This is a genomic window from Pseudomonas sp. F-14 TE3482 (genome assembly GCF_053629455.1).
Map to the genome: position 1 here is coordinate 3,239,537 of NZ_JBRJII010000001.1, position 111,790 is coordinate 3,351,326.

The 111,790-nt window shown below is 58.6% G+C and carries 109 protein-coding genes and 9 tRNA genes (2 of these 118 cut by a window edge); 71 read left to right on the forward strand and 47 right to left on the reverse strand.

Annotated elements, in window-relative coordinates:
* Together AB7M26_RS14500 and AB7M26_RS14505 are read left to right on the forward strand one after the other, a co-directional pair.
* Nucleotides 1-124 carry the final stretch of a DUF1615 domain-containing protein gene (locus AB7M26_RS14500; RefSeq protein ID WP_123497864.1) on the forward strand. It extends 971 nt beyond the left edge of the window, so 124 of the gene's 1,095 nt are visible here — the last part of the coding sequence; its start codon lies off the left edge, out of view; the stop codon is at nt 122-124.
* A gap of 100 nt (nt 125-224) precedes the next feature.
* Nucleotides 225-845, forward strand: a complete 621-nt coding sequence (locus tag AB7M26_RS14505; protein ID WP_123497862.1) for a glutathione S-transferase — start codon at nt 225-227, stop codon at nt 843-845.
* A gap of 166 nt (nt 846-1,011) precedes the next feature.
* Here AB7M26_RS14505 and AB7M26_RS14510 read toward each other — a convergent pair whose 3' ends face one another.
* Entirely contained in the window at nt 1,012-1,452 is a 441-nt protein-coding gene (locus AB7M26_RS14510; protein ID WP_008071151.1) for a CBS domain-containing protein, read from the reverse strand.
* Between the two features lie 358 nt (nt 1,453-1,810).
* Between AB7M26_RS14510 and AB7M26_RS14515 the strand changes: the two genes are divergently transcribed.
* Entirely contained in the window at nt 1,811-4,171 is a 2,361-nt protein-coding gene (locus tag AB7M26_RS14515; protein ID WP_185022169.1) for a DNA polymerase II, read from the forward strand.
* On the opposite strand, the gene AB7M26_RS14520 is transcribed toward AB7M26_RS14515, so the two are convergent.
* The 3 genes from AB7M26_RS14520 to AB7M26_RS14530 form a co-directional block, all read right to left on the reverse strand.
* Nucleotides 4,136-4,606, reverse strand: coding sequence for a DUF1810 domain-containing protein (locus tag AB7M26_RS14520; protein ID WP_123497860.1), 471 nt, complete (start codon nt 4,604-4,606; stop codon nt 4,136-4,138). The genes AB7M26_RS14515 and AB7M26_RS14520 overlap by 36 nt on opposite strands.
* Nucleotides 4,607-4,635: 29 nt before the next feature.
* On the reverse strand, nt 4,636-5,457 hold the full coding sequence (locus AB7M26_RS14525) for an aldo/keto reductase (RefSeq protein WP_123497858.1): 822 nt from the start codon (nt 5,455-5,457) through the stop codon (nt 4,636-4,638).
* 130 nt (nt 5,458-5,587) lie between these two features.
* Entirely contained in the window at nt 5,588-6,736 is a 1,149-nt protein-coding gene (locus AB7M26_RS14530; RefSeq protein ID WP_123497856.1) for an aldose epimerase family protein, read from the reverse strand.
* A 248-nt stretch (nt 6,737-6,984) separates the two neighbouring features.
* Between AB7M26_RS14530 and AB7M26_RS14535 the strand changes: the two genes are divergently transcribed.
* The 3 genes from AB7M26_RS14535 to AB7M26_RS14545 all read left to right on the forward strand — a co-directional run bounded on the left by AB7M26_RS14535 (nt 6,985) and on the right by AB7M26_RS14545 (nt 10,235).
* Nucleotides 6,985-7,734: a hypothetical protein gene (locus tag AB7M26_RS14535; protein WP_123497854.1), complete on the forward strand. Its 750-nt coding sequence runs from the start codon at nt 6,985-6,987 to the stop codon at nt 7,732-7,734.
* Nucleotides 7,735-7,997: 263 nt separating this feature from the next.
* Nucleotides 7,998-8,783: a sulfite exporter TauE/SafE family protein gene (locus AB7M26_RS14540; RefSeq protein WP_007901717.1), complete on the forward strand. Its 786-nt coding sequence runs from the start codon at nt 7,998-8,000 to the stop codon at nt 8,781-8,783.
* A gap of 93 nt (nt 8,784-8,876) precedes the next feature.
* The gene (locus AB7M26_RS14545) at nt 8,877-10,235 is read left to right on the forward strand and encodes an erythromycin esterase family protein (RefSeq protein ID WP_123497852.1); all 1,359 of its coding nucleotides are present in this window, start codon (nt 8,877-8,879) and stop codon (nt 10,233-10,235) included.
* A gap of 227 nt (nt 10,236-10,462) precedes the next feature.
* Here AB7M26_RS14545 and AB7M26_RS14550 read toward each other — a convergent pair whose 3' ends face one another.
* Complete coding sequence (locus AB7M26_RS14550) at nt 10,463-10,831, reverse strand: VOC family protein (protein WP_123497850.1); 369 nt, start codon at nt 10,829-10,831, stop codon at nt 10,463-10,465.
* 176 nt (nt 10,832-11,007) lie between these two features.
* Between AB7M26_RS14550 and AB7M26_RS14555 the strand changes: the two genes are divergently transcribed.
* Nucleotides 11,008-11,541, forward strand: coding sequence for a DUF4174 domain-containing protein (locus tag AB7M26_RS14555; RefSeq protein ID WP_123497848.1), 534 nt, complete (start codon nt 11,008-11,010; stop codon nt 11,539-11,541).
* Between the two features lie 334 nt (nt 11,542-11,875).
* Here the strand turns inward: AB7M26_RS14555 and ampC are convergent, their stop codons facing one another.
* Nucleotides 11,876-13,045 (reverse strand): class C beta-lactamase, encoded by a 1,170-nt coding sequence (gene ampC, locus AB7M26_RS14560; protein WP_123497846.1) that lies wholly within the window; start codon nt 13,043-13,045, stop codon nt 11,876-11,878.
* 156 nt (nt 13,046-13,201) lie between these two features.
* Here ampC and AB7M26_RS14565 point away from each other — a divergent pair, with 156 nt between their 5' ends.
* A complete protein-coding gene (locus AB7M26_RS14565; RefSeq protein WP_123497844.1) occupies nt 13,202-14,074 on the forward strand; it encodes a LysR family transcriptional regulator in 873 nt (290 codons plus the stop codon).
* 124 nt (nt 14,075-14,198) lie between these two features.
* Here AB7M26_RS14565 and gudD read toward each other — a convergent pair whose 3' ends face one another.
* Both gudD and AB7M26_RS14575 read right to left on the reverse strand, forming a co-directional pair.
* On the reverse strand, nt 14,199-15,542 hold the full coding sequence (gene gudD / locus AB7M26_RS14570; protein ID WP_123497842.1) for a glucarate dehydratase: 1,344 nt from the start codon (nt 15,540-15,542) through the stop codon (nt 14,199-14,201).
* 23 nt (nt 15,543-15,565) lie between these two features.
* On the reverse strand, nt 15,566-16,912 hold the full coding sequence (locus tag AB7M26_RS14575) for an MFS transporter (RefSeq protein ID WP_123497840.1): 1,347 nt from the start codon (nt 16,910-16,912) through the stop codon (nt 15,566-15,568).
* 367 nt (nt 16,913-17,279) lie between these two features.
* Between AB7M26_RS14575 and AB7M26_RS14580 the strand changes: the two genes are divergently transcribed.
* Nucleotides 17,280-17,993: a FadR/GntR family transcriptional regulator gene (locus AB7M26_RS14580; RefSeq protein ID WP_123497997.1), complete on the forward strand. Its 714-nt coding sequence runs from the start codon at nt 17,280-17,282 to the stop codon at nt 17,991-17,993.
* Between the two features lie 92 nt (nt 17,994-18,085).
* A complete protein-coding gene (locus AB7M26_RS14585; protein WP_123497838.1) occupies nt 18,086-18,328 on the forward strand; it encodes a hypothetical protein in 243 nt (80 codons plus the stop codon).
* A gap of 47 nt (nt 18,329-18,375) precedes the next feature.
* On the opposite strand, the gene AB7M26_RS14590 is transcribed toward AB7M26_RS14585, so the two are convergent.
* Both AB7M26_RS14590 and AB7M26_RS14595 read right to left on the reverse strand, forming a co-directional pair.
* Nucleotides 18,376-19,725 (reverse strand): heavy metal sensor histidine kinase, encoded by a 1,350-nt coding sequence (locus AB7M26_RS14590; RefSeq protein ID WP_123497836.1) that lies wholly within the window; start codon nt 19,723-19,725, stop codon nt 18,376-18,378.
* Nucleotides 19,725-20,405, reverse strand: coding sequence for a heavy metal response regulator transcription factor (locus AB7M26_RS14595; protein WP_008007114.1), 681 nt, complete (start codon nt 20,403-20,405; stop codon nt 19,725-19,727). The genes AB7M26_RS14590 and AB7M26_RS14595 overlap by 1 nt, the downstream gene beginning before the upstream one ends.
* Before the next feature lie 152 nt (nt 20,406-20,557).
* On the opposite strand from AB7M26_RS14595, the gene copI reads away from it, so the two are divergent.
* Both copI and queF read left to right on the forward strand, forming a co-directional pair.
* Entirely contained in the window at nt 20,558-21,094 is a 537-nt protein-coding gene (gene copI, locus AB7M26_RS14600; RefSeq protein WP_123497834.1) for a copper-resistant cuproprotein CopI, read from the forward strand.
* Between the two features lie 61 nt (nt 21,095-21,155).
* On the forward strand, nt 21,156-21,986 hold the full coding sequence (queF, locus tag AB7M26_RS14605) for an NADPH-dependent 7-cyano-7-deazaguanine reductase QueF (RefSeq protein WP_123497832.1): 831 nt from the start codon (nt 21,156-21,158) through the stop codon (nt 21,984-21,986).
* Between the two features lie 172 nt (nt 21,987-22,158).
* Here the strand turns inward: queF and AB7M26_RS14610 are convergent, their stop codons facing one another.
* On the reverse strand, nt 22,159-22,422 hold the full coding sequence (locus AB7M26_RS14610) for a DUF4404 family protein (RefSeq protein ID WP_123497830.1): 264 nt from the start codon (nt 22,420-22,422) through the stop codon (nt 22,159-22,161).
* Between the two features lie 109 nt (nt 22,423-22,531).
* Complete coding sequence (locus AB7M26_RS14615) at nt 22,532-23,152, reverse strand: HAD family phosphatase (protein ID WP_123497827.1); 621 nt, start codon at nt 23,150-23,152, stop codon at nt 22,532-22,534.
* Nucleotides 23,153-23,353: 201 nt separating this feature from the next.
* On the opposite strand from AB7M26_RS14615, the gene AB7M26_RS14620 reads away from it, so the two are divergent.
* Nucleotides 23,354-24,043 carry an MlaA family lipoprotein gene (locus tag AB7M26_RS14620; protein ID WP_008071107.1) on the forward strand — a complete coding sequence of 230 codons (690 nt, stop codon included), beginning with the start codon at nt 23,354-23,356 and terminating at the stop codon, nt 24,041-24,043.
* A 72-nt stretch (nt 24,044-24,115) separates the two neighbouring features.
* Here the strand turns inward: AB7M26_RS14620 and AB7M26_RS14625 are convergent, their stop codons facing one another.
* Nucleotides 24,116-24,415: a PilZ domain-containing protein gene (locus tag AB7M26_RS14625; protein ID WP_123497823.1), complete on the reverse strand. Its 300-nt coding sequence runs from the start codon at nt 24,413-24,415 to the stop codon at nt 24,116-24,118.
* Nucleotides 24,416-24,691: 276 nt separating this feature from the next.
* On the opposite strand from AB7M26_RS14625, the gene rssB reads away from it, so the two are divergent.
* Together rssB and rssC are read left to right on the forward strand one after the other, a co-directional pair.
* Nucleotides 24,692-25,873 (forward strand): two-component system response regulator RssB, encoded by a 1,182-nt coding sequence (gene rssB / locus AB7M26_RS14630; RefSeq protein WP_008076016.1) that lies wholly within the window; start codon nt 24,692-24,694, stop codon nt 25,871-25,873.
* Nucleotides 25,873-26,355, forward strand: coding sequence for an anti-sigma factor antagonist RssC (gene rssC, locus AB7M26_RS14635; protein ID WP_007897104.1), 483 nt, complete (start codon nt 25,873-25,875; stop codon nt 26,353-26,355). Before rssB ends, rssC begins: the two co-directional genes overlap by 1 nt.
* 243 nt (nt 26,356-26,598) lie before the next feature.
* Here the strand turns inward: rssC and tal are convergent, their stop codons facing one another.
* The 7 genes from tal to AB7M26_RS14670 form a co-directional block, all read right to left on the reverse strand.
* Nucleotides 26,599-27,525 (reverse strand): transaldolase, encoded by a 927-nt coding sequence (gene tal / locus AB7M26_RS14640; protein ID WP_123501423.1) that lies wholly within the window; start codon nt 27,523-27,525, stop codon nt 26,599-26,601.
* 178 nt (nt 27,526-27,703) lie between these two features.
* A complete protein-coding gene (dusA, locus tag AB7M26_RS14645) occupies nt 27,704-28,699 on the reverse strand; it encodes a tRNA dihydrouridine(20/20a) synthase DusA (RefSeq protein WP_123501422.1) in 996 nt (331 codons plus the stop codon).
* 765 nt (nt 28,700-29,464) lie between these two features.
* On the reverse strand, nt 29,465-30,277 hold the full coding sequence (locus tag AB7M26_RS14650; RefSeq protein ID WP_123501421.1) for a DUF6216 family protein: 813 nt from the start codon (nt 30,275-30,277) through the stop codon (nt 29,465-29,467).
* A gap of 167 nt (nt 30,278-30,444) precedes the next feature.
* Nucleotides 30,445-30,732, reverse strand: a complete 288-nt coding sequence (locus AB7M26_RS14655; RefSeq protein WP_123501420.1) for a hypothetical protein — start codon at nt 30,730-30,732, stop codon at nt 30,445-30,447.
* Nucleotides 30,729-31,442, reverse strand: a complete 714-nt coding sequence (locus tag AB7M26_RS14660; protein ID WP_123501419.1) for a peptidoglycan recognition protein family protein — start codon at nt 31,440-31,442, stop codon at nt 30,729-30,731. The genes AB7M26_RS14655 and AB7M26_RS14660 overlap by 4 nt, the downstream gene beginning before the upstream one ends.
* A gap of 6 nt (nt 31,443-31,448) precedes the next feature.
* A complete protein-coding gene (locus AB7M26_RS14665; RefSeq protein ID WP_123501418.1) occupies nt 31,449-31,982 on the reverse strand; it encodes a PAAR domain-containing protein in 534 nt (177 codons plus the stop codon).
* Between the two features lie 147 nt (nt 31,983-32,129).
* Nucleotides 32,130-32,492 (reverse strand): DUF6124 family protein, encoded by a 363-nt coding sequence (locus AB7M26_RS14670; RefSeq protein WP_123501417.1) that lies wholly within the window; start codon nt 32,490-32,492, stop codon nt 32,130-32,132.
* A 627-nt stretch (nt 32,493-33,119) separates the two neighbouring features.
* On the opposite strand from AB7M26_RS14670, the gene AB7M26_RS14675 reads away from it, so the two are divergent.
* Nucleotides 33,120-33,575, forward strand: coding sequence for a type VI secretion system amidase immunity protein Tai4 (locus AB7M26_RS14675; RefSeq protein ID WP_123501414.1), 456 nt, complete (start codon nt 33,120-33,122; stop codon nt 33,573-33,575).
* 237 nt (nt 33,576-33,812) lie between these two features.
* Here the strand turns inward: AB7M26_RS14675 and AB7M26_RS14680 are convergent, their stop codons facing one another.
* From AB7M26_RS14680 to AB7M26_RS14730, 11 genes are all read right to left on the reverse strand, one after another.
* The gene (locus AB7M26_RS14680) at nt 33,813-34,604 is read right to left on the reverse strand and encodes a transporter substrate-binding domain-containing protein (protein WP_123501413.1); all 792 of its coding nucleotides are present in this window, start codon (nt 34,602-34,604) and stop codon (nt 33,813-33,815) included.
* A gap of 372 nt (nt 34,605-34,976) precedes the next feature.
* On the reverse strand, nt 34,977-35,435 hold the full coding sequence (locus AB7M26_RS14685; protein ID WP_123501412.1) for a hemerythrin domain-containing protein: 459 nt from the start codon (nt 35,433-35,435) through the stop codon (nt 34,977-34,979).
* Nucleotides 35,436-35,772: 337 nt separating this feature from the next.
* Nucleotides 35,773-36,042 carry a heavy-metal-associated domain-containing protein gene (locus AB7M26_RS14690; protein ID WP_008076002.1) on the reverse strand — a complete coding sequence of 90 codons (270 nt, stop codon included), beginning with the start codon at nt 36,040-36,042 and terminating at the stop codon, nt 35,773-35,775.
* Nucleotides 36,043-36,131: 89 nt separating this feature from the next.
* On the reverse strand, nt 36,132-38,213 hold the full coding sequence (locus tag AB7M26_RS14695) for a copper-transporting P-type ATPase (protein ID WP_259698722.1): 2,082 nt from the start codon (nt 38,211-38,213) through the stop codon (nt 36,132-36,134).
* 102 nt (nt 38,214-38,315) lie between these two features.
* Entirely contained in the window at nt 38,316-38,522 is a 207-nt protein-coding gene (locus AB7M26_RS14700; RefSeq protein WP_123501411.1) for a DUF2933 domain-containing protein, read from the reverse strand.
* Between the two features lie 30 nt (nt 38,523-38,552).
* Nucleotides 38,553-38,969 carry a hypothetical protein gene (locus tag AB7M26_RS14705; protein WP_123501410.1) on the reverse strand — a complete coding sequence of 139 codons (417 nt, stop codon included), beginning with the start codon at nt 38,967-38,969 and terminating at the stop codon, nt 38,553-38,555.
* A 147-nt stretch (nt 38,970-39,116) separates the two neighbouring features.
* Nucleotides 39,117-40,046, reverse strand: a complete 930-nt coding sequence (gene copD / locus AB7M26_RS14710; RefSeq protein ID WP_123501409.1) for a copper homeostasis membrane protein CopD — start codon at nt 40,044-40,046, stop codon at nt 39,117-39,119.
* A gap of 3 nt (nt 40,047-40,049) precedes the next feature.
* A complete protein-coding gene (gene copC, locus AB7M26_RS14715; protein ID WP_123501408.1) occupies nt 40,050-40,433 on the reverse strand; it encodes a copper homeostasis periplasmic binding protein CopC in 384 nt (127 codons plus the stop codon).
* 55 nt (nt 40,434-40,488) lie between these two features.
* Nucleotides 40,489-41,379, reverse strand: coding sequence for a copper resistance protein B (locus AB7M26_RS14720; RefSeq protein ID WP_123501406.1), 891 nt, complete (start codon nt 41,377-41,379; stop codon nt 40,489-40,491).
* Between the two features lie 10 nt (nt 41,380-41,389).
* Nucleotides 41,390-43,183, reverse strand: a complete 1,794-nt coding sequence (locus tag AB7M26_RS14725) for a copper resistance system multicopper oxidase (RefSeq protein ID WP_123501405.1) — start codon at nt 43,181-43,183, stop codon at nt 41,390-41,392.
* A 145-nt stretch (nt 43,184-43,328) separates the two neighbouring features.
* Entirely contained in the window at nt 43,329-44,033 is a 705-nt protein-coding gene (locus AB7M26_RS14730; protein ID WP_123501404.1) for a murein L,D-transpeptidase catalytic domain family protein, read from the reverse strand.
* Nucleotides 44,034-44,114: 81 nt separating this feature from the next.
* Between AB7M26_RS14730 and AB7M26_RS14735 the strand changes: the two genes are divergently transcribed.
* The gene (locus AB7M26_RS14735) at nt 44,115-45,866 is read left to right on the forward strand and encodes a L,D-transpeptidase family protein (protein ID WP_123501403.1); all 1,752 of its coding nucleotides are present in this window, start codon (nt 44,115-44,117) and stop codon (nt 45,864-45,866) included.
* Here the strand turns inward: AB7M26_RS14735 and AB7M26_RS14740 are convergent.
* Nucleotides 45,863-46,345, reverse strand: coding sequence for a hypothetical protein (locus AB7M26_RS14740; protein ID WP_123501402.1), 483 nt, complete (start codon nt 46,343-46,345; stop codon nt 45,863-45,865). The two genes, AB7M26_RS14735 and AB7M26_RS14740, sit on opposite strands and share 4 nt — an antisense overlap.
* Before the next feature lie 290 nt (nt 46,346-46,635).
* Between AB7M26_RS14740 and AB7M26_RS14745 the strand changes: the two genes are divergently transcribed.
* The 4 genes from AB7M26_RS14745 to AB7M26_RS14760 all read left to right on the forward strand — a co-directional run bounded on the left by AB7M26_RS14745 (nt 46,636) and on the right by AB7M26_RS14760 (nt 52,846).
* On the forward strand, nt 46,636-48,207 hold the full coding sequence (locus AB7M26_RS14745) for a sensor domain-containing diguanylate cyclase (protein ID WP_123501401.1): 1,572 nt from the start codon (nt 46,636-46,638) through the stop codon (nt 48,205-48,207).
* A 216-nt stretch (nt 48,208-48,423) separates the two neighbouring features.
* Entirely contained in the window at nt 48,424-50,994 is a 2,571-nt protein-coding gene (locus tag AB7M26_RS14750) for a bifunctional diguanylate cyclase/phosphodiesterase (protein ID WP_123501400.1), read from the forward strand.
* A gap of 100 nt (nt 50,995-51,094) precedes the next feature.
* Complete coding sequence (gene xth, locus AB7M26_RS14755; protein WP_123501398.1) at nt 51,095-51,889, forward strand: exodeoxyribonuclease III; 795 nt, start codon at nt 51,095-51,097, stop codon at nt 51,887-51,889.
* 117 nt (nt 51,890-52,006) lie between these two features.
* Nucleotides 52,007-52,846 (forward strand): arylamine N-acetyltransferase family protein, encoded by an 840-nt coding sequence (locus AB7M26_RS14760; RefSeq protein WP_123501397.1) that lies wholly within the window; start codon nt 52,007-52,009, stop codon nt 52,844-52,846.
* Between the two features lie 81 nt (nt 52,847-52,927).
* On the opposite strand, the gene AB7M26_RS14765 is transcribed toward AB7M26_RS14760, so the two are convergent.
* On the reverse strand, nt 52,928-53,272 hold the full coding sequence (locus AB7M26_RS14765) for a BrnA antitoxin family protein (protein ID WP_123501396.1): 345 nt from the start codon (nt 53,270-53,272) through the stop codon (nt 52,928-52,930).
* Nucleotides 53,273-53,275: 3 nt separating this feature from the next.
* The gene (locus tag AB7M26_RS14770) at nt 53,276-53,557 is read right to left on the reverse strand and encodes a BrnT family toxin (RefSeq protein ID WP_123501395.1); all 282 of its coding nucleotides are present in this window, start codon (nt 53,555-53,557) and stop codon (nt 53,276-53,278) included.
* A gap of 254 nt (nt 53,558-53,811) precedes the next feature.
* On the opposite strand from AB7M26_RS14770, the gene AB7M26_RS14775 reads away from it, so the two are divergent.
* A complete protein-coding gene (locus AB7M26_RS14775; RefSeq protein ID WP_123501394.1) occupies nt 53,812-55,329 on the forward strand; it encodes a nucleobase:cation symporter-2 family protein in 1,518 nt (505 codons plus the stop codon).
* Between the two features lie 174 nt (nt 55,330-55,503).
* On the opposite strand, the gene AB7M26_RS14780 is transcribed toward AB7M26_RS14775, so the two are convergent.
* Nucleotides 55,504-55,579, reverse strand: a tRNA-Asn gene (locus tag AB7M26_RS14780).
* A gap of 226 nt (nt 55,580-55,805) precedes the next feature.
* Between AB7M26_RS14780 and AB7M26_RS14785 the strand changes: the two genes are divergently transcribed.
* Nucleotides 55,806-56,036, forward strand: coding sequence for a hypothetical protein (locus AB7M26_RS14785; protein ID WP_008007186.1), 231 nt, complete (start codon nt 55,806-55,808; stop codon nt 56,034-56,036).
* On the opposite strand, the gene AB7M26_RS14790 is transcribed toward AB7M26_RS14785, so the two are convergent.
* The gene (locus AB7M26_RS14790) at nt 56,033-56,233 is read right to left on the reverse strand and encodes a hypothetical protein (RefSeq protein WP_007935214.1); all 201 of its coding nucleotides are present in this window, start codon (nt 56,231-56,233) and stop codon (nt 56,033-56,035) included. The two genes, AB7M26_RS14785 and AB7M26_RS14790, sit on opposite strands and share 4 nt — an antisense overlap.
* Before the next feature lie 235 nt (nt 56,234-56,468).
* Nucleotides 56,469-57,665, reverse strand: coding sequence for an amino acid aminotransferase (locus tag AB7M26_RS14795; protein WP_123501393.1), 1,197 nt, complete (start codon nt 57,663-57,665; stop codon nt 56,469-56,471).
* A 337-nt stretch (nt 57,666-58,002) separates the two neighbouring features.
* Between AB7M26_RS14795 and uvrB the strand changes: the two genes are divergently transcribed.
* The 11 genes from uvrB (at nt 58,003) to AB7M26_RS14850 (ending at nt 66,230) form a co-directional block, all read left to right on the forward strand.
* Nucleotides 58,003-60,018 (forward strand): excinuclease ABC subunit UvrB, encoded by a 2,016-nt coding sequence (gene uvrB / locus AB7M26_RS14800; RefSeq protein ID WP_123501392.1) that lies wholly within the window; start codon nt 58,003-58,005, stop codon nt 60,016-60,018.
* Between the two features lie 256 nt (nt 60,019-60,274).
* Nucleotides 60,275-61,756, forward strand: a complete 1,482-nt coding sequence (gene gltX / locus AB7M26_RS14805; RefSeq protein ID WP_123498684.1) for a glutamate--tRNA ligase — start codon at nt 60,275-60,277, stop codon at nt 61,754-61,756.
* Nucleotides 61,757-61,946: 190 nt separating this feature from the next.
* Nucleotides 61,947-62,022: transfer RNA gene (locus tag AB7M26_RS14810), tRNA-Ala, on the forward strand.
* A 79-nt stretch (nt 62,023-62,101) separates the two neighbouring features.
* A tRNA-Glu gene (locus AB7M26_RS14815) sits at nt 62,102-62,177 on the forward strand.
* 53 nt (nt 62,178-62,230) lie between these two features.
* Nucleotides 62,231-62,306: transfer RNA gene (locus AB7M26_RS14820), tRNA-Ala, on the forward strand.
* An 80-nt stretch (nt 62,307-62,386) separates the two neighbouring features.
* Nucleotides 62,387-62,462: transfer RNA gene (locus AB7M26_RS14825), tRNA-Glu, on the forward strand.
* Between the two features lie 184 nt (nt 62,463-62,646).
* Complete coding sequence (locus tag AB7M26_RS14830) at nt 62,647-63,186, forward strand: TetR/AcrR family transcriptional regulator (RefSeq protein ID WP_123498686.1); 540 nt, start codon at nt 62,647-62,649, stop codon at nt 63,184-63,186.
* Nucleotides 63,187-63,216: 30 nt separating this feature from the next.
* Nucleotides 63,217-64,050 carry an alpha/beta fold hydrolase gene (locus AB7M26_RS14835; RefSeq protein WP_123498688.1) on the forward strand — a complete coding sequence of 278 codons (834 nt, stop codon included), beginning with the start codon at nt 63,217-63,219 and terminating at the stop codon, nt 64,048-64,050.
* Nucleotides 64,051-64,098: 48 nt separating this feature from the next.
* Nucleotides 64,099-64,536, forward strand: a complete 438-nt coding sequence (locus AB7M26_RS14840; protein WP_123498690.1) for an acyl-CoA thioesterase — start codon at nt 64,099-64,101, stop codon at nt 64,534-64,536.
* A gap of 167 nt (nt 64,537-64,703) precedes the next feature.
* Nucleotides 64,704-65,663, forward strand: coding sequence for a tRNA dihydrouridine synthase (locus tag AB7M26_RS14845; RefSeq protein ID WP_123498692.1), 960 nt, complete (start codon nt 64,704-64,706; stop codon nt 65,661-65,663).
* 120 nt (nt 65,664-65,783) lie between these two features.
* Entirely contained in the window at nt 65,784-66,230 is a 447-nt protein-coding gene (locus AB7M26_RS14850) for an Hsp20 family protein (RefSeq protein WP_008075938.1), read from the forward strand.
* 58 nt (nt 66,231-66,288) lie between these two features.
* Here the strand turns inward: AB7M26_RS14850 and AB7M26_RS14855 are convergent, their stop codons facing one another.
* On the reverse strand, nt 66,289-69,567 hold the full coding sequence (locus AB7M26_RS14855; protein WP_123498694.1) for a sensor domain-containing protein: 3,279 nt from the start codon (nt 69,565-69,567) through the stop codon (nt 66,289-66,291).
* A gap of 83 nt (nt 69,568-69,650) precedes the next feature.
* Nucleotides 69,651-70,541: a LysR family transcriptional regulator gene (locus tag AB7M26_RS14860; protein WP_007905966.1), complete on the reverse strand. Its 891-nt coding sequence runs from the start codon at nt 70,539-70,541 to the stop codon at nt 69,651-69,653.
* A 288-nt stretch (nt 70,542-70,829) separates the two neighbouring features.
* On the opposite strand from AB7M26_RS14860, the gene leuC reads away from it, so the two are divergent.
* From leuC to AB7M26_RS14970, 22 genes are all read left to right on the forward strand, one after another.
* Nucleotides 70,830-72,248 carry a 3-isopropylmalate dehydratase large subunit gene (gene leuC, locus AB7M26_RS14865; protein ID WP_123498696.1) on the forward strand — a complete coding sequence of 473 codons (1,419 nt, stop codon included), beginning with the start codon at nt 70,830-70,832 and terminating at the stop codon, nt 72,246-72,248.
* Nucleotides 72,249-72,259: 11 nt separating this feature from the next.
* Nucleotides 72,260-72,904, forward strand: coding sequence for a 3-isopropylmalate dehydratase small subunit (gene leuD, locus AB7M26_RS14870; RefSeq protein WP_007905962.1), 645 nt, complete (start codon nt 72,260-72,262; stop codon nt 72,902-72,904).
* A 152-nt stretch (nt 72,905-73,056) separates the two neighbouring features.
* Nucleotides 73,057-73,824: a class I SAM-dependent methyltransferase gene (locus AB7M26_RS14875; RefSeq protein WP_123498698.1), complete on the forward strand. Its 768-nt coding sequence runs from the start codon at nt 73,057-73,059 to the stop codon at nt 73,822-73,824.
* Between the two features lie 62 nt (nt 73,825-73,886).
* Nucleotides 73,887-74,969 (forward strand): 3-isopropylmalate dehydrogenase, encoded by a 1,083-nt coding sequence (leuB, locus tag AB7M26_RS14880; RefSeq protein WP_008007203.1) that lies wholly within the window; start codon nt 73,887-73,889, stop codon nt 74,967-74,969.
* 67 nt (nt 74,970-75,036) lie between these two features.
* Nucleotides 75,037-76,149 (forward strand): aspartate-semialdehyde dehydrogenase, encoded by a 1,113-nt coding sequence (gene asd / locus AB7M26_RS14885; protein ID WP_008075929.1) that lies wholly within the window; start codon nt 75,037-75,039, stop codon nt 76,147-76,149.
* A gap of 281 nt (nt 76,150-76,430) precedes the next feature.
* Nucleotides 76,431-77,441 carry an aspartate-semialdehyde dehydrogenase gene (locus AB7M26_RS14890; protein WP_123498702.1) on the forward strand — a complete coding sequence of 337 codons (1,011 nt, stop codon included), beginning with the start codon at nt 76,431-76,433 and terminating at the stop codon, nt 77,439-77,441.
* 208 nt (nt 77,442-77,649) lie between these two features.
* Nucleotides 77,650-80,295 (forward strand): FimV/HubP family polar landmark protein, encoded by a 2,646-nt coding sequence (locus AB7M26_RS14895; RefSeq protein WP_429384955.1) that lies wholly within the window; start codon nt 77,650-77,652, stop codon nt 80,293-80,295.
* A 282-nt stretch (nt 80,296-80,577) separates the two neighbouring features.
* On the forward strand, nt 80,578-81,402 hold the full coding sequence (gene truA, locus AB7M26_RS14900; protein WP_032830732.1) for a tRNA pseudouridine(38-40) synthase TruA: 825 nt from the start codon (nt 80,578-80,580) through the stop codon (nt 81,400-81,402).
* Nucleotides 81,403-81,465: 63 nt separating this feature from the next.
* Nucleotides 81,466-82,086, forward strand: coding sequence for a phosphoribosylanthranilate isomerase (locus AB7M26_RS14905; protein WP_123498706.1), 621 nt, complete (start codon nt 81,466-81,468; stop codon nt 82,084-82,086).
* 183 nt (nt 82,087-82,269) lie between these two features.
* A complete protein-coding gene (gene accD / locus AB7M26_RS14910) occupies nt 82,270-83,190 on the forward strand; it encodes an acetyl-CoA carboxylase, carboxyltransferase subunit beta (RefSeq protein WP_007905946.1) in 921 nt (306 codons plus the stop codon).
* Nucleotides 83,187-84,494, forward strand: a complete 1,308-nt coding sequence (gene folC / locus AB7M26_RS14915; protein WP_123498708.1) for a bifunctional tetrahydrofolate synthase/dihydrofolate synthase — start codon at nt 83,187-83,189, stop codon at nt 84,492-84,494. Before accD ends, folC begins: the two co-directional genes overlap by 4 nt.
* Nucleotides 84,478-85,140 (forward strand): SPOR domain-containing protein, encoded by a 663-nt coding sequence (locus AB7M26_RS14920; RefSeq protein WP_123498711.1) that lies wholly within the window; start codon nt 84,478-84,480, stop codon nt 85,138-85,140. The genes folC and AB7M26_RS14920 overlap by 17 nt, the downstream gene beginning before the upstream one ends.
* A 98-nt stretch (nt 85,141-85,238) precedes the next feature.
* Nucleotides 85,239-85,799, forward strand: a complete 561-nt coding sequence (locus tag AB7M26_RS14925; RefSeq protein WP_123498713.1) for a CvpA family protein — start codon at nt 85,239-85,241, stop codon at nt 85,797-85,799.
* Nucleotides 85,800-85,840: 41 nt separating this feature from the next.
* Complete coding sequence (purF, locus tag AB7M26_RS14930) at nt 85,841-87,346, forward strand: amidophosphoribosyltransferase (RefSeq protein ID WP_007905939.1); 1,506 nt, start codon at nt 85,841-85,843, stop codon at nt 87,344-87,346.
* A gap of 78 nt (nt 87,347-87,424) precedes the next feature.
* On the forward strand, nt 87,425-88,636 hold the full coding sequence (locus tag AB7M26_RS14935; RefSeq protein ID WP_123498715.1) for an O-succinylhomoserine sulfhydrylase: 1,212 nt from the start codon (nt 87,425-87,427) through the stop codon (nt 88,634-88,636).
* A complete protein-coding gene (locus AB7M26_RS14940) occupies nt 88,633-89,409 on the forward strand; it encodes an SDR family oxidoreductase (RefSeq protein WP_123498717.1) in 777 nt (258 codons plus the stop codon). The genes AB7M26_RS14935 and AB7M26_RS14940 overlap by 4 nt, the downstream gene beginning before the upstream one ends.
* Nucleotides 89,410-89,658: 249 nt before the next feature.
* A tRNA-Val gene (locus AB7M26_RS14945) sits at nt 89,659-89,734 on the forward strand.
* Nucleotides 89,735-89,789: 55 nt separating this feature from the next.
* Nucleotides 89,790-89,866 (forward strand) — tRNA-Asp (locus AB7M26_RS14950).
* Nucleotides 89,867-89,959: 93 nt separating this feature from the next.
* Nucleotides 89,960-90,036, forward strand: a tRNA-Asp gene (locus AB7M26_RS14955).
* 259 nt (nt 90,037-90,295) lie between these two features.
* On the forward strand, nt 90,296-90,805 hold the full coding sequence (locus tag AB7M26_RS14960; protein WP_008007228.1) for a sigma-70 family RNA polymerase sigma factor: 510 nt from the start codon (nt 90,296-90,298) through the stop codon (nt 90,803-90,805).
* Nucleotides 90,802-91,746, forward strand: coding sequence for a FecR domain-containing protein (locus AB7M26_RS14965; RefSeq protein WP_123498720.1), 945 nt, complete (start codon nt 90,802-90,804; stop codon nt 91,744-91,746). The genes AB7M26_RS14960 and AB7M26_RS14965 overlap by 4 nt, the downstream gene beginning before the upstream one ends.
* 67 nt (nt 91,747-91,813) lie before the next feature.
* Nucleotides 91,814-94,237 (forward strand): TonB-dependent receptor, encoded by a 2,424-nt coding sequence (locus AB7M26_RS14970; protein ID WP_123498722.1) that lies wholly within the window; start codon nt 91,814-91,816, stop codon nt 94,235-94,237.
* Between the two features lie 116 nt (nt 94,238-94,353).
* Here the strand turns inward: AB7M26_RS14970 and AB7M26_RS14975 are convergent, their stop codons facing one another.
* The gene (locus AB7M26_RS14975) at nt 94,354-95,637 is read right to left on the reverse strand and encodes an NAD(P)/FAD-dependent oxidoreductase (protein ID WP_123498724.1); all 1,284 of its coding nucleotides are present in this window, start codon (nt 95,635-95,637) and stop codon (nt 94,354-94,356) included.
* A 183-nt stretch (nt 95,638-95,820) separates the two neighbouring features.
* Between AB7M26_RS14975 and AB7M26_RS14980 the strand changes: the two genes are divergently transcribed.
* From AB7M26_RS14980 to AB7M26_RS14990, 3 genes are all read left to right on the forward strand, one after another.
* Nucleotides 95,821-95,897: transfer RNA gene (locus tag AB7M26_RS14980), tRNA-Val, on the forward strand.
* Nucleotides 95,898-96,074: 177 nt separating this feature from the next.
* Nucleotides 96,075-96,542, forward strand: coding sequence for an anti-virulence regulator CigR family protein (locus AB7M26_RS14985; RefSeq protein ID WP_192343331.1), 468 nt, complete (start codon nt 96,075-96,077; stop codon nt 96,540-96,542).
* A gap of 177 nt (nt 96,543-96,719) precedes the next feature.
* Complete coding sequence (locus AB7M26_RS14990) at nt 96,720-97,217, forward strand: hypothetical protein (protein ID WP_429441151.1); 498 nt, start codon at nt 96,720-96,722, stop codon at nt 97,215-97,217.
* A 55-nt stretch (nt 97,218-97,272) separates the two neighbouring features.
* Here AB7M26_RS14990 and AB7M26_RS14995 read toward each other — a convergent pair whose 3' ends face one another.
* Nucleotides 97,273-98,487 (reverse strand): MFS transporter, encoded by a 1,215-nt coding sequence (locus AB7M26_RS14995; protein ID WP_429378878.1) that lies wholly within the window; start codon nt 98,485-98,487, stop codon nt 97,273-97,275.
* A 113-nt stretch (nt 98,488-98,600) separates the two neighbouring features.
* Between AB7M26_RS14995 and AB7M26_RS15000 the strand changes: the two genes are divergently transcribed.
* On the forward strand, nt 98,601-99,056 hold the full coding sequence (locus AB7M26_RS15000; protein ID WP_123498751.1) for a DUF2214 family protein: 456 nt from the start codon (nt 98,601-98,603) through the stop codon (nt 99,054-99,056).
* 191 nt (nt 99,057-99,247) lie between these two features.
* On the opposite strand, the gene csrA is transcribed toward AB7M26_RS15000, so the two are convergent.
* A complete protein-coding gene (gene csrA / locus AB7M26_RS15005; protein WP_007905913.1) occupies nt 99,248-99,442 on the reverse strand; it encodes a carbon storage regulator CsrA in 195 nt (64 codons plus the stop codon).
* Nucleotides 99,443-99,691: 249 nt separating this feature from the next.
* Between csrA and AB7M26_RS15010 the strand changes: the two genes are divergently transcribed.
* On the forward strand, nt 99,692-100,057 hold the full coding sequence (locus tag AB7M26_RS15010) for an SPOR domain-containing protein (protein ID WP_192343334.1): 366 nt from the start codon (nt 99,692-99,694) through the stop codon (nt 100,055-100,057).
* A 73-nt stretch (nt 100,058-100,130) separates the two neighbouring features.
* Here the strand turns inward: AB7M26_RS15010 and AB7M26_RS15015 are convergent, their stop codons facing one another.
* From AB7M26_RS15015 to AB7M26_RS15025, 3 genes are all read right to left on the reverse strand, one after another.
* Nucleotides 100,131-100,820, reverse strand: a complete 690-nt coding sequence (locus AB7M26_RS15015; RefSeq protein ID WP_008007243.1) for an endonuclease — start codon at nt 100,818-100,820, stop codon at nt 100,131-100,133.
* A 4-nt stretch (nt 100,821-100,824) separates the two neighbouring features.
* A complete protein-coding gene (locus AB7M26_RS15020) occupies nt 100,825-101,115 on the reverse strand; it encodes a DUF1654 domain-containing protein (protein ID WP_429378884.1) in 291 nt (96 codons plus the stop codon).
* A 162-nt stretch (nt 101,116-101,277) separates the two neighbouring features.
* Nucleotides 101,278-102,366, reverse strand: coding sequence for an asparaginase (locus AB7M26_RS15025; protein ID WP_429384974.1), 1,089 nt, complete (start codon nt 102,364-102,366; stop codon nt 101,278-101,280).
* A gap of 340 nt (nt 102,367-102,706) precedes the next feature.
* On the opposite strand from AB7M26_RS15025, the gene AB7M26_RS15030 reads away from it, so the two are divergent.
* From AB7M26_RS15030 to AB7M26_RS15065, 8 genes are all read left to right on the forward strand, one after another.
* A complete protein-coding gene (locus tag AB7M26_RS15030) occupies nt 102,707-103,159 on the forward strand; it encodes a hypothetical protein (protein WP_429384977.1) in 453 nt (150 codons plus the stop codon).
* A 179-nt stretch (nt 103,160-103,338) separates the two neighbouring features.
* Complete coding sequence (locus AB7M26_RS15035) at nt 103,339-104,295, forward strand: sugar ABC transporter substrate-binding protein (protein WP_123498761.1); 957 nt, start codon at nt 103,339-103,341, stop codon at nt 104,293-104,295.
* Nucleotides 104,296-104,351: 56 nt separating this feature from the next.
* Nucleotides 104,352-105,905: a sugar ABC transporter ATP-binding protein gene (locus AB7M26_RS15040; RefSeq protein WP_429384980.1), complete on the forward strand. Its 1,554-nt coding sequence runs from the start codon at nt 104,352-104,354 to the stop codon at nt 105,903-105,905.
* Entirely contained in the window at nt 105,902-106,879 is a 978-nt protein-coding gene (locus AB7M26_RS15045) for an ABC transporter permease (RefSeq protein ID WP_123498765.1), read from the forward strand. The genes AB7M26_RS15040 and AB7M26_RS15045 overlap by 4 nt, the downstream gene beginning before the upstream one ends.
* A gap of 3 nt (nt 106,880-106,882) precedes the next feature.
* Complete coding sequence (locus tag AB7M26_RS15050; RefSeq protein ID WP_123498767.1) at nt 106,883-107,902, forward strand: LacI family DNA-binding transcriptional regulator; 1,020 nt, start codon at nt 106,883-106,885, stop codon at nt 107,900-107,902.
* Between the two features lie 59 nt (nt 107,903-107,961).
* On the forward strand, nt 107,962-108,879 hold the full coding sequence (gene rbsK / locus AB7M26_RS15055) for a ribokinase (protein WP_123498769.1): 918 nt from the start codon (nt 107,962-107,964) through the stop codon (nt 108,877-108,879).
* A complete protein-coding gene (gene rbsD / locus AB7M26_RS15060) occupies nt 108,876-109,280 on the forward strand; it encodes a D-ribose pyranase (protein WP_123498772.1) in 405 nt (134 codons plus the stop codon). The genes rbsK and rbsD overlap by 4 nt, the downstream gene beginning before the upstream one ends.
* Nucleotides 109,281-109,313: 33 nt before the next feature.
* Complete coding sequence (locus AB7M26_RS15065) at nt 109,314-110,342, forward strand: nucleoside hydrolase (protein ID WP_123498774.1); 1,029 nt, start codon at nt 109,314-109,316, stop codon at nt 110,340-110,342.
* A gap of 39 nt (nt 110,343-110,381) precedes the next feature.
* On the opposite strand, the gene AB7M26_RS15070 is transcribed toward AB7M26_RS15065, so the two are convergent.
* Entirely contained in the window at nt 110,382-110,588 is a 207-nt protein-coding gene (locus AB7M26_RS15070; RefSeq protein WP_063340416.1) for a hypothetical protein, read from the reverse strand.
* A gap of 131 nt (nt 110,589-110,719) precedes the next feature.
* Between AB7M26_RS15070 and AB7M26_RS15075 the strand changes: the two genes are divergently transcribed.
* Both AB7M26_RS15075 and AB7M26_RS15080 read left to right on the forward strand, forming a co-directional pair.
* On the forward strand, nt 110,720-111,025 hold the full coding sequence (locus AB7M26_RS15075) for a hypothetical protein (RefSeq protein WP_123498776.1): 306 nt from the start codon (nt 110,720-110,722) through the stop codon (nt 111,023-111,025).
* Nucleotides 111,026-111,190: 165 nt separating this feature from the next.
* A complete protein-coding gene (locus tag AB7M26_RS15080) occupies nt 111,191-111,508 on the forward strand; it encodes an I78 family peptidase inhibitor (RefSeq protein WP_008075866.1) in 318 nt (105 codons plus the stop codon).
* Nucleotides 111,509-111,580: 72 nt separating this feature from the next.
* Here AB7M26_RS15080 and AB7M26_RS15085 read toward each other — a convergent pair whose 3' ends face one another.
* Nucleotides 111,581-111,790, reverse strand: partial view of a cold-shock protein gene (locus AB7M26_RS15085; protein WP_003179963.1) — the 3' portion only. The gene runs 3 nt beyond the window's last position; the window shows 210 of its 213 coding nt (coding positions 4-213); its start codon lies off the right edge, out of view — the gene reads right to left on this strand; it ends in the stop codon at nt 111,581-111,583.

Sequence of the window (111,790 nt, forward strand, 5' to 3'; positions counted from 1 at the left end):
CCGTGCGGTATTGCCGGGGATTGTGCTGCAAAGCCCGAAAATCACACGAAAGCTCACCACGGCGTGGTTCGCCAAGCGGGTCGATGAGCGCTATCAGCGCTGTATGAAGCGTGCGGGGATGTGACTGGGACCGAAAATGGTTAAAAAAACCAACGCTTGACTGACAATTCGAACGCAATCTTCAGCAGCTGCTACAAAGAGAGAGTCGCAGAGGAGATTTAGTCATGTATCAGCTTTACGGACATCAGAACTCGGGTGCGGCCGCCATCGAAGCGGCGTTGGAGCTGTGCGAGGTGCCTTATCGCTTCATCGATGTCTCATCGTCCCCGGAGACGGTTCAGGCATTGGAGAAACTCAACCCGCTCAAGCAAATTCCCACTCTGCAATTGCCCGATGGCGGTGTTCTGACCGAGAGTGCGGCCATCCTGATTCACCTGGGCCTGACGTTCCCGGAGTCGAACCTGCTGCCGGAAAACCCGCTCAAGCGTGATCAGGTTATTCGGGGCCTGGTGTACATCGTCAGCAATTGCTATGCCGCCATCGGCATCATCGACTACCCCGAGCGCTGGCTGGCCGAGGCGGACGAATCATCCAGGGAAAACCTTATGGCCGGTGCCCGCCAGCGCCTGCACTGGAGTTGGGAGGTGTTTGCCGATCAGTTCGCCGGCAAGTTGTACCTGGGCGAGGGAGCGCCGGGCGCGCTGGATATTCTGGCGGCGGTGGTGACACGGTGGGCGGGCACTCGGGAGCACTTGCGCGCTGCGCGGCCGGGGTTCTCCGCCTGGCTCGAACGCTTCGACCGGCACCCGGCATTGGCACCGGTTTTCGCGCGGCATTGGCCATAGGAACACAGCTTGTGGTGAGGAGGCTTTTGTGGCGAGGGAGCTTGCTCCCGCTGGACTGCGCAGCAGTCCCCTTCTTTTTCAGGTAGAGAATGGGGCCGCTTCGCAGCCCAGCGGGAGCAAGCTCCCTCGCCACAGGTAAGCCCAACTCCCACAGGGTGTGCTGGAATCACTCGCCGCGAATGTACTGCTCCAACTGGCGAATCAGTTCAGCCTGTTCGGCAATGGCTTCCTTGACCAGGTCGCCGATGGACAGCAAGCCGATCAACTCGCCGTTTTCCACTACCGGCAAGTGCCGCAGGCGCTTTTCGGACATGATGCCCATGCAGGTTTCGACGGTTTGATGGGTGTCCACGGTGATGACCGGCGCCACCATGATGTCGCTGACCGGCGTGCCGACCGAGGAGCGCCCCTTGAGCACCAGTTTGCGCGCATAGTCACGCTCGCTGATGATGCCGACGACCTTTCCCTCTTTCAGCACCGGTAACGCGCCGACGTTTTTTGCGGCCATCACCATCAGCGCTTCCAGCACCATTTGATGCGGTGCAATAGAGTGGACTTGCTGATTCTGTTGGGCCTTTAACTTGAGCAGTTGGGCGACGGTTTTCATGGCGGATTCTCGGGTGTTGTCGTTGTTCTTGAAGAATCGTAGAGACGCGCTCACAGAGCAAGGCAGAAAGCGGCAGATACCGCGCAAAAAGCGTCATTCAGCGATTTTTCTTTGTAAATGTCCGCCCCTGATGCCGGTAAGTTAAGAAATGTGAGCGACGAAAATCCTGTGGGAGCGTGGCTTGCCCGCGAAGAATGCACCGCGGTTTTTCAGGTACTACGCGTCATCGTTCTTCGCGGGCAAGCCACGCTCCCACAGGTTCTGCGTCTTAACTTACCGGCATTAGGGTAAGCCCCCTCACCACACCGTCGATCACGCGTAGAATTACCCCTTGAATCAGATCGTTGAGGTTGCAGTGGTGGATTTACAGCAGGGCTTCGTCCTGACCCGGCATTGGCGCGATACCCCGGCCGGCACGGAAGTCGAGTTCTGGCTGGCGACCGATGCCGGTCCCCGACGCATCCGTCTGCCGCACCAACCGTCGGTAGCGTTCATTCCGGCAGCCCAGCGTGAGCAAGCCGAAGCGCTGCTGCGCGGCGAGAAAAACGTCGAGCTGAAACCCTTGGCGCTTCTGGACTTCGAACATCGCCCGGTGCTCGGCCTGTATTGCCAGCAGCACGGTCAGTTGATGCGCCTGGAAACCGCGCTGCGCAGATCAAGCGTCGATGTATTCGAAGCCGATATCCGCCCGCCGGAACGCTACATGATGGAGCGTTTCATCACCGCTCCCGTTTTGTTCGGCGGCACGCCCGGCGCGGAAGGTCTGCTGCTCGACGCGCAAATGAAACCCGACCCCGGCTACCGACCGAAGCTCAGACTGGTCTCGCTGGACATCGAAACCACCGCTCAGGGCGAGTTGTATTCCATTGCCCTGGAAGGCTGCGGCGAGCGGCAGGTGTACATGCTCGGGCCGCCCAATGGCTCTGACAGTGGGGTGGATTTCCAGCTCGAATACTGCGACTCGCGAACCCTGCTGCTGAAAAAGCTCAATGAATGGTTCGCACGGCACGATCCCGACGCCATCATTGGCTGGAACGTCGTGCAGTTCGATCTGCGCGTACTTCACGAACATGCTCGGCGCTTGGCGGTGCCGCTGAAGCTGGGGCGTGGCGGCGAAGAAATGCAGTGGCGCGAACACGGCAGTGGCAACCATTACTTCGCTTCGGCTGCCGGCCGATTGATCATCGATGGCATCGAATCGCTGCGTTCGGCGACCTGGAGCTTTCCCTCGTTCAGCCTGGAAAACGTCGCACAAACCCTGCTGGGTGAAGGCAAGTCAATCGACAATCCGTACCAGCGCATGGACGAAATCAATCGCATGTTCGCCGAGGACAAACCGGCCCTGGCGAAGTACAACCTCAAGGACTGCGAACTGGTGACGCGGATCTTCGCCAAGACCGAATTGCTGACCTTCCTGCTCGAGCGCGCCAGCGTCACCGGTTTGCCGGCGGACCGCAGCGGTGGCTCGGTGGCGGCGTTCACTCACCTGTATATGCCGTTGATGCACCGTCAGGGTTTCGTCGCGCCGAACCTCGGCGGCAAACCGCCGGAAGCCAGCCCCGGTGGTTTTGTCATGGACTCGCAGCCCGGGCTGTACGAATCGGTGCTGGTGCTCGACTACAAAAGCCTCTATCCGTCGATCATCCGCACCTTCCTGATCGACCCGGTGGGCTTGATCGAAGGGCTCAAGCATCCTGATGACAGCGAGTCGGTGCCGGGCTTTCGCGGTGCACGTTTTTCAAGAACCCGCCATTGCCTGCCGGCCATCGTCGCCCGGGTTGCCGAAGGTCGTGAAACCGCCAAGCGCGAACACAACGCGCCGTTGTCCCAGGCGCTGAAAATCATCATGAATGCCTTCTACGGCGTGCTGGGTTCCAGCGGTTGCCGCTTCTTCGATACACGGCTGGCCTCGTCCATCACCTTGCGCGGTCACGAGATCATGCTGCGCACCCGCCAGTTGATCGAAGCCCAAGGCCACGCGGTGATCTACGGCGACACCGACTCCACCTTCGTTTGGTTGCGCCGCGCCCACGGTCAGGCAGAAGCCGCGCAGATCGGTCATGCGCTGGTGGACCACGTCAACCAGTGGTGGCGCGAGCATGTGAAACAGCAATACGGGCTGGAAAGTGCCCTGGAGTTGCAGTTCGAAACCCACTACAAGCGCTTTCTGATGCCGACCATTCGCGGCGCCGAGGAGGGCAGCAAGAAACGCTATGCCGGGCTGGTCACCCGCGCCGACGGCACCGATGAAATGGTCTACAAGGGCCTGGAAACCGTGCGTACCGACTGGTCGCCGCTGGCCCGGCAATTCCAGCAGGAGTTGTACCTGCGCATCTTCAATCGCAAGCCCTATCAGGATTACGTGCGTGACTATGTGCGCAAGACGTTGGCCGGTGAGTACGACGAGCGCCTGATCTATCGCAAACGCCTGCGCCGTACCCTCGACGACTATCAACGTAACGTGCCGCCCCACGTGCGGGCCGCGCGAATCGCCGACGACTACAACGACCAGCAGGGACGCCCGCGGCAATATCAGAATGGCGGCTGGATCAGTTATGTCATCACCGTCGCCGGCCCCGAGCCGCTGGAAATCCGCAGCGCGCCCATCGACTACGACCATTACGTCACCCGGCAACTGCAACCGGTGGCGGATGCGATTCTGCCGTTCGTGGATGACGATTTCTCAACGCTGATTGGGGGGCAGTTGGGCTTGTTTTGAGTCCAGCAGCGACAACGTCCAGTCATCCGGTATGCCGTGAAAATATTGATCCAGCGCCTGATGGAACAGGCTGCCTTTTGGCGAAACCTGGGCGAACAGTGTCATCGATGAGTGAAATTTGAGGTTGTCGGGATGGCCGAAAATCTTGGTGATCGAGCTTTGAGGAATGTCCAGAACCAGTTGCGTGCACATGCGCAAGCGTGGCCCCAGTAACGGATGCTTCAGGTACGCCGTGGCTTCTTCACTGGAGCGAATGGCGAAGTAACGGGACATCTCGCTGTCGCCCAACCCGGAAAACTGCGGAAAGATAAACCACATCCAGTGCCGGCGCTTCTGGCCGGCGCGCAGCTCTTCCTGCACCCACTCGAACACAGGGTCTTGCGCCTGAACGAAGCGTGGCAAATTGAAAGCGTCGAGCTGATCGGTACTTCTCATGCCGATGCCCTCTGACAAACCGCGATGGCTCAGACCATGGCCAACCGCTGCTTACGTTGTGGCGCGCGAAACGCTTGGTCCAGCGCCTCCAGATCCCCGACTTCAAGCCGCAACTGCGCCGCTTGTGCATTGAGCTGCACATGCTCGGGGCGGACCGCTTTGGGGATGGCGATCACGCCGTTCTGACGCAGAATCCATGCCAGCGCTACCTGCGCCGGTGTCGCCTCGTGACGGGCGGCAATCTGCTTGAGCGTCGAGTTGGCCAGCATGTGCCCGCCCTGGCCGATCGGACAATAGGCCATCACCGGCATCCGTTGGTGTTGGCTCCAGGGGAGCAAATCAAATTCGATGCCGCGTTCTTCCAGGTTATACAGCACCTGATTGGTGGCACAGGCCGGTGAGGCCAGTTCTTCCAGGTCGTCCAGGTCGAAATTGGACACGCCCCAACGGCCGATCTTGCCGTCTTCGCGCAGGCGTTCGAAGGCTTCGACGGTTTCCGCAAGGGGATAGTCGCCGCGCCAGTGCAACAGGTAGAGATCGATGTAATCGGTATTCAACCGCCGCAGGCTGCGCTCGCAGGCCTGGGGGATGCCTTTGCGGCTGGCGTTGAAGGGATAGACCTTGCTGACCAGAAAAACCTGGTCGCGAAGGCCTGCGATGGCTTCACCCACCACCTCTTCAGCGCCTCCTTCAGCGTACATTTCAGCGGTGTCGATCAGGGTCATGCCCAATTCGATGCCCAAGCGCAACGCTGCAACTTCCTTTGTGTGTCGGGAGCGTTCCTCTCCCATGCGCCAGGTTCCTTGGCCGATGACCGGCACTTGGCTGCCGGCCAGCTCAAGAGTACGCATGCATCCTCCTTTCGAAAGTCCGATCGATACTTCAGTTGGCAGCAAAATGGCCCGGTGGTTCCGTGGCGATCTCGAAAGATCGCAGCCTCTGTAGGAGCTGCCGAAGGCTGCGATCTTTTGATCTTCTGACCTACAGGGTAGAAAACTTATACACCGTAGTCTGGGTATAGCGCTTGCCCGGATCCAGCCGTGTGGACGGGAAGTTCGGCTGGTTCGGCGAATCCGGATAATGCTGAGTCTCCAGAGTAAACGCCCCCCAATGCGGATAAACCTTGCCAGCCTTGCCCTTGACCGTGCCATCAAGGAAGTTGCTGGTATAGAACTGCACGCCGGGCTCGGTAGTGTAGAGCTGCAACCGGCGGCCGGATTGCGGATCGCTGACATCGGCAGCGAGTTTGCCCAGATCACCCTTGGCGTCCAGCACCCAGTTGAAATCGAAACCGCCTTGTTTCGGTTCGGCGAATTTCAGTTGCGGGTGATCAGCCTTGATGTGTTGACCGATGGCGGTCGGTTGGGTGAAGTCCATGGGCGTGCCGGCGACCGGGGCCAGTTCACCGGTAGGGATCAGTTTGCCGGTGACCGGCGTGTAGCGGGTTGCATGCAAGGTCGCAAGCTGCTTCAGGACGTCGCCGTTGCCCGCGCCGGCCAGATTGAAATAACTGTGGTTGGTCAGGTTCAGCACGGTGGGTTGGTCGGTGCTGGCCTTGTATTCGATGCGTAGCTCATTGTTCTCGGTGAGGCTGTAGGTGACTTCAGTTTTCAGGTTGCCCGGGAAACCCATCTCACCGCCCGCCGACAGATACGTCAGGGTCACGCCCACCGATTCCTTGCCGTTGCTCGGTTCGGCTTTCCACACCCGTTTATCAAAACCCTGCGCCCCGCCGTGCAGTGAATTGCTGCCGTCGTTGAGTGGCACCTGATAGCGCTTGCCGTCCAGCTCGAAGGCACCGTTGGCCAGGCGATTGCCGAAGCGGCCAATGGTCGCGCCGAAGTACGCGGTGCCGCTTTGGTAACCCTGCACGTCGTCGAAGCCCAGCACCACATCGTCGAGCTTGCCGTTTTTGTCCGGCACTTTCAGCGACTGCAGAATCCCGCCGTAGGTAATGACCGTGGCTTGCAGGCCATGGCTGTTGCGCAAGATGTATTGCTCGACGGGCGTGCCGTCATTGGTTTTGCCGAAGGCTTTCTGTTCGCTGGACAAGCCAGCGGCGTGAGCGGGGAGGGTGGCGATCATCAGGGACAGTCCGAGGCCGGAGAGCAGGTATCGAGATTGAAGCATGGTTGACCTTCCTTTTTGTTGTTTTGTAAGAAGTAGTCATACTAATAATCGAGTTTTAACGATCAAGGAAGGATTTATAGCTTATCCATGCAGTGTTGCAATTATAAAGTATGACTAATAAGGAGCCGCTTTCACGGTGATCCGCGTTTACGGACCACCGGCACTGCACTTTTTCGGCTTTCGCGGTTCTATCCTTGGCCAGCCCGCGGCGATCCCCACCGCCGGCCCATGCCCAAGTTCAAGAACCCATGGCTCGAGTTTTACCCCGCTTTACCCCGCACATTCGCCGTTATTGCTGGCTGCTGACTGGCCTGTCGATGCTCTTCGCCAGTGGCTGCAGTCATCAGCCGGGCAACGATATTGTCAGCCAGTTTCGCAACGGCCAACCCCAGGAATTCCTCCAGACCAGCGTCGACCGCATGGCGACCCTGACGATGCGTGACAACCTCGAAAGCCTCTACCTGCTAATGAACAAGCTCTACCTGCGCAACCCGCAGGAGCTGAAGAAATCTGGATTCCTCGATGTCGGCACCGCGGAAAAACAAGTGCGCATGGCCATCGAACAGCAAGAGCCGCTACCCACTCTCGGCGGCAAAAAAGACCTCGCCGCGCTGAGCTACGCCATGAGCCCGGAATTTCTCGGCGACCGGGTCGGTGCCTTTATCTATGCCATCGGCAGCATGCTGGTCACCGCTCATGGCAATCGGCTGGAGTTCTACATGACGGATACGATCAATCCGACCTTCGTCAGTAATGCCGCGCGCAACATCGAAAAAGCCACCTGGATTTTGAGTCAGCGGCAAAACAAGCAAGGCGAGCCCTTGCTGTTTTCCAACGAAATTTCGGAGGAGGGCAGCAACCTGAGCTTTGCCGTGGAGTTCGGCAAAATCGTCGCACGGCTGGACCTGCTGACCCAGATGCTCGACGAACGCTACCGGCGGATCGGCCTCAACTATGCCCAGAGTTTGCTGTTCCTGAATTTTTTGCCGGTGCAGTAAAACGAGTGCTGAACCCAAACCCCCTGTGGGAGCGAGATTTTGTGGGAGCTGGCTTGCCTGCGATGCAGACGGCTCGGTTTAATGTCGAACCGAGTTGATGCCATCGCAGGCAAGCCAGCTCCCACAGGGGATTGTGTTGAGAGGGAGATCGTTGTTCCAATCAATAAATAGATATAAATATAGATCGCATCGATATAACTGGTTATAAGAAAAATCGCTATGCTGCGACCCGGTTATTCTCCTGCGATTCTCTGGGCGTATTAATGGAATTCGGTAATTTCGGGTTGGTCGTTGCAGGTCTGGTGGTCGGCTTTATTGTCGGCATGACCGGCGTCGGAGGCGGTTCGTTGATGACGCCGATTCTGCTGTGGTTCGGCGTCAACCCGGCGACGGCGGTGGGCACGGACTTGCTGTACGCGGCCATTACCAAATCCAGTGGTGTGCTGGTTCATCGCAAGAACAAGAACATCGACTGGGCGATCACCGGTTGGCTGACCCTCGGCAGTGTGCCGGCGGTGGCGCTGACGCTGTGGTTTTTGAGCAGCTTGCAGACCTCGCCCGATGCGATGAACGCTGTTATCAAACAAGCCCTGGGCTTCGTATTGTTCGCCACGGCGCTGGCCATTTTCTTCAAGAAACGCTTGCTCGATTTCGCCCACAAACGGGCTGGCGGCCACTACAACCCTAGCGGGCCCCGGTTGAATGCACTGACCGTCATCACCGGTCTGATCCTGGGTGCCATGGTGGCCCTGACCTCCATCGGCGCCGGCGCCTTGGGCACAGTAGCGCTGTTCATTCTGTACCCGATGCTCCCCACCCGCCGCCTGGTCGGCACCGAAATCGCTCACGCGGTGCCCCTGACTTTGGTCGCCGGCCTGGGCCATGCGAGCATGGGCAACATGGATTGGCATATTTTGGGCTACTTGCTGGTCGGTTCGCTGCCGGGGATTTACCTGGGCAGCCATTTGACCGGGCGTATCTCCGACGAACTGCTGCGTCCATGCCTGGCCACGATGCTGGTGCTGATCGGCTACAAGCTGGCGTTCTGATCCGGCACCGTATAGATCACTGAATTTAGCGGAATCATGCCCTCACTGGCGTAGTCAAAATGATGACCACGTTCAGATGAGGTCATGACGTCCATGAACAGCCCCGTAAACGATCTTCTGCGACGATTCAGCCGCCCTCGCGGCGAGCCACCCGGCAACGCGGCCGAGGTGCTACGCCGTCATGCCGAGCCGTTGCCTGCACTCGACTCACCTGAATTCGGCAAACTCTTCGACCGCTTTGGCGATGCCAGCGTGGTGCTGATCGGCGAAGCCAGCCACGGCACCCAGGATTTCTACCAGACCCGAGCGGCGATCACCCGCCGCCTGATCGAGCAGCATGGCTTCGGTATCGTCGCGGTCGAAGCCGACTGGCCCGATGCCGGCCAGATCGACCGATGTGTCCGCGACCTGGGCCGCTCTGCCTGGAAAAAACAGGCCTTCGCCCGATTCCCCACTTGGATGTGGCGCAATACCGCTGTGCAGACTTTCACCCGCTGGCTGCACCACCATAATCGCGGCTTGGCGCTTGAGCAGCGGGTGGAATTTCGGGGGCTGGATGTTTACAGCATGCGTCATTCCATCGACGAAGTGCTGGGCTATCTCGACAAGACCGATCCGCAGCTGGCAAAAGAGGCCCGCCATCGCTACAGCTGCCTGACGCCGTGGCATGACGACCCGGCGCTGTACGGTCATTTCGCTGAGCGGGGCAACATGGCCACGTGCGAGGACGCAGTGGTCGAGCAATTGAATGTGTTGCTGGGCGAACGGCTTGACCCGATGGTCGCCGACGACGAGGCGTTTTTCAGCGCCACCCAGAACGCCCGCGTGGTGCGGGCCGCCGAGCAGTATTACCGCGCCATGTACCGCGGCTCCACCGCCTCGTGGAACCTGCGTGACCTGCACATGTTCGACACCTTGCAAACCCTGATGGTGCATCGCGGGGCAGGCGCCAAAGCGGTGGTGTGGGCGCATAACTCACACATCGGCAACGCCGCCGCGACGCAAATGGGCTGGGAGGGGCAATTCAACATCGGCCAGTTGTGCCGCACGGCCTACGGCTCACAAGCAGTGCTGATCGGCATGGGCACCGACCACGGCACCGTCGCCGCCGCCGACGACTGGGATGAGCCGATGCAGGTCAAACAGGTGAACCCGGCATTGGCCGACAGCTGGGAACAACTGTTTCTCCAGGCCGGCATTCCCGCAGCGCTGCTCGACTGGCGGACGTCACCGAGCGAGGAATTGCTGGACGTACTGGCCGAGCCGTTACTTGAACGCGCCATCGGCGTCATCTATCGACCCAGGACCGAGCGCCAGAGCCATTACTTTCAGGCCGTACTGGCAGAGCAGTTCGACGCTTTTGTCTGGATCGAAAAAACCCACGCGGTCTCGCCATTGCCGGAGCCTGAGATCATGGAGCACGAGGAAGACACCTTTCCGTTCGGTATATGACCCGCTAATCACGGCAATGCTGTTCACTTAAGAGTCTTGAGTCGGTGAGTAACCTGTGGCGAGGGAGGCATGCTCGCGCTTGAGTGCGTAGCACTCACAAAATCGGCGATTGTTATCGGATTTTTGGGGCCGCTACGCAGCCCAACGCGAGCAAGCTCGCTCGCCACAAAGGTTGGCATGACTGAGAGTCGCGCTTAAGTGAACAGCATTGCGCTAATAACGGGCATCTATTCCCGGGTAAAAATCTCCAGCAGATGCCCGTCCGGGTCATCGAAATACACCCGACGGCCACCGCCGTACTCATTGATCTCGTACGGTCTCTGTTTGCCCGGATCGGCCCACCACGGCTGCTTGCGCGCTTGCAGGCGAGCGAACGCCGCATCGAAGTCTTCGTCGCCAATCAGAAACGCATAGTGTTGGGAGGCGATCGGCGGGTCGTTGTTATAGAAATCCAGCGACACTGCGTTATCGAATTTGACCACCAGCATCGGCCCGAACGGCTCGGCATCGGGCAGGCCGAGGAGGTCGGTCAGGTAGCGGGCCGACACCTGTTTGTCACGGCACCAGACGATGGTGTGGTTCAGCTGAGCGCTCATGGAAAAATCCTCACGGCGAATCAGGTGGTGCGAGTTGTGCTATGAGATTAGCTCAGGCTGTTGCGCAATGACCGCCCTGACCTAAGCTTGGGGCAAGGCGAACATAAATACGCCTCACCCGGAACGTTCGCCGCGATGCGCAATCATTAGAGCGTGGATATCAAAAGGAGATGCGCATGCTCATCAGGTCTTTGACCCTGGCTACTTTGCTGGCTTTCGTCGGCCCCTTGTTCGCCGCCGATGACGATTCCCCTCTGGTTAAAGACGTGGGCAGGGCCCGTCCCTTGATTGTCATCGCGCCCAGTTCGGTTGATCCCACCTGGGTCAGCCTGAAAAAATCGCTGGATGAACCCGCCAGCCGCAAGGGCTTCACCGAGCGAAACATGGTGCTGTACACCGTGATCAATACGATGGGGCAACGCGACGGCAAAGACCTCGACCCGCAAACGACAATGGCGTTGATCCGTTCGCTCAAGTTGGGCGCCGGGGCGAAGAGCAAAATTATCCTGGTCGGCAAGGACGGCGAAAAGAAGCTTGAGAAGGATGCGGTCGAGCTGAAAGAGATTTTCAGCACCATCGACGCGCTGCCAGCCGCCGAAAAGGAAGCGACAGTACCGGTGCCAGCGCCGGTGGCCGAGGTTGCACCGGCCAAAGGCGCAAAGGGCAAACCGGCGAAGCCCGCCAAACCGCCTGAGATGCCGGATGATTGAATTTCTGCTGGTAAGTTAAGACATTTGAGCGACGAAAATCCTGTGGGAGCGTGGCTTGCCCGCGAAGAATGCGCTGCGGTTTTTCAGGTACTGCGCGTCATTGTTCTTCGCGGGCAAGCCACGCTCCCACAGGATCTGCGTCTTGACCATTTTTCGTTTATCCCCCGAACGTCCGTAGCAGCTGCCGAGCCCACGAGGCTGCGTTCGGCCGCGAAGCGGTCGTCATCCGGTGAATGCCGTTTACCTGAAAGAACGCGGTGACAGACCTTGCGACTGCTTCGCAGCCGAACGCAGCCTCGCGGGCTCGGCAGCTGCTACGGCGCGTCACCCTCGGCTATTTGGTCAGCGCACTCAATATTTTGTGGGCGATTTTGATTCGCTCGGGGTTTGGGTAGTTTTTGTTGGCCAGGATCACGATCCCAATGTCCTTCGCCGGGACAAAGGCGACGTAGGCGCCAAAGCCGCCGGTTGAGCCGGTTTTGTTAATCAGTGCCGTGTTGTGTTGAGGTTGGGACGGGGTCAGCCACTGGACTTCATGAGCCTCAAACGCCATCTGCGACGAGTTGCCGGCCAACAATGTATCGAGTGTTACCGGGTAGTTGTAGAGTTCCCATCCCAACCCTTGAGTCATCTCGCCGACGGTGTAGTAACCGGTATGAGTGGTGGCGATGGCTTGCTGCAAGGGCTTTTCCAGCGAAACCGGATTCATGTTCGCTTCAACATAACGAAGCAGGTCCGAGGCACTGGTTTTCACGCCATACGCTTCAGAATCCAATGCGCCCGGGCCGACCCGCACAGGCTTGTCGTCCTTGTTGTAACCCTGGGCATAAAGCGCCATCCGATCCTGCGGCACCTTGAGGTAGCTGTGCTTGAGGCCGAGTTTCGGCAGCAAGGTTTTTTTCATCACCTTATCGAACGGCGCCCCCATGCTTTGCGCCGCCAGATAGCCGAACAACCCAAGGCTGGGGTTTGAATACAGGCGATGAGTGCCGGCGGCATAGGCCGGTTTCCACTGCTTGAAATAGCCGAGCATTTTGTCCTGATGGTCTGCATCGCTAGGGAATTGCAGGGGCAAACCACCGGCGGTGTAGGTGCCCAGTTGCAGCACGCTGATGCTGTCAAATGCGCTGCCACGTAATGTCGGTAGAACCTGACTGGCTTTGTCCGACAGGGCCAGTTTGCCTGTTGCCTGCGCGTAGGCGGCGAGGGTGGCAGTGAAGGTTTTGCTCACCGAACCGATCTCGAACAGGGTGTTGTTTGCTACCGGTTGCCCGGTTTCTTTCGACGCCACGCCGTAGTTAAAGTAATGCTGTTTTCCGTTGAGCGTTATGGCCACGGCCATGCCGGGAACGCTCTGGGCCTGCATGACCGGCCGGACGGCGTCGTTAACAATCGTCTCGATGGGTTGGTCCGTCCGGGCCGCGGCAACACAATGGCTGGCGCCGAATACCGCCACGCAAGCCGCGAGAATCTTCAATCTGGCCGCATTTATCTTGTTCGTCATTGTTTCAATTCCATTATTTTTCGTGGTGTTAACCGCTACACTCCGAGCGGTTTTTCAAGCCGGTCCGTTGTTGGGCGAGCCAAATCTATGCAGTTTGGCGAATGCCCACAAACGACGATAATTCGGATGAGTCATTAGAAAATTTTGGGAGTGGGCATGATTCGACCTCATCTGCCGCTGAATGCGCTACGCGCCTTCGAGGCTTCGGCACGCCATCTGAGTTTTACACGGGCGGCGGTGGAGTTGTGTGTCACGCAGGCGGCGGTGAGTCATCAGGTCAAAAGCCTTGAAGCCCAGCTTAATGTGACCTTGTTCAAGCGCCTGCCTCGAGGCCTGATGCTGACCAACGAAGGTGAAACCCTGCTGCCGGTGTTGCGCGACTCTTTCGACCGGATCGCCGAAACCCTTGAGCGTTTCGAGGGCGGGCATTTTCGCGAGGTGTTGACAGTGGGGGCGGTGGGGACGTTTGCAGTCGGATGGCTGTTACCGCGGCTGGCGGATTTTCAGACGAAACATCCGTTTATCGATTTGCGTCTTTCGACCAACAATAACCGGGTGGACGTGGCCGCTGAAGGGCTGGATTACGCCATTCGCTTTGGCGCAGGGGCGTGGCATGGGATCGAAGCGGTACGGTTGATCGAGGCGCCGCTGTCGGTGCTCTGCGTTCCCGAGATTGCGCGACAATTGCACACGCCGGCCGATCTGTTGCAGCAAACGTTGTTGCGCTCCTATCGCACGGATGAGTGGCCGGACTGGTTTCAGGCTGCCGGGCTCTCAATCCATGCGGCACCGCCGAGAAGCATCGTCTTCGATTCCTCGCTGGCGATGATGGAAGCGGCGTTGCAAGGAGCGGGCGTAGCATTGGCGCCGCCCTTGATGTTCTCTCGACAACTGGCGGCGGGTGCAATCGAGCAACCGTTCGACATCGGGATCACTACGGGCAGCTACTGGCTGACCCGCTTGCAGTCGCGCCCTGAAACGTCGGCGATGGCCGCGTTCAAGGACTGGCTGCTGCAAGCTTCGCTTTAATACAAAACCCTGTGGGAGCGGGCTTGCTCGCGAAGGGGTCATCACATTCAACACTAATGTTGACTGACACCCCCCCCTTCGCGAGCAAGCCCGCTCCCACAGGGATCACGGCGCTTTCAGAAGCCTACCGCACCAGACACGGCCGCTTGTTATCGTATTTCCACCCCGGAATCAGAAACTGCATCGCCACGCTGTCATCCCGCGCGCCCAGTCCCATGCCTTTGTACAGCTCATGGGCCTTGGCCAGTTGATCCATGTCCAGCTCAACCCCCAGGCCAGGTTTTTTCGACACCTGCACGCAGCCGTCGACGATTTGCAGCGGCGCTTTGGTCAGACGTTGGCCGTCCTGCCAGATCCAGTGGGTGTCGATGGCCGTGATCTCACCCGGCGCAGCCGCCGCGACGTGGGTGAACATCGCCAGTGAAATATCGAAGTGGTTGTTGGAATGCGAACCCCAGGTCAGGCCCCATTCGTGGCACATCTGCGCGACTCGAACCGAGCCTTGCATCGTCCAGAAGTGCGGGTCGGCCAAAGGAATATCTACTGACTGCAACTGGATCGCATGGCCCATTTCCCGCCAGTCGGTGGCGATCATGTTGGTCGCGGTTTTCAGGCCCGTGGCACGACGGAATTCGGCCATGACTTCGCGGCCGGAGTAACCGTTTTCCGCACCGCACGGGTCTTCGGCGTAAGCGAGAACGTGATGCTGATCCCGGCACAGGCGGATCGCTTCTTTGAGCGACCAGGCGCCATTCGGATCAAGGGTGATGCGCGCATCGGGAAAGCGTTCGGCGAGGGCGGTGACCGCTTCGATTTCATCGTCGCCACTCAACACGCCGCCCTTGAGTTTGAAGTCCTTGAAGCCATAGCGGGCGTGGGCGGCTTTCGCCAGGCGCACCACGGCGTCGGCGCTCATGGCTTTTTCGTGACGCACACGGAACCAGTCGTTGTCGGCGTCCGGTTCGCTGCGGTAGGCCAGATCGGTTTCGTTGCGATCACCGACATAAAACAGGTAACCGAGCATCTTCACTTCGTCGCGCTGCTGGCCTTCGCCGAGCAGGGCCGCGACCGGTACGTCCAAATGCTGGCCGAGCAAGTCGAGCAGGGCGGCTTCAAGGCCAGTGACCGCGTGAATGGTGATGCGCAGGTCGAAGGTTTGCAGGCCGCGACCGCCGGCATCGCGATCGGCAAAGGTCTGGCGTACTTGATTGAGGATCTTCTGGTAAGTGCCGATCGGGCTGCCGACTACCAGTGCGCGCGCATCTTCCAGCGTCTGACGAATACGTTCGCCACCCGGCACTTCTCCGACGCCAGTGTGACCGGCGTTGTCCTTGAGGATCACGATGTTGCGGGTGAAAAACGGGCCGTGGGCGCCACTCAGATTGAGCAGCATGCCATCGTGGCCGGCCACGGGAACAACCTGCATGCTGGTGATGATCGGGGCTTTTGCGGCTTCTTGTGGAGTCATTTTTTTGTCCTTACAACCAATGTTCAGGCGTGATTAGGTGCTGGTTTGCCCAGGGCAACCACAGGTGCAGGTTTCGGTTTATTGCGCGCGGCGAAAACGATGATCGCGGCGATGATCGAGGTGGCGGCCAGGCCGTACAGCCCGCCCTGAATCGAACCGGTGTGTTGTTCCAGCAGACCGAAGGTGGTCGGCGCAACGAAGCCACCGAGGTTGCCCACCGAGTTGATGAGTGCAATCACACCCGCAGCAATCCGTGCATCCAGGTACGCCTGGGGAATTGGCCAGAACAGCGACGATGCTGATTTGAAACCCAGCGCGGCGAAGCAGATGGCGACGAAGGCGAAGATCGGCCCGCCGGTGGTGGACATGAACATCCCGGCGGCAGCGATCAGCAGCGCAGCGGCGACCCAGGCTTGCTGGTGTTTCCATTTGGCCGACAGCGTGGCGAAGGCGTACATGCCGACGATCGACAGCAACCACGGAATCGAGTTGAACAACCCGACCTGGATGTCGCTCAGGTCGCCCATCTTCTTGATGATGCTCGGCAACCAGAAGGTCGCGGCGTAGATGGTCAGCTGGATGAAGAAATAGATCAGGCAGAACAGGATGATCTGACGATCCTTGAGCAGCGTGCCCAGCGACGGCTTGATCGGCGTCGCGGCTTCGCGGGCCAGTTGTTCGTCATCGATGGCTTTGACCAGCGCGTCCTGCTCAGGAAGGGTCAGCCATTTGGCGTCGTGGGGCTTGGAGTCCAGCCAGAACCAGACGAACACGCACAGCCCGACCGAGAACATCCCTTCAATGAAGTACATCCATTGCCAGCCGTGCATGCCCAAACCACTGATTTGCAGCAGCAGCCCGGACAGCGGGCCGGAGATCAGCGACGCAATGGCCGAACCGCTGAGAAAGATCGCAATCGCCTTGCCGCGTTCGACGCCAGGCAACCAGCGGGTGAAGTAATAAATCACCCCGGGGAAGAAACCGGCTTCGGCCACACCGAGCAAAAACCGCAGAATGTAGAAGTGGGTTTCGTTCTGGATGAACGCCATGCAGGAGGCCACCAGGCCCCAGGTCAGCATGATGCGCGTCAGCCAGATTCGTGCACCGACTTTTTGCAGGAGGATGTTGGAAGGGACTTCAAACAGCGCGTAACCGATGAAGAACAGACCGGCGCCGAAGCCGTAGGCGGCAGCGCCAATGCCCAGGTCATGCTCCATGTGGGCGCGGACGAAGCCGATGTTCACACGGTCGATGTAGTTGACGATGAACATGATCACGAACAGCGGCAGAACGTGGCGTTTCACTTTCGAGATGGCGGACTTCAGGACCGAATCGGCGCCCTCGGTCATCCCGGATATGGATGTATTCACTGCTTTTTCTCCCACTCGTTATTTTTATGCGGGGTGTGGCTGGATGTTGCGTTGTTGATAGACATCATACAACTAGGTTTTTTTGTTCTACAAGTACTGTCACTCAACAAAATGGTGCTAGGCGGAAGGTTTTTTATTCGTTTTATGGGTTCGTGCGGCGTATTTGTTGGGTTGTACCCCGGATTTCTTCAGTCGATAATTTCTCTTTGTCGCGGCGCAGCGCTTCGGTGCGATGGGGTAAATCGTCTTTTTGTACAGTGAATATTGAGTGTTGTCATACAAGTTAGGCGGCGTTTTATTGAGATTCCCGTCATCGAAAAGCGCGCACGGTGATACGATCCGGATACCCGCTTTTCGGATGATCACCATGCAAGAAGACATCGACGCACCTGCCCGCAAGCGTGCCCATAACCTGGCCCATGATCTGGTGAGCAAACTGACCCAGAGCATCCTGCTCGGTCAGATGGTGCCGGGGGACAAGCTGCCGTCGGAGAACTCGATTGTTCAGGAGCATGGCGTCAGTCGCACGGTGGTGCGCGAAGCGATCTCGAAGTTGCAGGCTTCGGGGCTGGTGGAAACCCGTCACGGCATCGGCACTTTTGTTCTGGAGCGAGCACCGGATCAGGGGCTGCGTCTGAATGTCGATACGGCGCTGGGCGTGCGCAGTATTCTGGAGTTGCGCATGGGCCTGGAAACCCAGGCTGCGGCGCTGGCAGCGGTTCGTCGCACAGACAGGCAGTTGGCGCAGATGCGTGAAGCGCTGGATGACTATCAAAGCCTGTTGGCCAACAACGACAGTTGCGTCGAGGCAGACAAACGCTTTCATCTGCTGATCGCCGAAGCCACCGGCAACGCGTGTTTCACCGAGATCATGCAGCACCTGGGCAGCGCCATGATCCCCCGGACCCGCGTCAATGCCGCCGAGCGCGGGTCGGCGGATTTGAGCAAGCTGGGGCACCTCGCCAACCTCGAACACGAGGCGATTCTAAACGCCATCAAACGCCAGGATCCGGATGCGGCGCGGGCGGCAATGTGGTTACACCTGACTAACAGCCGCGACCGCTTTTCGGCTGATCGGTAGTCGCCGTTGGTCTCCTCGATAGCACCCCTTTTGCAGGTTCGCTTCCAACCTGTACGGCCCAGATTCGCTGGACCTCATCAGTGAGGTGCGTCATGGCTAACGATCAAATCCTTCAAGGTGGAACTTCCGATAACGACCCTGTCAGACCCATTCCCGATATGGACGATCCGTCGATGGATCACGACGCGCCACCCGGCATGGACCCATCACGAGATCCGGCCGATACGGACGTCGATCGTCCTGAAGACTGGAGGGACCCAGCCCTGGACCCGGCTCTGGATGACGATATTCCAGCGCCGGATGAAGAAACGCCATTGTCCGACGACAGGCGATAAACGAAACCCGGCCGATGGGCCGGGTATTTTGTGGGCACTGGTTGGCCTCAATCCCCCTTCGGCAACTCAATCACAAACCGCGTCCATCCCTTATCCGATTCGCAACGAATCTGCCCGCCATGGGCGCGGATGATTGACTGGGTGATGGCCAATCCCAGCCCCGCATGCTCACTGCTGCCTTCACGGCGCGCCGGGTCTGCCCGGTAGAAGCGGTCAAACAAACGCGGCAACAAGTCTTCAGAAATCACTTCTCCGCTGTTTTCAACCGTCAGGCTCAGGCCTGTAGGCTGCTCAACAATCTTCACCCGAACCTCGCCACCGCCCGGGGTAAACCGCAGTGCATTGTCCAGCAGATTGGACAGCGCCCGACGCAACATGCTGCGGTCGCCCTGCATGCGCGCGGTGCCGTCACGACTCAATTTCACCTGAGCGTCCTCGGCCAGCGGCGCAAAAAACTCCAGCAGCACATCGGCTTCTTCCGCCAGTTCCAGCGCTTCGCGCTTGGGCATCAGCAAGCCGTGGTCAGCCTTGGCCAGGTACAACATGTCATTGACCAGTTGCGCCATCCATTGCAGTTCTTCGAGATTGCTGTGCAGTGCTTCGCGGTAATCCTCGATGGGGCGAGGGCGGGTGAGAGTGACCTGGGTGTGGGTCAGCAGGTTCGACAGCGGTGTGCGCAGTTCATGGGCGATGTCGGCGGAAAACGCCGAGAGCCGCTGAAAAGAGTCGTCGAGGCGTCCGAGCATGGCGTTGAAACTGTAAGCCAGTTCCTCGAGCTCTGGCGGCATGTCTGCTTCTGGCAGGCGAGCGTTGAGCGATTGTGCCGACACGCCGCTGGCGACCGCACTCATGCGCCGCAACGGGCGCAAACCGCTGCGTGCGGCCCAGGCTCCGAGCAGAGCAGTGGCCAGCGCCGACAAACTGACCGTCAGCCAAATCAGATGCTGCATGCGCTGCAGAAAATGTTGGTGATGGGTGATGTCCAGCAACAAGGTCAGTTGCGGTGAATCGGGTTTGTCGGGGAACAGCGGTGCATTCAGGACGCGGTAGTCAGTGCCGTCATCGCTCACCGTCGATAGGCCCAATTGGCGCGGCAAGTCCTTGGGTAAACGCGCCGAGCTGTCGTACAGGCGTTGGCCGTCACTGCCAATGATGCGCAGGGAAAGATCGGCTTGTCGGCTCAATTCATCGGCCAGTCGGGTCTCGCTTTCGCTGGACGGAATGTCATCCAGCGCCCGGCGCAAGCCAATCAGTTTGCCGTCGAGCAACTGCTGGTCCAGTTCGACAAAATGCGCCTCGCTCGCGCGGCTGAACAACACCCCGGCGAACAACGACACCACGGCAGTGCAAGCTGCGAATAGCAGCGCCAGACGATTGCTTAGTGAGAGTCGGCGCATCAGGCAGGGCGCTCTTCAAGGACGTAGCCCATGCCGCGCACGGTGTGGATCAACTTGTTCGGGAAGTCATCGTCGATCTTCAGGCGCAAACGGCGGATCGCCACTTCGATCACATTGGTGTCGCTGTCGAAATTCATGTCCCACACCTGGGAAGCGATCAGCGACTTGGGCAGAACTTCACCCTGACGTCGCAGGAGCATTTCCAGCAGGGCGAATTCCTTGGCGGTCAGGTCGATGCGCTGACCGTTGCGTTCGACCCGGCGACGAATCAGGTCCAGGCGCAAGTCGGCCAGTTGCAGGCTGGTTTCCTGAGGCGTGGCGCTGCCGCGACGCAGCAGACTGCGAACCCGCGCCAGCAGTTCGGAGAAGGCGAACGGTTTGACCAGATAGTCGTCGGCACCCAGTTCCAGGCCGTGAACCCTGTCCTCCACAGCGTCTCGCGCTGTAAGAAACAGTACTGGTGTGTCGAGGCCTGCGCCGCGCACTGCTTGCAGAATCTGCCAACCATCGCGACCGGGCAGCATCACATCGAGGATCAACAAGGCGTAATCGCCGCTCAACGCCAGTTGCTGGCCGGTGCTGCCATCGGCCACCAGTTCGGTGGTGAAACCGGCCTCGGTCAGGCCCTGACGCAGGTAATGGCCAGTTTTCGGTTGATCTTCGACAATCAGCAGTTTCATGGGCGACTCGGGCAGTTGGAACGGTGCGTTATACCGTGGGCGGCGGCGATACAGGCCAACCTGACAAAGTTGTAATCTGCCTGTCAGGTGGCTGGCAGAGCCCGCGGGTTAAGTTTCCCACAAGCTGAACCTCATCTTGTTGGAGTGCGACTATGTTTTTTCACAATCGTCTGGTACTGACCGCTTGCTTGCTGACTCTGAGCTTGGGACTGGAGGCTTCACCGGCGCATTCCTACGACTTCGGTCAACCGGCGGCAGCGACCAAGGCTACCCGTAGCGTCGAAGTGGTGATGGGCGATATGTCCTTCACTTCCAAGGCGATTGATATCAAGGCTGGAGAAACCGTGCGTTTTGTACTGGTGAATAAAGGCCAGTTACTGCACGAATTCAACCTCGGCGACGCAGCGATGCATGCCCGGCACCAGCAGGAAATGCTCCAGATGCAGCAAAGCGGCATGCTGATGCCTACAGGCATGAAGACCATGGATCACGGCTCCATGGCCACAATGGACCATTCCTCCAAAGGGCATGGGATGAAACACGATGATCCGAACAGTGTGCTGGTGGAGCCGGGCAAAACCGCCGAGCTGACCTGGACCTTCACCAAGGCCACCAACCTGGAATTTGCCTGCAATATCCCCGGTCACTATCAGGCCGGTATGGTCGGCAAACTGACAGTCAGTCAGTAAGCACTCAAAGGCGGGAGCAAAGGCTGGTAGAATCCGCTGATTCTTCAGTCAGGTTTCCGCCATGCATCCCGCAGCCGAACATTCGCCGCTGGGCAAGTCCAGCGAATACATCGCCACCTACACGCCGTCCCTGCTGTTCCCGATCCCGCGCACCGCGAAATGGGCCGAGCTGGGCCTGACGGCTGAAACCCTGCCGTACAAGGGTGTGGACTTCTGGAACTGCTTCGAACTGTCCTGGCTGTTGCCGTCCGGCAAACCCGTGGTGGCGATTGGCGAATTCAGCATTCCGGCGGATTCGCCGAACATCATCGAATCGAAGTCGTTCAAGCTGTACCTCAACTCCCTGAACCAAACAGCGTTTGCCGACACCGCAAGCCTTGAAGCGACGCTGGCAAAAGACCTTTCGGCCGCCGCCGGCAAACCGGTGGGCGTGCGGATTCGCAGCCTGAAAGATGTTGAGGCGGAAGGCGTCGTGGCGTTGCCGGGTGTGTGTATCGATGACCTGGATATCAGCGTCAGCAACTACGAGCATCCGCGTCCGGAACTGCTGCGGTGCAATGAGTCGCTCATTATTGAAGAGTGCGTACACAGCCATTTGCTCAAATCCAACTGCCCGGTCACCAGTCAACCGGATTGGGGCAGCGTAGCGGTGGAGTATCGCGGCGCGGCGCTGGACCATGCGAGTTTGCTGGAATACATCGTGAGCTTCCGTCAGCACTCGGACTTCCATGAGCAGTGTGTGGAGCGGATTTTCCTCGACCTGCAACGGTTGCTCAAGCCAGAGAAACTGACGGTGTATGCGCGGTATGTGCGTCGTGGCGGGCTGGACATCAACCCGTATCGCAGCACGGAAGAAGTGCAATTGCCGAACCATCGGCTGGTTCGTCAGTAAAGAACCAAGGTGGGAGCAAGCCTGCTCGCGATGAGTCCAGCACATTCAACATTGATGTTGACGGACACTCAGCCATCGCGAGCAGGCTCGTTCCCACAGGGGATTGCATTTGCAAATCCGGATATGAAAAAGCCCCGCTATCGATAGCAGGGCTTTTTTGTATCTGGCGGGTTCAGATCCCCATGTTGCCCAACGCTTGCACGATGTTGCGCAAGGTGCCGGCAAGGGTCGGGTGTTCGAGTTCGAAGCGCTCGACGGCCAGGTTCACATTGTCGGCGAGGTTGGTGTCCTGGGTTTTGGTTTCCAGCTCAAGTTCCAGTTCGATCTGTTGCATCAGCGCGTGCAGGTCAGCGCGCTCGGCTTCGGTAAGCGGTGGATTCTGTTCCAATTGCTCGCGCAGTTTGTTGAGCTGTTCTTGCAGTTCGCGGGCAGGCATGGCGTTCTTCCTTTTATCGATAGGCACTGGCATAGACCGCAGCGGCGCGCCAAAGGTCTACGGCTGACCTTTAGATTAATCCACTCCCGGGCAAACTGCATGATCTCGATCAGGGCTTCTCGCCCTTGAGCCGGCGCAGGCTGATATCGGCCAGGCAGGTGTCGAGTTCGCCCAGATGATCGATTACCGAATGCACGCCCAGGCCGAACAACTGCATTGTCGCCTTGCCGCGCAGGTGTTCCCGTTCCTTTTGGCTCAAGGCCTGCCATTCGCTTGGAGCCAGCCCGCACAGCGAGCCGCAGGACGCCAGGCCAATGGTCCACAACCCGGCATTCAGGCCCGATTGCAGGAGTCGCGGTTCGCCGCTGACCAGCACACAACCGTCCAGACGTTCGACATTCAACGCCATCAAGGCTTGCCAACAGGCGTTCGGGGCTGGCCATGGATTGATTGTTGCCAGGTGTTGCGAAGGTTTGATCCATTCCGGGAGTGCCCCGGCCAGAGAGTGGCTGAGGGCGGGGGGCAGTTCATCGAGCCAGGCGCAAGGAATCTGTTGGCGCTGCAAGCTGGACAGGCTGTCCAGAGCGCCAAGCGTGACTTCGGCATGCTCGGTAGTCAGTGTGCCGCCTTGGCGAGTACGTGCGCCGAAATCCACCAGGCATCCGCTGAGGCCGAACAGTACCGCGGTCAGGCTGGGGGCGATGAGAGGCGTGGTTTCGGCGCGTGGCATATCAACATCCTTGAAATAGTAACAAGGCTATTCGTGGACGGTGACAGTTGAGTGACACTGATGTGAATCGCTTCCAGCCAGGAGAATCATCCAGGGGCCGTCGCGCACGATGCTGCCTAAACCGGGTTTTCCGTCATATACTAGCGGCCTTTGCGCCTGGGCCAAGCCCCCCGCGCCAGTACGAATCCAAGGAGTTTCTCTATGCGCTGGAGCAATCAGCTCGCTCAGCTTTGTATGTGTGCCAGTGTATTGCTGGTTCCGTTCGCGGCCCAGGCGGCCACGGAAGAAGACCCTTGGGAAAGCATTAACCGCCCGATCTACAAGTTCAACGATTTTGTCGACACTTACGCACTGAAGCCATTGGCTCAGGGCTATCAATTCGTCACGCCGCAGTTTCTGGAAGATGGCATCCACAACATGTTTCGCAACGTCGGCGACGTGACCAACCTCGCCAACGACGTGTTGCAAGCCAAGCCCGCTGCGGCAGGCGTCGACACCGCGCGTTTGATCTTCAACACCACCTTCGGCCTGCTGGGCTTCTTCGACGTGGGTACCCAGATGGGCCTGCATCGCAATGATGAAGACTTCGGCCAGACCCTCGGTTACTGGGGCGTGGGCAGCGGTCCGTACCTGATGTTGCCGCTCATGGGGCCAAGCACCTTGCGTGATGCGCCTTCCAAGTATGTCGACGGCTATACCGGCCCGTACCGCTACATCCACGACGTGCCGGTGCGTAATTCGATCTTCGGCCTGAACATCGTCGACACCCGCGCCAACCTGCTGTCGGCCGAGAAGCTGGTCAGCGGCGACAAATACACCTTTATTCGCAATGCGTACCTGCAAAACCGCGAATTCAAGGTCAAGGACGGCCAGGTCGAAGACGATTTTTAATCTCGACCGGTAAAACGAAGAAGGCGGCCATGTGGCCGCCTTCTTTCGTTTGGCTTGCGGGTAAATTCGGGGCTATTTCATTTTCAGGATTGTAAGCCCGAGTTTCTGATTGGAACCGTCCTGTGTTTTCACCCACACCACTTCGGTATCGGCCTCAAGGCCTTTGAGCGCAGCATGATCGGAATCAATCCGCACGCTGAGATGGTCACCGACCTTGAATAAGCGGGGCGCCTCAACTTGCATGCCACTGCTGGAAAGGTCGATGCAGACGGCTGGCACCTCGTCGCCTTCATGAATCAGCGCCACATCGGCATCGACCCGCATGCGGATGAAATCGCGCTTTTCGCTGTAGTCCCGATCAGTTTGGCTCATGGGCTCGATCCTTCCTTTGGGTTACGGTTTTGCCTGTTCTTATAACTCCCGGTGATTTGACAAGTAAAGACGTCAAGCGACCATCGGCGTGAGCTTGAAACGCCTCGCGGATGGGAGTACCGTCTGCGCCTTAGAAGGGCACCTTTGGTGTACCTGTAAGTAGGGCTAACACTCGAAAACGGTGCGGCAGAGAGGCTAGAAAGCGAATCCAGTAGTGTGTGCGGGGGTCAATGCCCAGCCTGCTACGCCAACCTAATTCTGGCGCCGTTTGCCCACATGCCAAAAACCAGTGCCACGCTGCTGATAATCGATGATGACGAAGTAGTGCGCGCGAGCCTCGCGGCCTACTTGGAAGACAGTGGTTTCAGTGTCCTGCAGGCCAGCAACGGCCAGCAGGGTCTTCAGGTATTCGAGCAAGACAAGCCCGACTTGGTCATCTGCGATCTGCGTATGCCGCAGATGGGCGGACTCGAACTCATTCGCCAGGTCACTGAGCTGTCGCCGCAAACCCCGGTGATCGTGGTGTCGGGCGCGGGCGTGATGAACGACGCGGTCGAGGCCCTGCGCCTGGGCGCTGCGGACTATCTGATCAAGCCTCTTGAAGATCTGGCCGTGCTCGAGCACTCCGTGCGCCGGGCCCTGGATCGTGCGCGCCTGCTGCTGGAAAACCAGCGCTATCGCGAGAAGCTGGAAAAGGCCAATCGCGAGCTCGAAGCCAGCCTGAACCTGCTCCAGGAAGACCAGAACGCCGGTCGCCAGGTGCAGATGAACATGCTGCCAGTCAGCCCCTGGAGCATCAACGAGTTCCAGTTCGCGCACCAGATCATTCCGTCGTTGTACCTGTCGGGCGATTTCGTCGACTACTTTCGGGTCGATGAGCGTCGGGTCGCGTTTTACCTGGCGGACGTTTCCGGCCATGGCGCCTCTTCAGCCTTCGTTACCGTGCTGCTGAAGTTCATGACCACGCGCTTGCTGTTCGAATCCAAGCGCAACGGCACATTGCCGGAGTTCAAGCCTTCAGAGGTTCTTGGTCATATCAACCGGGGCCTGATCAGTTGTAAGCTGGGTAAACACGTCACAATGGTCGGTGGAGTCATCGACGAGGAGACCGGTTTGTTGACCTATAGCATCGGCGGTCATCTGCCGTTGCCTGTGTTGTACACGCCAGACAGTGTTCGTTACCTGGAAGGGCGCGGTCTGCCGGTGGGCCTCTTCAATGAAGCCACCTACGAAGACCACGTACTGGAATTGCCGCCAGTGTTCAGCCTGACGCTGATGTCTGATGGCATTTTGGACCTTTTGCCAGAACCCACACTCAAAGATAAAGAAGCTGCTTTGCCTCAACGGGTGAAGGCAGCGGGCGGCAGCCTGGATGGTCTGCGCCAGGTTTTTGGATTGGCCACGCTAGGGGAGATGCCGGATGATATCGCCCTGTTGGTGTTGAGCAGGAATCTTTAATGAGTACCGGTAGAATCCAGTTCGCCGAGCAGGATGGCACCTTCGTCCTGAAGTTCGTCGGTGAAGTTCGCCTGACCCTGTGTTCGGCGTTGGATGCGACTATTGAGCGGATCTTCACCGCGTTGAATTTCAACGCCATCGTGATCGATCTGACCGAAACCCGCAGCATCGACAGCACCACCCTGGGCCTGCTGGCCAAACTGTCGATCCTGTCGCGGCAAAAGGTTGGCCTGCTGCCGACCGTCGTCACCACCCATGAAGACATCACCCGTCTGCTGCAGTCCATGGGCTTTGAGCAGGTGTTCAACATCGTTGACCGCCCGATCCCATGCCCTGAATGTCTGACCGACCTGCCAGACCAGGATCAGTCCGAAGAAGTGGTGCGCGTCAAAGTCCTCGAAGCGCACAAAATCCTCATGGGCCTGAACGACTCCAACCGTGAGGCGTTCCATGACCTGGTGAATGCGCTGGAGCGGCATTGATCCTTTGAAGTGATGGAGGGCCGCTCTGGCCCCATCGCGAGCAGACTCGCTCCCATCTAATTCTTCGTTAAATACGCGATCTCAGCCATACCATAAACCCTGTGGGAGCGGGCTTGCCCGCGAAGGCGTCCGCACACCCGCCACGGCCACCAGCGCGAAGCCAACCCAATCCCCACTACCAAACACGCACAAAAAAGGGCGAACCCGCTAAGGTTCGCCCTTTTTGCACAGCTTCGAACTAGATCACAGCTTGGCCTGCAACAGCGCCTCAAGCTTCTCCTGATCCCGAGCAAACTGACGAATCCCCTCAGCCAGCTTCTCGGTCGCCATCGCATCCTCGTTGGACAACCAACGGAACTGCGCTTCATTCAGGCTCAGACGCGCCTCGCCAGCATGCCCCGGCGCCAATTTGCGCTCCAGCTTGCCAGTATCCGTCGCCAGCTTCTCCAGCAGATCCGGGCTGATGGTCAACCGATCACAACCGGCCAACTGCTCGATCTGATTCAGATTACGGAAGCTCGCGCCCATCACCACAGTCTTGTAGTCATTGGCCTTGTAGTAGTTGTAGATACGCGTCACCGACTGCACGCCCGGATCATCCGCGCCGGTGTAGTCGTTGCCGGTGGCCTTCTTGTACCAGTCGTAGATACGGCCAACGAACGGCGAAATCAGGAAAACCCCGGCATCGGCACAAGCGGCAGCCTGAGCGAAGGAGAACAGCAAGGTCAGGTTGGTCTGGATGCCTTCCTTTTCCAGCTTCTCGGCAGCGCGGATACCTTCCCAGGTCGAAGCGATCTTGATCAGCACACGGTCACGGCCAACGCCGGCCTTGTCGTACAGGTCGATCAGACGGTGCGCACGCTTCAATACGGCGTCAGTGTCGAACGACAGGCGCGCATCCACCTCAGTGGAAATACGGCCCGGTACAACCTTCAGAATCTCTTGCCCTACCGCAACGCCAAAACGGTCACTGGCCAAGCCCACATCGCCCTTGCAGTCATGAACGCACGCGTTCAGCAACTCGGCATAAGCGGGAATGGCCGCCGCTTTGAGCAGCAGGGAAGGGTTGGTGGTAGCGTCCACCGGTTTAACGCGAGCGATTGCTTCGAAGTCGCCGGTGTCGGCAACCACGGTGGTCATTTGTTTGAGTTGTTCCAGCTTGGAAGTCATGAGCGTGCTCTGTCCTATGGGTCTAATGACATTACCCGAGCGCTTGCAGCCACTCAAGGGCGCGTACGTGTATCGATGGCCCCAGCGGCAACATCCTGAAAACGGATGTTTGAAAGGCGGGGCGTGGTATCGGTAGATACGATGCTGAAATAGGGGACAGGTTCAACGCAGGTGACGGTTAGCGCCCCTCCAGCAACTCCGCCGCCTGATCCAGTAACGCCAAAGGCTCTTTGGCCTTATGAATATCCACCGACAACAATTGCCGAAACTTCCGTGCCCCCGGAAACCCGGTGCCCAGCCCCAGCACATGCCGGGTGATATGGTGCATCGACCCACCCGCCAGTAGATGCTCGGCGATATAAGGCCGCAATTGCGCCAGCGCCTCGGCCCGGCTGATCACCGGTGCCTTGCTGCCGAACAGCTGCTGATCCACCTCAGCCATCACATAAGGGTTGTGATACGCCTCACGACCCAGCATCACGCCGTCAAACGTCTGCAAATGCTCGTGACAGGCCTCCAGCGTCTTGATCCCGCCGTTGAGAATAATCTCCAGCTCTGGAAAATCCGTTTTCAACCGCGCCGCCACGTCATAGCGCAGAGGTGGAATGTCACGGTTCTCCTTCGGCGACAGCCCCTCCAGAATCGCAATCCGCGCATGCACCGTAAAACTCGTGCACCCGGCATCCCGAACCGTGCCGACGAAATCACACAACTGCTCGTAACTGTCCCGCCCATTAATCCCGATCCGATGCTTCACCGTCACCGGAATCGACACCGCATCACGCATCGCCTTCACACAATCGGCCACCAACTGCGGATGCCCCATCAGGCACGCACCGATCATATTGTTCTGCACTCGATCACTCGGGCAGCCGACATTTAGGTTTACCTCGTCGTAACCGTGATCCTGGGCCATGCGTGCGCAGACGGCCAGGTCCAGCGGGACGCTGCCGCCGAGCTGGAGAGCTAACGGGTGCTCGGCTTCGTTGTGACGCAGGAAGCGGTCATGGTCGCCGTTAAGGAGCGCGCCGGTGGTGACCATTTCGGTGTAGAGGAGGGCGTGCTTGGAGAGCAGGCGCAGGAAGAAGCGGCAGTGGCGGTCAGTCCAATCCATCATCGGGGCGACGGAGAAGCGGCGGGAGAGCGGGGCGGGTGTGGCGGTGATTGGGGGCATTGGCGTTTCTGGAATGGGTGAGGCTGGGAGATGGGGAGTTTATCAGGATTGGGCTTGCGGGGCTCAGGTGAGTCTGGCTGAGGTAGATCGGGATGAGCGAACACAGGAAGTGGGAGAGATTCAGCGAGATAGCGTGAGTAAATAAATCAGTCCCCTTTTTTAGTCCCCTTTTTTGGCAGGGGTGAGAGTATTTCCCGATCTTAATACTATTGATAATTGCCAGGTTGTAGAGATTGTTGTTCGAGAGAGGGAGAGGGGAGTTGATTTGTTATGTGGTTAAGTCAAAAAACATATTTGTCTAACGTGTGCAGCAATAGTGGTGTTGGTTTTACTTTTTAAGTGTTCTAAGTTTTTTTGGAGTGCTGCAAAGCTTTTTGAAGTCTTGGCGTTAAACGTAATGAATTGGCATATTCAATCTAAAAGTTGGAGTTTCCATTCAAGTCCCGCACTCTGTCGAACTCGACGTCCTTTTGACTATGCCCGCCGCCTGAAGGACGCTTACCGTCAGATGCGCTCCCATCGTGGTATTTCCGGTAGCGCTTGGGCGAGCGCGCTGTGTAAGAATTGGATGGCCTGCATGGGATCGGGATCTTGTTTTTGTGTGGTGCAATACAAGCTGCCGAGCCATGCAGGTCTCTTCAAATCCTAACGTATTGATTTATTTTAAGAAAAATCGAAATTTTTTCAGGGTATCCCGTTTTTAATACTTATAACTTGCGAGCATTCTCGTGAAATTGGGCCTTCGGTTTCAGCGGATTGTACATTTCATGAGGCCTGCGGAGCTGACAAGGCATAAAACTTCGTCGCCATGGAAGCGCGAGCGGAGTATCGTGCTGTTAAAACTAGAAAGATGATGCACAGTAGAATGACATATCCACTCAGAGCTTGTTGCTCGAGAAGCATTTTCTTCAACTCCTTCTGAGCAGCAGGGTCAAGGGTTGCGCAAATAACTTTGGCATCCTTTTCGTCGACACCCTCAATTTTGTTGTGCTTACAGTCTGTTTGCGTAACAGAAAACTCGGGTGTACTACTGGAAAGTTTAAAGTTGGTTGCTAATGTACCATCTGTCCAGAATGTTGCGCTCGACGATTTTACCGAAAGTAAAACACGGGGTTCTCCAGCCATAAAGCCCATGCCAAGACTAAGTATACCTAGCGTTATTATTGCGAGCGACACGGAGCTTCGTATTAATCTAAGTTTCGGTTGTCTAAATTCCCATGGTCGATTAGAAATCCAAGCTCTTGCAAATGAGAGATCCTTGAGGCTCATACCGTTATCATCGAGCCACTTCAGTGTATGACAAAGGCTCTTCTTTGATTGGAAGTTTATGCCTGTTCGAAATCGAAAACCTTCAACGTCCCTGATATCCATCCATGCTTTTGTTAGATCAGGGTCGCTGATGGCGCCGCCACCAATAAATCTCCAGACTTTGTCCAGAAGGAAATGAGCAGAGCGGGCACGCGTAATGGCCCAGATAATAATCGCCGCTGTGATGGCTACACTAAACCAAGGACTTACGTCTTTAAGTAGGCCTACTACGCTTTCAATAATTTTTTCTTGAGCTTCCTGGTCGGACATGCTGAACTCCCTTTCTGTACAACTTTTGTCTTGTGGTTTTAATTTTTGGTATACTTGAGGTGATTTCTGGGGAGGAGATCACGATGAATTTGGTTTTTGAGCACTAAGGGCAAAAGTCGTCGTCTGTCCTTGAAGGCCTTTTGTCTAGTGTGTCGAGAAAATTGATCTTACCTTTCTTTGCATTCTTCAAGCTCATTTTGGCTTTTCAATACCGTAGTCACGCCTAACCGATATTTGCAATACTGGATGACCAACTGCCGCTCCGTGTCGCTCAGCTCACTCAGCTTTTTGTCATCTGATTCGTACGCGAAAATATTTTCAAACTGAATTTGAAATGTCGGGCTTTTCTTAATGAAAAATACTCTTTCCGGGTAAGCGTCTTCCATCTTTTCGTAAAAGCCGATGTAGAGGAAGGCGACGAGTATGATCGGGAAAATGATAAGCAGCGATTTCATGATGTTGGTGGTCGCAATAGATTGGTTTTGATTCGAAGGTTTCTCACCAGCTCCATTCCAATGTTGCCAGGGCAAATCTTTCCTTCGCCGGCTTGCATTGGAAATTCCCGGTGTCCCCCCAAAGTAGTCACCCTGAAAACGCTGGTCAGGGCTTGAATTAGGTTCAATAGAGTGTCGATTTGTATAGCTGGGATTTTCTGGTCCATATTGCCATTGATGGCTTCAAGAGCCTGGCGAGCAAGAGCAACTACATCGCCGCTTTCATCGGCGGTTGTCAGATTTTCTAGCAAAACGATGCCAATTACGCCCGTGTTGTAATTATGTACGCTTGAGCCTTTGAACCGGATGTCGCGTCCTTCGAATACTTTACCCGTACAGTCGATGCCGTAGTGATAACCGATGTCATCGAACTTCGCCTGATGCTCGCTCTGAATCGCACGCATCTGTCCTGCGCCGGCACCACAACCGACACTTCTACCAGCATGGTGAAGTGCGATCATCGAGTAGTCCCAGTCATCGACCATTTCGCCTTTTGCTTTATGCGCTCCCCAAGATGATCGTTCTATAAACTCAAAACCCTTTTTGCGGACGAGTCTGAGGATTGCTTCTCTAGTAGCGGCTCTATCGTTGACAGTGATGGTAGTGGGAGCTGCTGGTTCACTGGGTTTGACTTCGGTCGCTTTTGCTTCAGTAGTAAATTGTTCAGCCATGTTTGATCAATCCGTGAGTTCGCTAAGCGTCCGAGCTGGAGAGGTAAAGTCAATGCTCACAGAAATAGTGGCATCTTTGATGGGGGTTTTGATGTGCGCTATTCCTGCACTATCGGTGAGACCAATGATTTTTTCACCGTTAACGGTGGCAGTGAAACTTCTTCCGGCTAAAGGTTGACCGGTTTCGCTATTGACGATGCTAAAGGTGTGTCCGTAGGTTTTTTGCAGCAACAATGGGAGTGGGGGCGTGAACGGTGCTGGTGTATGCGAATCACCGATGACCACCGTGCCCGAACCGCCGATCGCGACGTCGCCATGGGTGCCGACAGTGCCGACCAGTGCGGCGTTCTTGCCATTGATGAAGACCGTTGCTGCTACGGCCGAGGCCAAAACGCTGCCACAGGTGCAGGCATCGCCTTTGGTCGCGGCTGCAAGTCCGTCGAAGAACACGTCGGGGGAACCAGAGGCGATGGCTTTTGGGCCGTGCCCTGGCATGGGACAACTGGTGGGGTCGGTGATACGTGCGGCTGGCTTTGCCATATTTGACTTCCTGTCAACGAATTTACCGGGGGACGACTGTATCAGACTTGCTTTGGAAGGTGACTCACGACTATGCACTCGCATTTGAAGTGTGTTCTGTGGCGCAACGGGGGGCTCACGCCTCCCCGCGCCGATTTTCAATATCAGTTACTTAGACGGCTCGACGTTATCCAGCGCCTGGTTCACCGCCAGCTCACCCAGCATGACCACTTGCGCGATGCCCAGCAGGGTTTTGCGGTGTGTTCCTTCCAGCAGCGCAGCAAAATCACCGAGCATAACCGTGGCCGATCCCAGCGTCTCGCTGGCGTTGGCCAGCAGTGATTCGGTGTCGGACTTTGGATTGGCGAAAAACATTGTATTGGGTTGGTATGGTGTAGCCATGATTTGAGCGGCCGGTTTGAGATAGTAGTCGAGGGCGCGTTTTGCGGCTTCGTTGAGTTTTTTGGAATCAAGTGATTCGTAGGGGGATGCCGGGTCTGTGATCGGCGGATTGGGTGTTGGTTTGAACATAGATAGAACTCCTCATGCCATAAATAAAGGAGCCATCCAACCTCGCTACCAAACGAAGGGTGGCGGCCATGCGCAGGTTGGTAGACCGGGACATGAGGAAGCCGGCGCACCCGAAGGTGCCCTGTGCATGACCACCATAAAGCCGAGACGAAAAACGCCGCGAGTAGTGATGCTGTGCAAATCTCATGTACGGGCTACCAAACCCGATCGCTGTTTTTCAGCGACGGGGAAACGATAAAGCCCGGACCTTAAGCGCACAAGCCGGTGGATTCTGGCGTAGTCGTAGGCAACGACGCAAGCCGTTGTAGCCTTTGTGAAGTAACCGCGAGTGTCTTTAAACATCCCATTTAAACGAGCGAGTTTCTTCGAAGAAAACAAGGAAATATCTGACGTCTTTTTTATGGTTAGTCGTCGTGAATGTGGCGTTCATGTGTGTGTGTGTGTGTGTGTGTGTGCCGAGTAAGCTGCAGGACGTTATCGCATCAGCTGCATGACGGAGCTGCTAGACACCCTTCCGGGCAACACACCTTCATGACCCCGTCATTCAGGTCTATGTCACCTCAAGCATGAAGGATTAAACTGCTGCAGATTTTCTGCTTCCTAAACTTAAGGATGAAGTTTGTCTTGATGAAGTATTTGACTGCGGTCTTGGTACTGGCTTGGGCCGCCGCGCCTTCCAACAGTTGGTCCAAGGATGATCCGACCAACTCCCCACAGGCAGGCGGGCGCACCTATGCGCAAAATTACAAGGATATGGTGCTGGCAGACTGCATCGCTACAGCCTACAAGAGCGAACCTAAAGCCGCCCAGGACGCCGGAAGCAGTGCCAGTGCGCTTATGGACTGGACCTATTTCGATCTGGAGCAAGCACCTCAAGCCGGTAGACCTCTGGTTGACCAGTTTCTGGCTCGTGATTATCACAATCCACTGGTCGAATCAGAGCATCAAGGCGTTCGCTTTGAGCTGCTCAAATGCCTGGACCTGTATCACAGCAAAGAGTTGGACAGCCAGGTCAGGCAATTGGTCATCAATCCCCAGCATACCTATCGTCAGGACAACCCACCGCGACCCAAAAAGGATTGACCCTGTGTCGCGATTGAAGATGAGCAGCCGTTGACGGGCTTTCGGCCCAGGATGACGACTTAAGAACGTGCCGCCACGCTTCCGGTCCACAGGAAACTGAAAATGATTTCGAGGATGCAACGGCTGAAATGCTTCCGCCGTTGCGTCTGCCTGATGCATCGCAAGTTCTGTTTTTGCGACTGCTGCGCAGCCGGACGCAGGCTTCGCCAGCTGCTACATGGAATGGATAGCAGCGGGCTATTTACCCTCTGGCACCGCTATCCACTGACCCAGAATTTTCTGGTAGTTGCCCTTCACCTTGGCCAGATGCAGCCACTGATCAACATACAACTTCCAACTAATATCATCGCGCGGCAACAGATAAGCCTTCTCCCCATACTGCATAAATTGCGTCGGGTTGACCGCGCACAGGCCCGGTTTAAGTTTCTGCTGGTAGAGCGCTTCCGAAGCATCGGTAATCATCACGTCAGCTTTCTTATCCAGCAGTTCCTGGAAGATGGTCACGTTGTCGTGAAGCTTCAATTGCGCTTTGGGCAGGAAGGCGTGGACGAAGGCTTCGTTGGTGCCGCCGGCCGGTTCGACCAGGCGAACGGAAGGTTGGTTGATTTGTTCGATGGTCTGGTATTGCGCCTGGTTTTCGCAGCGCACCAGTGGGATTTTGCCGTCGACATCCAGCGTGGTGCTGAAGAAGGCTTTTTTCTGGCGTTCCAGCGTGACGGAGATGCCGCCGACGCCAATGTCGCATTTGCCCGCGAGCATGTCGGGCATCAGGGTTTTCCAGGTGGTCTGGACCCACTCAACCTTCACCCCCAGGCTGTCGGCCAATGAGCGGGCCATGGCGATGTCGATCCCCGAGTATTCGCCGTCTTCACCTTTGAAGGTATAGGGTTTGTAGTCGCCGGTCGTGCAAACGCGCAGTTGGCCTTGTTGCAGGACCGTGTCTAGGTGCGAAGGGGTTTGCTCTGCCTGAACGCCGCTGGTTAGCGCGAGCAGGCCACAGAGCATCATGGTGCTTTTTATGGTTTTCATTGTTATCGGGCTTTTGTGATGGAGTGAGGTTCAAGCGGGAGTCAGTGTAGTGAAAGCGCTTCTCGGCTGTCATCCGCTGTCCCAGTACCCAATCACTCCAGCACATGATACGTGCCAGGCAAGACCCGACACGTATCCCTCCACATTAGTGTTTATCCACAAGCCAAGGACTTCGAACGCTTAAGATGCGCTTCCATCGAGTTGTTGGCAGAGTGGACTCTTACTCCCTTGAGTTTTATCGAGTGGCGGCTCTTTCCAACGCTTTGATGTTGTCCATCCAGCAGAACCCACCAGGCCAATTGCCGATATATGTAGCTGCGGTGGGTTTGATTTAAGTAATTTTAACTCGACGTCCACCACGTTCATTACTTCTTAATGCCATTGACGCTTGATTTCCTGCCACTGATTATCTGACAGCCACTTATCTGCCGCCGGAAAGAAAATATGTTCTTCAGCGTCCATATGATCGTAATATTTTTTGATGAAATCATCGATAGTGTCAGCAATGACTCTCGTTTCCTGAGTTGTGTCCTCCAACATCTTCAGCTGTCCGGCAATGCGCCCAAATGCCTGATGATCTCGCTCTATATCCTTGACCCGTTGGTGGATCGGTGCCTCAGTCGTTAGCAAGGCCAGCCGAATAAGTTCTTCATTTTCATGGTGGTGTCGCTCTGCATCACCATGCAAGGCTTCCAGCATCTCGAACAACAGCTTGCAGTCATCGGCACCATCGGATTCATGCCTTATTTTCCTCAGCAACTCTTTGATCTGAGTAATTTTCATAGCCACTTCATGATGATAGGCCTGAAGTTCTTTTAATAAGGCGTTCATATTGAATCCTCGTTATGACCAAACCATCACGGGTTCCTGCACCTTTAGATTTCAATACCTTTTCAAACACACTCGCCAGCACTATTTAACCTTTTTAGTATAGGTGAGCATAAAGCGCTCACCTCAGGAAATTTGCCGCCCTTGGAAAAAATTGAAATATCAAGTTTATGTTTATATGCACTATTTGATCTGCCGAATATCCGTCAGCGAGAACGGAAGGAAAAAGCAGCGCCCAAATCGACGCGACCCACTTCTTGACTGTCATCCATCACAATAAAGAGGTCGCAGCGGCCGCACACTGGATGATGATGCCACGACTTCCACCGACGGCCCGGGCTCAACGACAGCAACAACCGGCCCCACCGCACCCGGACGTTTTCCTGACCTGCTCGTGACTGTCTGCGGCCAACAGGCTTGCCGGATAACCAGCCTCCGTCAGCGCAGAAATCAGGGTGTTGCTTTGTATATCGCCCGTCACCTTGACCCGGCCATGGGCCAGATCGACCGTCACCTCGCCAACTCCCGCCAGCGGTTGCAGCGCCGCGTTGACGTGTTTGACGCAGCTGCTGCAACTCATGCCTTCGACGTGCAACTCAATACTGTTCATGGATAAACCTCTTTGGTGGCGGCGCCCATCAGCGCTTGAAGTCATCGTTGACCTTGTCACGATGGCAAGGTCAAGCGCTTGTTTCGTGCTCAGTCAATCGAGGCCTGGCGCAGGCGCAAGGCGTTAAACACCACTGAGGCAGAGCTCACGCTCATGGCCAGTGCGGCCACCAACGGGGACAACAGATGCCCGGTCAACGGGTAGAACAACCCGGCGGCGAGGGGGATGCCCATGGCGTTGTAGGCCAGGGCAAAGGCCAGGTTCTGGTGCATGTTGCGTACGGTTGCCACCGAGAGGCTGCGGGCATGCAGAATGCCGAGCAGGTCGCCCTTGACCAAGGTCACCTGAGCGCTGTTCATGGCAACATCGGTGCCGGTGCCCATGGCGATACCGACGTCGGCACGGGCCAGGGCCGGGGCGTCGTTGATGCCGTCGCCGGCCATTGCCACACGGTGCCCGCGTTCCTGCAATCCGGCGGCCAAACGTTCCTTGTCCTGTGGTTTGACCTCGCCGTGGACTTCTTCGATGCCCAGTTGGCGGGCGACGGCGCGGGCGGTGGTGAGGCCGTCCCCGGTCGCCATAATCACCCGCACGCCATCGGCCTGCAGGCGTTCGACGGCGAGCCGGGTGGTGGGTTTGATCGGGTCGGCGACGGCGAGTAGCCCCGCGAGCACGTCATCCACGGCCAGGTACATGATGCTGGTTCCGTCGCTGCGCAGCTGCTCGGCGTGGGGCTGCAGGGCTTCGATGGCGACGCCGGCTTCAGCCATCAGGGCGGTGTTGCCCAGTTGAACACGGTGCCCGTCGACTTGTCCGCGCACGCCGATCCCTGATGCCGATTCGAACGTCTGCGCTGTGCTCAATACCAGGCCGTTGGCGCGAGCGCGCTCGACGATGGCGTGGGCCAACGGGTGCTCACTGCCCTGGTCGAGACTGGCGGCCAGGCGCAGCACTTCGTCAGCACTGTAGCCAGGCGCAGGTTCGACGCTGTGGAACGCCGGGCGACCTTCGGTAAGAGTGCCGGTTTTGTCCACGATCAGGATGTCGACCTTGCGCAGGTTCTCGATCGCCGCCGCATCCCGGAAGAGCACGCCGCTGCCGGCAGCCTTGCCGGTGGCGACCATCACCGACATGGGTGTGGCCAGGCCGAGAGCGCACGGGCAGGCGATGATCAGCACGGCCACCGCATTGATGAGGCCGAACACCCAGCTCGGTTGCGGCCCCCACAGCCCCCAGCCGACAAAGGTCAGAACGGCGATGGCGATCACTACCATGACGAAGTAGCCGGCAATCACGTCTGCCAGGCGTTGCATCGGTGCCTTGGAGCGTTGCGCCTGAACCACCATCTGCACAATTTGCGCGAGCACGGTCGATGAACCTACTTTTTGCGCCTGCATCACCAGGCTGCCGTGGGTATTGAGGGTGGCGCCGATCAGTCCGTCACCAGGGCGTTTCATCACGGGGAGCGGCTCGCCTGTGAGCATGGACTCGTCCACCGCGCTTTCACCCTGCAGCACCACACCGTCGACCGGGACTTTCTCGCCGGGGCGCACACGCAAGGTGTCGCCGCTGTGCACATGGCTCAGGGCAATGTCCGCTTCGCTGCCATCGGCGTTGATCCGGAGCGCGGTCTTGGGCGCCAGGCCAAGCAGCGATTTGATCGCGGCAGAGGTTTGTGAGCGCGCCTTGAGTTCGAGCATTTGTCCGAGCAGTGTCAAGGAGATGATCACCGCCGCCGCTTCGTAGTACACGCCAACCCGGCCATCCATCATGAAGGTGGCTGGAAACAGGCCGGGTGCCAGCGTGGCGGCAAGGCTGTAGAGGAAGGCTGCGGCGGTGCCGAGGCCGATCAGCGTCCACATGTTGGGGCTGCGCTGGATGACCGAGCGCACGCCGCGCACATAGAACGGCCAGCCGGCCCACAGCACGACAGGTGCGGCGAGCACCAATTCGACCCCGTTCTGTGTGGCACCGTGAAACAGATTCAAGCCATGACCACCCATGGCCAGTGCAGTCACTGCCAGAGTCAGCGGCAGGGTCCACCAGAAGCGCCGGGAAAAGTCCTCGAGCTCAGGATTGCTTGCTTCCTCCAGTTCGGGCAATACCGGTTCCAGGGTCATGCCGCACTTGGGGCATGTACCCGGGCCGCGCTGGCGGATTTGCGGGTGCATGGGGCAGGTGTACTCTTTTTCGGTCGCCGCCGACTCCGGTGCCTGCTCCCTCTGAGCAGGTGACTTGAGGTCATCCAGATGTCCGTTATGGCGATGCATGGGTCAGCGCCTGCCGCCGTGGTGATGGCCAAACAGGTGCATCAACGGGCACAGCAACAGAATCAGGTAGGGCAGAATCGGGGAGATATGGCCGTAATGCTCGCGGGCCAGGTAAAACAGGCCGATTACTAGCAGCATGCCCAGCGCGATGCCGGGTTTACTGCGCCAGAAGGAGGAGGCTGGAGGCGTCGAGGGTGGTGAGTGGTTCATGTGGCGAGCTCCATTCCGACGAAGTGAGATTTATTGGCCCATCGGCATCTTCATCATGCTGGATTGCTGATCCATCATTTTCATCATCATGTCCATCATCGCTGTGCCCGAGCCGTCCTTGCTGCCGGACATGCCCTTGCCCATACCCATCCCCATGCCTGTGCAATGGTCGTGCATCATGCCCATGCTGTTTTTCATCGTGGTCATGGCTTCCTGCATCGCCGCCTGGCGTTCGGCCGGGGTTTTGGCGGCGATCATTTTGTCGTGGGCCGCCTGCATTCTCTGCATCTGTTCGCTCATGGCCTTGTCTTGCATGGGCATGGCTGGGGTGGTGGTAGTTGCCGTCGGTGCTGCTGGCGGCTGGTCGGGGTGATGTTCGTCGACTGCCAGGGCCATCAATGGGCTGCAGACGATCAGGGCGGCGAGCGATTTAATGTAGGCGTGCATGGCAATCTCCAGAGAGTAAGGGCTGATCAGCCGCCGCCAGATGGCCGCTGATCAGAACATGTCGTATTTCCCCATCAAGGGCATGAGCCTGAAATTACGCCATGGCCGCAGCGTGTTATTGATCCATATCAAACGATCCCTTCAGGCTTATTGCGCTGCTATTTCCATCTCCGGGCTCAACGTTCCGAGCCAGGCCACCAACCCCACGATCACCACAGCAGCCACCCATTCCACCAGCACGCTGCGCCGCAACGCATTAGCGGCGACGGCGTATTGCCCGTCCCGCAACGATCGCTCCAATAGCGGCCCAAGGTGAAACCGGTTCAACGCGGCGAGCACGAGCATTCCTGCAAACAGCACCACTTTGATGAACAGCAAAACCCCGTAAGTACTGAGAAATACCTCATCCAGTTTCGGCCCGACGATGAACAGATAATTCACAACCCCTGTCACCGTAATGACCACCACGATGACCGCGCCAATCACCTCAAATCGATTAACGGCGCGGGCCAGCAACCTGATGCGCGCTTCAGTGTGCAGGGCGTTGATTCTTGCCATCAGCGCAAACGCCATCAATGCGCCAAGCCAGGCCCCTGCCGTCAGCAGGTGCAGAATGTCCACCGTGAAATGCCAGAAACGACGACTGCCTTCATCCATAGCGCCATGCCCGTTCCAGGCCAGGCTGGAAAGGGCAACACCGCCGGCAAAAGCTGCAACCCATAAACTGAAACCAGGTGCACGGAGCATCATCACTAAACCTGCGACGACCAGCGCAACAATGCGAACCCCCCAAGCCAGCCCGACGTTCGTCTCGAACAGCATCATCTCGATGTGCGGGCGTAGTTCGGCGAAGTCCGATTCCCCGCTCATGGCTCTCGCCATCATCACCATGCTCGCGACGGACAACACCACCCCCAGCACCGCCGTTCCCGCTAACATCGGCCGAAACGGCAACACCGCTCCCGACAGCCTTTCCTGTCCTTTAAGGCTATACAGCCCAAAGAGCGCCACCCCAAACAACAGCATCAAATCCACATACAACACAAACCGAAGGGCAATGCTGATTGAGTCGCTCATCCATCACTTCACTTTGAACGTAACGTTGCCGGTGATCGGGTGAGTGTCCGAAGACACGGCGCGCCATTCGACTTTGTAGCTGCCGGTGGGCAGTGGCGAGAGCGGGGTGATGACCATGGTTTTCGGGTCGCTGCCGCCGGAAACTTTGGCCTTCATGGGCATGGGCGAGTGGGCCATGCCGGGCATTTCGGTCATGACCAGTTTGGCGCCGGAGAACTGGGTCACGAGGTTTTCGGAGAAGTGCAGTTCGATCTTGCTCGGCGCCGCGCCTTCCGCGCTTTCGGCCGGGGTAGAGGAGAGCAGTTTCGGGTGGGCTTGAGCGAGTGCGCTCATGAGCAGCCCGGTTGAAAGTGCGATGGCAACAGCTGTGGTTTTGATTGTGCGCATGCAAGGCCTCTTACCGCTTTAAGCGGTTGGTTTTTAGGTTTTCGAGTTAATACATTTAGAACCACAGCCGAACGCCGACGACAAGGCGGGCTTCGCTGCGGTCCTCGCCTTCATCCCTGGCGTAATCGGCGGTTTTGCCGTAAGTGCGGTTCCAGGTCACGCCAATGTAGGGCGCGAATTCCCGGCGAATTTCATAGCGCAATCGCAGGCCGGCTTCGGTGTTGGACAGCCCGGAACCGATGCCCCGTTGCGGGTCGTTTTTGCCGTAGACATTGAGCTCGGCGGTCGGCTGCAAAATCAGCCGGTTGGTGAGCAGGATGTCGTAGTCGCCCTCCAGCCGTGCGGCGGTCTGGCCACCTTCGCCGATGAAGGCCGTGGCCTCGGCTTCGAAGTTGTACAGCGCCATGCCTTGCACGCCTAGTGCGGCCCAGGTTTGTGGGGCGCCGGGTTTGAAATCCTGGCGCACGCCGGTCACCACGTCCCACCATGGGCTGATCGCGTGGCCCCAGAGGGCCTGGACTTCGGCGTCTTCGGTCTTGCCATTGACGCGTTCGCCTTCGGAGCGCAGCCACAGGCGATCGATGTCGCCGCCGACCCAGCCGGACAGATCCCACGCCAATGCGCTGCCGTCGTCGGCGTCCTGCCATTCGAGTTTGTCGGCGAGCAAGTAATAGTTGAGCGCGGAGTCATGCACGGCATGGCCGGCGGGGCTGATGTAGACGGCAGCGCGGTCGGCGTCAGTCAATGCCGGAATCGGCGTGCGACTTTGGGTCGGCGCGGCGGGCTGCATCTGGCCGTTGTCCATGCTCTGCATTTGGCTGTGATCCATGCCCGGCATCTGGCTATGGTCCATGCCCTGCATATCGTCGGTAGCAGCCATGGCCGAAGAAGCCGTGAAGCCAGCGAGTGCCAAAGCGAGGCGGGTAGAGCGAATCAGTCTGGTCATGGGTAGCGCCTCATTCTTCCACGCGAACTTCACGGAACATGCCCATTTCCATGTGGTACAGGAGATGGCAGTGATAGGCCCAGCGCCCGAGCGCGTCGGCGGTGACCCGGTAGCTGCGCTTTGATCCCGGTGGCATGTCGATGGTGTGTTTGCGCACCATGAACTGGCCGTTCTCGTCTTCGAGGTCGCTCCACATGCCGTGCAGGTGGATGGGGTGAGTCATCATTGTGTCGTTGACCAGCACCACACGAATTCGCTCGCCGTACTTGAGTCGCAGCGGTTCGGCGTCGGAGAATTTCACGCCGTTGAACGACCAGGCGAACTTCTCCATATGGCCGGTGAGGTGCAGCTCGATAGTGCGACCGGGCTCGCGGCCATCCGGGTCTTCGAAGGTGCTGCGCAGGTCGGAGTAGGTCAGCACGCGGCGACCGTTGTCGCGTAGGCCCAGGCCCGGGTCGTCAAGTTTCGGCGAGGTGCTCATGGCTTGCATGTCCACCAGCGGGTTGTCTTTTTCCGTATCTGGGTGGGATTGCATACCGGCCATGCCGCCCATGGCCATGCTGCTGTGATCCATGCCGGCCATGTTGTCCATGCCTTGGATGTCACCGCCGTCCATGCCCGTCATGCCTTGCGGTGCACTGTGATCCATCCCCGCCATGTCGCCGCCCATGCTGCCGTGATCCATCCCGCCCATGCCCATGTCATCCATGGTCACCAGCGGTCGCGGATCCAGTGGTGGCACTGGCGCCGACAAGCCGGCCTTCACCGCAAGGGTGCCTCGTGCAAAACCCGTTCGGTCCATCGACTGGGCGAACAGGGTATAGGCGTCCTGGGTCGGCTCAACGATGACATCGAACGTCTCCGCCACCGCGATGCGGAATTCGTCGACGCTCACCGGTTTGACGTGTTGGCCATCCGCGGCGACCACGGTCATTTTCAGGCCGGGGATGCGCACGTCGAAGTAGGTCATCGACGAGCCGTTGATGAAGCGCAGTCGCAGCTTTTCGCCGGGGCGGAACACGCCAGTCCAGTTCATGTTCGGCGCCTGGCCGTTCATCAAGTAGGTGTACGTGGCGCCGCTGACGTCGGCCAGATCGGTGGGGTTCATCTTCATCTCGGCCCACATCTTGCGATCGGCAACTGTCGAGCCCCAGCCTTTCTCGCTGACGTCGTGGATGAAATCGCCCACGGTGCGCTTGTGGTAGTTGTAATAATCGGATTGTTTCTTGAGTTTGCTCATCAGGCCGACCGCGTCTTCATCGGTCCAGTCAGTCAGCATCACCACGTAATCGCGGTCGTACTGGAAAGGCTCCGGTTCCCTGGCGTCGATCACCAATGGCCCGTAAACCCCGGACTGTTCCTGAAAGCCCGAATGGCTGTGATACCAGTAAGTGCCGTTCTGCCGGACCTTGAACTGGTAGACGTACATCCCGTCCGGCTCTATACCGTGAAAGCTCAGGCCCGGCACGCCGTCCATGTTGGCGGGCAGCAAGATGCCGTGCCAGTGAATGGAAGTGGTGTCCTTGAGTTTGTTCTTCACCCGCAGCGTGACGGTGTCGCCTTCACGCCAACGCAGCAGGGGGCCGGGAATGCCGCCGTTGATGGTCATCGCGGTTCGAGGGTTGCCGGTGATGTTGACCGGGGTTTCGCCGATGTACAGGTCGAACTCGGTACCGGCCAGCACGTTCGGTTCGCCGGGGCTGGTGACCGCCCAGACCGGCGTGCGCCACAGCCCGAGGCCCGCGAGGGCTCCACCCGCGGCCAGGCCCTTCACGAAAGTGCGTCTTGAGGTGTTGGAATGCATGCCGTTTTTCCCATCCGTCAGCCTGATGAAGCCCTCAAGTCCATCCTGAGCGGAGGGAGGAGAACTTAATGAGGTGAAGGCTAACGGGCGGCGCCTTTCAGCAGACTGAGGCCAAGATTACATTTCTGACAGTTTCACTCGGTGTTTAGTGACTTCTGTTCGGCTTGGACGAGTCTGCCACGGTCGCGTTACCGCAATTGATATACGAAGAAGACTTCAACCAGCGCTGATCCGGATAGTAAGAAAACAGCAACTGCCCGTCCTTCATCGAATCGATCAGCTGATGCGCAATCGCAGGTCTCACCGCCGGGCAACCCAGGCTTCTGCCGATCCGGCCATTCGCCCGCGCGAGGTCAGGACTGACATACGGCGCGCCATGAATAACGATCGCCCGCTCGAAAGCGTTGTCGTTGAAACCCGGCTCCAGACCTTCCATGCGCAACGAATAACCGTTCTGCCCGACATAGCTGGACTGGGTTCGGTACAAACCAAGACTGGTGGCGAAGCTGGCATTGCGGTTGGAGAACTGACGGGCCATGTTTTCGCCGCTGTTGCGACCGTGGGCAACCAGTTCGTGGAACAACAACTTGCGTTGTTTAAGGTCGAATACCCAAAGGCGTTGCGCGGTCGAGGGCAGGGAATAATCGATGACTGCTAGTCTTTGCACCGGGGCCGCGCTTTGGGCCCGGCTGCATTGGGACGCGCGTACGGCCAGGGCAATCACCTTGGCGTTGGCATTGGGGGCCGCTTTGATCAGCGCGGCTTCAAGCGAATCGGCGTAGGCTGCCGGTAAGGTACACGCGGTCAGCAACAGGGCCGTCATTAAAAAGCCGAAGCGGTCTAGGGCCATATGCAAGTCTCATCTGATTGTTTCGAGTCTAGCAGCGCGCACGACGCTAGCCGGTTGAAAACGGGAGATTAAGGATTATCCATGGGGCAGTTAACAAGGTTATTCGTCATAAGCCGCATATTTTTTATGGGCTTTCTGATAAGCGGCATGGCAATTGCGGAAACTTCGCCGATTGAGCAGCCATCTCCCGTTAGCGTCGTCGCGGAGGCAGCACCTGGCGATTACGTCGCCCAGGCGATTCAGGCGGCGTTGGCGCCATTGAGTTCGGCGTTTCCCCCGTTGCTCACCTCAACGCGTCATCAACGGGTCGACGTTAACCGAGCCGTGCTGGATTTTTATAGCCATCGTGGCTATCGCGCCGCCTGGACGGACGATGACGATGTCGTCCAGTTATTGAAAAGCCTGAGCGACACCGGGGTCGATGGCCTGGACCCCGAGGATTTTCGAATTGCCGAACTGGTCACGGCCAGAAACTCGATGCAGGCAACTGAACCAACCCCCGGACAACGGGCGGCTTTTGATATCTCGGCGACCCAGACGTTCATCACGGCGCTGCTGCAGTTGCGGCGCGGCAAGGTCGACCCTTCGCGACTGGACATCCATTGGAATTTCGACCCGGTCGGCATCGATCCTCGGGAGGACGTCAATCTTTTCTTCGCTGCCCTCGATAGCCATGACGTCGCGCGCGCGTTCGCTCAAGCGCCGCCACAAGAAGCGATTTATGGCACGTTGCGACAGGGCCTGGCGCAATTGCGCAGGGTTCGCGACAGTGGTGGTTGGCCAAAGGTCCCGGGAGGGCAGACCCTCAGGCCTGGCATGGACGACGCCTCGGTTGCGCAGTTGCGAGCCCGTTTGGTGGCGGGTGGTTACCTAAGCGCGAAAATGAACGCGCGCTCCGACTACGACGACACCGTCATGGCGGCGGTAAAGAAGTATCAGGCCGAGCAATACCTCGGGGCGGATGGGGTGGCGGGGCCGGCGACACTCGCGGCGCTGAATGTGCCGGTCGAGGCGCGAATCGATCAGGTTCGCGTGAACATGGAGCGGGCGCGGTGGCTGCTGTACAAACTTCAGGGTACTTTTGTCATCGTCGACATCGCCGGGTACAAGGTTTCGTTCTATCGCGATGGCAAGCTGATATGGCGCTCCCGGGTGCAGGTCGGTAAACCGTATCGCAGTACACCGATTTTTCAATCCGAGATCACTTACATCACGTTCAACCCGACCTGGACCGTGCCGCCGACCATTCTGGTCAAGGACATGCTGCCGAAGATTCGCAACAATCCCGGTTATCTTGATGCAAACCGGATCCGCGTGATCGATCGAGAAGGCAACGTGCTCGACCCGTCGACTGTCGATTGGGACAACCCGCGCGGCCTTACGCTGCGTCAGGATGCAGGGTCGGATAACTCGCTGGGGCAGGTGGTCATTCGCTTTCCCAACGATTACGCCATTTATCTGCACGACACCCCGCATCGCGAGTTGTTTGCGCAATCCAATCGTGCGACCAGTTCGGGCTGTATTCGGGTAGAAAACCCGTTGCAATTGGTGGAGCTGTTGTTCAACGACCCGGTTCGCTGGGGCAGCGAAGGGATTCAAAAGCAGTTAGCCAATGGCAAGACAGAGAACATCAGGCTCCCCGTGAAAGTGCCGGTGCTATTGGCCTATTGGACAGTGGACCTGAGTCTTGATGGGCGAGTGACGTTCAAACCCGATGTGTATGGGTACGATAACCCTGTGTTGCGTGCGCTGAATCTGCCTTCGGAACGGCCAACGCTGGACGGGAGGCGAGCGGCGCCTCCCTCGATGGCGGTGGGGCAGAACAAGCTTTAAAGCCCCAGCCCTTCTTGCACCGCCAGAAGCAGGTTGTGTTCCGTCAGCGCGATCGCATCCGGTTGTTGTCCGGATTGCTCGATCGCCTGAAGCCACCAATGCGTATGGCCGTGTTCATCCACGGTTCGCAACAGCGCGAGTTCCTTGTCTGTCGAGTGAATCTCGATCCGCCCGGCACCGTCGGCGGTGAAGCGGGCGACGGGATCGAAGGTGATGCTGTGGTGGTTGCCTTCGATCAGCAGTTGGTCGATGGCGTAGTCGTAAGTCGCCCCGTCCGGAGCCCTCTCGAACACGTGAGTGGAATTGCGTCGCAGCTTCAGGCCCACTTCGATCAGTGGCTGCAGCCAGGTTTCGATCTGGTGATACAAGTCGTAGACCTGGCCCGGCCAGCCGTCGATGGCCTGATCGGCGATGGTCGCATCGGCACTGGTTTGCCGGGATTGTTTCAGCTTCTCGGCGAGCTCGTCTGCTTTACTCATGTCGATTTCCTGTCGTGATGTCAGTTAATCGTAGCTTCTTCAAGATAAGGCTGTTTTGCCTTGCGTCATGCGATTGAAACACCCGCGGTCCTTAGGGATAAACGCCAGTCAGTTAAACGGTAATGCGATCTGCTACAAAGAGTGTGCGCGGCTGAAACTTTCATTTCACTCGTCGGGAAGTCGATCTCTGTAGATCTGGCGCATTTACCCCGCACAACCCCGTAGACTAAGCTCACAAAAAATAAGGGTTTTGGGCCTTTGCCCATGCCTTACCCTTTCAGGACTCGCTTTTGCCTATCCCCATTCCCGATCCGCACCACCCGCTCGATGGTGCCTTGAGGCGGTTGCCCCTGCTCAAAGCTGCGGTGCTGTTTATTGCGGCAGTGTGCCTTTGTCTTTGTGGGCTGCTTTATCTGCAACTGGAGCAGTCGCGCCGTCACGATCTGGCGTTGGCCCAGGTGTCTTCGTCGAACCTGACGCGAGCCATGGCGCAACAGGCCGAAGACACGTTCATGAAAGCCGATCTGGTGCTGATCAGTCTGGTGGACTGGATTCAGGCTGAAGGTTTCGACGCTGTCCAGACGCCACGCTTGCAGAAAACCTTCGCCCGGCGGGTGCAGGCGCTGCATCAGTTGCACGGGATATTTCTGTTCGACAAGCAGGGGCAACGGGTCGTGACGTCGTTCGAAAACCTGTCCCGTGGCCCAGGTGTGGCGGACCGCGAATACTACAGGTTTCACCAGCAGAACATATCGTCCCTGGCACACATCGGCCCAGCGATTCGCAGTCGGGAGAGTGGCGAATGGATCATTCCGGTGTCCAGACGGATAAACGACCAGGACGGCAATTTCCAGGGGGTGTTGCTGGCCGGGATCAAGATGTCGTACTTCGACCAGTTCTTCAAAAGCTTCAGCCTCGATAACAACGGCGCGATGTTTTTGGCGTTGACCGATGGAACACTGCTGGCGCGACGGCCGTTTGTGGAATCGCAGATCGGCACGTCATTGGCTCAGGGGGAGATTTTTCAAAAACTTCTGCCCAGTGCGACATCCGGCAACGCCATGATCAACTCGGTGGTGGATGGCATCGTTCGGTTGTATGGCTACCGACAACTCGATACCTATCCGGTGGTGGTCGCGGCGGCATCTTCCAAAGACGCGATCCTCAAGGACTGGTACGACACGGCGATTCAATCCAGTGTGATCGTCGCTCTGGTCGTCCTTGGCGTGGGGTTGTTCGGTTGGGTGTTCATTCATCAGGTGCGTGCGGGCGAGCGCATCGAGGCGGACTTGCGCGAGGCGCAGAAAACCCTGGAGCTGATCGCCACCCACGACAGCCTGACCGGGTTGGCCAACCGTCGATTGTTCGAGCGGGCGCTGGAGGTCGAGTTCGGGCGCGGTGCCCGGCGGTCGAGCCCGCTGAGCCTGATCATGCTCGATATCGATTACTTCAAACGCTATAACGACACCTACGGTCATGTGGCGGGGGACCATTGCCTGGCCGAAGTGGCGCGGGCACTGAAGAGTTGCTGTCACCGCAACGCCGATCTGGCGGTGCGCTACGGCGGCGAAGAGTTTGCAGTGCTGCTGCCGGACACCGACATCCATGGTGCGCTGACGATCGCTGAGCAGATCCGTCGCAGCGTCATGGACAAAAACATCATCCACAGCGGCTCGCCCACGGGCTACGTGACGGTCAGTCTTGGCTGTTATTCGTTTGTGCCGACGGGGCACGACAGCACCGAAATGTTGATCAAGCGCGCGGATGCGGCGCTGTACCAGGCCAAGCATTCGGGGCGAAATCGTTCGGCGGTGTTGTCGATGGAAGGGGGCGTCGAGGCGCTGCTGCGCTCGGACCGCTGAAAACATTCCTCCATGGGGGTGTATCAGGCAAATCGGGCCTGTAGGAGCCAGGCTTGCCGGCGAAGGCGTCCTTGAGAGCGCCTTCGGCAATGACTTGCGTTATTCAGGGGCGGTGACCAGGCAGGGCTGCTATGGTCAGTGAAGAGTCTGGCTGTCATGACGACAGACCAGGCCCCGCCTCACCCGATAAGGCGATCGATCGACAGGATCAAGTGCATGGATTTTACTGCCATTACTACCGCTGCACCTGCGCGTCATACACCGATTACCCGTAACCTGATGTTCGTCATCGGCCTGCTTTTTGTGGTTGGGGTGCTGATTGCACTGATCGCCTTGTTCAGTATTGCCGCACGGCTCGATATTCAGGATCTGGGCAAAACCACGTTCTACACGCAACGGGCACTTGAGAACCGCATCACCGCCTCGAAAAACTACATCGCCAGCTACGCCAACTGGACGACCGCCTACGACCACCTGAACGACAAGGTCGATGTGCAGTGGGCTTACGTCGAGCAGAACATGGGTAAAACCCTGTTTACCATCGATCACTACGACGCGGTTTTCGTAATCGATGGTCAGCGAACCAAATACGCCACGGTGCGCGGGCTGCTGGTTCAGGATCAGGCGACAGCCTATCTGTCGACCTCGATGGCGACGCTTGTAGACGAGGTTCAAAGTCAGGAAAGCCTCATCGAGCCCATCAGCCGGTACACCTTGTTCGAAGGCAAACCGGCGCTGTTGACGGCGGCCGCGATCGTGCCCAATGACGAACGCCCGGCGGTCGATCCCAAGAGCACCTCAGTGCTGATATACGTCGACCAGTTGAACCCTGAAAAGCTCGCTACCTTGAGCGCCGATTACGGTTTGCATGACTTGAGCCTGACGGCCGACGACGTCATTGTTCCCGGTCAGCCAGCCGTCGCTCTGACCGGCACCGGTTATAGCCTGGACTCCCGGCTTGAGCAGCCGGGTCACCAATTGCTTTGGTCGTTGCTGCCGCCACTGGGCGGGGCGTTGTTGATTCTGGCGTTATTGACGGCTTACTTCTTTCGTTATGTCCTGCGCACGTCGGGGCATGTGGATGCCAGTTACACCAGCCTCGATTTGTCGAATCAGGCGCTTGAGGCCAGTGAAGAACGCTTTCGTGCGGTGGCCGAAGCCGCGTCCGACTGGATCTGGGAAACCGACGAACAGCATTGCATCACTTATCTGTCGGGGCGCTTCAGCACCGTCACCGGGTTCTCGGATCAACAATGGCTGGGGCAGAACATCGGGCAACTGCTCAATTGCGAAACCACGCCCTTGTCGCTGTGGCTGAACAAACTTGATGAAGAGCAAGCCGTCAGCCACTTGCGCTGTTCCTACCGTGATCAATCGGGGCAACAGCGAGTGTGCCGGGTGTCGGCGCGACCGATCCAGCGCAAGGGCGCGCTATTGGGTTTTCGCGGGACGGCCAGCGACATCACAGATGAAGTCGCCGCCCATGCGCAGATCCAGCATCTGTCGATGCACGACGCACTGACCGGCTTGCCGAACCGCAACAAACTGGCGCGCTACCTCGAAGATGCTCTGGCACTGAAAGAGCAATCGACGGCGTTGACGTTGTTGATGATCGACCTGGATAACTTCAAGCCGATCAACGATTCCCTCGGCCACCCGGCGGGCGATGCAGTATTGCTGGAAGTGGCGATCCGTTTGCGCGAATGCACGCGGGATATCGATCTGGTTGCGCGATTGGGGGGCGACGAGTTCGTGCTGGTGCTCCACGGCATGGACAGCCACGCGGAAATCGACCGGTTTTGCGAGCGCTTGCTCGACAGCCTGCATCAACCGATCCATTACGATCATCACACGCTGCACATTGGCGCGAGCATCGGTGTCGCCTTGAGTCGGCGCCAGGGGCACGTTCCGGAGGAGCTGATTCGCTGTGCCGATATCGCGTTGTATCAGGCCAAATCCAATGGCAAGAAGACCTGGTGCTACTTTGCGCCGCACATGAACGATCAGATCCAGCACCGCCGACAACTGGAAAGCGACCTGCGTCAGGCGATCAAGAACAACGAATTCGTGATGCATTACCAGCCGCGTTATCACGTCGATGGCAAACAGATCGTCTCGGTCGAAGCGCTGCTGCGCTGGCAGCATCCGGTGCAAGGCTTGTTGAACCCCGATGCGTTTATCCCATTGGCCGAGCAGACCGATCTGATCGTGCCATTAGGGCGCTGGGTGTTGCGCGAGGCGTGCGAGACAGCCCTGACCTGGCCGGGAGCGATGATGGTGTCGGTCAACTTGTCGCCGGTGCAGTTTGCCCGTAGCGATGTGATCGAGGATGTCCGGGAGGCATTGATCCAGAGCCGATTGCCCGCCAGTCGACTGGAACTGGAGATCACGGAAAATGTGATGCTCATCGATGTCGACGGCGCTCTGGCGACCATGAATGCGCTCAAGGAGTTGGGCGTACGGCTGAACATGGACGATTTCGGCACCGGTTATTCTTCGCTCGGTTACTTGCGCACGTATCCGTTCGACGGGATCAAGATCGACAAGCGCTTCATTGCTTCCATGAGCAACGGCAGCAATGACCGCGCCGTGGTGCAGGCGATCATCAACCTGGGCAAGGCCATGGGCCTGACCGTGACGGCCGAAGGTGTTGAGACGCTGGAGCAACTGGACTTTCTGATTTCGGACCAGTGCCATGAAGTACAGGGGTTCTACCTCAGTCGGCCGGTGGATAGGCATGCACTGCTGCCGTTGCTCAAGGCATCATGGGACGATCACCCGCTGTAAGTCTCGCGCCTTTAGTCGCCTGTTTCGTTCGCCACGGCAACTGCCGTGGCGCACCCCGGTCACAACTGGATACCGCCCCATCCGTTGCGAGCGTCGGATCATGAAGAACCTGAAAATCGCCACCTTCAACGTCAACGGCATGCGCGCCCGCTTGCCGAATCTGCTGGCCTGGCTTGCGCGAGAACAGCCAGACATCGCCTGCTTGCAGGAACTCAAATCGGTCGACGGCGCATTCCCCGTCGCGGAGCTGGAGGCCGCCGGGTATGGCGCCGTCTGGCACGGCCAGGTGTCGTGGAACGGGGTGGCGATTCTGGCGCGCGATGCGCAGCCGTTGGAGAGCCGGCGCGGTTTGCCAGGTGATGACAGCGATACCCATAGCCGCTACATCGAGGCTGCTGTGCATGGGGTTCTGGTGGGTTGTCTGTACCTGCCCAATGGCAACCCGCAGCCAGGGCCGAAGTTCGATTACAAACTGGCGTGGTTCGAACGGCTGATCTCGCACGCCAAGGAGCTTCAGAGCAGCGACCATCCGGTGGTGCTAGCCGGCGATTACAACGTGGTACCCACCGATCTGGACATCTACAACCCGCGCTCCTGGCTCAAGGATGCGCTGCTGCAACCCGAGAGTCGCGCGTGTTATCAGCGGTTGCTGGATCAGGGTTGGACCGATTCCCTGCGCCATCTGTATCCAGAGGAGCGGATCTACACCTTCTGGGATTATTTCCGGCAGCACTGGCAGAAAAACTCGGGGTTGCGCATCGATCATCTGCTGCTCAACCCGGCACTGAGTCCTTACCTGCAGGAGGCTGGCGTCGATGCCTGGGTTCGCAACGAACCTCATGCCAGCGATCATGCACCGACATGGATTCGAGTGGGTTCGCGCAAGCGTCGATAATCCTGGCGTGTGCGGTGATTGGCTAAATCAATTGTCAGTCCGACCGTATTTTCCCTTATACATGGCGCCCATCGGTGGAGCGATCCATCCGCGGACCTCTGCATAAAGGATTGAGCGATGAGCGAGACACAACTGACGAATCTTGCGCTGTACCTGCAACGCCTGGGCTTCGATGCGCCCCCGGCACCAACCCTGGAAACCCTGCGCCAACTGCAGCTGCGCCACACCGGCGCCTTCCCGTTTGAAAACCTCACCACTTTAATGGGCGAACCGGTGCTTATCGATCTGCCGTCCATCGAGCAGAAAGTCCTGCACGAAGGTCGCGGGGGCTACTGCTACGAACTCAACCACCTGTTCCTCGCCTTGCTTCAGACATTGGGCTTCGACGCACGCGGCATCACCGGTCGCGTGGTCATGGGACAGTCCGAAGGCGCCTGGACCGCCCGCACTCACCGCTTGAGTCTGGTGACCCTCGATGGCGTGCGCTACATCACTGACGTCGGCTTCGGCGGCATGGTGCCCACCGCACCGCTGATGCTGGATACCGAAGCTGAGCAGTTCACTCCCCACGAAACCTATCGCATCGAACCGCATGCCGACGGCTACACCCTGCGTGCTAACGTCGGTGATGAATGGCGTGCGATGTACATCTTCGACCTGCAACGTCAGGAAGACATCGATTACACCCTCGGCAACTGGTACGTCTCGACCCATCCCGAATCTTCCTTCGTGAAACAATTGATGGTGGCGCGGACGGGGGAGGGATGGCGACGCACATTGAGTAACGGCAGCTTTGCCATTCACCGCACGGGCAGTGAGAGCGAGCGGCGGCAGGTGACGGATGTGGATGAGTTGATCGGGTTACTGGAAAGTGAATTCGGGATTCGAGTGCCAGCGCAGGAAGTGTTGAAGCGGGTGCTGGAGCGGTTGATTGAGCCTGTGTCGCAGGCAAATTAAGCTCCACGCAAAGGGGCGGATTTGATCAATTCGCTCCTTTTTCTTTTGCTCGATCCAGGCGTGGGTGTGTTGGTTTTGTGGCTAGGAACGAACCTCAAGCTCCATCACGTGATGGATTTCGCTGAGGACCTCTGACAACTTTTTCTCCAGGCATTTCAGCTCGGAGGCGGTGAGGCCTTTTTTGAGATGCCCGACATTGGCAACAGCCGTGTTCTGATCGGGCTTCGCCGTTTTGCCTTTATCGCTGAGCAATGCCTGGCGCAGGGTATTGTTGATCACCGTCTGGTAGCCGTACCCCTCGCTTTCTGCCAGCGCGCGCGCGGCCTCTATGACGACATCATCGAGCATGATGGTGATTCGGGTCTTGCCTTTGCTGGAGGCAACCGCTCCACGCTTGGCATTGCTGAAGTCGTATTCATCTTTCATCGGTCAAGCCTCCATATAGTGGCGACGCTCGTTTTTGGTGGCGATGCGCGCGGAAATGATTCGCACGAAATTCGGGTCGCGGTAGGTGTATGCAACGACCAGCAGTCGACCTTTGGCATCCAGCCCGATGATGATCCATCGCTGCTCATCATGGTGGTTGTCCTGAAGCGTCAACGCTCGATCGTCATAAAACACAGGTTCTGTCTCGGCGAGGCTGATGCCTTGGTGCTTCAGTTTGTTGGCCGCGTTCTTTGCCTTGTGATACTGAATTTCGAATGACTTCATTATGCATACTTTATATGTATAAGCGAGAGGGCGGCCGTGCCGGCGGTCGCTTGGAAAGCAAAAGATTAGCGGTGGAGAGGAATAGGGGAGGAGGGATGTATTTCAAGAGTTTTTAGGCCGGAGGCTCTACGGCTAAAGGGCAGTGTGAACATCTGTCCGTAATCTGACTGGTTGGTTGTATACAACTCTATAGACATTTGTCCTGACTATTGAATACAGTGTGCGCACAACAAAAACCAGGGAACCCCCCAACCATGAAAACGCCCCATGTTTCACAACAACGGCCCGAGGATGAGAATCTCGGGATCGGCGCGAATATGGCTTACGGCCTGCAACACGTTCTGACCATGTATGGTGGTATCGTCGCGGTGCCTTTGATCATCGGCCAAGCGGCCGGGCTTTCGCCGGCGGACATCGGTTTGTTGATTGCTGCTTCATTGTTTGCAGGGGGGCTGGCGACGTTGCTGCAGACCCTGGGTTTACCGTTTTTCGGTTGTCAGTTGCCGCTGGTGCAGGGCGTGTCGTTTTCCGGCGTTGCGACCATGGTGGCGATTGTCAGCAGTGGTGGGGAGGGTGGCTTTCAGTCGATTCTCGGGGCGGTGATTGCCGCGTCGTTGATCGGCTTGCTGATCACGCCGGTGTTCTCGCGAATCACCAAGTTCTTTCCGCCGTTGGTAACCGGCATTGTGATCACCACTATCGGCCTGACGCTGATGCCGGTGGCCGCGCGCTGGGCCATGGGCGGCAACAGCCATGCCCCGGACTTCGGCAGCATGGCAAACATCGGCCTGGCGGCGGTGACGCTGGTGCTGGTACTGCTACTGAGCAAGATCGGCAGTGCGAGCATCTCCCGTTTGTCGATCCTCTTGGCAATGGTCATTGGCACCGTCATCGCCGTGTTCCTCGGCATGGCGGATTTCTCGTCCGTCACCCAAGGCCCGATGTTCGGCTTCCCGGCACCGTTCCATTTCGGCATGCCGACGTTCCACTTCGCCGCGATTCTGTCGATGTGCATCGTAATCATGGTGACCCTGGTGGAAACCTCCGCCGACATTCTGGCCGTCGGAGAAATCATCGGCACCAAAGTCGACTCCAAACGCCTGGGCAACGGCCTGCGGGCCGACATGCTGTCGAGCATGATCGCGCCGATCTTCGGCTCCTTCACTCAGAGCGCCTTCGCCCAGAACGTTGGACTGGTGGCGGTCACCGGAATCAAGAGCCGTTTCGTGGTGGCCACCGGCGGCGTGTTCCTGGTGGTTCTTGGTTTGCTGCCCTTCATGGGCCGCGTCATCGCCGCCGTGCCAACCTCCGTACTCGGCGGCGCCGGCATCGTGCTGTTCGGCACCGTGGCGGCCAGCGGCATTCGGACGCTGTCCAAGGTCGACTACCGCAACAACGTCAACCTGATCATCGTCGCCACCTCCATTGGTTTCGGCATGATCCCCATCGCTGCACCGAATTTCTACGACCACTTCCCCAGCTGGTTCGCGACGATCTTCCACTCGGGCATCAGCTCCTCGGCGATCATGGCCATCGTGCTGAACCTGGCCTTCAACCACCTCACTGCCGGCAACTCGGATCAACAGTCGGTGTTTGCGGCTGGTACCGAGCGAGTCTTGCGTTATCAGGATCTGGCGGCGTTGCGGGAAGGGGATTACTTCAGTGAAGGCAAGCTGCGTGACTGCGACGGGAACGAGATTCCGGTGGTAGAGGCAGAGCATGGGCATGCCGAGCCGCGGGCGGTGCATGCGAAAAGCAGTGAGCATGTTTGACGGCGGTACCCGGTAAAGAGGCAGGTAGATCAAAAGATCGCAGCCTGCGGCAGCTCGGGGATTCGTGTGAGATGCGATCTCCGGAGCTGCCGAAGGCTGCGATCTTTTGACTTTATAGCGAGCACAAAAAAGCCCCTGAGTCTTTCGAATCGGGGGCTTTTCGGTCTTGCTGTCTGGCTCCACGACCTGGACTCGAACCAGGGACCCAGTGATTAACAGTCACTTGCTCTACCAACTGAGCTATCGCGGAATGGCGTCTATGTTACTGATTCAAAAAGAGAAGTCAAGCCTCTGTCGGCAGTTTGATGTTTTCATCGGATCAGAGGGGGGTTATCGGCCATTGGCGGTTACCAGAATCGCGGTAGAGGTCTACCATGGTCGCCCGGAAGTGGTGACACGCGCTGCCGGCCCTCAGCCGAAAAGGTACGCGCCATGAATCATCCAGCCCTCACACCTCAAAACAGCGGGGTGTTCGCATGAGCATCGCTCAGATCAGCCTGCCCAAAGGCGTTGGCCCGCACGCCGAGAAACTGTTCGACGCAATCACTCAGGCCAGCACCGCTGACGAATTGAACCGCGCGGGCGGCAAGGCCGAAGGTTTTGTCCTGGGCCTGGAAAGCACCAAGGCGATCAAAAGTCAGGTGGCCGAGTCGCTTTATGTGGCCTATGACGATGCGGCCAGCCAGCGTGCAACCGAATTGGCTTAACCGCCGAAGGTAATGGTGCCGAGCATCAACTTGGCGTACAGCATCGTGGCGGCCAGTTGTACCAGCCACAACGCCAGACCGCCAAGGAACACGCCCGCAGCCACTTGCAGCACCAGGTTATTACCGCGTTTGGCCGAAGAGCGGGGTACGAAGTGGTCCAGCTCGTCGCGGTCGGCGCGTAGGTCATCGTTTTTCATGTGGGTTCTCAAGAATTCTCGGGTGTACTCATAACCTGTGGGAGCTGGCTTGCTCGCGAAGGCGGCGGCACATCCAGCATCAATGTGACAGATAGACCGCTTTCGCGAGCAAGCCCGCTCCCACATTTTTGATCTGCGTGCAGTCTAGAGCGACCGGTCGCCGAACTGGGAATTATCAAAGACAAATAAAAAACGGGAAGCCCTGCGGCTTCCCGTTTTCGTATCACGCGAGGACTCAGATCACCTGAACGATGGCCTTGGTCACGACGTCGATGTTGCTCTGGTTCAGCGCAGCAACACAGATGCGGCCGGTGTCCAGAGCGTAGATGCCGAACTCGCTGCGCAGGCGGGTAACCTGCTCAACCGTCAGGCCGGAGTAGGAGAACATGCCGCGCTGGCGACCGACGAAGCTGAAATCGCGCTGTGGAGCGTTTTTCGCCAGCAGGTCGACCATCTGGGTGCGCATGCCGCGAATCCGCAGGCGCATTTCTGCCAGTTCCTCTTCCCACTGGGCACGCAGTACCGGGCTGTTCAGCACGGCGGCGACGATGCTTGCACCGTGGGTCGGCGGGTTGGAGTAGTTGGTGCGGATCACGCGTTTGACTTGTGACAGTACGCGCGCGCTTTCTTCTTTCGATTCGCTGACGATCGACAGGGCGCCAACGCGCTCGCCGTACAGCGAGAAGGATTTGGAGAACGAACTGGAAACGAAGAAGGTCAGGTCCGATTCGGCGAACAGGCGCACGGCCGCGGCGTCTTCATCGATACCGTCGCCAAAGCCCTGGTAAGCCATGTCGAGGAATGGCACGTGACCTTTGGCCTTGACCACTTCCAGCACGTTTTTCCAGTCCGCCGGGCTCAGGTCCACGCCGGTCGGGTTGTGGCAGCAAGCGTGCAGCACAACGATGGAGCCGGAGGGCAGGGCGTTCAGGTCTTCCAGCAGGCCGGCGCGGTTAACGTCATGAGTCGCGGCGTCGTAGTAGCGATAGTTCTGCACCGGGAAACCGGCTGTTTCGAACAGCGCGCGGTGGTTTTCCCAGCTCGGGTCGCTGATAGCCACGACGGCGTTCGGCAGCAGTTGCTTAAGGAAGTCGGCGCCGATTTTCAGCGCGCCGGTACCGCCGACGGCTTGGGTGGTGATAACCCGGCCAGCGGCGATCAGCGGCGAATCATTGCCGAACAGCAGTTTTTGCACGGCCTGATCGTAGGCGGCGATGCCGTCGATCGGCAAGTAACCACGGGAAACGTGTTGAGCGGCGCGAATCGTCTCGGCTTCGACAACGGCGCGCAGGAGTGGAATTCGCCCCTCCTCGTCGCAGTAAACACCGACCCCCAGGTTGACCTTGTTGGTACGGGTATCGGCATTGAATGCTTCGTTGAGGCCCAGGATTGGATCGCGTGGTGCCATTTCGACAGCGGAGAACAGGCTCATTATTGCGGCGGCTCTGAATGGAGTGTGGAGGGACGTGTCGCGCTCCAGCCGAATGCACTAGAGCGGTGCACAAACGGGGAGCTAGTATAGAGGCCATCAGCGATTGATGGCGACAGGCGATTCGGCTTTTACCGTAAGTTTTTCCAATTATTTTTCGATCGTGGGTCGAGTGGTGTCGTCAAAGGTTTTACCCGATGTAGGACGTTTGCCTTGAAAGCAATGGCAATCGGCTCCACATTTAGCACAATCCAGTTTTTTCCTTGGGCGACATCGGTCGTTTGTGGTTTTTTTCGTCGCTGTCCGGTTTGACTGGGCAGGCGCGAATCCAGAGGTATGTATGTCTGAATTCCAGCTAGTCACCCGCTTCGAGCCCGCCGGCGATCAGCCGGAAGCCATCCGCCTGATGGTCGAGGGCATTGAGGCCGGGCTGGCGCACCAGACGCTGCTCGGTGTGACCGGCTCGGGCAAGACCTTCAGCATCGCCAACGTGATCGCCCAGATACAGCGCCCGACGCTGGTGCTGGCGCCCAACAAGACCCTGGCCGCGCAGTTGTATGGCGAATTCAAGGCGTTCTTCCCGAACAACGCCGTTGAATACTTCGTGTCTTATTACGACTACTACCAGCCCGAAGCCTACGTGCCGTCATCCGACACCTTCATCGAGAAGGATGCCTCGATCAACGACCATATCGAGCAGATGCGCCTGTCCGCGACCAAAGCGCTGCTGGAGCGCAAGGACGCGATCATCGTCACCACGGTGTCGTGCATCTACGGTCTGGGCAGCCCGGAAACCTATCTGAAGATGGTGTTGCACGTGGATCGCGGCGACAAGCTCGACCAACGCGCGCTGCTACGTCGGCTGGCCGACCTGCAATACACCCGCAACGACATGGACTTCGCCCGGGCGACCTTCCGGGTGCGCGGCGACGTGATCGATATCCACCCGGCGGAATCCGATTTCGAAGCGATCCGCATCGAGCTGTTCGATGACGAAGTGGAGAGCTTGTCCGCCTTCGATCCGCTGACTGGTGAAGTCATCCGCAAACTGCCGCGTTTCACCTTCTATCCAAAGAGCCACTACGTGACCCCGCGGGAAACCCTGCTCGAGGCCACCGAAGGGATCAAGGTCGAATTGCAGGAGCGCCTGGAATACCTGCGCTCCAATAACAAACTGGTGGAAGCTCAGCGACTGGAGCAGCGCACCCGTTTCGACCTGGAGATGATCCTCGAACTGGGTTACTGCAACGGCATCGAAAACTATTCGCGCTACCTGTCGGGCCGTGAATCCGGCCAGGCGCCGCCCACGTTGTTCGACTACCTGCCGGCGGATGCCTTGCTGGTGATCGACGAATCCCACGTCAGCGTGCCGCAAGTCGGCGCCATGTATAAAGGTGACCGTTCGCGGAAAGAAACGCTGGTGGAGTACGGTTTCCGCTTGCCCTCGGCTCTGGACAACCGGCCGATGCGTTTCGACGAGTTCGAAAGCATCAGTCCCCAAACGATTTTTGTCTCGGCCACGCCGGGCAATTACGAGGCGGAGCACGCCGGCCGAGTGGTCGAGCAATTGGTGCGACCGACTGGCCTGGTGGACCCGCAAATCGAGATCCGTCCGGCGTTGACTCAGGTCGACGACTTGCTCTCGGAAATCACCAAGCGTGTGGCCCTGGAAGAGCGGGTGCTGGTTACCACGCTGACCAAGCGCATGTCCGAAGACTTGACCGATTACCTGGCCGACCACGGCGTGCGCGTGCGTTATCTGCATTCGGACATCGACACCGTGGAGCGGGTCGAAATTATCCGTGACTTGCGTCTCGGCGTCTTCGATGTGCTGGTGGGGATCAACCTGCTGCGTGAAGGCCTGGACATGCCGGAAGTCTCGCTGGTGGCGATTCTCGACGCGGACAAGGAAGGCTTCCTGCGTTCCGAGCGCTCGCTGATCCAGACCATCGGCCGGGCGGCGCGCAACCTCAATGGGCGGGCGATTTTGTACGCAGATCGCATCACCGGCTCCATGGAGCGGGCGATCGGCGAGACCGAGCGTCGTCGCGACAAGCAGATCGCCTTCAACCTGGCCAATGGCATCACGCCGAAGGGTGTGTTCAAGGACGTCGCCGACATTATGGAAGGCGCGGTCGTGCCGGGTTCGCGCAGCAAGAAGCGCAAAGGCATGGCCAAGGCCGCCGAGGAAAGTGCCAAGTACGAGGTCGAACTGCGCTCGCCAAGCGAGATCAGCAAACGCATTCGTCAGTTGGAAGAAAAGATGTACCAGCTCGCCCGCGACCTGGAATTCGAAGCCGCGGCGCAGTTGCGCGACGAAATCGGCAAGTTGCGGGAGCGGTTGATCGCGGTTTGACGCTCTCCCTGTAGGAGCTGCCGAAGGCTGCGATCTTTTGATCTTGTTTTTAAAGGCAAGGGTCAAAAGATCGCAGCCTTCGGTAGCTCCTACATTAGGGGGTGCACTGATTCAGTGAGCTTCTTCAGCATCGCCACCAAACTGATCCCCCATGCAATATAGGCTTATATGCCCTGCTGACTGGAGCCGGGCGGCTATCGCCTGTTACCATTCGCCTCTTGTTTGATCTTCGCTTTTATTCTTTTCGAGACATGCCATGACCACCGTCCGCACTCGCATCGCGCCATCGCCTACCGGGGACCCCCACGTAGGTACCGCTTACATCGCTTTGTTCAACTACTGCTTTGCCAAGCAGCATGGCGGTGAGTTCATCCTGCGGATCGAAGACACCGACCAACTGCGTTCGACCCGCGAGTCCGAACAGCAGATATACGACGCCCTGCGCTGGTTGGGTATCGACTGGAGCGAAGGCCCGGACGTCGGCGGCCCGCACGGTCCTTATCGCCAGAGCGAGCGCGGCGATATCTATCAGAAGTACTGCCAGCAATTGGTCGACATGGGTCATGCCTTCCCGTGCTTCTGCACGGCTGAAGAACTGGACCAGATGCGCGCCGAGCAAATGGCCCGCGGCGAAACCCCGCGTTACGACGGCCGTGCGCTGTTGCTCTCCAAGGAAGAAGTCGCGCGTCGTCTGGCCGCTGGCGAGCCACACGTCATCCGCATGAAAGTGCCGACCGAAGGCGTGTGCGTGGTGCCTGACATGCTGCGTGGCGACGTCGAGATCCCGTGGGATCGCATGGATATGCAAGTGCTGATGAAGACCGACGGCTTGCCGACATACTTCCTGGCCAACGTTGTCGATGACCACTTGATGGGCATCACCCACGTCTTGCGCGGCGAAGAATGGCTGCCTTCGGCGCCGAAACTGATCCTCTTGTACGAATACTTTGGTTGGGAGCAACCGCAGCTGTGCTACATGCCGCTGCTGCGTAACCCGGACAAGAGCAAGCTGTCCAAGCGCAAGAACCCGACCTCGGTGACGTTCTACGAGCGCATGGGTTTCATGCCGGAAGCAATGCTCAACTACCTGGGCCGTATGGGCTGGTCGATGCCGGACGAGCGCGAGAAGTTCTCCCTGCAGGAAATGGTCGATAACTTCGACCTGAGCCGCGTCTCCCTCGGCGGGCCGATTTTCGACATCGAGAAGCTGTCGTGGCTCAACGGCCAATGGCTGCGTGACCTGCCGGTGGAAGAGTTCGCCGCTCGTCTGCAAAAGTGGGCACTGAACCCTGAATACATGATGAAGATCGCACCGCACGTGCAGGGCCGGGTTGAAACCTTCAGCCAAGTCGCACCGCTGGCCGGCTTCTTCTTCGCTGGTGGCGTGAACCCGGACGCCAAGCTGTTCGAATCCAAGAAACTCTCGGGCGATCAGGTTCGTCAGTTGATGCAGTTGATTCTGTGGAAGCTGGAAAGCCTGCGTCAGTGGGAGAAGGACAGCATTACCGCGACGATTCAGGCGGTGGTCGAATCCCTGGAGTTGAAGCTGCGTGATGCCATGCCGCTGATGTTCGCCGCGATCACGGGGCAGGCCAGCTCGGTGTCGGTGCTCGATGCGATGGAAATCCTCGGTCCGGACCTGACCCGTTTCCGTCTGCGCCAGGCTATCGATCTGTTGGGTGGCGTGTCGAAGAAGGAAAACAAGGAGTGGGAAAAACTCTTGGGCGCTATCGCTTAAGGCTGTTTAACCTAGTGTAGGAGCTGCCGAAGGCTGCGATCTTTTGATCTTGCTCTTCGGCGCCACCCCCGTTTTTCGGGGGGAGGGCGGTAAGTGATTGTTATGTGGGCAAAAAATTTTGGAAATTGTTAAAAATAAGTTTGACAGCCTTCCGATGCGCCATTAAGATTCGCCCCGTCCTCAGCGATGAGGGGCTATAGCTCAGCTGGGAGAGCGCTTGCATGGCATGCAAGAGGTCGACGGTTCGATCCCGTCTAGCTCCACCAATTTACACTTCAAGGTCTGGCCACACCGGCCTTGAAGCGATCAACACTCAGCGTTGGTCTGTTGTGTAGAAGGGTTTGCGTCCCCTTCGTCTAGTGGCCTAGGACACCGCCCTTTCACGGCGGTAACAGGGGTTCGAGTCCCCTAGGGGACGCCAGTTTTACAGAAGCGATGTCGCAAGATGTCGCTCCGCCGCGAGGCGAAAAATCCGGGGCTATAGCTCAGCTGGGAGAGCGCTTGCATGGCATGCAAGAGGTCGACGGTTCGATCCCGTCTAGCTCCACCAATTTTACAGTTCAAGGTCTGGCCACACCGGCCTTGAATCGATCAGCTCTCAGCACTGATCAGTTGTATAGAAGGGTTTGTGTCCCCTTCGTCTAGTGGCCTAGGACACCGCCCTTTCACGGCGGTAACAGGGGTTCGAGTCCCCTAGGGGACGCCACGATTACCCGCTCTGCGGGATTTTTAAGGGTCATTCAATTATTGAATGGCCCTTTTGTTTGTCTGGCGTTTAGCCAATTCTCCGTTTTCCTCAAAAAACTGTTCTTCAGACCAGCGGTCGCATCCACGACTTGCGGAAAATTATTATGAGAATAATATTCTAATCGTAATATTCGGAGGCAACGATGAACGATAAAAAAGCTCAAACCCGCGAACGCATCCTCAAGGCTGCCAGTGCAGCGCTGATTCAGCGCGGCCCGGCCGAGCCGAGCGTGGGCGAAGTGATGGGCGCGGCCGGCCTGACGGTCGGCGGCTTCTACGCGCACTTCGAAAGCAAGGACGCGTTGATGCTGGAAGCATTCAAGCAGCTACTCAGCCATCGTCGTGGCTTGATCGCCGACATGGATGCCGAGTTGACCGGCGAAGAGCGTCGCGCGTTGGTCGCAGCGTTCTACCTGTCGCGCAAACACCGTGATTCCACCGAACAGGCATGCCCGATTCCGGCATCAGTCGGCGAGCTCGGCCGTCTGCCGGACGAATTTCGTGTGGCATTGAGTGAGCATATTGAGTTGATGGTCGCGCAGTTGGCGGCCAGCCCGGAAGAGGCCGACAAAGCCTTGGCCGACATGGCCTTGATGGTCGGTGGTTTGGCTCTGGCGCGGGCGCTGGGGGCAGGAGAGTTGTCCGATCGATTACTGCGCGCCGCCAAGTCGGCGGTGCTATGACCTGAAGGCACCAGCCTGAGGAGATGAGCGATGAACACGTTGAGCTGGGTTCGTGGCGTTAATGGCACCTTGGGCTGGTTCGCGCCGCAGTTGGTGGCGAGCAAGATGCGCCTGGCGTTCATGACTCCGCGGGAATTGCCGCCGCGTGATTGGGAATTGCCGCTGCTGGCGAAATCCGAACGGATCACCTTGCGCTTCGGCCTCTCCGCGTTGCGTTGGGGGCAAGGGCCGGCGGTGTTGTTGATGCACGGCTGGGAGGGCCGGCCGACACAGTTTGCCGCGCTGATCACCGCGCTGGTCGATGCCGGTTACACCGTGGTTGCCCTCGACGGCCCGGCTCACGGTCGCTCACCTGGTCGCGAAGCAAATGTGGTGCTGTTCGCCCGGGCCATGCTCGAGGCGGCCGCTGAGTTGCCGCCGCTGCAAGCGGTTATTGGGCACTCCATGGGTGGCGCCAGTGCCATGCTCGCAGTTCAGTTGGGCTTGCGCACCGAAACCCTGGTCTCGATCGCCGCCCCGGCGCGAATTCTCGGGGTATTGCGTGGGTTCGCACGCTATGTACGCCTGCCGCCCAAAGCGCGTTCGGCGTTTATTCGCCAGGTCGAGAAAGATGTCGGCATGCGTGCCGCTGCACTGGATGTCGCGCACTATCAGCTCGACATGCCGGGGCTGATCGTCCATGCCGAGGACGACAACTTTGTTCCGGTCAAGGAATCCCAGTTGATCCACGAAGCCTGGTTCGACAGCCGTCTGTTGCGCCTGGAAGAGGGCGGGCATCAGCGGGTGCTGGCCGATCCTCGGGTGATCGACGGCGTTCTTTCGCTGCTGGCCGGTCGCAGTCTGCAATCGCGCCAATCGGCCTGAGCATCCGTTACACTGCCCCGGTCGAAATAATCTGACCAGGAGTGGGGCATGGGCTGGGATCGGGCAACGCCGTTTATCATTGATCTGGAAGTGGGCGCCGAGGACATCGACGGGCTGGGCCATGCGAACAACGCGGTGTACGTGACCTGGCTCGAGCGTTGCGCCTGGCGCCACTCGCAGCGGCTGGGCCTGGATCTGGTCGAATACCGACGGCTGGATCGGGCGATGGCGGTGGTACGGCACGAGATCGATTACCTGGCGGCGGCCTATGAGGGTGATGAGTTGCAGTTGGCGACCTGGATCGTCGATTGGGACCAGCGCCTGAAAATGACCCGACACTTTCAATTGAAGCGCCCCAGCGACAACACGACGTTACTGCGGGCGCAAACCACTTTCGTGTGCATCGAACTGTCGACCGGCAAGCCCAAGCGCATGCCGGCGGAGTTTATCGAGGGCTATGGTCCCGCGTTGCGGGTCGCGATCTAATTGAAGCTTTCGCGGGCAAGCCTCGCTCCTACGGATCACCGAAATCTGTAGGAGCGAGGCTTGCCCGCGAAGGCGTCCGCACATTTGCCATCGCCCGGTCTGACGAAATACCTTCTGCACGCCGAAACCAGTAAACTGCCGCACGTTTTTCGTTGAGTGTGTTTTTCATGCAAATTGCTTTGGCGCCCATGGAGGGGTTGGTCGACAACATCCTGCGGGACGTGCTGACCCGTGTGGGCGGTATCGATTGGTGCGTGACCGAATTCATTCGGATCAACGATCAGCTGCTTACGCCTGCCTATTACCACAAGTTCGGTCCGGAACTGCTGACCAACGCCCGAACCGCGTCCGGTGTGCCGCTGCGGGTGCAACTGCTCGGCTCCGATCCGGTGTGCCTGGCGGAAAACGCCGCACTGGCCTGCGAGTTGGGTTCCGAGGTTATCGACCTGAATTTCGGCTGCCCGGCCAAGACCGTCAACAAATCCCGTGGCGGTGCGGTGCTGCTCAAAGAGCCTGAACTGCTCAACCAAATCGTCGAACATGTCCGTCGTGCCGTACCCGCGCACATTCCGGTGACCGCCAAGATGCGCCTCGGTTTCGACAGCCCGGACGGTGCGCTGGTCTGCGCCACGGCCCTGGCCGAAGGCGGGGCGGCGCACATCGTGGTCCACGCGCGGACCAAGACCGATGGCTACAAGCCGCCAGCCCACTGGGAATGGATCCCTCGGGTGCAGGACGTGGTCAAGGTGCCGGTGTTTGCCAACGGCGACATCTGGAGCGTCGAGGACTGGCGTCGTTGCCGCGAGATCAGCGGCGTCGAAGACATCATGCTCGGTCGTGGACTGGTATCGCGCCCGGATCTGGCCCGGCAAATCGCCGCCGCCCGCGCCGGTGAAGACGTCGTCGAGATGACCTGGGCCGAGCTGCTGCCGTTGATTCAGGACTTCTGGCTGCAAGCCAAAGCGCAGATGACACCGCGTCAATCGCCGGGTCGCTTGAAGCAGTGGCTGGCGATGCTGACCCGCAATTATCCCGAAGCGGTAGAGCTGTTCACCGTCCTTCGGCGTGAGACGGAACTGGATAACGTCTCGCGTTTACTGGGGCTTCAGGTGTCTGAGGCGGCCTGAAAAAATCTTCAAATAATCTCTTGAAAAGCAATCAGCGGTCCTTATCTAAGGATTACGCGATGCCGAATTCGGGTCGCGGAGACAAAAAAACTTGCTGATTATGTTCAGGAGATTTGAATCATGAGTACTGCATTTTCCCTGGCCCCACTGTTCCGTTCCTCGGTAGGTTTCGACCGTTTCAACGACCTGTTCGAAACCGCCCTGCGCAATGAGCCAGGCAGCACCTATCCACCCTACAACGTTGAAAAATACGGTGATGACCAATACCGCATTGTCGTAGCGGCCGCCGGTTTCCAGGAAGAAGATCTGGACCTGCAAGTGGAGAAAGGTGTGCTGACCATCAGTGGCGGCAAACGTGACGCGGACGAAAGCGTCACTTACCTGTACCAAGGCATCGCGCAGCGCGCCTTCAAACTGTCGTTCCGTCTGGCGGACCATATTGAAATCAAGGCCGCCGAACTGCGCAACGGTTTGTTGAGTATCGACCTGCTGCGCGTGATTCCGGAAGAAGCGAAAGCCAAGCGCATCCCGATCAACGGGACGGAAAAACCGGCTCTGCAGCACTGAGTCAAAGCAACAAAAAGGGCGCCATCCACTGGCGCCCTTTTTTGTGCCTGTATCCGACTCATTTGAGCAGTTTCTGAAACTCCTCCACCGGCAACGGCCGGCTGTGCAAATACCCTTGATACAAATGGCAGCCCAGCCCCTGCAAAAACGCCAGTTGCTCCAGGTTTTCCACCCCTTCGGCGATGACTTCCAACTCCAGACTGCGGGCCATGGCGACGATGGCGCGAATGATTTCGGCATCGTTGGGGTCGGTGGTGGCGTCGCGGATGAACGACTGATCGATTTTCAGGGTGTCTACCGGCAGGCGCTTGAGGTAGGTCAGCGAGGAATAACCGGTACCGAAATCGTCCATGGCAAAGCTCACGCCGAGTTTTTTCAGGCGCCGCATTTTGCTGATGGTGTCGTCCAGGTTCTGGATGACGATGCCTTCGGTGATTTCCAGTTTCAGCAACGAGCAGGGCAGGCCATGGCTGCCGAGGCTGTGCTCGATACGTTCGACGAAATCGTTCTGACGGAATTGCCGGGGGCTGATGTTCACGCACAGGCTGAAATCGAGCGGGTCGATCAGACCTTTGGCAATCAGATGTTTGAAGGCCGCGCAGGCTTCATCGAGGATCCACGTGCCGACTTCCAGAATCAGCCCGCTGTCTTCCAGCACCTTGATGAACTCGGTGGGCGATTGCGCGCCCAGTTGCGGATGGTGCCAGCGTACCAAGGCTTCTGCGCCGGTAATACGGTTATTGCGAGCGTCCACCTGCGGTTGGTATTGCACGCTGAACTCACCCCGGGAAAGGGCAAGGCGCAGGTCGGTTTCCATGCGCAGGCGTTCGCTGGCGGCCTTCTGCATAGTGTTGTGATACATCTGCGTGGTGTTGCGGCCTGAATCCTTGGCGCGGTAGAGGGCGATATCGGCGCGTTTGAGCAGGTCGGTCGGGGTCGAGCCGTGGTCGGGGATCAGCGCGATGCCGATGCTCGGTGTTACTTGCAGGCGCTGTCCGTCGAGGAACATCGGTTCGGACAGCAGTTCGCGCAAGGTATCCGCCAACTCCCGGACCTGAGCGCTGACCTCGCTGCGCGAACCTTCCAGGCCGCTGAGCAGCACCACGAATTCGTCACCGCCCAGGCGCGCGACGGTGTCCTCCATGCGCACGCTGGCTTCAAGGCGCGCAGTGATGATCTTCAGCACCGTATCGCCCACCGGGTGACCGAGGGAGTCGTTGATGTGCTTGAAGTGGTCGAGATCGAGGAACATCAGCGCACCACGCAGGTTGTGGCGTTTGAGCAGGGCGATCTGCTGGCTCAGACGATCCATCAACAAGGCGCGGTTGGGCAGGTTGGTCAGTGGGTCGTGGTAGGCCAGGTGACGGATTTGCGCTTCGGCGTTTTTCAGCAGGCTGACGTCCCGGGCGGTCAGCAGCAGGCACGCCGTTTCGTTGAGGGTGATCGGCTCCACCGAGACTTCGACGGTCAACAACTCGCCGCGTTTGTTGCGCCCGAGCATTTCCTGATGATGAACCCGGCCCTTGATCTGTAGCTCCGCCAGGAGCGCCGAGCGTTGTTTCTCTTCGGCCCAGATGCCCACCTGATATACCGTGCGGCCGATCACTTCATCGGCGCGATAGCCAGTCAGGCGACAAAAGCCGTCATTAACTTCCAGGTAGCGTCCGGTGTCGCGCTCGGTAATGGTGATGGCGTCGGGGCTTGAGTGGAAGGCCTTGGCGAACTTCTCCTCGCTGGCCTTGAGCGCCGCTTCCGAGCGTTGCTGCTGGGTGATGTCGCGCAGGGTGGTGACGATGCAGGGTTGGTCGCCGACGCTGATCTGCCGGCTCGATATCACGCAGGTCAGGGACTGCCCGTCCTTGTGCTGGACGATGATCGCCACATTGTTCAGACCTTGTTCGCGGATGACCCGCTCGATCCTTTGCAGGCTCTTCGCCGAAGCGTCCCACAGGCCGATTTCGTCGGCGCTGCGGCCAATCACGTCGACGGTGCTCCAGCCGAACGTTTGAGTGAAGCTGGAGTTGATCTCGATGAAGTGACCGGTGTCTTGGCGCGTGACGCAGATCGGGTCCGGGCTGACCTGGAACAAGGTGGCGAATTTCTCTTCCGACGCCACCAGTTGCTGTTCGCGCTCCACCTGATCAGTGATGTCCAGCAGTGTGCCGGCCATGCGCAGAGGGTTGCCATGGTCGTCGCGATAGAGTCTGGCGCGGCTTTCCAGGTAGCGCGAACTGCCGTCCTGCAACTGCACCCGGTAGGTCAGTTGATAATTGCCGGCTGGGCCTTCGCGCAAGCTGCGGTAGGCGTCGCGCATGCTGTCGCGTTCTTCGCCGGGCACGCCTTCGAAAAACGCATCGAAGGATTCATGGAAGGGTTTGGGGTCCAGCCCATGCAACTGGGCGGCCCGCGCCGAGCCGTAAAGCATGCCGCTGGGAATGTGCCAGTCCCAGGTGCCGAGCTGCGCCGAATCCAGGGCCAGGTCGAGGCGTTCCTGGCTGTCTTTGAGGGCGTGCTCGGCGATTTTGCGTTCGGTGGTGTCGAGGAATGTGCTCAGCAGGTAAGGCTGGCCCTCGAGTTCGACCTTTTGCGCGCTGAGGATGCCGTCGTGAACCTGCCCGTTGCTGGCGCGAAATTGCACCTCCATGTTGATCAGCTCGCCTTTGGCTTTGGTGGCCTTGACCAGTTGCACTCGTTGTTCCGGATTGACCCAAAGGCCCAGTTCCAGCGTGGTTCGGCCGATGGCGTCCTGCACCGGCCAGCCGAACAGGCTTTCGAAATACTGGTTGGCTTCGCTGATCAAGCCGTCTTCCTGACGGGTCAGCAGGACCATGTTCGGGCACAGGTGAAACAGCGTGGCGAAGCGCTTTTCCGAGCTGCTCAGTGCCTGTTCGCGCTGGCGCTGATGGGTGATTTCACGAATGACCCCTATCATTCGTGGCCGGCCGTTTTTGTCCGGCAGCAGGCTGCCGTTGATTTCCAGCCAGTGCAGACTGCCGTCGGGCCAGCGGATACGGTGGTGCATCGCCTGCTCCAGCGGGGCGCCGGCGATCACTGCATTAAAGGCGCGGATGGCTTTCGCCCGATCCTCCTGAGGCAGCAGGTCGAGGTATTCCAGATCTTCCGGCAGCGGTTGTCGGGGATCGAAGCCGAACAACGCCTGAGTGCCCCGAGACCAACTGATCTGCCCCCGCTCGATGTCCCAATACCAGGCGCCCAGCCGGGCGCCGTTGAGGGCTGCCAGCAACTGCGGGGCGCTTTCCCAGCTCTGCTCGGACCGTTTGGGGTCAAGTGCCTGAATTCGCGGCATCGGCGGCATACGTTCAACAGATTTGGGCATGGATAACAGGCCTTGGGCTGAATTGGCGTTAGGCACAGGGTTTTGGGGCTCTATAGGCGTAGCACAAAAAGAAGAAGCACAGCTTAGCCGCGAGTCCCTGGCTGATCGATTTGTGCATCCAGCAGAGCCATGAAGGCCCGTGCCGCGTTCGACAGCGTCCGTTCGGTGTGCAGGATATAGCCTAGCTGGCGAGTGAGCTGTATGCCCGGCAAAGGTATGCGCGCCACTTGATCGTCCAGCATGGTGCGCGGCAAAACGCTCCAGGCCAGGCCGATCGAGACCATCATCTTGATGGTTTCCAGATAATTCGTGCTCATGGCGATGTTCGGCGTCAGGCCCTGGGCCTCGAACAGGCGCTGCACGATGTGGTGGGTAAAGGTGTTGCCGCCGGGGAAAACCGCAGGATGCAGGGCAATATCCGCCAGGCTGACCGGACCGTTAGCGATCAGCGAATGCTCCGGAGCGACCACGAAATCCAGCGGGTCGTCCCACACCGGTGTGGCCTTGACCAGTGCATGGGGCTCCGGTGCAAGAGTGATTACCGCCAGTTCGGCGCGGCCATGGAGGATTTCTTCGTAAGCCACTTCCGAATCGAGGAACTGAATATCCAGCGCCACTTGTGGGTAACGTCGGGTGAACTCCCTTAATAAGGGCGGTAAACGGTGCAGGCCGATGTGATGACTGGTGGCTAATGTCAGACGACCGGAGACTTCGCCGGTCAGGTTGGTCAGGGCGCGGCGGGTGTCATCCAGTACATTGAGGATCTGATAGGCCCGTGGCAGCAGGGCGCGACCGGCTTCGGTCAAACTGACTTCCCGGCCCAGTCGATCGAACAGCCGCACCTTCAATTGCTGCTCCAGGCCGGCGATGCGTTTGCTGATGGCGGGTTGTGTCAGGTGCAGCCGTTCGCCAGCGCCGGAGAAGCTTCCAGTCTCGGCAATCGCGATAAAAGCATTGAGGTTGGCGAGGTCCATGATGATGTCTCAGTTGTATTCCAGATGGTTATGCAAAGCATGAAAAATATGAATTTGAGTTATTTAATGTAACCCCCTAGGATCGACCTCACAAGCCAAGGGGTTATTGAAATTGCTCAAGACCCGGAGGTCTGTGTGGCGAGTTTGTTGGGTCAAATTCGGATGCCGGAAGTTCATAGCCAAAGAGCAGCAACGCAGGATATGGGCTTCCGGCGCCGAAGTTGACCTAACAGAACTCGCTACACAGACCTCTCCGGCATAGAAACAAGCTGATGAGGAAACCGTCTGATGGCCGGCAAAACGCTCTACGACAAGCTCTGGGATTCGCATTTGGTCAAGCAGCGCGACGATGGCTCGGCGCTGATCTACATCGATCGTCACATCATCCACGAAGTGACCTCGCCGCAAGCCTTCGAAGGCCTGCGTCTGGCCGGGCGCAAGCCTTGGCGCATCGATGCCAACATCGCGACCCCGGACCACAACGTTCCGACGACTGCGGAGCGCAAGGGCGGCATCGAAGCGATTGTCGACCAGGTCTCGCGTTTGCAGGTTCAGACCCTCGACGATAACTGTGACGAGTACGGCATCGTCGAATTCAAGATGAATGATGTCCGCCAAGGCATCGTCCACGTCATTGGCCCGGAGCAGGGCGCCACCTTGCCGGGCATGACCGTGGTTTGCGGCGACTCCCACACCTCGACCCACGGTGCATTCGGTGCCCTGGCTCACGGTATCGGCACTTCCGAGGTCGAGCACGTGCTCGCCACTCAGTGCCTGGTCGCGAAAAAAATGAAGAACATGCTGGTGTCCGTCGACGGCCAATTGCCGTTCGGCGTGACCGCCAAGGACATCGTCCTCGCAGTAATTGGCAAGATCGGCACCGCCGGCGGTAACGGCCATGCCATCGAGTTCGCCGGTAGCGCGATTCGCGACTTGTCCGTTGAAGGCCGCATGACCATTTGCAACATGGCGATCGAGGCCGGCGCTCGTGTAGGCCTGGTGGCCGCCGACGAAAAAACCGTGGCTTACGTCAAGGGCCGTCCATTTGCTCCGAAAGGCGCGGAATGGGACTTGGCTGTCGAGGCCTGGAAAGACCTGGTCTCTGACGCGGATGCCAAGTTCGACACCATCGTCGAGCTCGATGCCACTCAGATCAAGCCGCAAGTCAGCTGGGGTACCTCGCCTGAGATGGTCTTGGCTGTCGATCAGAACGTTCCCGATCCTGCGAAGGAAATGGACCTGGTCAAGCGTGGTTCCATCGAGCGCGCTTTGAAATACATGGGTTTGACCGCCAATCAGGCGATCACCGACATTCAGCTGGACCGCGTATTCATTGGCTCCTGCACCAACTCGCGGATCGAAGACCTGCGCGCCGCCGCCGTGATCGCCAAGGGTCGCAAAGTGGCTTCGACTATCAAGCAGGCCATCGTGGTGCCGGGTTCGGGGTTGGTGAAGGCTCAGGCCGAATCCGAAGGCCTGGACAAGATTTTCCTCGAGGCCGGTTTCGAATGGCGTGAGCCGGGATGCTCGATGTGCCTGGCGATGAACCCGGACCGTTTGGAGTCGGGCGAGCATTGCGCGTCGACCTCCAACCGTAACTTCGAAGGCCGTCAGGGCGCCGGTGGCCGTACGCACCTCGTCAGCCCGGCCATGGCCGCCGCCGCCGCTGTGAACGGTCGTTTCATCGACGTCCGTGAATTGATCTAAAGGAGCGCAGCATGAAAGCTTTTACCCAGCACACTGGTCTTGTCGCGCCTTTGGATCGTGCCAACGTCGACACCGACCAGATCATTCCGAAGCAGTTCTTGAAGTCGATCAAGCGTACCGGTTTCGGCCCGAACCTGTTCGATGAATGGCGTTACCTGGATGTCGGGCAGCCGTATCAGGACAACTCCAAGCGTCCGTTGAACAAGGACTTCGTCCTCAATGCCGAGCGTTATCAAGGCGCCAGCGTGTTGCTGGCCCGTGAGAACTTCGGTTGCGGCTCCAGCCGCGAGCACGCGCCGTGGGCGCTGGAAGAGTACGGTTTCCGCAGCATCATCGCGCCGAGCTATGCCGATATCTTCTTCAACAACAGCTTCAAGAACGGCTTGCTGCCGATCATCCTGAGCGACGCTGAAGTTGATGAACTGTTCCAGCAGGTTGAGGCGACTCCGGGCTATCAATTGCAGGTTGATCTGCAAGCCCAGACCGTGACCCGTCCGGATGGCAAGGTGTTGAGTTTTGAGATTGACGCGTTCCGCAAGCACTGCCTGCTCAATGGCCTGGACGATATCGGCCTGACCTTGCAGGACCACGAGGCGATTGCCACGTTTGAAGCCAAACACCGCGCGAGCCAGCCGTGGTTGTTTCGTGATGCGTGATTGATCCGGAATTTGTAAGGATAGGACCGGCCTCATCGCGGGCAAGCCCGCTCCCACAGTGTTTGCGCTGTTCACAAAACCTGTGGGAGCGGGCTTGCCCGCGATGACGACAGACCAGGCACCACAAGACTCATTCCCAAAAGGAAGTCCCCATGACCAGCACCGCCCAGCACAGTCAGGTAGTACAAAAGCAATTCGGTGAACAGGCCTCGGCCTATCTGAGCAGCGCCGTACATGCTCAAGGCACTGAATTCGCGCTGCTACAGGCTGAACTGGCGGGGCAGGGCGATGCTCGCGTGCTCGACCTCGGTTGCGGCGCCGGTCATGTGAGTTTTCATGTGGCTTCGCTGGTCAAGGAAGTGGTGGCTTACGACCTGTCTCAACAGATGCTCGACGTGGTCGCCGTTGCTGCCGTCGATCGGGGCTTGAGCAACGTGTCCACGGTACTGGGTGCCGCCGAGCGCCTGCCGTTCGCCGATGGCGAGTTCGATTTCGTTTTCAGCCGCTACTCAGCGCACCATTGGAGCGACCTTGGGCTGGCCCTGCGCGAAGTTCGCCGGGTGTTGAAGCCGGGCGGGGTGGCGGCGTTCATCGATGTGTTGTCCCCGGGCAGCCCGTTGTTCGACACTTACCTGCAAAGCGTCGAAGTGCTGCGCGACACCAGCCACGTACGCGATTATTCTGCCGGCGAGTGGTTGCGTCAGGTCAGCGAGGCGGGGTTGCATACCCGCAGCACTACGCGCCAGCGGTTGCGTCTGGAGTACACCTCCTGGGTCGAGCGCATGCGCACGCCGCAGGTGATGCGCGCGGCGATCCTGGAGTTGCAGCAATCGATGGGCAACGAAGTGCGCGAATATTTTGAGATTGAGGCCGATGGTTCGTTCAGTACCGATGTGCTGGTGCTGATGGCTGAAAGATAAGCGTCAAACGAATTTTTCCGGGCGTGCCTCAAGGGCGCACCGACTGATGACATGAGGAAAGCATGAGCAAGCAGATTCTGATTCTCCCGGGTGACGGTATTGGCCCGGAAATCATGGCCGAAGCAGTCAAGGTGCTGGAGCTGGCGAACGACAAGTACAGCCTGGGCTTCGAACTGAGTCATGACGTGATCGGTGGCGCCGCCATCGACAAGCACGGCGTGCCGCTGGCCGACGAAACCCTGGCCCGTGCCCGTGCCGCCGATGCGGTATTGCTGGGCGCCGTGGGCGGCCCGAAATGGGACACCATCGAGCGTGACATCCGCCCTGAGCGCGGCCTGCTGAAAATCCGTGCGCAGCTGGGTCTGTTCGGCAACCTGCGTCCGGCAATCCTGTACCCGCAACTGGCCGAGGCTTCCAGCCTGAAGGCAGAAATCGTGGCGGGCCTGGACATCCTGATCGTCCGCGAGCTGACCGGCGGCATCTACTTCGGCGCGCCACGCGGCGTGCGTGAACTGGAAAACGGCGAGCGTCAGGCCTACGACACCCTGCCGTACAGCGAGACCGAAATCCGCCGTATCGCCCGTGTCGGTTTCGACATGGCCCGCGTGCGCGGCAAGAAACTGTGCTCGGTGGACAAAGCCAACGTGCTGGCGTCCAGCCAACTGTGGCGTGAAGTCGTCGAGCAAGTGGCCAAGGACTACCCGGACGTCGAACTGAGCCACATGTACGTCGACAACGCCGCCATGCAACTGGTGCGTGCACCGAAGCAATTCGACGTGATCGTCACCGACAACCTGTTCGGCGACATTCTTTCCGACGAAGCGTCGATGCTCACCGGTTCGATCGGCATGCTGCCGTCGGCGTCGCTGGATGCCAACAACAAAGGCATGTACGAGCCGTGCCACGGTTCGGCGCCAGACATCGCTGGCAAGGGCATTGCCAACCCGTTGGCGACCATTTTGTCGGTGTCGATGATGCTGCGTTACAGCTTCAATCTGCAGGATGCGGCCGATGCTATCGAGAAGGCCGTGAGCCTGGTATTGGATCAGGGCCTGCGCACGGGCGACATCTGGTCGGCCGGTTGCACCAAGGTCGGTACGCAGGAAATGGGCGATGCAGTAGTCGCCGCGCTGCGGAATCTGTAATCTCTTTGGCCCGCTGCAACTTTCAACCATGAAAGCAGCGGCCCACTTTTAAGAAGGTGTAGTTGCGATGAAACGTGTAGGTCTGATCGGTTGGCGCGGTATGGTCGGTTCCGTGCTCATGCAGCGGATGCTGGAAGAGCAGGATTTCGATCTTATTGAGCCGGTGTTTTTCACCACTTCCAATGTCGGTGGCCAAGGCCCGTCCGTGGGTAAGGATATTGCTCCGCTCAAGGACGCTTACAGCATTGAAGAGCTGAAAACCCTCGACGTGATTCTGACCTGCCAGGGTGGCGACTACACCAGCGAAGTTTTCCCGAAGCTGCGCGAAGCCGGCTGGCAGGGTTACTGGATCGACGCCGCTTCCAGCCTGCGCATGCAGGATGACGCGGTGATCGTGCTGGACCCGGTGAACCGCAAGGTCATCGACCAGCAGCTCGACGCGGGCACCAAGAACTACATCGGCGGCAACTGCACCGTCAGCCTGATGCTGATGGGCCTGGGTGGCCTGTTTGAAGCCGGTCTGGTCGAGTGGATGAGTGCCATGACCTATCAGGCGGCCTCCGGTGGCGGCGCGCAGCATATGCGTGAACTGATCAAGCAAATGGGTGTGACCCACGCCGCTGTCGCCGATCAACTGGCCGACCCGGCCAGCGCCATCCTCGACATCGACCGTCGTGTTGCCGAAGCCATGCGCAGCGACGCATACCCGACCGAAAACTTCGGCGTACCACTGGCCGGCAGCCTGATCCCATGGATCGACAAGGAACTGCCGAACGGTCAGAGCCGCGAAGAGTGGAAGGCCCAGGCCGAGACTAACAAGATCCTCGGTCGCTTCAAGAGCCCGATCCCGGTGGACGGTATCTGCGTGCGCATCGGCGCCATGCGTTGCCACAGCCAGGCGCTGACCATCAAGCTGAACAAAGACGTGCCGATCGCCGACATCGAAGGGCTGATCAGCCAGCACAACCCTTGGGTCAAGCTGGTGCCGAACAACCGCGAAATCAGCATGCAGGAGCTGAGCCCTACAAAGGTTACCGGTACCCTGAACGTTCCGGTTGGCCGTTTGCGCAAGCTGAACATGGGTTCGCAGTTCGTCGGTGCCTTCACCGTCGGCGACCAACTGCTGTGGGGCGCGGCCGAACCGCTGCGTCGCATGCTGCGGATTCTGCTTGAGCGTTGATCTGTTGAAGCAATGAAAGAGCCCGTGCCTTGAAAGAGGTGCGGGTTTTTTTATGCGCGACAGTCTGAGGGTGTTCGGTTGTCTGCTATTTCGTCATCGCGGGCAAGCCCGCTCCCACAAGGTTGGGGTCGTATGCAAAATATGGGAGCCCCACAAAACCTGTGGGAGCGGGCTTGCCCGCGATGAGGCCGGTATAGGCGCCACAAATCCTTGGCAGAAATTGCCTGCACGCCAACCACCCGGTAAAGTGCCGCTCCCCCCGTTTCGCCAGAGGTAGAACCATGAGCCAGTCCTTTGATATCGCCGTGATCGGCGCCACCGGTACTGTCGGCGAAACACTCGTCCAGATTCTCGAAGAGCGGGACTTTCCCGTCGGTAACCTGCACCTGCTGGCGAGCAGTGAATCGGCCGGTCATTCGGTGCCGTTTCGCGGCAAGAACGTGCGGGTGCGGGAAGTCGATGAGTTCGATTTCAGCAAAGTCCAGTTGGTGTTCTTTGCCGCCGGCCCGGCGGTGACCCTCAGTTTCGCTCCGCGTGCCACGGCCGCCGGTTGCTCGCTGATCGACCTGTCCGGCGCCTTGCCGGCTGATCAGGCGCCGCAAGTGGTGCCTGAGGCCAACGCTGAAGTTCTGGCCAGCCTGAAAAAGCCCTTCCAGGTCAGCAGCCCAAGCCCTTCGGCTGCGACGCTGGCGGTGGTGCTGGCGCCATTGCTCGGTTTGCTCGACCTGCAGCGCATCAGCCTGACGGCGTGTCTGGCGGTCTCTGCCCAAGGCCGCGAAGCGGTCACTGAGCTGGCCCGGCAAACCGCCGAGCTGCTTAACGTGCGTCCGCTGGAGCCGGCGTTCTTCGATCGGCAGATGGCTTTCAACCTGCTGGCGCAAGTCGGTAAGCCTGATGATCAAGGCCATACGTTGCTGGAAAAACGCCTGGTGCGCGAGCTGCGTCAGGTCATGGCGATGCCGTCATTAAAGATTTCCGTCACTTGCATTCAAGCTCCGGTGTTTTTTGGCGATAGCTTTAGCGTGACCTTGCAGTCATCGAGCGCTGTCGATCTGGCGAAAGTCAACGCAGCTCTGGAAGCGGCGCCCGGTATCGAACTGGTCGACGCGGGTGATTACCCGACCCCGGTAGGCGATGCAGTAGGGCAGGACGTGGTTTACGTTGGTCGGGTTCGTAGCGGGATCGACGACCCGGCGGAACTTAATGTGTGGCTGACGTCAGATAACGTACGCAAAGGGGCCGCGCTCAATGCTGTGCAGGTGGCTGAATTGTTGATAAAAGACCTGCTGTAAAAGATACTTGGCAACAATTTATCGAATGATTCCGGTCGAGTGTCATGCTTGGCCGGAATGCTTAAGGTGAGCCACCCCGCAGGGCTTCCCATTGCATGAATGAAATGATCGCGCGCGACGACCCTTCGCCGTCGCGCGCAATGCCTTACGGCAGCGGCAATCAACACCTTCTCGCTGGCCGAGGAATGTTCAAACAAAGGAAGAGGTTATGGTTCAAGTTCGCAAACTGGTGTTAGCAATAGCGGCCGCCTCGGCGCTGTCCTCCGGTATGGCGCATGCCCTCGGGCTCGGGGAATTGACCCTGAAATCGACGCTGAACCAGCCTCTGGTCGCAGAAATTGAGTTGCTCGACGTCAAGGACCTCACGGCTGCCGAAGTGGTGCCGAGCCTGGCCTCGCACGAAGATTTCGCCAAGGCTGGTGTCGATCGTCAGACATTTCTCAATGACCTGACCTTCACCCCGGTGCTTAACGCCAGCGGCAAAAGCATCTTGCGCGTCACGTCCAGCAAGCCGCTGTCCGAACCGATGGTGAAATTCCTGGTTCAGGTGATGTGGCCCAACGGTCGTCTGCTACGCGACTACAGCGTGCTGCTCGATCCGTCCAAATTCTCGCCGCAGACCGCCGATGCCGCCGCGCAACCAGCGCCAGCCCAAACGGTGACTGCGCCAGTCACTGGCGCGACCAAATCGTCGCAATACACCACCACGCCGCGCGATACCCTGTGGGAGATCGCCGCGAAGGCGCGTAACGGTGGTTCGATCCAGCAGACCATGCTGGCCATCCAGGCGCTGAACCCGGATGCGTTCATCGACGGCAACATCAATCGACTGAAAACCGGTCAAGTGCTGCGTCTGCCTGATCAGGTGCAGAGCACCAATCTGCCACAGCCCAAGGCCATCGCTGAGGTCGCCGCGCAGAACACCGCGTGGCGTCAGGGCCGTCGCTACGTGGCGAAACCGGGAGCCGGTCAGCAGCAACTCGATGCCACCAAGCGCGCTGGCGGTGAAGGTGCTTCATCGCAGCCTGCCGCAGACAAACTGAGCCTGGTGTCTGCCGACACCGGCAAGGGCGGCAAAGGCGCCGCCGGTGATGCGAAAGCGTTAAGCGATAAGCTGGCCGTTACCGAGGAAAGCCTCGACGCGACTCGTCGTGACAACGCCGAATTGAAAAGCCGCATGAGCGATCTGCAAAGTCAGCTGGACAAGCTGCAACGCCTGATCGAACTGAAGAACAACCAGTTGGCCAAGTTGCAGGCCGAAGGCGGCGCGGATGCATCCGCTTCGAGCACTCCGGCGATGTCGGCTGAGCTGGCGGCCAGTCCTGCGGCAACGCCTGCGGACGCGGCTCCGGTCCCTGCGCCAGAGGCTGACGCACCAGAAGTCGTTCCGGCGCCAGTTGTCGAGCCAACACCCGATGATCAGAAATTCAACGAGCTGCTGACCAATCCGATCCTGCTGGGTCTGGTGGGTGGCGGTGCGGTGGTGCTGCTGCTCTTGCTGCTGTTGCTGGCCCGTCGCCGCAAGGCTCAGCAAGAAGCCGAGAAGCATCTGCGCATGGCCCGTGCCTTGGAGGAGGAGCAAGAGTTCTCCGTCGACCAGGATCTGCCGCCAAGCAGCTTCGAAGGCCTGGAAGTTCCGCCGCCGAGCGTGAAGCTTGCGACCGCGCCAACGCCAACGCCTGCACCCGCGCCGGCCCCGGTGATTGCTCCGGTTGTGGTGACGCCGCCGATCGCTGCGCCATTGGTATCGCCTGCCGCCGAGCGTTCCGACCGTTCCGACGACGTACTGGCTCAGGCACAGTCGCACATTGCCGGCGGTCGTCTTAATCAGGCCGCCGCATTGCTGGAAGACGCTATCAAACAAGAGCCGCAACGCAGTGACCTGCGCTTGAAGCTGATGGAAGTCTATGGTCAGCAGGGTGACCGCGACGCGTTCGTCGCTCAGGAGCGTCAACTGGTGGCCAACGGCGATAACTTCGCCCGGGTTGAAGAGTTGAAAAGCCGCTTTCCGGCCATGGCTGTAGTGGCGGCCAGCGGTCTGGCTGCCGCCGCCATCGCTGCCGAGCTGGACGCGCAATACGTCAAGGATCTGCTGCTGGACGAGCCGCAAGCCCCGGAGCCGGCATTGTCCGACTTCGACAGCGCCTTCGATCTGAGCCTGGACGATCTGGAGGCAGCTACGCCGATCGCGCCAGTGGTTGCTGCGGAGCCGGAGGTGGAGCCAACACCCGCCCCCGCACCCGCACCAGAAGAGCTGGCTGAATTGGACGAATTCCCGCTGGACGACGATCTGAGCTTTGAGTCGGTGTTGCAGCAACAGACTGAAATCAAGGAAAACCTCGACGATCTGTCGGTCTTCGACCTGGACATGGATCTGGGCGGCGACGCCTCGCCGGCAACCCTGGCCGAAGATGACTTCCTGCTGAGTCTGGATGAAGATCTCAAGGATTCGCCTGTCGCCGAAGCGGCGCCCGTGACCGAGCCGACGCTCGACGACCTGGAGTTACCTGCGGATTTCGACCTGTCACTGGCCGATGAAATGGACGCTGCCCCGGATCAGCCTGATGCCTTCGAAAGCGAGCTCAATGACGTCAATGCGGAGCTGGATCGTCTGTCCCAGAGCCTCGGTGAGCCTAGCTTCACCGAGGAAGACGCTTTGGCCTCCGCGGCTGATGAGCCGGACTTCGATTTCCTCTCCGGCACCGATGAGGTCGCTACCAAACTCGATCTGGCCCAGGCCTACATCGACATGGGCGACAGCGACGGCGCTCGGGACATCCTCAATGAGGTGGTGACCGAGGGCGATGCCGGTCAGAAGAGCGAAGCCAAGGAAATGCTCTCGCGTCTGGCGTGAGTCATCGGTAAGGCATAAAAAAAACGGCAGCCCATCGAGGCTGCCGTTTTTGTTTGGACGGTGATGCGTTGATGTCTGCGCGATTGTTATCGCGGGCAAGCCCGCTCCCACAAGGATCTTTGGCGCCCGCAAAACCTGTGGAAACGGGCTTGCCCGCGAAGAGGCCGGAACAGTCCACGGAGATCCCTCTGGCGTCCCCGCCCGACCGCCTTATAATGCATGCCTTTGCGCAGATCAGCAGGCTGTCACCCCTTGGCAAATATAGATAATCCGGCCGCCGAAATGGCGGCCGACGGCTTTTTCCGGATCGCGTTGGGCGTTGAATACAAAGGCTCGCGCTATCGCGGCTGGCAGCGCCAGGCCTCCGGTGTGCTCACGGTGCAGGAAACCCTTGAAAAGGCCTTGTCCAAAGTCGCCGACTCGCCGGTGTCGCTGCTCTGCGCCGGGCGCACTGATGCCGGGGTGCATGCCTGCGGTCAGGTGGTGCATTTCGATACCCAGGTCGAGCGTTCGATGAAGGCCTGGGTGATGGGCGCCAATATCAACTTGCCCCACGACGTCAGCGTCAGTTGGGCGAAGGTCATGCCGGCGCATTTCCATGCGCGGTTCAAGGCGATCGCCAGGCGCTATCGCTACGTGATCTACAACGATCAGATCCGTCCGGCGCACCTGAACGATGAAATTACCTGGAACCACCGCCCGCTGGACGTCGAGCGCATGTCTGAAGCCGCTCAGTATCTGGTCGGTACCCACGACTTCAGTGCATTCCGCGCCGGTCAGTGCCAGGCCAAGTCGCCGATCAAGGAGCTGCATCACCTGCGCGTCACGCGCCATGGCAAAATGATCGTGCTGGATATCCGCGCCAGCGCGTTTCTGCACCACATGGTGCGCAACATCGCCGGAGTTCTGATGACCATCGGCGCTGGCGAGCGTCCCGTGGAGTGGATGAAGGAAGTCCTGGAAAGTCGTATCCGTCGTTCCGGGGGGGTAACGGCCCATCCGTTCGGCCTGTACCTGGTCCAGGTCGAGTACCGCGACGAGTTCGAATTGCCTGAGCGTTACATCGGCCCACACTTCCTTACCGGCTTCTCGGAACTTGACGGCTGACGCCCTCAAACGCTTTTGTTACCATCCGGGACTTTCCCGGATTTGTCCTGAGGTTCTATCGACATGTCAGCCGTTCGCAGCAAAATTTGTGGGATTACCCGCATAGAGGATGCGTTGGCGGCGGTCGAGGCCGGGGCCGATGCCATCGGATTTGTGTTCTACGCCAAAAGCCCGCGGGCCGTGACGTTCCAGCAGGCGAGGGCGATCATCAAGGCCTTGCCGCCGTTCGTGACCACCGTGGGTTTGTTCGTCAATGCCAGCCGCTGCGAGTTGGGGGAAATCCTCGATGCCGTGCCGCTGGACCTGTTGCAGTTCCATGGCGACGAAACCGCGGCTGAGTGCGAAGGCTGGCGCCGTCCGTACATCAAGGCGTTGCGGGTCAAGGCCGGTGATGACATCGCAGCGGCTTGCGATGCCTACGCCAGTGCCAGCGGGATCCTGCTCGACACGTACGTCGAAGGCGTTCCAGGGGGAACCGGTGAAGCGTTCGACTGGTCTCTGATACCGCAAGGCCTGAGCAAGCCGATCATCCTGGCGGGCGGCTTGACACCGGACAACGTCGCGGAGGCGATTGCCCGGGTTCGGCCTTACGCGGTAGACGTCAGCGGTGGAGTAGAGGCGAGCAAGGGCATCAAGGATCACGCAAAGATTCAGGCATTCATCAAAGCGGTTGTTGGGGCTTGATGTGACGGCTGGCACACTGCCGCCGTCCACAGGCATGGCTGAGGATATTTGGGGTTGTACGCAGGTCACATCTCGCTGACCCGGCACGCCATCGATCATCGCCACACATATGAATTTAGCTCAAGGGCATACGCGGGGCTGCGAACCAGAGCGTTCGGGCCGCCGGTACTGGAGAAAGAAAGCATGAGCAACTGGTTAGTAGACAAACTGATCCCTTCGATCATGCGTTCCGAGGTCAAGAAGAGCTCGGTGCCTGAAGGTCTGTGGCACAAATGCCCGTCTTGTGAGGCGGTGTTGTATCGTCCGGAGCTGGAAAAGACCCTGGATGTTTGCCCCAAGTGCAACCACCACATGCGTATCGGCGCTCGCGCGCGCATCGACATCTTCCTCGACGCTGACGGCCGTGCCGAACTGGGCGCGGACCTGGAGCCGGTTGACCGTCTGAAATTCCGCGACGGCAAGAAGTACAAGGATCGCCTGACCGCTGCGCAAAAGCAGACCGGCGAAAAAGACGCACTGATCTCCATGAGCGGCACCTTGTTGGGCATGCCGGTCGTGGTGTCGGCCTTCGAATTCTCCTTCATGGGTGGCTCGATGGGCGCCATCGTCGGTGAGCGCTTCGTGCGCGCCGCCAATTACGCCCTGGAAAACCGTTGCCCGATGATCTGCTTCGCCGCCTCCGGTGGTGCGCGGATGCAGGAAGCGCTGATTTCCCTGATGCAAATGGCCAAGACCTCCGCGGTGCTGGCGCGTCTGCGTGAAGAAGGCATTCCGTTCATCTCGGTACTGACTGACCCTGTCTACGGTGGTGTTTCCGCCAGCCTGGCGATGCTCGGCGACGTAATTGTCGGTGAGCCGAAAGCCCTGATCGGTTTCGCCGGCCCGCGCGTTATCGAACAAACCGTTCGCGAAAAACTGCCGGAAGGCTTCCAGCGCAGTGAGTTCCTGCTGGAACACGGCGCGATCGACATGATCATTCACCGTCAGGAGCTGCGTCCGCGTCTGGGCAACCTGCTGGCACAAATGATGGGCCTGCCGACGCCAAAATTCGTCGCCGCGCCGATCGAGCCGATCGTGGTTCCGCCGGTGCCTGCCAACATATGATCCAACGCACCCTTGGCGAGTGGCTCGCCTACCTTGAACAGTTGCATCCTTCGGCCATCGACATGGGGCTGGAGCGTTCGCAACAGGTAGCGTCTCGCATGGGGCTGGGCAAGCCGGCGCCTCGGGTGATTACGGTCACTGGCACCAACGGCAAGGGTTCTACCTGCGCGTTCGTGGCTTCGTTGCTGCGGGCGCAGGGCCTGAACGTGGGTGTCTACAATTCTCCGCACCTGCTGCGTTACAACGAGCGGGTGCAGGTCAATGGCGTCGAAGCCACTGACGTCCAGCTGTGCGAAGCCTTCGCAGCGGTCGAGGCCGGTCGTGGCGACACTTCCCTGACGTACTTCGAAATGGGCACCCTGGCGGCGTTCTGGCTGTTTCAACAGGCAGGGCTTGATGCGGTGGTGCTGGAAGTGGGCCTGGGCGGGCGTCTGGATACGGTCAACGTGGTGGATGCCGATATCGCGCTGGTCACCAGCATCGGCGTCGATCATGCGGACTATCTGGGCGATACCCGTGAGTCCGTGGCTTACGAAAAAGCCGGCATTTTCCGCCAGGGCGCGCCTGCGCTCTGTGGCGATCTGAATCCCCCTCAGCCTTTGCTGGATAAAGCGCGCGAGCTCAATTGCCCGTTTTTCCTGCGTGGACGCGATTTCGACCTGGGTATCACCGATCACAACTGGCAATGGCGTGGCCTTGATGCTCAAGGGCGTGCAGTCGAGTTGCATGATCTGCCATTGCTCGATCTGCCGATGGAGAACGCCGCCCTGGCGTTGCAGGCTTACCTGCTGCTCGGTTTGCCTTGGGTGGATGCGCAGATTATCGAAGCCCTGAAGGCGACACGCGTGGTCGGTCGTCTCGATCGCCGTCAGTTCGACTGGCAGGGCAAGCGTCTTAATGTGTTGCTGGACGTGGGGCATAACCCCCATGCGGCAGAGTACCTGGCCCGTCGTCTGGCCAGTCGACCACCGACCGGCAAGCGTCTGGCGGTGTTCGGGTTGTTGGCGGACAAGGATCTGGATGGTGTTGTCGGTGAATTGAATGCTAGTGTCCAGCATTGGGCTGTCGCCCCTCTGGATTCGCCGCGGGCGCGACCCGTTGAGCAGTTGCACGCGGCGCTGCAGAACCTTGGCGCCTCGGTAACGTCTTATGACAGCGTGGCCGCAGCCCTGGAAGGGCAGTGCGCGCAGGCGACGAACGACGACGAAATTCTGTTGTTCGGATCATTTTATTGTGTCGCCGAGGCCCTTGAATGGCTGGCCCGGCACTCCACGGAGGAAGCGGCAAATGGCTTTGCTGGATAAGGCGTACAAGCAGCGCATGGTCGGTGCCCTGGTGCTGGTGGCGCTGGCGGTGATTTTCCTGCCAATGCTGTTTTCCCGTCAGGACGAACAGCGCCAGGTGAGGGTTGACGCACCGGCTGCACCGCAAGCGCCGGCTGTGCCGCAAGTGCAGGTCGAGCCGGTGGTGGTGCCTGAACCGCAGGCGTTGCCGCAGGAGCCTGTGCCAAGCGATGACGAAATTGCCGCGCAGCAAGCACCTTCGACACCGATTGCGCCAAGTGCTCCCGTGGCCCCGGCGCCACCAGCTGCCAAACCGGTCACGCCACCTCCGGCGCCAGTCGCCAAGCCTGTGCCGGCACCTGCCCAGCCAATCGCTGCTGCACCGACCAAGCCGGCTACCACCCCAAGCCGCGTCGATGCCAATGGCCTGTCGGTCAGTTGGTCGGTTCAACTGGCCAGTCTATCGAGCCGCGAGAGCGCTGAAAGCCTGCAGAAAACCCTGCGCAGCCAAGGCTATAACGCCTATATCCGCTCCGCCGATGGCAAGAATCGGGTGTTCGTCGGGCCGCTGATCGAGCGCGCGGAAGCCGATCGTCTGCGTGACTTGTTGAGCCGCCAGCAGAACCTCAAGGGGTTTGTGGTGCGTTTTCAGCCTGAGCGCGGTTAAAACTATCGCCCTGATTTGAAAAGCACTGATAATCTCAGCTTACCGACAGCCATGGGCTCTGCTAAAATGCGCCGCCTTATCTGTCTGTAGGCTGCACTGTGCCATTTACCTGGGTTGACTGGGCGATCGTTGCAATCGTCGCCATCTCCGCTTTGATCAGTCTTAGCCGCGGCTTCGTCAAAGAAGCACTCTCGCTGCTGACCTGGATCATCGCAGGAGCCGTTGCCTGGATGTTCGGTGGTTCATTGTCCGAGTACCTCGGCGGATACATCGAAACGCCATCGGCTCGCGTGATCGCGGGCTGTGCCATCATGTTTGTCGCCACTTTAATCGTAGGCGCAATGATCAATTATCTTATCGGCGAATTGGTTCGCGTCACCGGGCTATCCGGGACCGATCGATTCCTCGGCATGGCCTTCGGCGCTGCGCGTGGCGTGTTGCTGGTGGTCGTGGCGGTCGGGCTGTTGAGCCTGGGGCCGGTACAGCAGGACGGGTGGTGGCAACAATCACAGCTCGTGCCAAAATTTCTATTGGTCGCAGACTGGTCCAAAAACCTGATTCTTGGGTGGAGCAGTCAGTGGCTTGCCAGCGGTATCAGCGTACCCGCTGAAATACCGTTCAAGGAGCACCTCTTGCCGACGGCCAAAACGCCTCAGTGAGTTGTGTTCAGTTCAGATCCATTAAGTAGGGGTTGCGTCGCATGTGTGGCATCGTCGGTATCGTCGGTAAGTCGAACGTCAATCAGGCGCTGTATGACGCGCTAACCGTCCTCCAGCACCGCGGCCAGGACGCTGCCGGTATCGTGACCAGCCATGATGGCCGGTTATTCCTGCGCAAGGACAATGGGCTGGTGCGTGACGTGTTCCATCAACGTCACATGCAGCGCCTGGTCGGCCACATGGGCATTGGCCATGTGCGTTACCCGACCGCGGGCAGCTCGACTTCGGCCGAGGCCCAACCGTTTTACGTCAACTCGCCGTACGGCATTACCCTGGCGCATAACGGTAACCTGACCAACGTTGAACAACTGGCCAAGGAGATTTACGAATCTGACCTGCGCCACGTCAACACCAATTCCGATTCGGAAGTGCTGCTCAACGTGTTCGCACACGAACTGGCCCAGCGCGGCAAGTTGCAGCCAACCGAAGAAGACGTGTTCGCCGCTGTAACTGACGTGCACAACCGTTGCGTCGGTGGTTACGCGGTCGTGGCGATGGTCACCGGTTACGGCATCGTCGGTTTCCGCGACCCGCACGGCATCCGTCCGATCGTCTTCGGTCAGCGTCACACCGACGAAGGCGTCGAGTACATGATCGCCTCCGAAAGCGTTTCGCTGGACGTACTCGGTTTCACCCTGATTCGCGACCTGGCACCGGGCGAAGCGGTCTACATCACTGAAGACGGCAAGCTGCACACCCGTCAGTGCGCGACCAACCCGTCTCTGACCCCGTGCATTTTCGAACACGTTTATCTGGCGCGTCCGGACTCGATCATCGACGGCGTGTCGGTCTACAAGGCCCGCCTGCGCATGGGCGAGAAGCTTGCCGAGAAGATTCTGCGCGAGCGTCCGGATCACGACATCGACGTAGTCATCCCGATTCCGGACACCAGCCGCACCGCGGCCCTGGAGCTGGCGAACCACTTGGGCGTCAAGTTCCGCGAAGGCTTCGTGAAGAACCGCTACATCGGCCGGACCTTCATCATGCCGGGCCAGGCTGCACGGAAAAAGTCCGTACGCCAGAAGCTCAATGCCATCGAGCTGGAATTCCGCGGCAAGAACGTGATGCTGGTGGACGACTCCATCGTTCGTGGCACCACCTGCAAGCAGATCATCCAGATGGCCCGCGAAGCCGGCGCCAAAAACGTTTACTTCTGCTCCGCTGCACCGGCCGTTCGTTACCCGAACGTCTACGGCATCGACATGCCGAGCGCTCACGAGTTGATCGCCCACAACCGTTCGACCCAGGACGTGGCTGATCTGATCGGCGCTGACTGGTTGATCTATCAGGATTTGCCTGACTTGATCGAAGCGGTCGGTGGCGGCAAGATCAAGATCGAGAAGTTCGATTGCGCGGTGTTCGACGGCCAGTACGTCACCGGCGACGTCGACGAGGCTTACCTGAACAAGATCGAGCAGGCACGCAACGATGCCTCCAAGGTCAAGACCCAGGCAGTCAGTGCGATCATTGATCTGTACAACAACTGAGTAACTACCGGCCCCTAGGGGCCGGTTTTGTATCTACTAAAGACTCTCTAAATCAAGAGCAGGGCAAGGAGTGACAGCATGAGTCAGGATTGGGATGCCGGTCGGCTGGACAGCGACCTCGAAGGCGTAGCGTTCGATACCCTGGCCGTACGCGCCGGTCAGCACCGCACGCCGGAAGGCGAACACGGTGATCCGATGTTCTTCACTTCCAGCTACGTATTCCGTACCGCCGCCGACGCGGCCGCGCGCTTTGCTGGCGAAGTGCCGGGTAACGTTTACTCGCGCTACACCAACCCGACCGTGCGCGCGTTCGAAGAGCGCATTGCCGCGCTGGAAAGCGCCGAACAAGCCGTAGCCACCGCGACCGGTATGGCCGCGATCATGGCGGTGGTGATGAGTCTGTGCAGCGCCGGCGACCATGTTCTGGTCTCGCGTAGCGTGTTTGGCTCGACCATCAGTCTGTTCGAAAAGTACTTCAAGCGCTTCGGCATCGAAGTCGATTACGTACCCCTGGCGGACTTGTCAGGTTGGGATGCGGCGATCAAGGCCAACACCAAGTTACTGTTCGTCGAGTCGCCCTCCAACCCGCTGGCCGAACTGGTGGATATCAAGGCGCTGTCGGAAATTGCTCACGCCAAGGGCACGATGCTGGTGGTCGACAACTGCTTCTGCACCCCTGCGTTGCAGCAACCGCTGAAGCTGGGCGCGGACATCGTTGTGCACTCGGCGACCAAGTTCATCGATGGCCAGGGCCGTTGCATGGGCGGCGTTGTGGCTGGTCGTAGCGAGCAGATGAAAGAAGTCGTCGGTTTCCTGCGTACTGCCGGGCCGACCCTGAGCCCGTTCAACGCCTGGATCTTCCTCAAAGGTCTGGAAACGCTGAGCCTGCGCATGAAGGCGCACTGCGCCAATGCCCAGCAACTGGCCGAGTGGCTGGAGCAGCAGGACGGTATCGAGAAGGTCCATTACGCGGGCCTCAAGAGCCATCCGCAGCATGAGCTGGCCCAGCGTCAGCAGAAGGGTTTCGGTGCGGTCGTGAGTTTCGAGGTCAAGGGTGGCAAAGAGGGCGCCTGGCGCTTTATCGATGCGACGCGCCTGATCTCCATCACCGCCAACCTGGGCGACAGCAAAACCACCATCACGCACCCGAGCACCACCTCTCACGGCCGTCTCGCGCCGCAAGAGCGTGAAGCGGCAGGGATCCGTGACAGCCTGATCCGCATCGCGGTCGGTCTGGAAGATGTGGCAGACCTGCAAGCCGATCTGGCGCGCGGGTTGGCTGCCTTGTGATCGAGTTGTCGACGCCGACCACGGGCACCCATGGCCGCGTCGCGCTGGTCACCGGTGCTGCGCGCGGCATCGGCTTGGGGATTGCAGCCTGGTTGATCAGTGAAGGCTGGCAGGTGGTGCTGACTGATCTTGATCGAGTACGCGGTTCGAAAGTGGCGAAGGTGCTCGGCGACAACGCCTGGTTCATCGCCATGGACGTCGCGAATGAAGCGCAGGTGGCGCTGGGCGTGGCCGAGGTACTCGGGCAGTTCGGGCGTCTGGATGCGCTGGTGTGCAATGCCGCGGTGGCCGACCCGCACAACATCACCCTGGAAAGCCTTGATCTGGCCTACTGGAACCGGGTGTTGGCGGTGAACCTCAGCGGGCCGATGCTGTTGGCCAAGCACTGCGCGCCGTACCTGCGCGCTCACAGCGGCGCCATCGTCAATCTGGCCTCGACCCGTGCCGGCCAGTCAGAACCCGACACAGAGGCTTATGCGGCGAGCAAGGGCGGCCTGTTGGCCCTGACTCACGCCTTGGCCATCAGCTTAGGGCCGGAGATTCGCGTCAATGCGGTCAGTCCAGGCTGGATCGACGCGCGAGACCCTGCGGCACGGCGTGCCGAACCGCTGACCGATGCCGATCATGCCCAGCATCCGGCGGGCAGGGTAGGGACGGTCGAGGACGTGGCGGCGATGGTGGCGTGGTTGCTGTCCAGGAACGCCGGGTTCGTCACGGGCCAGGAGTTTGTGGTCGATGGTGGCATGACCAAGAAGATGATTTACAGCGAGTAATAGGGCGGGGCGCTGTCTCCAGCATTGATGTTGAATGTACCGCCATCTCGCGAGCAAGCCCGCTCCCATACTGAATTTATGTCGATCACAAACCTGTGGTCCGCCGCAGATCCAGTGTGGGAGCGGGCTTGCTCGCGAAAGCGGTCTGACTGTCTAAGACACAATTTTGTCTTTTTCAGAAAAACTTCAAGCAGGGTATTGACTTAGCTTCGGTACCTGCGTAAATTTCGCGGCCTCGGAGATGCAAACGGGTGATTAGCTCAGCTGGGAGAGCGTCTGCCTTACAAGCAGAATGTCGGCGGTTCGATCCCGTCATCACCCACCACTTCCGAGAGTCTTGCGAGAGCAAGATGGAAGCTTTTAAAAGCCTCCACCGACGCGCAGCGGTAGTTCAGTCGGTTAGAATACCGGCCTGTCACGCCGGGGGTCGCGGGTTCGAGTCCCGTCCGCTGCGCCATATTTTCCGAGTCAGGTTTACCTGGCTCGAGATTGAAAAGCCTCGAAGCTTTCCAGTCAGACGAGTTACTTGGGCGAAAGTCCAAAGCGATACGCAGCGGTAGTTCAGTCGGTTAGAATACCGGCCTGTCACGCCGGGGGTCGCGGGTTCGAGTCCCGTCCGCTGCGCCATATCTGCCTCAAGGCCCACTGAACGCCTTGGAGCTACGAAGCAAGCCGCTGGTAAAGCCAGTGTCTGTTTCGAGTCGATAGCAAAGACCCTGGTCGAAAGACCGGGGTTTTTTGTGTCTGCGATTTTGCTTTTCCTCTCTCATGTCCTTCCCGCCCAACCTTTCTGCGCCCCAATTGCATAAAGGACTTGGTTCACAGCTCCGACATTAATTAGAATCACTCTCATTTACGATAACTCCTTGGCGCAGGGCTTCTTGAGATGAGTGATGCAGCGATGCCGAAGGAGCAAACCTTCCACGACCTGTACCGCGATCACCGTGGCTGGCTGGAAGGCTGGTTGAGAAGACGCATGGGTAATGGCTGTGATGCGGCGGACCTGAGCCAGGATACGTTCCTGCGTTTGCTCGCCAGCTCTCAACGAATTGCCGATCTGCAAGAGCCCCGTGCCTATCTGCTGACCGTGGGCAAACGCCTGCTGAGTAATTTCTATAAACGTCGAAGCCTGGAGCAGGCTTATCTGACGGCACTGGCGGCGTTGCCGGAAGACTGTGTGCCGTCGCCCGAGCAGCGCTGGTTGTTGCTCGAAACCCTGCAAGCCCTGGATGAACTGCTCGATGGACTGCCAGCGGCGGTGCGTAGGGCGTTTCTCTGGAGTCAGCTGGAAGGCTTGAACTATCAGCAAATCGCCGAGCGCCTGCAGGTATCGGAGCGCACGATCAAACGCTACATGGCGCAAGCCTATGAGCATTGCCTGTTGGTGGAACTGTGAACAGTCCGGTGCCCGATGCCCGTCAGGCGGTGCGAGCTGCCGCGCAGTGGCTCGCCTTGCTGGAATCTGGAAGTGCCAACGAGCAAGATCGTGCGAATCTGCAGCGCTGGCGCGACAGTTGCGTCAGTCACGAGCAGGCCTGGCAGAAGGCTCAAGCCTTGCGCCAGCGGTTTGCCGATCTGCCTTCAGCGTTGGCGCTCAAAAGTCTGGATCGCCCCGATCCGGGTCGTCGTATGGTGCTCAAGCGTGCATTGGGTGCGGTGGCGTTGGTGCCGGCGGCTTGGCTGATCAGCCGACAATTGCCCCTGGATGTCTGGCGAGCTGATCTGCATACGGTCACCGGAGAGCGCAAACAGGTGCAGCTCGCTGATGGCAGTTCCTTGCAGCTCAACACGGCCAGTGCCGTCGATGTGGATTTGCAGAGCCGTCGCTTGAAGCTGATTGAGGGCGAACTGTCGCTGAAGGTGCCGAGCGCGTCGCCGCTGACGATTCAAACGAAGTTTGGACAGGTCATCGTCAGCCAAGGCGAAGTCTGTGTTCGTCAGCAAGCGCGCGGTTGCCGCGTGTCGGTGTACAACGGCGCCGTGCAATTGCAGCCCTTGCAGGGGCTGGCGTTGGCTTTGCGCACTGGTCAACAAGTCAGCCTTCAAGCAACCGGTGTCGGGCCGATCAGCCCATTCGATGTGCTTGCGCCGGGTTGGCGAGAGGGCGTGCTGATGGCGAAAAACCAGCCGCTGGGAGATTTCCTGCGCGAACTCGGCACTTATCGACCGGGTGTGCTGCGTTGGGAGCCGGAGCTTGAAGCGTTGCGGGTCACCGGCAGTTTCCGCCTGGACGACACCGATCGCGTCCTCGCATTGCTCGCGGCCAGTTTGCCGCTGGAGGTGCATTCACGTACCCGGTATTGGGTGACGTTACTGCCGCGCAAAAATAGTGTGTGAAGCCTGTCCCCTTTTTTCGGCTCGCTTGTCATTCAAGGCATGTGAACGAATCAAGAGAACTCTATCAATGCCCGCAGTAATACCTTGCTGTCCGCGTCCGGCTTCTTCCCGCCTGCGTCCGTTGTTGCACCTGAGCCTGTTGCTGGGCCTGAGTGCCAGTCCATTATTCATCACAGCCAGTTGGGCCGAAGACAGTGCCCGGCGCAATTATCAGGTGCCTGCCGGCAGCTTGAGTGATGCGTTGACCCGGTTTGCCGGTCTGTCTGGCGTCAACCTCTCGGTAGATCCGGCACTGGTGGGTGGTCGCACCAGCCCCGGTCTTTCCGGCGAATTCGCGGTCGAGGAGGGCTTTGCCCGGCTGTTGCAGGGTTCCGGTCTGCAACTGCAGCCGGTAGGCGAACAAGCCTACATCCTGACCCCGGCGCCAGAAGGCAGCAGCCTGCAACTGGCCCCCACCTCGATTCTCGGTGCCACGGGCGGGGCGGACGGCGAGGTGTATGCCGGCGGCCAGGTCGCGCGCCGAGGTTCGCAAGGTTTGCTGGGCTCGAAAGACTTTATGGAAACGCCGTTCAGCATGACCACCTACACCGGCGAGGCGGTCAAAAACCTGCAGGCTCGGACCTTGGGCGACCTGATCGCCAGCGATCCTTCGGTTCGCGCCACCAACCCGGCGGGTGGGCGTTATGAGCAGTTCACCATTCGCGGGCTCAGCCTGTTCAACAGCGATGTCGCCTACAACGGTCTCTACGGCGTCCTGCCGACCTATACGATCGACATGGAGATGGCCGACCGCGTCGACATCATCAAAGGCCCGAACCAGCTCATCAATGGCATCTCGCCGCGGGGCAGTGTGGGTGGCGGGATCAACGTGGTGCCCAAGCGCGCGACCGACAAGCCCATCACTTCGTTCACTGGTAGTTACGCTTCCGACAATCAGGTCGGCGGTGCCGTGGATGTTGGTCGGCGCTTTGGTGAGGACAATAAATTCGGTATTCGTTTCAACGGCGTGAAGCAGTCCGGCGACACCGAATGGGATCACCAGAGTGTCGATCGCGAGATGGCCGTGCTGGGCCTGGATTTTCGCGGTGAACGCCTGCGACTCTCGACGGACATCGGGCGCACCGAGCGTGATACCGACGCCCCGCAGGAGCGCGTGCAGGTCGGCGCCAATGCCAAGGTGCCGAATGCGAACGATGTGCGTGACAACTATGCACAGCCCTGGAGCAAGGCGAGTACCAACGACACGTTCGGGGCGGTGAACGGCGAATTTGATGTCAGCGATTCCGTCATGCTGTACGGGGGAGTGGGCGCGCGTAAAAGCAATCATGACTTCCTCCGGCATGCCGTTGCGGTCACCAATGATGCCGGCGATTTCAGCGTTCAGCCGCGTGACTTCACCCGTGATGAAAATGTCCGGACGGCCACGGCAGGGGTGCGCAACTGGTTTCATACCGGCCCGGTGAGCCATGAAGTCAATCTGGCCGCCAGCTATTTCTACATGGACTTCGAAAATGGCGGCGCCCGTTATGCCGCGGCCCGCAGCAACCTCTACGACCCCGTGGAAACACCAACACCTGTCAGACCCACTCGGCTCGATTCGAAGGTCTACACCGAGAACCGCTTCAGCGGCGTGGCGTTGTCCGACACTCTGGGCTTCTTCGATGACCGGCTTTTGCTGACCCTCGGCGCCCGCTGGCAGCGCGTGAAGGTTGACGACTGGACGGATAACGTCAAAGGCGCCACGGCCTACGATGAAGAAAAGGTATCGCCGTCGGGCGGCATTCTGTTCAAGGCAACCGATAAGCTGTCGCTGTATGCCAACTACATGGAGGGCCTGAGCCAGGGCAAGATCGCGCCATCGACCTCTGTGAACGAGGACGAGATATTTCCGCCGTTCATCAGCCGCCAGGTCGAGGTCGGCGCCAAGTATGACGCGGGTGCGTTCGCCGTGACTGCCGCGGTGTTCCGGATCAAGCAACCGGCCTATGAGACCAACGCCACGACGCGGGTTTTCGGCCCGAACGGCAAGCGCGAAAATACGGGCATGGAGCTGAGTGTGTTCGGTGAACCGCTCAAAGGTTTTCGCCTGCTCGGCGGTGTCATGTACATCGACAGCGAGTTGGCCAATACCACCAATGGCACCTATGACGGCAACCGGGCACCGGCCACGCCGAAATACAACGTCAACCTGGGCGCGGAGTGGGATGTACCGACCGTACAGGGCCTGACCCTGACCAGTCGCGGCCTCTATTCCAGCTCGCAGTATCTGGACCAGTCCAATAACAAAGAAATCGAAGCATGGGAGCGTTTCGACGTGGGTGCGCGCTACGCATTCAAGGTCGACGAAAAGAACATCACCCTGCGTGCCAACGTCGAGAACGTGGCGGACAAGCGCTACTGGAGTTCGGCTGGGGCCTCGGATGACAGCGAGCCTGGTTTGACGTTGTCGACCCCACGCACCTACCTCCTTTCGGCGACGGTCGACTTCTGAATACGGTCTATTTCTGAAAATAGATCAGAAGGTGTAAGCCTTAATCAGGGCGAGAGATGCTGATGTAAAAAGGGGCAACTTTTCAGTTGCCCCTTTTTTCGTCTGTGTGTGTCCCGTCAGAAACCCAGTTTGTCTCGCAATCCGTAATACCAGGCGCCCAATGCAGCGAATGGTGTACGCAGCAATTGTCCGCCGGGAAACGGGTAGTGGGGCAGGTCGGCAAAGGCATCAAAACGCTCAGCCTGGCCGCGCAATGCTTCGGCCAGTACCTTGCCCGCCAGGTGCGTATACGTTACGCCGTGGCCGCTGCAACCCTGGGAATAGTAGATGTTGTCGCCCAGCCGTCCGACCTGGGGAAGTCGCGACAGGGTCAGCAGGAAATTGCCGGTCCAGGCGTAATCGATTTTCACGTCCTTGAGTTGCGGGAAGGCCTTGAGCATCTTCGGTCGAATGATCGCCTCGATGTTCGCCGGATCGCGTGCGCCATAGACCACACCGCCGCCGAAAATCAGGCGTTTGTCAGCGCTCAGGCGGTAGTAATCAAGCAGGTAGTTACAGTCTTCGACGCAGTAGTCCTGAGGCAGCAGGCGCTTGGCCAATTCATCGCCCAAGGGTTCGGTGGCGATCACTTGAGTCCCGCAGGGCATCGACTTCGCCGCCAGCTCCGGCACCAGATTGCCGATGTAAGCGTTGCCGGCGACGATGATGAATTTGGCCCTGACCTTGCCCTGAGGCGTATACACCACCGGATTGGCGCCGCGCTCGATGCGCACCGCTGGCGACTGCTCGTAAATGGTGCCACCCAGCGACTCCACAGCTGCTGCCTCGCCCAAGACAAGATTGAGCGGATGAATATGCCCGCCGCTCATATCGAGCATGCCGCCGACGTATTGATCGCAAGCCATCACTTCACGGATGCGTCGCTGATCCAGCAACTCAAGTTGCGTGTGACCAAAACGCTCCCACAGGCGCTTCTGGGACTCCAGATGGCCCATCTGCTTGGCGGTAATGGCGGCGAACACACCGCCGTCCTTCAGGTCGCACTGGATGTTGTATTTGGCCACCCGCTCACGAATGATCCGCCCACCCTCGAACGCCATTTGCCCCAATAGCTGAGCTTGCTTGGGGCCGACACTGCGCTCAATCACATCGATATCACGGCTGTAGCTGTTAACGATCTGGCCACCGTTGCGCCCCGATGCGCCAAAACCCACTTTGGCGGCTTCCAGGACCGTTACCCGAAAACCGTTCTCCAGCAAAAACAGGGCAGAGGACAGACCGGTATAACCGGCCCCGATGACACAGACATCAGTCTCTGCATCATCCTGCAAGGCCGGGCGCGGCGGCGCCACATTGGCCGACGCAGCGTAATAGGACTCTGGGTAGGGAGTGTTCGCCATCCTGCAGCCTCTGTTTAATATATTTTACGAGTGCATCGATCCTACCCGAGTTAAAAAACGACCGCCAGCCAGCGGAAAATCTTCTTTGCCACAGCAAAATTAAATATTTTGCATATTCATAGGGTTAGGTGAAAAAAAGGTGTTGACACCCCTTCGGAATTCCGTAGAATGCCGCCTCACAGCAGGCACGTAGCTCAGTTGGTTAGAGCACCACCTTGACATGGTGGGGGTCGTTGGTTCGAGTCCAATCGCGCCTACCAAACAAAATCCGCTCTGCTGGGCGGTCTAGAAGGGCTCACCGAAAGGTGGGCCCTTTTTTGTTGTCTGCGATTTAACTTGAGCCGATGGCGCCACCTCCAGCGAACATAGTTTCTGAACTAACACAGCCATAACCGTCTATACATTGCAGGGGGCATCCCCTTTCTGAGAGAACGGATATGTTTAGATCTCGCTCGTTGATTGCCGCTATGACGTGTCTTGCCTTGGCGTCCGGTTCAATGACTGCATTGGCCGACCCGGGAAACGGGAAGGGCCAGGGAAGCGGCAAGGGAAATCCACAAAACATCCAGGACCATGGCAACGCCAGCCATGGAAACAAAGGCAAAGGTTCAGGGGGTGACGATTGGAGTCACGGCCCGAGCATCAACCACGGAAGTGTCCTCGGTATCCTGGGTGGTTATCGCGACTACTGGAGCCCCGGGCCCGCCTTGCCACCCGGCATTCAAAAAAACCTCGCCCGTGGAAAACCGCTACCGCCGGGGATCGCCAAAAAACTCGATGGCCGATTGCTCGGCAGGCTTCCGCATTACGATGGCTACGAGTGGCGGCAGGCTGGCACTGACTTGATATTGGTGGCGATCGCTACCGGGATTATCTACGAGGTTCTCAATGGCGCATTCGATTGATATGAAACTGACCAATTCAATCGTGTCCTCGCAGCATAACGACCTGTAAATCACGGGAAGCAATGTGCATTTTTTCGCTAATTGCACATTGCCTGCCCGCTGGTCGTCGGCTTTTGAACTGTGTGCCGCCGAAACAGTCAATTACTCCGTGCAATATCAACCACACGGAATCTCCCCATGTTATTAAAAAACAAGAGTTTTGCAGCCGTCATGTCATGCGTGATGATGCTTGCAGCCGCCCCATTATTGCCCGCTGAGCTGTCCATCATGAGTTCCGCCTACGCGAAAGATGGTGGTGGTGGTGGTGGTGGTGGTGGTGGTGGTGGTGGTAACGGCGGCGGCAATGGTGGTGGTAACGGTGGTGGCAATGGTGGCGGTAATGGCAGTGGCCACGGTGGTTCCGGCCATTCCGGCGGCGTCAGCAATGGCCACGGCAATGGCTTGAGCAGTGATCACGCAGGCAAAGCTGTACGCGACCGTGGTCTCAGTGGCAACCACTACGGTAATGATCGTAATGGTGATAGCGGCCATGGTTCGGTGACTTCGGGCATTGCGAATTCCCGGGATACGCGAGGGGTGACGAAGGCCTCTGCCATTTCGACCTCTACGCCTGGCGATCACAATGCTAAAGGACTAAGCAACGCTCGCACTTCGACTTCAAAAAGAACAGATTAAGTCCAAAATTCTCAAAAGCCGGGTGTCCGTCAGGAGCCCGGTTTTTTTGCGCCCGCTATTTACCAATTGAATCGGGCACTGGGACAGCAGTTGCATTGCTCGCCCTGGCGAAAAGCACCACGCCCACCCCGATCAAGCCAGTGATCACCGCCAGCAGCAGAATGACTTTCTGTACTCCCAGAGGGGCGGCCAACAAGGCGATCAGCAATCCGGCCAATGGTTGAGAAAGATTGTTCAGCAAGGTAATGACGCCCACGGTCTTGCCGAAGTCCTTGGGCGGAATCACCCGCTGGCGGATGCTGCGTATGTATACGTTGAACATCTTGTCGAAACCGACAATCAGCAGGAAGCCGATGGCATACCCCCAAGCGTTCGGACTGAAGGCGGTGGTCAGAGCGCCGGCGGCAATCATCGTATAAGAAACGACTCCCAGTACTCTCATTGGTAAGGTCACCCGCGCCAGGAAGAACAGAATGACGATGGTGATCACCGCCCCGGCGGCTTGCAGCCCTGCATAAAAGTCTTTGCTGGCGCTGTATTGGCCGATCACCATGGCTGCTGATGTGGCCAGGGTGATGCCGATGATCAGGTTCACGCCCACCGCCAGGCTGATCACCTTCTGCAGTTCCGCCAGGTCGCGAATATGCCCGAATGCAATGCGCAGCGGTTGCAGCCAGATGTCCTGATGTTGCTCGAATGACTCCAGAGTGATCGAGCTGGTGCGTTGCCAGATCAACATCGCCAGATCAGCCAGCAGAAACAGCCCGGCAATCCCCAGCACCACCCAGTGCCACGCCCAGACTTCCAGCATCAGCGCCGCGACCAGTGGGCCAAGCACCAGCCCGGTCTGATCGGCGATCTGCGAATAGGAGAGGGTCTTGGCGTAGGTGTATTGCTTGAAAATGTAGGGCATGACCACTTCGCGGGCCATGATGCCCTGGGTGGTCAGCACGCCGCACAGCGCGGACAGAATCACGATCCAGTAGATGCCATCAAATACGCCATACAGTGCCACGGCAGCGACGCAGGCCGCTGCACGGTAGACCTGGCTGATGTGCAGGATGCGAATGGGCGAAAACTTGTCGCACAGTGCACCGCATACGGGAAATGCCAGAAAGCGCGGCAACGACTCGGCAAAAAAAGCCAGGCCGGCCAAAGAGACACTGTTGGTGGTCTGAAAGACAATCAGCGGGACGATGAACAGCAGGATCTGGTCACCCAGCCGGGACAGGAACAGCGAGATAAAGAAAGCCAGGTAATCCTTACGCATAGTGACCTCATGTCGATGGCGGTGTATCAGCGGAGCCACGAGCTTTGGGCAAATATCCTCCGATGAACTACTACTGTAGGGTTGTTTCAACTTCGTCTGTAAGGAGTATGTCGATGCTGGCTCACTGGTTTCTGGCGGTGATTCACCTCTTGGCCTTTTCGCTAGGCTTCTGGGCGGTACTGACCCGCGGTACGGCTTTACGTCGTCTGATTGCCGGGACAGGGGAGGCGCGCAGCGTTTTGGTTGCGGATAATCTGTGGGGGATCTCTGCAGTCATTCTCTTGGTCACGGGAGGGATGCGAGCTTTTGGTGGGTATGAAAAAGGCACTGATTACTATCTTCACCAGCCGCTGTTTCATCTCAAGATGACGCTCTTCGTCCTTATCCTGTTGCTTGAAATTGCGCCGATGGTGGCGCTGATCAAATGGCGGATTGCGTTGGGGCGTAGGGCGGCTATCGATACCGGGCGCGCAACGCTGTTTGCCCGTATCAGTCATATCGAAGCGCTGCTGCTGGTGCTGATGGTCGTAGCTGCCACGGGCATGGCGCGTGGGGTAACGTTTGGTTAGCCAGGAATGAGGAAGCTCTTTCTCGCTGCAAATCCGAAACGTCTGACAGTCATGGCATGAGATGGGCGGTAGTATCGGCTCCACGTTGCGACGGTATCGCAAAGAGGTTGGGCAGAGGGCGATGCGGTGCTTGAATCTTTAGCCAGCCGTTATTCGAGGCAGAATGGGCTGGCTACTGACCACAGCAGGATTCAGGGTGTTTGCGGTTTGTCTGGGGCGGTCAGGCCGGCCTGAATGCGTTGGTAGATTTCTTCGCGATGCACCGCAACGTCTTTCGGGGCGTTGATGCCAATCCTGACTTGCTGGCCGCTAACGCCCAGAATGGTGATCGTAATATTGTCACCGATGTTTATGCTTTCACCGACTTTGCGGGTGAGTATCAGCATGGTTTTCTCCTTGATTGCTTTGTGGGGCACCTGATTCGGACAGTGCAGAGGTCGGTATAGGTATAGATTAGTGCGAAGTCTCGCAGTTTGGGTGCCTCTTTCTGACGCGCAGATGCTGCATTAATTCCCAAGGCGTAACTATACAGAGGCCGCAACCATCATTCTCGTTGTTTTGCGCCCATTTTGCGGCGCTCGAGCAGGATCCATGAGTGTTAAAATCGCCGCTTTCAGCATTCAGAGGGAAGCGTTGTGCGCAAAATGGCCTTGGTAATCGCAGTATTGACGTTGGCCGGGTGCGGTGAGGGTAAGGGGGTTGACGCTCAAAAGCCGCAACCGGCAGTCGCCTCCGTGCCCGCAGCGACAACCGGCCCACAATGGGACGTCGAGGTGCGCGGCGAAACCCCCCAGGCGGTCAGCGACCTGAGCGGCTGGTTGATTGAGCATAGCTTCGTTTCCAGCGTCATCAGGGAGAACGGAAAGGTTCGTATCCTGATAGGGCCGTTCAATTCGAAAACCGAGGCACAAGACAAGCAAGCTGAGGTGACGGCAGCGCTCACCCGGGCAAAGAAAAGGAATATCGAGGCGCTGGTGGTCGAACATCCGACGGCTCAATAAACAAAAACAGCGGTTAGAAACGAACAAAGGCCTGAGGTGTGATGCTCCAGGCCTTTGTGTTTTCAGCGGCCGGTCAGCCGCAGGTTTTCATGTCCACCGGGCCGACAAATTCGTTGCCGCGCCCCATCACGCACGCAACGCTCTGATTGCGTTGACGTTCCCAGGCCTGTACCGGATAGGTTTTATTCCAGGCTTCATACAGTTGCCGATCCTGTTTTGACAGGCGCAAGCCGTATTGCTTACTCATGTAGAAATAAGTCCGGGCGATCATGCCGCGAATGGAAGGGCGGGGCATGACCTTCTTTGCCTTGAAGTCGACCTGTGTCAGGCACGAACCGTATTGACCGGTTTGCACGGGCAACCAGCCGAAGCTGAAGTTGCTGCGATCGCCATTCACCTCGCCGATGCTCGGCACCAGATTGTGCAGATCGGCCTCGGCTTTCTGATAGGTCGGGTCGTACCGTGTGCAGTTCTTGCGACCGCCTTGTTGCCAGCATTCGCGCTGATGGCCGATCTGCCAGGCCGGGACAATGTGTTCCCACTCGATGCGCGAGGCGCGTTTGGCGTTTTTGCGCGGCACATAGCCGCAGGCGGCCAAGTCCACACGGTTGCCGGTGTATTTGCAGCCGCAATAAAACTCGGTGGATTGCGGGGCGTACAACTTCCACGCGACTTTCTTGGCTTCGTTGAAGGTGCGTGGGGCGCCAGCCTGGGCGCCGAGGGTGATGAACAGCAGCAGTAAAGCAAACCAGCGGACACTCATTGACTCAGTCTTCCTTTGGCACAACCCAGAAAATCTGCACACCACCATCGTCGCGATGGGCGAGGGTGACGTTATCGTTCTCGTCGATTTCTTCGAGCAAGCGTTCCCATTCATCCACCGGTTCATCTGGAAGACGGAAGATCAGTGCTGCTTTGGCTTTTTGAGCGGTGGGGGAATTGATGATTTTCTGAACGCGCATACCCAGGCGTTCATAGGTATCAGGAGAGACAGAGGTAGTGGCCACGGAATTATCCTTATTAAGCTGTACGGGCATACAGTATTTAACTGTAGGCATTTTCGCAACTGCTTAAAATTCAAGAAAATCCTCTGACAGTAGTTTTTTCCGTTTGGTGTAGGACGATGGGAAATTTTCTATCGGAATAGGTCGTGAACCACTCACCAAGGCTGGCGAGTGGTGGCAGCGATGCCCGACCAGAACAGGTCGGGCGTGGGCGGATCAGTATTCCCAGAACATCCGTTGCAGCTCTTTGCTGTCGTTGGTCTTGCTCAGCGCGACCATGGCCAGGATGCGGGCTTTTTGCGGGTTCAGGTCGTTAGCCACAACCCAGTCGTACTTGTCGTCAGGCTGTTCGGCGTTACGCAGTACGAAACCACCGGCGTTGACGTGGGAAGAACGAATGATTTGTACGCCGTCCTTGCGCAGGGCTTGCAGGGCGGGAACCACGCGGGACGAGACCGAGCCATTGCCGGTACCGGCGTGGATGATGGCTTTGGCGCCCGATTGAGCCAGGGCTTTGTAGGCGGTGTCGCTGACGTTGCCATAGGAATAGGCGATTTCGACGTCAGCCAGGCTCTTGATGGTTTTGATGTCGAATTCCGAATCCATGGTGTGGCGCTTGGCTGGCAAGCGGAACCAGTAGGATTTGCCTTCGACCACCATGCCCAGTGGGCCCCAGGCACTTTTGAATGCCTCGGTCTTGATGTTGATCATTTTGCTGACATCGCGACCCGACTGGATTTCATCGTTCATGGTCACCAGTACGCCTTTGCCGCGTGCGTCTTTGCTGCTGGCCACGGCGACGGCGTTGTACAGGTTCAGCATGCCGTCGGCCGACATGGCGGTGCCAGGGCGCATGGAGCCTACGACGATGATCGGCTTGTCGGTTTTTTCCACCAGATTGAGGAAGTAAGCGGTTTCTTCCAGCGTGTCGGTGCCGTGGGTGATGACAATGCCATCGACGTCTTTGCTGTCGGCCAGTTCAGCCACGCGACGGCCCAGTTGCAGCAGATTGTCGTTGGTGATGCTTTCGGAGGCGATCTGCATCACTTGTTCGCCGCGGACGTTGGCCAATTGGCTTAGTTCCGGAACCCCTGCGATCAGCTGTTCGATACCGACTTTCGCCGCTTGATAGGTGGCGCTGTTGGCGGCACTGGCACCCGCGCCGGCGATGGTGCCGCCGGTGGCCAGGATCACCACGTTCGCCAGTTTCTGTTTTGTTTCGACTTCTTTAGCCTGAGGGGCGGTAGGAAGGAGAAGCAGGAGGGCCAAAGCGCCCGGAATAAAAGTGTTGAAGACAGATTTCATTATTGTTTTCTCTAGTAGTGAGACAGTGCGGAATGCAGGTTCATCTAGAAGCGCCCCAGGCAGATCTGAACGCCGGGGGTGTAGGGGAAGAGCAGGATCTGTACCAGCCTGACATTCAACAAGAAGATCTTTTAACCTCATGTTTTTTATATAAATTATTGAAATATCTGGAAAAGTGTTCGCACTTGCTCGTCCGGGTTCCCGAACATGGGGTGCTTTTGCGTTCGGCTCTCCGACCTCCATTAAGAAATTCACCTTGCGAAATCGAAAATCAGTGCTAAAGAAACTCCCGCGCAGGTCGATGCTCCTTTAAAGGGATCAAATTTTTCCAGGAGTTCACATGTCGTTTGCTGTCGGTTTTCCAAATGCAGGTGCCATCACTCTCGCGGGCAAGTCTCCGGCGACTGTCAACGCCTTGAGTGAAGCGACGTCCGACGCCTCAACCCAAGCGCTGGGTGAGGAGGCGGGTAGTGACAATCAAGTCAGAACCGGTGGCGGTGCGCAGACTCAGGGCGAAAGCAAGTCCGAAAAAAGCAGCAATCAAAGTATTGCGGTGCAGGTACTGCTCAAACGCATGCAGGAACTTCAGCAGCAACTGCGCGAACAGCAGCAACAACTGGCGGCCGCTCAGGCAGCGAATTATCCGACCCCGGAAGCCAAAGCCACCGCTGTCATGTCGATTCAGGGGCAAATCGCCGATACCAGCGGTGCGCTCGCGCAAGTGACAGGCAATCTGGTCAAAGAGCTGGCCAAGGGTTCCAGCAGTGGCAGTCTGGTCAGCACCACAGCGTGATGTAAAAGGGTTGGCTTTTGCCAACCGAGACACAAAACGTGTCGTTGACAAATCTCGATAGGGTTCGCATAGTTCGGTCTACGCAAACGTTTGCGCGGTCGCCCTTGATGGCTTGATCCCGTAAGGGCAGAGTCCAGCGCAAGCATTGCTCAGAATAATCATAAGATCGGAGTGAACCCATGAAGCTGCCATTCGCTGGACGTCTTCTCGCTGTCGCAATGCTGGCTGCCGCATCCGCCGCGTTGCCCGTCTCTTCGGCTTTCGCCGAAACCCCTGAAAAACCTAAAGTCGCATTGGTCATGAAATCCTTGGCCAACGAATTCTTCCTGACCATGGAAGACGGCGCCAAGGCTTACCAGAAAGACCACTCCGGCGACTTCGAGCTGATCTCCAACGGCATCAAGGACGAAACGGACACGGCCGGCCAGACGCGCATCGTCGAGCAAATGATTTTGTCCAAAGTCAACGCATTGGTCATCGCCCCGGCAGACTCCAAGGCCATGGTTCCGGTCATCAAGAAAGCGGTCGATGCCGGCATCACCGTGATCAACATCGATAACCAGCTGGACCCGGCCGTGGTCAAAAGCAAAAACATCACCGTTCCGTTCGTAGGCCCGGACAACCGCAAAGGCGCGCGTCTGGTGGGTGAGTACCTGGCCAAACAGCTGAAGGCTGGTGACGAAGTCGGCATCATTGAAGGCGTTTCCACCACCACCAATGCGCAACAGCGCACGGCGGGCTTCAAGGATGCGATGGAAGCGGCGCAGATCAAGGTCGTGTCCCTGCAATCCGGTGATTGGGAAATCGACAAGGGCGGCAAAGTTGCCTCGTCGATGCTCAGCGAATACCCGAACATCAAGGCTCTGTTGGCCGGCAATGACAGCATGGCCGTCGGCGCAGTATCTGCCGTGCGCGCGGCGGGCAAGGCCGGCAAGGTGCAAGTGGTCGGTTACGACAACATCAACGCCATCAAGCCAATGCTCAAGGATGGCCGCGTCCTGGCCACCGCCGACCAGTTCGCTGCCCGGCAAGCAGTGTTTGGCATCGAGACGGCGCTGAACATCATTAGCGGCAAGAAAGTCGATAGCGGCGCCAACGGCGTCATCGAAACTCCGGTAGAGCTGGTTACCAAGTAGTCCTTCTGGCGACACAACGGTGCTCGCCTCCTGGGGCGAGCACATGGAGAGTTTTTATGTCCGTTTGCGCCCCGAACGCTGTCCTCTCGGTCAGCGGTATCGGTAAAACCTATGCCCAACCTGTCCTCACCGGTATCGACCTGACGCTGATGCGCGGTGAAGTGCTGGCGCTGACCGGTGAGAATGGTGCCGGTAAAAGCACACTGTCGAAAATCATTGGCGGACTGGTCACGCCGACCACCGGCCAGATGCAATTCCAGGGGCAGGATTACCGTCCCGGCAGCCGGAGCCAGGCCGAAGAGCTGGGCATCCGCATGGTCATGCAAGAACTCAATCTGTTGCCGACATTGTCGGTAGCGGAAAACCTGTTTCTCGACAACCTGCCCAGCCATGGTGGCTGGATCAGCCGCAAGCAATTGCGCAAGGCGGCGATCGAGGCCATGGCCCAGGTCGGCCTGGACGCCATCGATCCGGATACGTTGGTTGGTGAACTAGGTATTGGTCATCAGCAAATGGTCGAGATCGCTCGCAACCTGATCGGCGATTGCCACGTGCTGATTCTCGACGAGCCAACAGCCATGCTCACGGCCCGTGAAGTCGAAATGCTGTTCGAGCAGATCACTCGCCTGCAGGCGCGTGGCGTGTCGATCATCTACATTTCCCACCGCCTCGAAGAACTGGCAAGGGTGGCCCAGCGCATCGCGGTATTGCGCGACGGCAACCTGGTCTGTGTCGAGCCGATGGCCAATTACAACAGCGAGCAATTGGTCACCCTGATGGTCGGCCGTGAATTGGGCGAGCACATCGACATGGGGCCGCGCAAAATCGGCGCGCCGGCCTTGACGGTCAAAGGGCTGACCCGTTCCGACAAAGTCCGCGACGTGTCTTTCGAAGTGCGCGCCGGTGAGATTTTCGGGATTTCCGGATTGATCGGGGCAGGGCGCACCGAGTTGCTGCGCTTGATCTTCGGCGCCGATACAGCCGACAGCGGCACCGTCGCGCTGGGCGCGTCGGCTCAGGTGGTGAGTATTCGTTCTCCGGCCGACGCGGTTGGTCACGGCATCGCGCTGATCACCGAAGACCGCAAAGGCGAAGGCCTGCTGCTGACACAATCGATCAGCGCCAACATTGCCTTGGGCAATATGCCGGTGATTTCCAGCGGTGGCTTCGTCAACAACGGTGACGAGATGTCTCTGGCCCAGCGTCAGATCAACGCCATGCGCATTCGCAGTTCCAGCCCGACGCAATTGGTCTCGGAATTGTCCGGCGGCAATCAGCAGAAAGTCGTGATCGGCCGCTGGCTCGAGCGCGACTGCACGGTGATGCTGTTCGACGAGCCGACCCGTGGCATCGACGTCGGCGCCAAGTTCGATATCTACGCATTACTCGGTGAGTTGACCCGTCGGGGCAAGGCGCTGGTAGTGGTGTCCAGCGACCTGCGCGAACTGATGCTGATCTGCGATCGCATCGGTGTGTTGTCGGCAGGGCGTCTGATCGACACCTTCGAGCGTGACAGCTGGACCCAGGATGATTTGCTTGCCGCCGCTTTCGCCGGCTACCAAAAACGTGATGCGCTGCTCAACGAAGCCGCGCCTAGGGATCTTCCATGAATACTGCATCTTTGGCCGGCAAACGTAGTGGCAATTTTTATGGGCTCGGTACTTATCTGGGCCTGGCCGGTGCCTTGCTGGCAATGGTCGCGCTGTTCTCGATCCTGAGCAGCCATTTCCTGTCTTACGACACCTTCAGCACCCTGGCCAACCAGATTCCCGATTTGATGGTGTTGGCGGTCGGCATGACCTTCGTATTGATCATCGGCGGTATCGACTTGTCGGTGGGGTCGGTACTGGCGCTCGCAGCCTCGGCGGTCAGCGTGGCGATTCTCGGTTGGGGCTGGAGCGTCTTACCCGCGGCCTTGCTCGGCATGGCGGTAGCGGCATTGGCCGGGACAATCACCGGCTCGATCACCGTGGCCTGGCGGATTCCATCGTTCATCGTGTCCCTCGGCGTGCTGGAGATGGCGCGAGGCCTGGCGTATCAAATGACTGGTTCGCGCACTGCCTACATCGGTGATGCCTTCGCCTGGCTGTCCAACCCGATCGCGTTTGGCATCTCGCCGTCATTCATCATTGCCTTGCTGATTATCTTCATCGCCCAGGCTGTGCTGACGCGTACGGTGTTCGGTCGTTACCTGATCGGCATCGGCACCAACGAAGAAGCAGTGCGCCTGGCGGGAATCAATCCGAAGCCCTACAAAATCATGGTCTTCAGTCTGATGGGGCTGTTGGCCGGGATTGCTGCATTGTTTCAGATTTCGCGCCTGGAGGCGGCGGACCCGAACGCCGGCTCCGGTCTGGAGCTGCAGGTGATTGCCGCGGTCGTGATCGGCGGCACCAGCCTGATGGGCGGGCGCGGTTCGGTCATCAGTACATTCTTTGGCGTCCTGATCATCTCGGTACTGGCGGCCGGTCTGGCGCAGATCGGCGCGACCGAACCCACCAAGCGCATCATCACCGGTGCGGTGATCGTGGTGGCAGTGGTGCTCGATACTTATCGCAGTCAGCGCGCAAGCCGGCGGACCTGAGTCATGGCAACAATCAAGGATGTAGCGGCACTCGCGGGCATTTCCTACACCACGGTTTCCCATGTGGTGAACAAGACGCGGCCGGTCAGTGAGGAAGTGCGGATCAAGGTCGAGGCGGCGATCAAAAGTCTCGACTACGTGCCCAGTGCCGTGGCCCGGTCGTTGAAAGCGAAAACCACCGCGACCATCGGCCTGTTGGTGCCCAACAGCCTCAACCCGTACTTCGCTGAATTGGCCCGTGGCATCGAGGATTACTGCGAGCGCAACGGCTATTGCGTCATCCTCTGCAACTCCGACGACAACCCGGACAAGCAACGCAGTTACCTTCGCGTGTTGCTGGAAAAACGTATTGACGGCCTGATCGTTGCCTCAGCCGGGGGTGATAGCGGTCTGGCCGAAGGTCTGGCGGGTGTGCGTACGCCGATGGTGATCGTCGACCGTGGGCTCGAAGGTCTCGATGCCGATCTGGTGCGCATCGATCATGAATACGGTGCCTACCTGGCGACCCGGCACTTGCTGGATCTGGGGCATCGGGACATCGCCACGATCGGCGGGCCGGCGAGTACCAGCGTGGCGCAAATGCGTCTGGCCGGTTATTGCCGCGCCTTGAAAGAGGCAGGCGTCGAAGTGCCGCGCGAGCGCATGCTGGAGAGCGACTTCACCAGCACGGGCGGTTACAACGCCGCCGCGATCCTGCTGGAAAACAACCCGCCCAGCGCGATCTTCGCCGGTAACGACATGATTGGCATCGGTGTGTTGCGCGCCGCTGCCGAGCGCAATATTCGTGTGCCCACCGAGTTGTCGGTGATCGGCTTCGACGACATCCAGATGAGCCGTTACGTCTATCCGGCGTTGACCACCGTTGGTCAATCGATCCTGCAGCTTGGCGAGATGGCGGCCGAAGTGCTGTTGCGCAGGATTGCCACGCCGGGTCTGGCCACCGATCAGCGCATCGTGACGCCCAGTATTGTCCTGCGCGAATCGACTGCGCCGCTGGCCAGTGTGTTTGCCCAATTCCGCTAAACAAAAAGTACCGCTGAAACCGAAAGCACCGCAGAAACAGAATTGACGAGTAGTGACGTATGCCAGCAAAAGTAGTGGTAATAGGCAGCCTGAACATGGACCTGGTAACCCGGGCATCACGGCTGCCCCGTGGTGGTGAAACGTTGATCGGCGAATCGTTTGCTACGGTTTCCGGCGGCAAGGGCGCGAACCAGGCCGTGGCCGCGGCGCGGCTGGGGGCGCAAGTGTCGATGGTCGGTTGTGTCGGCAACGACGCCTATGGCGAAGCGCTGCGCGAGGCGTTGTTGGCCGAGCAGATCGATTGCCAGGCGGTCAGCACGGTCGAAGATTCCAGTGGCGTAGCGTTGATCGTGGTCGATGACAACAGTCAGAACGCGATCGTGATTGTTGCCGGTGCCAACGGTGCGCTCACGCCTGAAGTGATCGACCGTTTCGACGCGGTGTTACAAGCGGCGGATGTCATCATCTGTCAGCTGGAAGTACCGGATGCTACGGTCGGCCATGCTCTGAAGCGCGGTCGTGAGCAGGGTAAAACCGTGATTCTCAATCCGGCGCCGGCCAGTCGCCCGCTGCCGGCGGATTGGTATGCGGCCATCGATTACCTGATCCCCAACGAAAGCGAAGCCTCGGCCCTGAGCGGTTTGCCGGTGGACTCCCTGAGCACCGCCGAAACCGCCGCGGCCCGCTTGATCGCCATGGGCGCCGGCAAAGTGATCATCACCCTGGGTTCTCAAGGATCACTGTTCGCCGATGGCCAACGCTTCGAGCATTTCCCGGCAGCGAAAGTGAAGGCGGTCGATACCACAGCAGCCGGCGACACGTTCGTCGGTGGTTTCGCTGCGGCGTTGGCGGCCGGCAAAAGCGAGGCCGATGCGATCCGTTTCGGCCAGGTCGCCGCAGCGCTGTCGGTCACCCGGGCTGGCGCGCAACCTTCGATTCCCACCTTGTCCGATGTACAGGCCTTTAAAGCACCATGAAAAAGACTCCTTTGCTCAACGTCGCGCTGTCGCGGCTGATCGCCTCCCTGGGCCATGGCGACACGGTGGTGATCGGCGATGCCGGCCTACCGGTTCCGCCCGGCGTCGAATTGATCGACCTGGCTTTGACCCACGGTATTCCAGACTTCGTCAGTACCTTGAAGGTTGTGCTGAGCGAAATGCAGGTCGAAAGCCATGTGCTGGCCCATGAGATTCTGGATAAGAAGCCGTCGGCCTTGAGCGCGCTGGATGAGCTGAATGCCGACGGTGTACTGGGGCGGCGCGAGCTGCTCAGTCATGACCAATTCAAAGTACTCAGCCGACAAGCACGGGCGATTATTCGTACAGGCGAATGTCAGCCGTACTGCAACATCGTTTTGGTGGCTGGAGTAACGTTTTAACTTTCCGTTCTTCCCACGCACAAGGAGTGCCCTATGCAACGCTATGCTCAGAAACTGCACTATCTGCTTCGGAGTCTGCTGCTTTTGTCCCTGATTGCCACAACTAGCGCCCAAGCGGCGGAAAAGATCGACCTGATCATCGACACCGATCCGGGTGCCGATGATGTGGTCGCGTTGCTGTTTGCCCTGGCATCGCCGGAGGAGTTGAATATTCGTGCGCTGACCACCGTTGCGGGCAACGTGCGTCTGGACAAGACTTCGCGTAATGCGCGTCTCGCCCGCGAGTGGGCAGGGCGCGAGGAGGTGCCTGTTTACGCGGGCGCGCCGAAACCAATGATGCGCACGCCGATTTATGCCGAGAACATCCACGGCAAGGAAGGCCTGTCGGGTGTCACGGTGCACGAACCGAAGAAAGGCCTGGCCGAAGGCAATGCGGTCAATTATCTGATCGATACCCTGAAGACCGCCAAACCCCACAGCATCACCATCGCCATGCTCGGTCCACAGACCAACCTGGCGCTGGCGCTGATCCAGGAGCCCGAAATCGTTCAGGGCATCAAGGAAGTGGTAATCATGGGTGGTGCGCATTTCAATGGCGGTAACATTACCCCTGTGGCCGAATTCAACCTGTTCGCCGACCCTCAGGCTGCGGAAGTGGTGCTCAAAAGCGGCGTCAAGCTGACCTACCTGCCGCTGGACGTGACCCACAAGATCCTGACCAGTGACGCGCGCCTGAAGCAAATCGCCGCTCTGAACAACAATGCCAGCAAACTGGTAGGCAATATTCTCAACGAATACGTCAAAGGCGACATGGAGCATTACGGCATTCCGGGTGGTCCGGTGCATGACGCCACGGTCATTGCTTACCTGCTCAAGCCAGAGCTGTTCACGGGGCGTTCGGTCAACGTCGTGGTTGATAGCCGCGAAGGGCCGACCTTCGGCCAGACCATTGTCGACTGGTATGACGGGCTGAAGGCACCGAAAAATGCCTTCTGGGTTGAAAGCGGCGACGCTCAGGGCTTCTTCGACCTGTTGACCCAGCGTCTGTCTCGTTTGAAGTAAGTCATAGGCCCGCAGGTGTCAGCCTGCGGGTTTTTTGCGCTACTCGGTCTCTGTTGCGCCCTTATAGTCGGCGGGGTACTTCTCGAGAACCTGTTTGATGAATGTCTGTGCGGCTTGTGTTCCCAGTTCCTTGACCAGCAAATCGATACCAATGATTGCCAGCTCTTCCGGGCTACCCGGGCTGTAAGAGCTGTGGCCTTGTGGCCACTTGGCTTTGATGTCGGCGTCGATGCTTACGGTGGTCATGATGGCGCTCGTGAAGTCGGAAAGGCTGAGTATCGAGTTAACCATTTTGCGCGGCGTTTGGCACTCCGACTTAGGCATGAGGGGAGGGCTATGCGACACTTGGTCTTTGACGAATTTTCAAGGACCGTGCTGTGCAGATCGATTTGAACACTCCCGACGGCTTGACCCTCGAAGCGGTGCGTCAGTTGCTGGCCTCTGCCAGCGACGATGAACATACTCAGTTGCGGGTCACCAAGGGCGGTATCGCCTACATTTCCTCGGGTATTGTGGGCGGTACGGACATCGACGGGTTGCTGTTTCGCCTGGAAACCTGGGCCAAGGGTTCCGGTTATATCGGATTGGTCGCGGCCAGCGACGAGGTCTGGGTGATGCAGATTTTCAATGCGCTCAAGGAGAACTGGCCGAAACCGCCTTTCGACTACATCGACGTCTATTGATCGCTGTTCATATTCAGTCACGATTGAATGATGAACGGCAGGGTGATGCTCAGGCAAACTCGTCGCTGTCCGGATCGAGGGCGGGGCGATGGTACTCATCTTGAAACCAAACGCCGAAATGGCGGTCGCACGATCTCAGCTTAACTATTGAAAAAAGGAGGCTTCATGCCTTGGAAGCTCGCGTCATTGGGTACTTTGTTGGCCGCCACTCTGCTGGCCGGTTGCAGCAGTACGTCTACCGAGTCGGCAAAGGACCCCGTGGCGACCGATACCGGCCACAGCCGTTGTGAAGCAAAAGCTGCCGAATTCACCATTGGCAAAAAGGCTTCGCCCCAATTGCTGGAGCAGGCACGTACCCGCTCAGGCGCGCAGAATGCCCGGTTCCTCAAGCCTGATGACATGGTGACCCTGGAATACCGCTCCGATCGCCTGAACCTGAACACCGACAACAACCTGGTGGTCACCCGCGTCAATTGCGGCTGATTGCTTCAGGCTTTTGTTTCGACCATAAAAAACCCCGTCACATGGACGGGGTTTTTTTAGTGCGCCAGAAAATTACTCTGGGCGGACTTGTGCAGCTTGCATACCCTTTTGGCCTTTCTCAGCCACGAAGGAAACGGTCTGGCCTTCTTTCAGGCTTTTGAAACCGTCGCTTTCGATAGCTTTGAAGTGTACGAACAGGTCGTCACCGCCACCTTGAGGAGTGATGAAGCCGAAGCCTTTTTCATCGTTGAACCATTTAACGGTGCCGGTTTGGCGATTAGA

Excerpts from the sequence above, each read along its gene's own strand:
- AB7M26_RS14505 (WP_123497862.1), top strand. The coding sequence starts at position 225 with ATGTATCAGCTTTACGGACATCAGAACTCGGGTGCGGCCGCCATCGAA.
- AB7M26_RS14510 (WP_008071151.1), bottom strand. The coding sequence starts at position 1,452 with ATGAAAACCGTCGCCCAACTGCTCAAGTTAAAGGCCCAACAGAATCAG.
- AB7M26_RS14520 (WP_123497860.1), bottom strand. The coding sequence starts at position 4,606 with ATGAGAAGTACCGATCAGCTCGACGCTTTCAATTTGCCACGCTTCGTT.
- AB7M26_RS14525 (WP_123497858.1), bottom strand. The coding sequence starts at position 5,457 with ATGCGTACTCTTGAGCTGGCCGGCAGCCAAGTGCCGGTCATCGGCCAA.
- AB7M26_RS14530 (WP_123497856.1), bottom strand. The coding sequence starts at position 6,736 with ATGCTTCAATCTCGATACCTGCTCTCCGGCCTCGGACTGTCCCTGATG.
- AB7M26_RS14535 (WP_123497854.1), top strand. The coding sequence starts at position 6,985 with ATGGCTCGAGTTTTACCCCGCTTTACCCCGCACATTCGCCGTTATTGC.
- AB7M26_RS14540 (WP_007901717.1), top strand. The coding sequence starts at position 7,998 with ATGGAATTCGGTAATTTCGGGTTGGTCGTTGCAGGTCTGGTGGTCGGC.
- AB7M26_RS14545 (WP_123497852.1), top strand. The coding sequence starts at position 8,877 with ATGAACAGCCCCGTAAACGATCTTCTGCGACGATTCAGCCGCCCTCGC.
- AB7M26_RS14550 (WP_123497850.1), bottom strand. The coding sequence starts at position 10,831 with ATGAGCGCTCAGCTGAACCACACCATCGTCTGGTGCCGTGACAAACAG.
- AB7M26_RS14555 (WP_123497848.1), top strand. The coding sequence starts at position 11,008 with ATGCTCATCAGGTCTTTGACCCTGGCTACTTTGCTGGCTTTCGTCGGC.
- ampC (WP_123497846.1), bottom strand. The coding sequence starts at position 13,045 with ATGACGAACAAGATAAATGCGGCCAGATTGAAGATTCTCGCGGCTTGC.
- AB7M26_RS14565 (WP_123497844.1), top strand. The coding sequence starts at position 13,202 with ATGATTCGACCTCATCTGCCGCTGAATGCGCTACGCGCCTTCGAGGCT.
- gudD (WP_123497842.1), bottom strand. The coding sequence starts at position 15,542 with ATGACTCCACAAGAAGCCGCAAAAGCCCCGATCATCACCAGCATGCAG.
- AB7M26_RS14580 (WP_123497997.1), top strand. The coding sequence starts at position 17,280 with ATGCAAGAAGACATCGACGCACCTGCCCGCAAGCGTGCCCATAACCTG.
- AB7M26_RS14585 (WP_123497838.1), top strand. The coding sequence starts at position 18,086 with ATGGCTAACGATCAAATCCTTCAAGGTGGAACTTCCGATAACGACCCT.
- AB7M26_RS14590 (WP_123497836.1), bottom strand. The coding sequence starts at position 19,725 with ATGCGCCGACTCTCACTAAGCAATCGTCTGGCGCTGCTATTCGCAGCT.
- AB7M26_RS14595 (WP_008007114.1), bottom strand. The coding sequence starts at position 20,405 with ATGAAACTGCTGATTGTCGAAGATCAACCGAAAACTGGCCATTACCTG.
- copI (WP_123497834.1), top strand. The coding sequence starts at position 20,558 with ATGTTTTTTCACAATCGTCTGGTACTGACCGCTTGCTTGCTGACTCTG.
- queF (WP_123497832.1), top strand. The coding sequence starts at position 21,156 with ATGCATCCCGCAGCCGAACATTCGCCGCTGGGCAAGTCCAGCGAATAC.
- AB7M26_RS14610 (WP_123497830.1), bottom strand. The coding sequence starts at position 22,422 with ATGCCTGCCCGCGAACTGCAAGAACAGCTCAACAAACTGCGCGAGCAA.
- AB7M26_RS14615 (WP_123497827.1), bottom strand. The coding sequence starts at position 23,152 with ATGCCACGCGCCGAAACCACGCCTCTCATCGCCCCCAGCCTGACCGCG.
- AB7M26_RS14620 (WP_008071107.1), top strand. The coding sequence starts at position 23,354 with ATGCGCTGGAGCAATCAGCTCGCTCAGCTTTGTATGTGTGCCAGTGTA.
- AB7M26_RS14625 (WP_123497823.1), bottom strand. The coding sequence starts at position 24,415 with ATGAGCCAAACTGATCGGGACTACAGCGAAAAGCGCGATTTCATCCGC.
- rssB (WP_008076016.1), top strand. The coding sequence starts at position 24,692 with ATGCCAAAAACCAGTGCCACGCTGCTGATAATCGATGATGACGAAGTA.
- rssC (WP_007897104.1), top strand. The coding sequence starts at position 25,873 with ATGAGTACCGGTAGAATCCAGTTCGCCGAGCAGGATGGCACCTTCGTC.
- tal (WP_123501423.1), bottom strand. The coding sequence starts at position 27,525 with ATGACTTCCAAGCTGGAACAACTCAAACAAATGACCACCGTGGTTGCC.
- dusA (WP_123501422.1), bottom strand. The coding sequence starts at position 28,699 with ATGCCCCCAATCACCGCCACACCCGCCCCGCTCTCCCGCCGCTTCTCC.
- AB7M26_RS14650 (WP_123501421.1), bottom strand. The coding sequence starts at position 30,277 with ATGTCCGACCAGGAAGCTCAAGAAAAAATTATTGAAAGCGTAGTAGGC.
- AB7M26_RS14655 (WP_123501420.1), bottom strand. The coding sequence starts at position 30,732 with ATGAAATCGCTGCTTATCATTTTCCCGATCATACTCGTCGCCTTCCTC.
- AB7M26_RS14660 (WP_123501419.1), bottom strand. The coding sequence starts at position 31,442 with ATGGCTGAACAATTTACTACTGAAGCAAAAGCGACCGAAGTCAAACCC.
- AB7M26_RS14665 (WP_123501418.1), bottom strand. The coding sequence starts at position 31,982 with ATGGCAAAGCCAGCCGCACGTATCACCGACCCCACCAGTTGTCCCATG.
- AB7M26_RS14670 (WP_123501417.1), bottom strand. The coding sequence starts at position 32,492 with ATGTTCAAACCAACACCCAATCCGCCGATCACAGACCCGGCATCCCCC.
- AB7M26_RS14675 (WP_123501414.1), top strand. The coding sequence starts at position 33,120 with ATGAAGTATTTGACTGCGGTCTTGGTACTGGCTTGGGCCGCCGCGCCT.
- AB7M26_RS14680 (WP_123501413.1), bottom strand. The coding sequence starts at position 34,604 with ATGAAAACCATAAAAAGCACCATGATGCTCTGTGGCCTGCTCGCGCTA.
- AB7M26_RS14685 (WP_123501412.1), bottom strand. The coding sequence starts at position 35,435 with ATGAACGCCTTATTAAAAGAACTTCAGGCCTATCATCATGAAGTGGCT.
- AB7M26_RS14690 (WP_008076002.1), bottom strand. The coding sequence starts at position 36,042 with ATGAACAGTATTGAGTTGCACGTCGAAGGCATGAGTTGCAGCAGCTGC.
- AB7M26_RS14695 (WP_259698722.1), bottom strand. The coding sequence starts at position 38,213 with ATGCACCCGCAAATCCGCCAGCGCGGCCCGGGTACATGCCCCAAGTGC.
- AB7M26_RS14700 (WP_123501411.1), bottom strand. The coding sequence starts at position 38,522 with ATGAACCACTCACCACCCTCGACGCCTCCAGCCTCCTCCTTCTGGCGC.
- AB7M26_RS14705 (WP_123501410.1), bottom strand. The coding sequence starts at position 38,969 with ATGCACGCCTACATTAAATCGCTCGCCGCCCTGATCGTCTGCAGCCCA.
- copD (WP_123501409.1), bottom strand. The coding sequence starts at position 40,046 with ATGAGCGACTCAATCAGCATTGCCCTTCGGTTTGTGTTGTATGTGGAT.
- copC (WP_123501408.1), bottom strand. The coding sequence starts at position 40,433 with ATGCGCACAATCAAAACCACAGCTGTTGCCATCGCACTTTCAACCGGG.
- AB7M26_RS14720 (WP_123501406.1), bottom strand. The coding sequence starts at position 41,379 with ATGACCAGACTGATTCGCTCTACCCGCCTCGCTTTGGCACTCGCTGGC.
- AB7M26_RS14725 (WP_123501405.1), bottom strand. The coding sequence starts at position 43,183 with ATGCATTCCAACACCTCAAGACGCACTTTCGTGAAGGGCCTGGCCGCG.
- AB7M26_RS14730 (WP_123501404.1), bottom strand. The coding sequence starts at position 44,033 with ATGGCCCTAGACCGCTTCGGCTTTTTAATGACGGCCCTGTTGCTGACC.
- AB7M26_RS14735 (WP_123501403.1), top strand. The coding sequence starts at position 44,115 with ATGGGGCAGTTAACAAGGTTATTCGTCATAAGCCGCATATTTTTTATG.
- AB7M26_RS14740 (WP_123501402.1), bottom strand. The coding sequence starts at position 46,345 with ATGAGTAAAGCAGACGAGCTCGCCGAGAAGCTGAAACAATCCCGGCAA.
- AB7M26_RS14750 (WP_123501400.1), top strand. The coding sequence starts at position 48,424 with ATGGATTTTACTGCCATTACTACCGCTGCACCTGCGCGTCATACACCG.
- xth (WP_123501398.1), top strand. The coding sequence starts at position 51,095 with ATGAAGAACCTGAAAATCGCCACCTTCAACGTCAACGGCATGCGCGCC.
- AB7M26_RS14760 (WP_123501397.1), top strand. The coding sequence starts at position 52,007 with ATGAGCGAGACACAACTGACGAATCTTGCGCTGTACCTGCAACGCCTG.
- AB7M26_RS14765 (WP_123501396.1), bottom strand. The coding sequence starts at position 53,272 with ATGAAAGATGAATACGACTTCAGCAATGCCAAGCGTGGAGCGGTTGCC.
- AB7M26_RS14770 (WP_123501395.1), bottom strand. The coding sequence starts at position 53,557 with ATGAAGTCATTCGAAATTCAGTATCACAAGGCAAAGAACGCGGCCAAC.
- AB7M26_RS14775 (WP_123501394.1), top strand. The coding sequence starts at position 53,812 with ATGAAAACGCCCCATGTTTCACAACAACGGCCCGAGGATGAGAATCTC.
- AB7M26_RS14785 (WP_008007186.1), top strand. The coding sequence starts at position 55,806 with ATGAGCATCGCTCAGATCAGCCTGCCCAAAGGCGTTGGCCCGCACGCC.
- AB7M26_RS14790 (WP_007935214.1), bottom strand. The coding sequence starts at position 56,233 with ATGAAAAACGATGACCTACGCGCCGACCGCGACGAGCTGGACCACTTC.
- AB7M26_RS14795 (WP_123501393.1), bottom strand. The coding sequence starts at position 57,665 with ATGAGCCTGTTCTCCGCTGTCGAAATGGCACCACGCGATCCAATCCTG.
- uvrB (WP_123501392.1), top strand. The coding sequence starts at position 58,003 with ATGTCTGAATTCCAGCTAGTCACCCGCTTCGAGCCCGCCGGCGATCAG.
- gltX (WP_123498684.1), top strand. The coding sequence starts at position 60,275 with ATGACCACCGTCCGCACTCGCATCGCGCCATCGCCTACCGGGGACCCC.
- AB7M26_RS14830 (WP_123498686.1), top strand. The coding sequence starts at position 62,647 with ATGAACGATAAAAAAGCTCAAACCCGCGAACGCATCCTCAAGGCTGCC.
- AB7M26_RS14835 (WP_123498688.1), top strand. The coding sequence starts at position 63,217 with ATGAACACGTTGAGCTGGGTTCGTGGCGTTAATGGCACCTTGGGCTGG.
- AB7M26_RS14840 (WP_123498690.1), top strand. The coding sequence starts at position 64,099 with ATGGGCTGGGATCGGGCAACGCCGTTTATCATTGATCTGGAAGTGGGC.
- AB7M26_RS14845 (WP_123498692.1), top strand. The coding sequence starts at position 64,704 with ATGCAAATTGCTTTGGCGCCCATGGAGGGGTTGGTCGACAACATCCTG.
- AB7M26_RS14850 (WP_008075938.1), top strand. The coding sequence starts at position 65,784 with ATGAGTACTGCATTTTCCCTGGCCCCACTGTTCCGTTCCTCGGTAGGT.
- AB7M26_RS14855 (WP_123498694.1), bottom strand. The coding sequence starts at position 69,567 with ATGCCCAAATCTGTTGAACGTATGCCGCCGATGCCGCGAATTCAGGCA.
- AB7M26_RS14860 (WP_007905966.1), bottom strand. The coding sequence starts at position 70,541 with ATGGACCTCGCCAACCTCAATGCTTTTATCGCGATTGCCGAGACTGGA.
- leuC (WP_123498696.1), top strand. The coding sequence starts at position 70,830 with ATGGCCGGCAAAACGCTCTACGACAAGCTCTGGGATTCGCATTTGGTC.
- leuD (WP_007905962.1), top strand. The coding sequence starts at position 72,260 with ATGAAAGCTTTTACCCAGCACACTGGTCTTGTCGCGCCTTTGGATCGT.
- AB7M26_RS14875 (WP_123498698.1), top strand. The coding sequence starts at position 73,057 with ATGACCAGCACCGCCCAGCACAGTCAGGTAGTACAAAAGCAATTCGGT.
- leuB (WP_008007203.1), top strand. The coding sequence starts at position 73,887 with ATGAGCAAGCAGATTCTGATTCTCCCGGGTGACGGTATTGGCCCGGAA.
- asd (WP_008075929.1), top strand. The coding sequence starts at position 75,037 with ATGAAACGTGTAGGTCTGATCGGTTGGCGCGGTATGGTCGGTTCCGTG.
- AB7M26_RS14890 (WP_123498702.1), top strand. The coding sequence starts at position 76,431 with ATGAGCCAGTCCTTTGATATCGCCGTGATCGGCGCCACCGGTACTGTC.
- AB7M26_RS14895 (WP_429384955.1), top strand. The coding sequence starts at position 77,650 with ATGGTTCAAGTTCGCAAACTGGTGTTAGCAATAGCGGCCGCCTCGGCG.
- truA (WP_032830732.1), top strand. The coding sequence starts at position 80,578 with ATGGCGGCCGACGGCTTTTTCCGGATCGCGTTGGGCGTTGAATACAAA.
- AB7M26_RS14905 (WP_123498706.1), top strand. The coding sequence starts at position 81,466 with ATGTCAGCCGTTCGCAGCAAAATTTGTGGGATTACCCGCATAGAGGAT.
- accD (WP_007905946.1), top strand. The coding sequence starts at position 82,270 with ATGAGCAACTGGTTAGTAGACAAACTGATCCCTTCGATCATGCGTTCC.
- folC (WP_123498708.1), top strand. The coding sequence starts at position 83,187 with ATGATCCAACGCACCCTTGGCGAGTGGCTCGCCTACCTTGAACAGTTG.
- AB7M26_RS14920 (WP_123498711.1), top strand. The coding sequence starts at position 84,478 with ATGGCTTTGCTGGATAAGGCGTACAAGCAGCGCATGGTCGGTGCCCTG.
- purF (WP_007905939.1), top strand. The coding sequence starts at position 85,841 with ATGTGTGGCATCGTCGGTATCGTCGGTAAGTCGAACGTCAATCAGGCG.
- AB7M26_RS14935 (WP_123498715.1), top strand. The coding sequence starts at position 87,425 with ATGAGTCAGGATTGGGATGCCGGTCGGCTGGACAGCGACCTCGAAGGC.
- AB7M26_RS14960 (WP_008007228.1), top strand. The coding sequence starts at position 90,296 with ATGAGTGATGCAGCGATGCCGAAGGAGCAAACCTTCCACGACCTGTAC.
- AB7M26_RS14970 (WP_123498722.1), top strand. The coding sequence starts at position 91,814 with ATGCCCGCAGTAATACCTTGCTGTCCGCGTCCGGCTTCTTCCCGCCTG.
- AB7M26_RS14975 (WP_123498724.1), bottom strand. The coding sequence starts at position 95,637 with ATGGCGAACACTCCCTACCCAGAGTCCTATTACGCTGCGTCGGCCAAT.
- AB7M26_RS14985 (WP_192343331.1), top strand. The coding sequence starts at position 96,075 with ATGTTTAGATCTCGCTCGTTGATTGCCGCTATGACGTGTCTTGCCTTG.
- AB7M26_RS14990 (WP_429441151.1), top strand. The coding sequence starts at position 96,720 with ATGTTATTAAAAAACAAGAGTTTTGCAGCCGTCATGTCATGCGTGATG.
- AB7M26_RS14995 (WP_429378878.1), bottom strand. The coding sequence starts at position 98,487 with ATGCGTAAGGATTACCTGGCTTTCTTTATCTCGCTGTTCCTGTCCCGG.
- AB7M26_RS15000 (WP_123498751.1), top strand. The coding sequence starts at position 98,601 with ATGCTGGCTCACTGGTTTCTGGCGGTGATTCACCTCTTGGCCTTTTCG.
- csrA (WP_007905913.1), bottom strand. The coding sequence starts at position 99,442 with ATGCTGATACTCACCCGCAAAGTCGGTGAAAGCATAAACATCGGTGAC.
- AB7M26_RS15015 (WP_008007243.1), bottom strand. The coding sequence starts at position 100,820 with ATGAGTGTCCGCTGGTTTGCTTTACTGCTGCTGTTCATCACCCTCGGC.
- AB7M26_RS15020 (WP_429378884.1), bottom strand. The coding sequence starts at position 101,115 with ATGCCTACAGTTAAATACTGTATGCCCGTACAGCTTAATAAGGATAAT.
- AB7M26_RS15025 (WP_429384974.1), bottom strand. The coding sequence starts at position 102,366 with ATGAAATCTGTCTTCAACACTTTTATTCCGGGCGCTTTGGCCCTCCTG.
- AB7M26_RS15030 (WP_429384977.1), top strand. The coding sequence starts at position 102,707 with ATGTCGTTTGCTGTCGGTTTTCCAAATGCAGGTGCCATCACTCTCGCG.
- AB7M26_RS15035 (WP_123498761.1), top strand. The coding sequence starts at position 103,339 with ATGAAGCTGCCATTCGCTGGACGTCTTCTCGCTGTCGCAATGCTGGCT.
- AB7M26_RS15040 (WP_429384980.1), top strand. The coding sequence starts at position 104,352 with ATGTCCGTTTGCGCCCCGAACGCTGTCCTCTCGGTCAGCGGTATCGGT.
- AB7M26_RS15045 (WP_123498765.1), top strand. The coding sequence starts at position 105,902 with ATGAATACTGCATCTTTGGCCGGCAAACGTAGTGGCAATTTTTATGGG.
- AB7M26_RS15050 (WP_123498767.1), top strand. The coding sequence starts at position 106,883 with ATGGCAACAATCAAGGATGTAGCGGCACTCGCGGGCATTTCCTACACC.
- rbsK (WP_123498769.1), top strand. The coding sequence starts at position 107,962 with ATGCCAGCAAAAGTAGTGGTAATAGGCAGCCTGAACATGGACCTGGTA.
- rbsD (WP_123498772.1), top strand. The coding sequence starts at position 108,876 with ATGAAAAAGACTCCTTTGCTCAACGTCGCGCTGTCGCGGCTGATCGCC.
- AB7M26_RS15065 (WP_123498774.1), top strand. The coding sequence starts at position 109,314 with ATGCAACGCTATGCTCAGAAACTGCACTATCTGCTTCGGAGTCTGCTG.
- AB7M26_RS15070 (WP_063340416.1), bottom strand. The coding sequence starts at position 110,588 with ATGACCACCGTAAGCATCGACGCCGACATCAAAGCCAAGTGGCCACAA.
- AB7M26_RS15080 (WP_008075866.1), top strand. The coding sequence starts at position 111,191 with ATGCCTTGGAAGCTCGCGTCATTGGGTACTTTGTTGGCCGCCACTCTG.